This window comes from Halorubrum sp. JWXQ-INN 858 (assembly GCF_009806985.1).
Classification (GTDB): domain Archaea; phylum Halobacteriota; class Halobacteria; order Halobacteriales; family Haloferacaceae; genus Halorubrum.
In genome coordinates, this window is the sequence record NZ_WUAX01000006.1 from 115,594 (window position 1) to 229,768 (window position 114,175).

General features: G+C 65.8%; 104 protein-coding genes and 2 tRNA genes (1 of these 106 cut by a window edge). 49 read left to right on the forward strand and 57 right to left on the reverse strand.

All coding sequences use genetic code 11. The features are described from left to right. The first annotated feature begins 71 nt into the window (after positions 1-71). The 4 genes from GRS48_RS03950 (at position 72) to GRS48_RS03965 (ending at position 2,768) form a co-directional block, all read left to right on the forward strand. Positions 72-146: transfer RNA gene (locus tag GRS48_RS03950), tRNA-Arg, on the forward strand. A gap of 207 nt (positions 147-353) precedes the next feature. Further along, complete coding sequence (locus GRS48_RS03955) at positions 354-1,625, forward strand: hypothetical protein (RefSeq protein ID WP_159483757.1); 1,272 nt, start codon at positions 354-356, stop codon at positions 1,623-1,625. 551 nt (positions 1,626-2,176) lie between these two features. Next, entirely contained in the window at positions 2,177-2,536 is a 360-nt protein-coding gene (locus GRS48_RS03960) for a ferredoxin (RefSeq protein WP_159483759.1), read from the forward strand. Positions 2,537-2,683: 147 nt separating this feature from the next. Continuing rightward, positions 2,684-2,768, forward strand: a tRNA-Leu gene (locus GRS48_RS03965). 643 nt (positions 2,769-3,411) lie between these two features. Here GRS48_RS03965 and GRS48_RS03970 read toward each other — a convergent pair. The 5 genes from GRS48_RS03970 to GRS48_RS03990 form a co-directional block, all read right to left on the reverse strand. Continuing rightward, positions 3,412-3,888, reverse strand: coding sequence for a 50S ribosomal protein L11 (locus GRS48_RS03970; protein ID WP_159483761.1), 477 nt, complete (start codon positions 3,886-3,888; stop codon positions 3,412-3,414). 181 nt (positions 3,889-4,069) lie between these two features. After that, positions 4,070-5,422: an MFS transporter gene (locus GRS48_RS03975; protein ID WP_321168285.1), complete on the reverse strand. Its 1,353-nt coding sequence runs from the start codon at positions 5,420-5,422 to the stop codon at positions 4,070-4,072. 26 nt (positions 5,423-5,448) lie between these two features. Next, positions 5,449-6,264, reverse strand: coding sequence for a TetR/AcrR family transcriptional regulator (locus tag GRS48_RS03980; RefSeq protein ID WP_159483763.1), 816 nt, complete (start codon positions 6,262-6,264; stop codon positions 5,449-5,451). A 176-nt stretch (positions 6,265-6,440) separates the two neighbouring features. Beyond that, positions 6,441-8,222, reverse strand: coding sequence for an ABC transporter substrate-binding protein (locus GRS48_RS03985; protein ID WP_159483765.1), 1,782 nt, complete (start codon positions 8,220-8,222; stop codon positions 6,441-6,443). 391 nt (positions 8,223-8,613) lie between these two features. Then, positions 8,614-8,808: a cold-shock protein gene (locus GRS48_RS03990; protein ID WP_159483767.1), complete on the reverse strand. Its 195-nt coding sequence runs from the start codon at positions 8,806-8,808 to the stop codon at positions 8,614-8,616. 317 nt (positions 8,809-9,125) lie between these two features. On the opposite strand from GRS48_RS03990, the gene sdhC reads away from it, so the two are divergent. The 6 genes from sdhC (at position 9,126) to GRS48_RS04020 (ending at position 13,883) form a co-directional block, all read left to right on the forward strand. Continuing rightward, positions 9,126-9,551 (forward strand): succinate dehydrogenase, cytochrome b556 subunit, encoded by a 426-nt coding sequence (gene sdhC / locus GRS48_RS03995; protein ID WP_159483769.1) that lies wholly within the window; start codon positions 9,126-9,128, stop codon positions 9,549-9,551. 1 nt (position 9,552) lies between these two features. Next, on the forward strand, positions 9,553-9,924 hold the full coding sequence (locus tag GRS48_RS04000) for a succinate dehydrogenase (protein ID WP_159483771.1): 372 nt from the start codon (positions 9,553-9,555) through the stop codon (positions 9,922-9,924). A gap of 2 nt (positions 9,925-9,926) precedes the next feature. Next, positions 9,927-10,823 carry a succinate dehydrogenase/fumarate reductase iron-sulfur subunit gene (locus GRS48_RS04005; protein WP_159483773.1) on the forward strand — a complete coding sequence of 299 codons (897 nt, stop codon included), beginning with the start codon at positions 9,927-9,929 and terminating at the stop codon, positions 10,821-10,823. 54 nt (positions 10,824-10,877) lie between these two features. Then, complete coding sequence (locus GRS48_RS04010) at positions 10,878-12,707, forward strand: FAD-binding protein (RefSeq protein ID WP_159483775.1); 1,830 nt, start codon at positions 10,878-10,880, stop codon at positions 12,705-12,707. Between the two features lie 208 nt (positions 12,708-12,915). Further along, the gene (locus tag GRS48_RS04015; protein WP_159483777.1) at positions 12,916-13,146 is read left to right on the forward strand and encodes a helix-turn-helix domain-containing protein; all 231 of its coding nucleotides are present in this window, start codon (positions 12,916-12,918) and stop codon (positions 13,144-13,146) included. A 101-nt stretch (positions 13,147-13,247) separates the two neighbouring features. Continuing rightward, on the forward strand, positions 13,248-13,883 hold the full coding sequence (locus GRS48_RS04020) for a uracil-DNA glycosylase (RefSeq protein ID WP_321168286.1): 636 nt from the start codon (positions 13,248-13,250) through the stop codon (positions 13,881-13,883). A 20-nt stretch (positions 13,884-13,903) separates the two neighbouring features. Here GRS48_RS04020 and GRS48_RS04025 read toward each other — a convergent pair whose 3' ends face one another. Further along, positions 13,904-14,362 (reverse strand): UPF0179 family protein, encoded by a 459-nt coding sequence (locus GRS48_RS04025; protein WP_159483779.1) that lies wholly within the window; start codon positions 14,360-14,362, stop codon positions 13,904-13,906. 188 nt (positions 14,363-14,550) lie between these two features. Between GRS48_RS04025 and tmcA the strand changes: the two genes are divergently transcribed. Continuing rightward, positions 14,551-16,878, forward strand: coding sequence for a tRNA(Met) cytidine acetyltransferase TmcA (gene tmcA / locus GRS48_RS04030; RefSeq protein WP_159483781.1), 2,328 nt, complete (start codon positions 14,551-14,553; stop codon positions 16,876-16,878). A gap of 95 nt (positions 16,879-16,973) precedes the next feature. Beyond that, positions 16,974-17,519 (forward strand): DUF1684 domain-containing protein, encoded by a 546-nt coding sequence (locus tag GRS48_RS04035; protein ID WP_159483783.1) that lies wholly within the window; start codon positions 16,974-16,976, stop codon positions 17,517-17,519. 31 nt (positions 17,520-17,550) lie between these two features. Here the strand turns inward: GRS48_RS04035 and GRS48_RS04040 are convergent, their stop codons facing one another. Further along, complete coding sequence (locus GRS48_RS04040; RefSeq protein ID WP_159483785.1) at positions 17,551-18,150, reverse strand: class I SAM-dependent methyltransferase; 600 nt, start codon at positions 18,148-18,150, stop codon at positions 17,551-17,553. Positions 18,151-18,202: 52 nt separating this feature from the next. On the opposite strand from GRS48_RS04040, the gene GRS48_RS04045 reads away from it, so the two are divergent. After that, positions 18,203-18,877 carry a GNAT family N-acetyltransferase gene (locus GRS48_RS04045; protein WP_159483787.1) on the forward strand — a complete coding sequence of 225 codons (675 nt, stop codon included), beginning with the start codon at positions 18,203-18,205 and terminating at the stop codon, positions 18,875-18,877. Between the two features lie 120 nt (positions 18,878-18,997). Here the strand turns inward: GRS48_RS04045 and GRS48_RS04050 are convergent, their stop codons facing one another. Further along, positions 18,998-19,783, reverse strand: a complete 786-nt coding sequence (locus GRS48_RS04050; RefSeq protein WP_159483789.1) for a winged helix-turn-helix domain-containing protein — start codon at positions 19,781-19,783, stop codon at positions 18,998-19,000. Positions 19,784-20,060: 277 nt separating this feature from the next. Between GRS48_RS04050 and GRS48_RS04055 the strand changes: the two genes are divergently transcribed. Then, entirely contained in the window at positions 20,061-28,553 is an 8,493-nt protein-coding gene (locus tag GRS48_RS04055; RefSeq protein WP_159483791.1) for a carboxypeptidase regulatory-like domain-containing protein, read from the forward strand. Between the two features lie 373 nt (positions 28,554-28,926). Next, a complete protein-coding gene (locus tag GRS48_RS04060; protein WP_159483793.1) occupies positions 28,927-32,199 on the forward strand; it encodes a right-handed parallel beta-helix repeat-containing protein in 3,273 nt (1,090 codons plus the stop codon). Positions 32,200-32,289: 90 nt separating this feature from the next. Here GRS48_RS04060 and GRS48_RS04065 read toward each other — a convergent pair whose 3' ends face one another. The 4 genes from GRS48_RS04065 to GRS48_RS04080 all read right to left on the reverse strand — a co-directional run bounded on the left by GRS48_RS04065 (position 32,290) and on the right by GRS48_RS04080 (position 37,094). Then, complete coding sequence (locus GRS48_RS04065; protein ID WP_200840199.1) at positions 32,290-33,504, reverse strand: MFS transporter; 1,215 nt, start codon at positions 33,502-33,504, stop codon at positions 32,290-32,292. A gap of 243 nt (positions 33,505-33,747) precedes the next feature. Then, positions 33,748-34,449: a DUF2270 domain-containing protein gene (locus tag GRS48_RS04070; RefSeq protein WP_159483798.1), complete on the reverse strand. Its 702-nt coding sequence runs from the start codon at positions 34,447-34,449 to the stop codon at positions 33,748-33,750. 6 nt (positions 34,450-34,455) lie between these two features. Continuing rightward, positions 34,456-35,394 (reverse strand): hypothetical protein, encoded by a 939-nt coding sequence (locus GRS48_RS04075; RefSeq protein WP_321168287.1) that lies wholly within the window; start codon positions 35,392-35,394, stop codon positions 34,456-34,458. A 299-nt stretch (positions 35,395-35,693) separates the two neighbouring features. Then, the gene (locus tag GRS48_RS04080) at positions 35,694-37,094 is read right to left on the reverse strand and encodes an FAD-binding oxidoreductase (RefSeq protein ID WP_159483800.1); all 1,401 of its coding nucleotides are present in this window, start codon (positions 37,092-37,094) and stop codon (positions 35,694-35,696) included. A gap of 150 nt (positions 37,095-37,244) precedes the next feature. Here GRS48_RS04080 and GRS48_RS04085 point away from each other — a divergent pair, with 150 nt between their 5' ends. Together GRS48_RS04085 and GRS48_RS04090 are read left to right on the forward strand one after the other, a co-directional pair. After that, a complete protein-coding gene (locus tag GRS48_RS04085; protein ID WP_159483802.1) occupies positions 37,245-38,180 on the forward strand; it encodes a winged helix-turn-helix domain-containing protein in 936 nt (311 codons plus the stop codon). A gap of 103 nt (positions 38,181-38,283) precedes the next feature. Continuing rightward, a complete protein-coding gene (locus GRS48_RS04090) occupies positions 38,284-39,138 on the forward strand; it encodes a lamin tail domain-containing protein (RefSeq protein ID WP_159483804.1) in 855 nt (284 codons plus the stop codon). A gap of 52 nt (positions 39,139-39,190) precedes the next feature. Here the strand turns inward: GRS48_RS04090 and GRS48_RS04095 are convergent, their stop codons facing one another. The 3 genes from GRS48_RS04095 to GRS48_RS04105 all read right to left on the reverse strand — a co-directional run bounded on the left by GRS48_RS04095 (position 39,191) and on the right by GRS48_RS04105 (position 42,551). Beyond that, on the reverse strand, positions 39,191-40,189 hold the full coding sequence (locus GRS48_RS04095; RefSeq protein WP_159483806.1) for an AI-2E family transporter: 999 nt from the start codon (positions 40,187-40,189) through the stop codon (positions 39,191-39,193). 701 nt (positions 40,190-40,890) lie between these two features. Then, complete coding sequence (locus tag GRS48_RS04100) at positions 40,891-41,499, reverse strand: helix-turn-helix domain-containing protein (RefSeq protein ID WP_159483808.1); 609 nt, start codon at positions 41,497-41,499, stop codon at positions 40,891-40,893. Positions 41,500-41,585: 86 nt separating this feature from the next. Continuing rightward, positions 41,586-42,551 carry a hypothetical protein gene (locus GRS48_RS04105; protein WP_159483810.1) on the reverse strand — a complete coding sequence of 322 codons (966 nt, stop codon included), beginning with the start codon at positions 42,549-42,551 and terminating at the stop codon, positions 41,586-41,588. Positions 42,552-42,704: 153 nt separating this feature from the next. Here GRS48_RS04105 and GRS48_RS04110 point away from each other — a divergent pair, with 153 nt between their 5' ends. From GRS48_RS04110 to GRS48_RS04120, 3 genes are all read left to right on the forward strand, one after another. Beyond that, entirely contained in the window at positions 42,705-43,838 is a 1,134-nt protein-coding gene (locus tag GRS48_RS04110) for a VOC family protein (protein ID WP_159483812.1), read from the forward strand. Between the two features lie 28 nt (positions 43,839-43,866). Continuing rightward, positions 43,867-44,565, forward strand: a complete 699-nt coding sequence (locus GRS48_RS04115; RefSeq protein WP_159483814.1) for an alpha/beta hydrolase — start codon at positions 43,867-43,869, stop codon at positions 44,563-44,565. Positions 44,566-44,818: 253 nt separating this feature from the next. Beyond that, positions 44,819-45,232, forward strand: coding sequence for a desampylase (locus GRS48_RS04120; protein WP_159483816.1), 414 nt, complete (start codon positions 44,819-44,821; stop codon positions 45,230-45,232). Between the two features lie 301 nt (positions 45,233-45,533). Here GRS48_RS04120 and GRS48_RS04125 read toward each other — a convergent pair whose 3' ends face one another. Continuing rightward, positions 45,534-46,091: a multiprotein-bridging factor 1 family protein gene (locus tag GRS48_RS04125; protein WP_159483818.1), complete on the reverse strand. Its 558-nt coding sequence runs from the start codon at positions 46,089-46,091 to the stop codon at positions 45,534-45,536. Between the two features lie 198 nt (positions 46,092-46,289). Between GRS48_RS04125 and GRS48_RS04130 the strand changes: the two genes are divergently transcribed. Next, a complete protein-coding gene (locus GRS48_RS04130) occupies positions 46,290-47,741 on the forward strand; it encodes an MATE family efflux transporter (protein WP_159483820.1) in 1,452 nt (483 codons plus the stop codon). A gap of 76 nt (positions 47,742-47,817) precedes the next feature. Here the strand turns inward: GRS48_RS04130 and GRS48_RS04135 are convergent, their stop codons facing one another. The 5 genes from GRS48_RS04135 to GRS48_RS04155 form a co-directional block, all read right to left on the reverse strand. Next, positions 47,818-48,708: a mechanosensitive ion channel family protein gene (locus GRS48_RS04135; protein ID WP_159483822.1), complete on the reverse strand. Its 891-nt coding sequence runs from the start codon at positions 48,706-48,708 to the stop codon at positions 47,818-47,820. A 76-nt stretch (positions 48,709-48,784) separates the two neighbouring features. Continuing rightward, complete coding sequence (gene cofG, locus GRS48_RS04140) at positions 48,785-49,978, reverse strand: 7,8-didemethyl-8-hydroxy-5-deazariboflavin synthase subunit CofG (RefSeq protein ID WP_321168289.1); 1,194 nt, start codon at positions 49,976-49,978, stop codon at positions 48,785-48,787. A gap of 83 nt (positions 49,979-50,061) precedes the next feature. Next, on the reverse strand, positions 50,062-50,736 hold the full coding sequence (gene cofC / locus GRS48_RS04145) for a 2-phospho-L-lactate guanylyltransferase (protein ID WP_159483824.1): 675 nt from the start codon (positions 50,734-50,736) through the stop codon (positions 50,062-50,064). An 11-nt stretch (positions 50,737-50,747) separates the two neighbouring features. Next, positions 50,748-51,926 carry a tubulin/FtsZ family protein gene (locus tag GRS48_RS04150; RefSeq protein ID WP_200840200.1) on the reverse strand — a complete coding sequence of 393 codons (1,179 nt, stop codon included), beginning with the start codon at positions 51,924-51,926 and terminating at the stop codon, positions 50,748-50,750. 190 nt (positions 51,927-52,116) lie between these two features. Beyond that, positions 52,117-53,013, reverse strand: coding sequence for a complex I NDUFA9 subunit family protein (locus GRS48_RS04155; RefSeq protein ID WP_159483828.1), 897 nt, complete (start codon positions 53,011-53,013; stop codon positions 52,117-52,119). 169 nt (positions 53,014-53,182) lie between these two features. Here GRS48_RS04155 and tmk point away from each other — a divergent pair, with 169 nt between their 5' ends. Continuing rightward, a complete protein-coding gene (gene tmk / locus GRS48_RS04160) occupies positions 53,183-53,776 on the forward strand; it encodes a dTMP kinase (protein ID WP_159483830.1) in 594 nt (197 codons plus the stop codon). A 114-nt stretch (positions 53,777-53,890) separates the two neighbouring features. Here tmk and GRS48_RS04165 read toward each other — a convergent pair whose 3' ends face one another. Together GRS48_RS04165 and GRS48_RS04170 are read right to left on the reverse strand one after the other, a co-directional pair. Next, positions 53,891-54,214 (reverse strand): hypothetical protein, encoded by a 324-nt coding sequence (locus tag GRS48_RS04165; protein WP_159483832.1) that lies wholly within the window; start codon positions 54,212-54,214, stop codon positions 53,891-53,893. A 114-nt stretch (positions 54,215-54,328) separates the two neighbouring features. After that, positions 54,329-54,826 carry a DUF5813 family protein gene (locus GRS48_RS04170; protein WP_159483834.1) on the reverse strand — a complete coding sequence of 166 codons (498 nt, stop codon included), beginning with the start codon at positions 54,824-54,826 and terminating at the stop codon, positions 54,329-54,331. A gap of 149 nt (positions 54,827-54,975) precedes the next feature. Here GRS48_RS04170 and GRS48_RS04175 point away from each other — a divergent pair, with 149 nt between their 5' ends. Further along, complete coding sequence (locus GRS48_RS04175) at positions 54,976-56,289, forward strand: carboxylate--amine ligase (RefSeq protein WP_159483836.1); 1,314 nt, start codon at positions 54,976-54,978, stop codon at positions 56,287-56,289. A gap of 56 nt (positions 56,290-56,345) precedes the next feature. After that, positions 56,346-57,536 (forward strand): amidohydrolase, encoded by a 1,191-nt coding sequence (locus GRS48_RS04180; protein WP_159483838.1) that lies wholly within the window; start codon positions 56,346-56,348, stop codon positions 57,534-57,536. 34 nt (positions 57,537-57,570) lie between these two features. On the opposite strand, the gene GRS48_RS04185 is transcribed toward GRS48_RS04180, so the two are convergent. The 5 genes from GRS48_RS04185 to ppc all read right to left on the reverse strand — a co-directional run bounded on the left by GRS48_RS04185 (position 57,571) and on the right by ppc (position 63,667). Further along, positions 57,571-58,776, reverse strand: coding sequence for a potassium channel family protein (locus GRS48_RS04185; protein WP_159483840.1), 1,206 nt, complete (start codon positions 58,774-58,776; stop codon positions 57,571-57,573). Between the two features lie 140 nt (positions 58,777-58,916). Further along, positions 58,917-59,441, reverse strand: coding sequence for a hypothetical protein (locus GRS48_RS04190; protein ID WP_159483842.1), 525 nt, complete (start codon positions 59,439-59,441; stop codon positions 58,917-58,919). After that, complete coding sequence (gene mch, locus GRS48_RS04195; protein ID WP_159483844.1) at positions 59,441-60,379, reverse strand: methenyltetrahydromethanopterin cyclohydrolase; 939 nt, start codon at positions 60,377-60,379, stop codon at positions 59,441-59,443. The genes GRS48_RS04190 and mch overlap by 1 nt, the downstream gene beginning before the upstream one ends. A gap of 76 nt (positions 60,380-60,455) precedes the next feature. Continuing rightward, positions 60,456-60,923, reverse strand: coding sequence for a hypothetical protein (locus GRS48_RS04200; RefSeq protein ID WP_159483846.1), 468 nt, complete (start codon positions 60,921-60,923; stop codon positions 60,456-60,458). Positions 60,924-60,964: 41 nt separating this feature from the next. Continuing rightward, positions 60,965-63,667, reverse strand: a complete 2,703-nt coding sequence (gene ppc, locus GRS48_RS04205; RefSeq protein WP_159483848.1) for a phosphoenolpyruvate carboxylase — start codon at positions 63,665-63,667, stop codon at positions 60,965-60,967. A 314-nt stretch (positions 63,668-63,981) separates the two neighbouring features. Between ppc and GRS48_RS04210 the strand changes: the two genes are divergently transcribed. Together GRS48_RS04210 and GRS48_RS04215 are read left to right on the forward strand one after the other, a co-directional pair. After that, positions 63,982-64,815: a ubiquinol-cytochrome c reductase iron-sulfur subunit gene (locus GRS48_RS04210; protein ID WP_159483850.1), complete on the forward strand. Its 834-nt coding sequence runs from the start codon at positions 63,982-63,984 to the stop codon at positions 64,813-64,815. 87 nt (positions 64,816-64,902) lie between these two features. Next, positions 64,903-65,241, forward strand: a complete 339-nt coding sequence (locus GRS48_RS04215; protein WP_159483852.1) for a hypothetical protein — start codon at positions 64,903-64,905, stop codon at positions 65,239-65,241. A gap of 39 nt (positions 65,242-65,280) precedes the next feature. Here the strand turns inward: GRS48_RS04215 and GRS48_RS04220 are convergent, their stop codons facing one another. Then, positions 65,281-65,811 (reverse strand): DUF5817 domain-containing protein, encoded by a 531-nt coding sequence (locus GRS48_RS04220; protein ID WP_159483854.1) that lies wholly within the window; start codon positions 65,809-65,811, stop codon positions 65,281-65,283. Between the two features lie 52 nt (positions 65,812-65,863). After that, positions 65,864-66,691, reverse strand: a complete 828-nt coding sequence (locus tag GRS48_RS04225) for an inositol monophosphatase (protein WP_159483856.1) — start codon at positions 66,689-66,691, stop codon at positions 65,864-65,866. Between the two features lie 123 nt (positions 66,692-66,814). Here GRS48_RS04225 and GRS48_RS04230 point away from each other — a divergent pair, with 123 nt between their 5' ends. Further along, entirely contained in the window at positions 66,815-67,072 is a 258-nt protein-coding gene (locus GRS48_RS04230) for a hypothetical protein (RefSeq protein WP_159483858.1), read from the forward strand. A gap of 41 nt (positions 67,073-67,113) precedes the next feature. Here the strand turns inward: GRS48_RS04230 and GRS48_RS04235 are convergent, their stop codons facing one another. From GRS48_RS04235 to GRS48_RS04250, 4 genes are all read right to left on the reverse strand, one after another. Beyond that, positions 67,114-69,603 carry a hypothetical protein gene (locus GRS48_RS04235; protein WP_159483860.1) on the reverse strand — a complete coding sequence of 830 codons (2,490 nt, stop codon included), beginning with the start codon at positions 69,601-69,603 and terminating at the stop codon, positions 67,114-67,116. Positions 69,604-69,672: 69 nt separating this feature from the next. Next, the gene (locus GRS48_RS04240; protein WP_159483862.1) at positions 69,673-70,587 is read right to left on the reverse strand and encodes a hypothetical protein; all 915 of its coding nucleotides are present in this window, start codon (positions 70,585-70,587) and stop codon (positions 69,673-69,675) included. Positions 70,588-70,681: 94 nt separating this feature from the next. Then, positions 70,682-71,323, reverse strand: coding sequence for a hypothetical protein (locus tag GRS48_RS04245; RefSeq protein WP_159483864.1), 642 nt, complete (start codon positions 71,321-71,323; stop codon positions 70,682-70,684). 39 nt (positions 71,324-71,362) lie between these two features. Further along, positions 71,363-72,073 (reverse strand): hypothetical protein, encoded by a 711-nt coding sequence (locus GRS48_RS04250; RefSeq protein WP_159483866.1) that lies wholly within the window; start codon positions 72,071-72,073, stop codon positions 71,363-71,365. 430 nt (positions 72,074-72,503) lie between these two features. On the opposite strand from GRS48_RS04250, the gene GRS48_RS04255 reads away from it, so the two are divergent. From GRS48_RS04255 to GRS48_RS04290, 8 genes are all read left to right on the forward strand, one after another. Beyond that, positions 72,504-73,112 carry a transcriptional regulator gene (locus GRS48_RS04255; protein WP_159483867.1) on the forward strand — a complete coding sequence of 203 codons (609 nt, stop codon included), beginning with the start codon at positions 72,504-72,506 and terminating at the stop codon, positions 73,110-73,112. Between the two features lie 106 nt (positions 73,113-73,218). Continuing rightward, on the forward strand, positions 73,219-74,517 hold the full coding sequence (gatD, locus tag GRS48_RS04260; protein ID WP_159483868.1) for a Glu-tRNA(Gln) amidotransferase subunit GatD: 1,299 nt from the start codon (positions 73,219-73,221) through the stop codon (positions 74,515-74,517). A gap of 88 nt (positions 74,518-74,605) precedes the next feature. Then, positions 74,606-75,718 (forward strand): GNAT family N-acetyltransferase, encoded by a 1,113-nt coding sequence (locus GRS48_RS04265; protein ID WP_159483870.1) that lies wholly within the window; start codon positions 74,606-74,608, stop codon positions 75,716-75,718. A gap of 246 nt (positions 75,719-75,964) precedes the next feature. Then, entirely contained in the window at positions 75,965-76,192 is a 228-nt protein-coding gene (locus GRS48_RS04270) for a hypothetical protein (protein ID WP_159483872.1), read from the forward strand. Positions 76,193-76,300: 108 nt separating this feature from the next. After that, entirely contained in the window at positions 76,301-77,326 is a 1,026-nt protein-coding gene (locus GRS48_RS04275) for an A/G-specific adenine glycosylase (protein WP_159483874.1), read from the forward strand. Positions 77,327-77,532: 206 nt separating this feature from the next. Beyond that, positions 77,533-77,892, forward strand: a complete 360-nt coding sequence (locus GRS48_RS04280; RefSeq protein ID WP_159483876.1) for a hypothetical protein — start codon at positions 77,533-77,535, stop codon at positions 77,890-77,892. Next, positions 77,882-78,853, forward strand: coding sequence for a tyrosine-type recombinase/integrase (locus GRS48_RS04285; protein ID WP_159483878.1), 972 nt, complete (start codon positions 77,882-77,884; stop codon positions 78,851-78,853). Before GRS48_RS04280 ends, GRS48_RS04285 begins: the two co-directional genes overlap by 11 nt. Positions 78,854-79,579: 726 nt before the next feature. Continuing rightward, positions 79,580-80,698, forward strand: a complete 1,119-nt coding sequence (locus tag GRS48_RS04290; RefSeq protein WP_159483880.1) for a hypothetical protein — start codon at positions 79,580-79,582, stop codon at positions 80,696-80,698. Positions 80,699-80,916: 218 nt separating this feature from the next. On the opposite strand, the gene GRS48_RS04295 is transcribed toward GRS48_RS04290, so the two are convergent. Beyond that, the gene (locus GRS48_RS04295; protein ID WP_159483882.1) at positions 80,917-81,150 is read right to left on the reverse strand and encodes a DeoR family transcriptional regulator; all 234 of its coding nucleotides are present in this window, start codon (positions 81,148-81,150) and stop codon (positions 80,917-80,919) included. Between the two features lie 99 nt (positions 81,151-81,249). Between GRS48_RS04295 and GRS48_RS04300 the strand changes: the two genes are divergently transcribed. The 6 genes from GRS48_RS04300 (at position 81,250) to GRS48_RS04325 (ending at position 89,134) form a co-directional block, all read left to right on the forward strand. After that, on the forward strand, positions 81,250-81,873 hold the full coding sequence (locus GRS48_RS04300) for a hypothetical protein (RefSeq protein WP_159483884.1): 624 nt from the start codon (positions 81,250-81,252) through the stop codon (positions 81,871-81,873). A 21-nt stretch (positions 81,874-81,894) separates the two neighbouring features. Further along, entirely contained in the window at positions 81,895-82,254 is a 360-nt protein-coding gene (locus GRS48_RS04305; protein ID WP_159483886.1) for a hypothetical protein, read from the forward strand. A 129-nt stretch (positions 82,255-82,383) separates the two neighbouring features. Next, positions 82,384-85,176 (forward strand): DUF499 domain-containing protein, encoded by a 2,793-nt coding sequence (locus GRS48_RS04310; RefSeq protein WP_159483888.1) that lies wholly within the window; start codon positions 82,384-82,386, stop codon positions 85,174-85,176. Further along, on the forward strand, positions 85,169-86,092 hold the full coding sequence (locus GRS48_RS04315; RefSeq protein ID WP_159483890.1) for a hypothetical protein: 924 nt from the start codon (positions 85,169-85,171) through the stop codon (positions 86,090-86,092). The genes GRS48_RS04310 and GRS48_RS04315 overlap by 8 nt, the downstream gene beginning before the upstream one ends. 172 nt (positions 86,093-86,264) lie before the next feature. Continuing rightward, a complete protein-coding gene (locus GRS48_RS04320; protein ID WP_159483892.1) occupies positions 86,265-88,742 on the forward strand; it encodes a DUF1156 domain-containing protein in 2,478 nt (825 codons plus the stop codon). A gap of 2 nt (positions 88,743-88,744) precedes the next feature. After that, positions 88,745-89,134, forward strand: a complete 390-nt coding sequence (locus GRS48_RS04325) for a hypothetical protein (protein ID WP_159483894.1) — start codon at positions 88,745-88,747, stop codon at positions 89,132-89,134. A 1-nt stretch (position 89,135) separates the two neighbouring features. Here the strand turns inward: GRS48_RS04325 and GRS48_RS04330 are convergent, their stop codons facing one another. From GRS48_RS04330 to GRS48_RS04375, 10 genes are all read right to left on the reverse strand, one after another. Continuing rightward, positions 89,136-89,864: a recombinase family protein gene (locus tag GRS48_RS04330; protein ID WP_159483896.1), complete on the reverse strand. Its 729-nt coding sequence runs from the start codon at positions 89,862-89,864 to the stop codon at positions 89,136-89,138. Between the two features lie 129 nt (positions 89,865-89,993). Then, positions 89,994-91,325, reverse strand: a complete 1,332-nt coding sequence (locus GRS48_RS04335; RefSeq protein WP_159483899.1) for a hypothetical protein — start codon at positions 91,323-91,325, stop codon at positions 89,994-89,996. A gap of 387 nt (positions 91,326-91,712) precedes the next feature. After that, entirely contained in the window at positions 91,713-92,198 is a 486-nt protein-coding gene (locus GRS48_RS04340; RefSeq protein WP_159483904.1) for a hypothetical protein, read from the reverse strand. Between the two features lie 77 nt (positions 92,199-92,275). Further along, entirely contained in the window at positions 92,276-92,629 is a 354-nt protein-coding gene (locus tag GRS48_RS04345) for a hypothetical protein (protein WP_006672437.1), read from the reverse strand. Between the two features lie 223 nt (positions 92,630-92,852). Continuing rightward, positions 92,853-93,128, reverse strand: coding sequence for a hypothetical protein (locus GRS48_RS04350; protein WP_159483906.1), 276 nt, complete (start codon positions 93,126-93,128; stop codon positions 92,853-92,855). A gap of 113 nt (positions 93,129-93,241) precedes the next feature. Then, a complete protein-coding gene (locus tag GRS48_RS04355) occupies positions 93,242-93,571 on the reverse strand; it encodes a transcription factor S (RefSeq protein WP_159483908.1) in 330 nt (109 codons plus the stop codon). A 57-nt stretch (positions 93,572-93,628) separates the two neighbouring features. Next, the gene (locus GRS48_RS04360) at positions 93,629-94,093 is read right to left on the reverse strand and encodes a hypothetical protein (protein ID WP_159483911.1); all 465 of its coding nucleotides are present in this window, start codon (positions 94,091-94,093) and stop codon (positions 93,629-93,631) included. Further along, positions 94,090-95,193 carry a hypothetical protein gene (locus tag GRS48_RS04365; RefSeq protein WP_159483913.1) on the reverse strand — a complete coding sequence of 368 codons (1,104 nt, stop codon included), beginning with the start codon at positions 95,191-95,193 and terminating at the stop codon, positions 94,090-94,092. The genes GRS48_RS04360 and GRS48_RS04365 overlap by 4 nt, the downstream gene beginning before the upstream one ends. Positions 95,194-95,326: 133 nt before the next feature. Then, complete coding sequence (locus tag GRS48_RS04370; protein WP_159483915.1) at positions 95,327-96,163, reverse strand: HTR-like protein; 837 nt, start codon at positions 96,161-96,163, stop codon at positions 95,327-95,329. Between the two features lie 101 nt (positions 96,164-96,264). Next, positions 96,265-97,269 (reverse strand): beta-ribofuranosylaminobenzene 5'-phosphate synthase family protein, encoded by a 1,005-nt coding sequence (locus tag GRS48_RS04375; RefSeq protein ID WP_159483917.1) that lies wholly within the window; start codon positions 97,267-97,269, stop codon positions 96,265-96,267. 198 nt (positions 97,270-97,467) lie between these two features. Here GRS48_RS04375 and tgtA point away from each other — a divergent pair, with 198 nt between their 5' ends. Beyond that, positions 97,468-98,949, forward strand: coding sequence for a tRNA guanosine(15) transglycosylase TgtA (tgtA, locus tag GRS48_RS04380; protein WP_159483919.1), 1,482 nt, complete (start codon positions 97,468-97,470; stop codon positions 98,947-98,949). 50 nt (positions 98,950-98,999) lie between these two features. On the opposite strand, the gene GRS48_RS04385 is transcribed toward tgtA, so the two are convergent. Together GRS48_RS04385 and GRS48_RS04390 are read right to left on the reverse strand one after the other, a co-directional pair. Further along, positions 99,000-99,449, reverse strand: a complete 450-nt coding sequence (locus GRS48_RS04385) for a pyridoxamine 5'-phosphate oxidase family protein (RefSeq protein ID WP_159483921.1) — start codon at positions 99,447-99,449, stop codon at positions 99,000-99,002. Beyond that, on the reverse strand, positions 99,446-99,613 hold the full coding sequence (locus GRS48_RS04390) for a hypothetical protein (protein WP_159483923.1): 168 nt from the start codon (positions 99,611-99,613) through the stop codon (positions 99,446-99,448). Before GRS48_RS04390 ends, GRS48_RS04385 begins: the two co-directional genes overlap by 4 nt. A gap of 33 nt (positions 99,614-99,646) precedes the next feature. Between GRS48_RS04390 and arcS the strand changes: the two genes are divergently transcribed. Further along, the gene (gene arcS, locus GRS48_RS04395; RefSeq protein ID WP_159483925.1) at positions 99,647-101,425 is read left to right on the forward strand and encodes an archaeosine synthase subunit alpha; all 1,779 of its coding nucleotides are present in this window, start codon (positions 99,647-99,649) and stop codon (positions 101,423-101,425) included. Between the two features lie 193 nt (positions 101,426-101,618). Here arcS and GRS48_RS04400 read toward each other — a convergent pair whose 3' ends face one another. Next, a complete protein-coding gene (locus GRS48_RS04400) occupies positions 101,619-102,170 on the reverse strand; it encodes a hypothetical protein (RefSeq protein ID WP_159483927.1) in 552 nt (183 codons plus the stop codon). 244 nt (positions 102,171-102,414) lie between these two features. Continuing rightward, the gene (locus tag GRS48_RS04405) at positions 102,415-102,783 is read right to left on the reverse strand and encodes a hypothetical protein (RefSeq protein WP_321168290.1); all 369 of its coding nucleotides are present in this window, start codon (positions 102,781-102,783) and stop codon (positions 102,415-102,417) included. A 54-nt stretch (positions 102,784-102,837) separates the two neighbouring features. Between GRS48_RS04405 and GRS48_RS04410 the strand changes: the two genes are divergently transcribed. Then, positions 102,838-103,311 carry a pyridoxamine 5'-phosphate oxidase family protein gene (locus GRS48_RS04410; protein ID WP_159483929.1) on the forward strand — a complete coding sequence of 158 codons (474 nt, stop codon included), beginning with the start codon at positions 102,838-102,840 and terminating at the stop codon, positions 103,309-103,311. A 51-nt stretch (positions 103,312-103,362) separates the two neighbouring features. On the opposite strand, the gene GRS48_RS04415 is transcribed toward GRS48_RS04410, so the two are convergent. Next, the gene (locus GRS48_RS04415; RefSeq protein ID WP_159483931.1) at positions 103,363-103,731 is read right to left on the reverse strand and encodes a hypothetical protein; all 369 of its coding nucleotides are present in this window, start codon (positions 103,729-103,731) and stop codon (positions 103,363-103,365) included. A 120-nt stretch (positions 103,732-103,851) separates the two neighbouring features. Next, on the reverse strand, positions 103,852-104,898 hold the full coding sequence (locus GRS48_RS04420; protein ID WP_159483933.1) for a hypothetical protein: 1,047 nt from the start codon (positions 104,896-104,898) through the stop codon (positions 103,852-103,854). Between the two features lie 246 nt (positions 104,899-105,144). On the opposite strand from GRS48_RS04420, the gene GRS48_RS04425 reads away from it, so the two are divergent. Then, positions 105,145-106,455 (forward strand): hypothetical protein, encoded by a 1,311-nt coding sequence (locus GRS48_RS04425; RefSeq protein WP_200840201.1) that lies wholly within the window; start codon positions 105,145-105,147, stop codon positions 106,453-106,455. Positions 106,456-106,487: 32 nt separating this feature from the next. Here GRS48_RS04425 and GRS48_RS04430 read toward each other — a convergent pair whose 3' ends face one another. From GRS48_RS04430 to GRS48_RS15015, 3 genes are all read right to left on the reverse strand, one after another. Then, positions 106,488-106,760 carry a hypothetical protein gene (locus GRS48_RS04430; protein ID WP_159483935.1) on the reverse strand — a complete coding sequence of 91 codons (273 nt, stop codon included), beginning with the start codon at positions 106,758-106,760 and terminating at the stop codon, positions 106,488-106,490. A 169-nt stretch (positions 106,761-106,929) separates the two neighbouring features. Continuing rightward, complete coding sequence (locus tag GRS48_RS04435) at positions 106,930-108,168, reverse strand: heptaprenylglyceryl phosphate synthase (RefSeq protein WP_159483937.1); 1,239 nt, start codon at positions 108,166-108,168, stop codon at positions 106,930-106,932. Positions 108,169-108,328: 160 nt separating this feature from the next. Next, on the reverse strand, positions 108,329-108,487 hold the full coding sequence (locus GRS48_RS15015) for a hypothetical protein (protein WP_200840202.1): 159 nt from the start codon (positions 108,485-108,487) through the stop codon (positions 108,329-108,331). A gap of 116 nt (positions 108,488-108,603) precedes the next feature. On the opposite strand from GRS48_RS15015, the gene GRS48_RS15020 reads away from it, so the two are divergent. After that, positions 108,604-108,768: a transposase gene (locus GRS48_RS15020; RefSeq protein ID WP_200840203.1), complete on the forward strand. Its 165-nt coding sequence runs from the start codon at positions 108,604-108,606 to the stop codon at positions 108,766-108,768. Positions 108,769-108,953: 185 nt separating this feature from the next. Here the strand turns inward: GRS48_RS15020 and GRS48_RS04440 are convergent, their stop codons facing one another. The 3 genes from GRS48_RS04440 to GRS48_RS04450 form a co-directional block, all read right to left on the reverse strand. Beyond that, positions 108,954-109,790 (reverse strand): fumarylacetoacetate hydrolase family protein, encoded by an 837-nt coding sequence (locus tag GRS48_RS04440; RefSeq protein WP_159483939.1) that lies wholly within the window; start codon positions 109,788-109,790, stop codon positions 108,954-108,956. After that, complete coding sequence (locus tag GRS48_RS04445; protein WP_159483941.1) at positions 109,790-110,137, reverse strand: cupin domain-containing protein; 348 nt, start codon at positions 110,135-110,137, stop codon at positions 109,790-109,792. The genes GRS48_RS04440 and GRS48_RS04445 overlap by 1 nt, the downstream gene beginning before the upstream one ends. 83 nt (positions 110,138-110,220) lie before the next feature. Beyond that, complete coding sequence (locus GRS48_RS04450) at positions 110,221-111,015, reverse strand: SDR family oxidoreductase (RefSeq protein WP_159483943.1); 795 nt, start codon at positions 111,013-111,015, stop codon at positions 110,221-110,223. 423 nt (positions 111,016-111,438) lie between these two features. On the opposite strand from GRS48_RS04450, the gene phnD reads away from it, so the two are divergent. The 3 genes in view from phnD to phnE are tightly spaced (at most 5 nt apart) and all read left to right on the forward strand, a layout consistent with a single transcriptional unit that may run on beyond the window. Beyond that, a complete protein-coding gene (phnD, locus tag GRS48_RS04455; RefSeq protein ID WP_159483945.1) occupies positions 111,439-112,605 on the forward strand; it encodes a phosphate/phosphite/phosphonate ABC transporter substrate-binding protein in 1,167 nt (388 codons plus the stop codon). A gap of 5 nt (positions 112,606-112,610) precedes the next feature. Then, positions 112,611-113,426, forward strand: coding sequence for a phosphonate ABC transporter ATP-binding protein (gene phnC, locus GRS48_RS04460; protein WP_159483947.1), 816 nt, complete (start codon positions 112,611-112,613; stop codon positions 113,424-113,426). Beyond that, on the forward strand, positions 113,427-114,175 hold the 5' portion of the coding sequence (gene phnE, locus GRS48_RS04465) for a phosphonate ABC transporter, permease protein PhnE (RefSeq protein ID WP_159483949.1). Its footprint extends 148 nt past the window's final position; the window shows 749 of its 897 coding nt (coding positions 1-749); it begins with the start codon at positions 113,427-113,429; the stop codon falls past the right edge of the window. It begins immediately after the preceding gene.

Sequence of the window (114,175 nt, forward strand, 5' to 3'; positions counted from 1 at the left end):
TAGGTCTGCTGTTGGACGGCGCGCCCCGAATCACGACCGTTTTTAAGCGGCGACGCTGACTGTCGACGCGAGGGCGCGTAGCTCAGCCAGGATAGAGCGTCGGACTTCTAATCCGATGGTCGTGGGTTCGAATCCCATCGCGCTCGTGCTACAAATTATACTCGATTTTAATTATCTAGACGACCATATTTGGCCGCTGATTATGCATTGAACATGTTCTGAAACCATTTATTTAATTTAGATACGTTTATTCAAAGTTGATGATTAGTAGTATCTATCTACTATTGTCTAACATCAGAAAGTCATAATTTAATCGAAGAATCTATAATGTTGTTCAATCAAATAAGTCTCAAATGCCGACACACACTTACAAGATTGATGAAGTGTTTGGTATGGCTAGGGGTATACCTGAGAATTATGTTCGTAGAGAGTATGTAGATAATGAATTAGAGAAAACACTCCATAGGAACAAACATGTTGTGATATATGGGGGCTCAAAACAGGGTAAAACCTGCCTTCGAAAGTCGTGTATTACTGAAGATAGTCAAATAGTTGTTCAGTGTAATAATAGATGGGATTTGGAAGATATTCACTCTGCAATCTTGAAGAAGTCTGGGTTTAAAATAACTAAATCTGAAAAGAGATCTATTTCTGGATCTCAAAAAATTACTGCAAAGATACGTTCTGGCCTATTAAGTGGCGGATCTGAAACTACAATATCCGGGCAAAAAGAAGTTCTTGAAGAAGGTTTAGAGCTTGATCCAGAAGACGTGAATGACGTTATTGACGCTTTAGATACGATCAGTTTCTCCAAGAAGATCGTACTCGAGGATTTTCATTATTTACCGGAAGATACGCAAGAAGATTTCTCTGTCGCACTAAAGGCATTTCACGAAACCTCTGATCTTAATTTTGTTATTGTTGGTGTTTGGTTAGAAGAAAACAAACTTATCGTTAAAAATGGAGATTTGACTGGCCGTGTTATTTCGGTGAATGCGGATAAGTGGACTTCTAATGATTTGGAAGATGTAATTAAGAAAGGTGCTGATTTATTGGATATTGAGTTCGATGCGAAATTCAAGAAAGAATTGATTAAAAATTGCCATGATAGCGTTTTCATCGTTCAGGAAGCTTGCCAAGAGGCCTGTCTTGAAGAAAATATACTTGACAGTAGTGGTCCTACAACAGTAGTCGGTACTGATCTAGATGCTAACGAAATAATCGCAGAGATTATTGATTCTCAGAAAGCAAGGTACGAATCCTTTATTCGAAACTTCTCTGATGGTTTCCAATCGACAGAATTAGAGATGTACAAATGGCTCCTATACCCTATCCTAACTGCGGACTCATCGGAGCTGGAAGAGGGACTTATTTATGGTGATATGAGGAAAAAGATCGAATCACAACATCCAGAGGGTACCAGTTTGAATCCTGGTAATCTGACCCAGTCTTTGCAGTCTACAGGCTCCCTTCAGGCAGATTTAGGGATAAAACCGTTTATTCTTGATTATGACAAAAGAAATAGTAAACTTTCTGTAGTTGATCGAGGATTTCTCATTTGGTCACAGACCGAAGATGAGGCTTCTCTCCTAGAGTACGCTGGGTTGGATACACAAATAGACTAGGCAAATTTGTTGGATTCAAACAACCTCTCCCACTGGAGAATTAACACTGGATATCTGTTAGCTTTGTACCGGTGTGATTCCAAGAAGTATATTAACATATAAAATACACATTCAAATCTCATTAATCGTTGCTATATATACTCTCTTTTTGACGAGATTCTAGTAAATAATATTTAATAAAGCCTGAATTAAATAGGTAACGTATTATCAGGAACAGTACTCCGATTTGATGTCTTGAATTTGATCGACTCCTCTGCTCTGTCTGATAGCACTCCTAAATATAATTTCCGGGCTACAACTGGTCAAGTAGTATAACTCATTATGTTCGGGTATAAACATCAAACAGAACCCAACACGATAGATGTCCAAAACTTCGCGCTCGTATTGAGGCCCTTTGTGTTCGATCGTGGTTAATAACCTGCAAGCTCGCTCCGCGTCGCCGTCTCACCGTGGTTTTTCCTGCACCCCTGTGAGCAGCGATCGGTGCCCGTTCACGGACCGAACACGCTCGGATCGATAGAGGAAAGTCGCGTTGTCTCCGACTTCGGGCTATGAGCGACGACTCCGATGAGCACGACGAGCGCGACGACGTGATCGCCCCGAGCGACCTGGGCGGTGAGGGGCCGCCGGTCGAGGAGAAGCCGTACAAGATCGTCTTCGAGGCGAACAAGTGCTTCGGCGCGGGCCGCTGTGCCGAGGTCGCCGACAACTGGGAGATGGACATCGAGACGGGGCTCGCGGCGGTGCGGTCGTACTACATCGGCGAGGACGAGCTGGCCGAGAACGTCCGTGCCGCCGAGGTCTGCCCGGCGAAGAAGGACCAGGGGATCATCCACGTCGTCGACCGCCGAACCGACGAGGAGATCGCGCCGAACCCGCACGGCGACGGGACGCTCTCGGTCGACTGGTAGCGGTCCGCCGACCACTCTTATAAGCGTCGGCGGCGGCGTACCTGCCGGACCGTGGCGGTCGCCGACGCGATCGGCCGGGCCGGCCACGCCGGCCGACGCGGAGCCATCCGAAAGGCGTTTGACCGTCCCCCGAAAACCCGGAGGTGCGCGGGGGTGGCTGAGCCTGGCCAAAAGCGGCGGACTTAAGATCCGCTCCTGTAGAGGTTCGAGGGTTCGAATCCCTTCCCCCGCATACTGCCGCGAGCATTCTCGCGAGCGGCAGATCTCGGCTTAAAAGGGATTCGAATCAGGGAACGGAGCGTTGCGGAGCGACCGTGGTTCGAATCCCTTCCCCCGCATACTGCCGCGAGCATCCTCGCGAGCGGCAGATCCCGGCTTATAAGGGATTCGAATCAGGGAACGGAGCGTTGCGGAGCGACCGTGGTTCGAATCCCTTCCCCCGCATGCTGCCGCGAGCATTCTCGCGAGCGGCAGATCCCTGCTTAAAAGGGATTCGGATCAGAGAACGGAGCGTTGCGGAGTGACCGTGGTTCGAATCCCTTCCCCCGCATGCTGCCGCGAGCACCCTCGCGAGCGGCAGATCCCGGCTTAAAAGGGATTCTGACCCGGAAAGTCGCAGCCCGGACCCGTCCGTCGAAGACGCAACGGAAGCCCGTGAACGTCTTTTCAAGGTTCGAATCCCTTCCCCCGCATACTGCCGCGAACGTCCTCGCGAGCGACGGACATCGATAAGGGGACGACGGGTCGTCGATCGTCGCCATCGCCGTCGCGGTCCACGGAGCCGCCGCTTGGATGGGTTCGTGAGCGTTCGGCAACCGAAACGAGAAAGAACCGGAACACGGACGATACCGCCCGCGAACGGGCGTGGGGCCCGGTTACGCGTCGAGGACGTCGTCGTAGTCGCCGGCGTCGACGCGGTCGTCGAACGTCCGGGCGTCCTCGCCTTCGATGGTGACGCCGAGGGAGGCGCAGGTGCCGCCGACCTCCTTGGCGGCGTTCTTCGTGTCGTACGCGAGCAGGTCCGTGGACTTCTGCTCGGCGACCTTCTTCACTTGCTCGACGGACATGTCGGCGACGAAGTCCTTCTGGGGTTCGCCCGAGCCGGTCTCGAAGCCGACCTCGTCCTTGATGAGCTCCGCCGTCGGCGGGACGCCGACCTCGATGCTGAAGGAGCCGTCGTCGTCGTACTCGACGGTAACCGGGACCTCCATGCCGTCGAAGGCCGCGGTCTCCTCGTTGATCTGGTTGACGACGTCCTGTACGTCTACCGGGGTCGGGCCGAGCTCCGGCCCGAGCGGCGGGCCAGGGTTGGCCTGCCCGCCGGGGACGAGCACTTCGATGGTTCCAGCCATACCCGTATTGACCCGGCGGCGACTTTTAACGGTTGTTCTTTCACGCGGGGGGCGGGAGCGGTTCACACGCCGCCGAACCGGGGCCGTGGTGGCGGTCACGGCCCGGGCGGTTCTCGTTTCCGATTCGCGTCCGGTGCTGGGTCGATCCTGAGTCCCGTTCGGCTCCGACCCGTCGCCCGCCTCACACCTCGGTCGCGATCCGTCCCGGGAGGAAGGTCCCCGTCTCGCGGCGGATCCCGAACAGCAACACGACCCCGGCGAGCAGCGGCACCGCCGCACACGCCACGTAGATCGGCGTGAACCCGACCAGATCTATCAGCGGTAACGAGAGCATCGGGCCGAGCCCGCCGCCCACGTCGCCGAGCACGTTGTTCGTCCCCGACGCCCGGCCCATCCGCTCGTCGGGGGTCAGGTCCGCCAACAGCGCCATCATCGGGCCGCTCGTCCCGCCCTGTCCCGCCCCGATGAACAGGCAGGCGAGCGCGAGGTCGAGCGTCGACCCGGCCCGGGCCAAAAGCAGGAACCCCGCGAAGGAGACGACGAGGAACGCGAGGAGGATCGGCGTCCGCGACTCCCGCGTGTCCGAGATCCGGCCGCCGACGAGCATGAACACCGACGCGGAGATCACCGTGCCGGCCATGAATATCCCGGAGGTGCCCTGCGGATCGAGCCCGAGCAGCGAGACGTCGTTCTCGCCGAGGAACAACACCAGCGTGGCGAACAGCGCGCCGATGTACGCGAACAGCAGCCCGAAGTTGACGAGCCCGACGGTGACCGCGGGGATCGAGGTGTCGATCTCCCACGGCCTGACCGACGCCTTCTCGCCGGCGCTGGTCACGTGGGTCTCGGGGACGAGCCGGTACGCGACGACGCTCGCGAGGAGCGCGAACGCGGCGGCGGCGGCGAACGCGGCGACGTTGCCGGCGAGCGAGGAGACGACGCCGCCGAGCACGAGCCCCGCCGGGAACCCCATCGTGATCCCGCCGCGGACCACGCCCATGTTCGTCCCGCGCGAGCCGCTGTCGGAGACGTCGGCCGCGATCGTGTACGCGGTCGCGAACACCGCCGCCGACCCGAGCCCCCACAACACCCGTGCGAGCAAGAACCACGTCTCCGGCGCGACGGCGGCCGCGATCGGCGTGAACCACTGGTCGGTGCCGACGACGAGGGAGCCGACCGCGACCGTCGGGAGCCCCTCGGCGACCCACCGTAGCGACTCCGCCGGCGGCATGACCAGTGCGACCACGTACCCGAGGGTAGCGATCCCCTCGATGAGCAGCCCGTAGACGAAGGGTTTACGCGTCCCGTACCGGTCCACCAATGCGCCCGCAGGCGCGTTGGCGACGAGCCGCACCCAGCGGTTCGCCGAGAGGATCACGCCGACCATGAACGCCGAGATGCCGAGGACGGCCCCGAGGTTCGGGAGGATGGGGAAGACGACACCGCCGCCGAACCCGACGAAGAAGGTGCTCGCGATCACCGCGAGCAGCACCGTCGGCGGCCGTTCGATCCCGAACGACGGAAGTCGTCCCACGGCCACTCACCTCCGCCCGTTCGCGCTCATCCCGAGTCCTCGTCGTCGGCCGTTACGCTCGCGGTCGATCCGTCGGTCGCGTCCGCGGCCGGTCCATCCGTCGTCCCCTCGCCCATCACATCCTCGTCCGTCGCATCCTCGTCCATCGTCTCCTCACCCGCCGCACGCCCCTCTCCGGGTTCCTCCCCTGTTCGGGCGGGGAGGCTCTCGACGGTTTCGGCGATGGACGGCAGCTCGACCCCCTCGGCGAGGAGCGGTTCGAGGACTCGGCTCATCGTCGCCTCCGCGACCGTCCGGGTGTACGCCGGTCCCTCAGACTCGTCGCCGGCCATGGTGATCTGTCGCGTGCGCGCCCCGTCGAGGGTCGCGACGAGCAGCGCGGCCGTCTCCTCGACGTCGACGTCGCGGAAGACGCCCGAATCGATCCCCTCGACGAGCACCTCCGACACGGTCCCCCGGAGGAGGCGGTCGCTCCGGGCCAGCTGCTCGCGGATCCGGTCGTTGAACGGCCCCTGCGAGCGGAGCTCCAACAGCGCGATGTGGAACGACTCGCGCTCGCTCTCGTCGCGCTCGAAGACGAACCAGCAGACGAACTCGACCAGCCGTTCGGTCGGGGGGCGGTCGGCGCGCTCGGCGACGCGCCCCTCGAAGTCGCTGATCACGTGGTCGAGGAAGGCGACGAGGAGGTCCTCCTTCGTGTCGTAGTGGTAGTGCAGCAGGGACTTGCTCTTCGAGCACTCGTCGGCGATGTCCTGCATCGTGAGCCCGGCGTAGCCGTGTGCACACAGGGCACGATAGACCCCGTCCATGATCTCCTCGGCCGTGCTCGGCTCGTCGGTCATTGACTGACTGGTCAGTCAGCAGGGGCTAAATCCCTATCGATGGACCGTCAGGATCGCCGGAACCCGACCCGCCGGGGACGGTGACGTCGCGGCCGGAGGCGGCTCGGTGCGGCCCGGGGCGGTGGACGACGCGCCGCCACGTTCCCTCGACGGGGCACCGTCGCGCCCCGTCATCGTCATTCCGGCCGGAACCGCCAGCGGTCGCGGTCGTACCCCCACCACGGGGACGGCTCCTCGCCGAACTCCACGTCGTCCCGGTAGCCGAGCACGTCGTCGGGGAAGTGGAGGAAGTTGAACGGCTGCTCCTCGCTGAGGACCCCGAACGCCTCGGCGAGCAGGCCCTGGCGGCGGTCCAGGTCGGTCGCTCGCGACGCCTCCGCGAGCAGTTCGGTGACCCCACGCGGGTCCGGGTAGCCGCCGAGGACGGCGTTGAACTCGGGGTCCCAGAACTGTCTCGTCGCCTCCGGCGACCGGGGGTACGTGTTCGTCCGGATCCCGGCGAGCATGTCGAACTCGCGCGCGTCGGCGACGTTCGGCACCTGGAGGAACTCGCTCAGGAGGACGTCGAACGGGACCCCTTCGAGGTCGACGTCGACCCCGAGGTGGGTCTCGTACTCCTCGGCCAGGAACCGGGCGGTCACCTCCACGTCGTCGACGCCGGTCGAGTAGGCGTACGTGAGCGACAGCTGCTCGCCGGTCGCCTCCTCGACGAGGACGTCGCCGTCGTACGCGTAGCCGTCCGGGAGGGCGTCGGCCAGTTCCGCCCGGGCCCGGTCGGGGTCGAAGCCGACCCGGTCCACCTCGCTGTCGTCGTAGAACGACGACCACTCGGGCTGGTAGGTCGCCGCCGGCCGTGCCGCCCCGTGGAGGACGTCGTCGACGATCGATCCGACGTCGGTCGCACGGGTGAACGCCCGGCGCACGGCGGGGTCGTCCCACCCGTCCCACGCCCCGTTGCCGCGGTGCTGATAGATGATCGACGAGACGTACGCCGACGGGACGTCGACGACTTGGACCCCGTCCATGGCGGCGAACTCGTCTCGCCGGCGGGCGGGGACGTGGGTCGTCGTGACCTCGCCGGTCTGGAGCGCCGACAGGCGGGTCGACTCCTCGCGGATCACCCGGAACTCGAACGCGTCGAAGTACGGGAGGTCCGCGGCCTCCTCGTGGCTCCGGCGGTAGTAGTCGCCGTTCCGGACCGTGAGCATGCGCGCTTCCGGTTCGATGGTGTCGACCGTGTACGCCCCGAGGTTCCCCGCGTACGAGAGCGACTGCACCGCGTCGTCCTCGTCGAGGCCGTCCCCGTCCCGGTCCTCGACGTACGGCTCGAGGAGTTCCCTCGGCATGAACGCCTGAAACGCCCAGAGAACAGGTTCGAGGACGAACCCCGGGTTCGGCTCGGGGAACCGGACCGCGAACGTGGACTCCCCGGTCGCTTCGACCTCGACGTCGACCGATTCGGTCTCGCCAGCCGGCGTCGTCCGCCAGTCGCCGACGTTCGACGCGGCCGCCCAGTTGTCTTCCCCGAGGATCACCTCGTTGATCGAGTAGACGACGTCCTCGGCCGTGAAGCGTCCGTACGGGTCGCTCCAGGCGGCGTGTTCCGTGAGCGCGAACGCGTACTCGGTGAAGTCGTCGTTCACCTCGTAGTCGCGGACGAGCCGGGCCGAGAGGTTGTCGTCGTCGTCGAGCTCGTACAGGGGGTCTTTCACCCGGGCGACGCGGTCGGCCGAGGTCTGATCGACGATCCGGAAGACGTTGTAACTCGACACGTCCGTCGACTGCGTCTCGACCCACGTCCCGCGGCCCTCGCCCTCGCCGCCGTGGTCGTCACCGTCTCCCTCGTTGCCGTCACCGTCCTCTCCGGTACAGCCGGCGATCGCGGTGGCTCCCCCCGTCGCGACGGCCGTGAGGACCGCTCGGCGGGACGGTCCCCGACCATCGGTTCGCTGTGACACACTTCGACGTTGGCGATCCGCGTAATAAACCTTTCCGGGATCTTACGTGTGGGGGTTCGGACGGCCCCGACGTCGGCGGAGGTGTGCGCCTTCTCGACCGGAACGGTGGCGGATATCGGACGCAAGAGGCGGCGTGTCGACGGTCGGTCGGAAACGGTCGCTTCCACCACGAGCCCGGTGCTGTTCGTTCGAAAATGATTTCTCGGCTACACATTCCACTACATATCCGGCTACACATGAGGGAACGTGCCCACGCACTCGAGCGGGGCATCGGACGTGGAGCGGGTCGAGATGCGACATCGACGTCGCCCGCGCCGAACGACCGACGCTATCGCTCTGATGGGTGAGCGTTCGAAAAAGCCGATACACCTGGAAACGTCAGTACTGTCGGTTACAGACGGGTGACGTTGGTCGCGCGCGGGCCCTTGTCGGCCTGCTCGATGTCGAACTCGACCTCCTGCCCCTCCTCGAGGTCCGGGCCGCCGACGTCTTCCATGTGGAAGAACACGTCCTCGTCCGCGTCGTCAGTCGTAATGAAACCGTAGCCGCCAGTGTCGTTGAAGAAGTCAACTTCGCCTTTCGCCATTGCATCCGTATGAGCGAGTTACCCACTTAAAAGACTTCCGTGAGAGTCATCGAATGGGGATTGTTAGCATCAATCTCACATCGGATCCGGACCGGCGCGTCACTTCCCGGACCGGCGCGTCACTTCCCGGACCGGCGCGTCGCTCCCCAGACTAGCGCGTCGCTCCTTCCAGCCGAGACACGTCGTACCCGCGGGCGGCCAGACAAGGTATCCCGATGGATCGCTCCGCCGGATCGGCCCGGATCGCCCGGTCGAACGGTCCCGGCGTCCGCCGCGTTAGAAACTACTATACGACCCCGGGACCGAGCCACCTACGTATGAGTCAGTCGTACAATCGGGGCCTCATCGAGGACTTCGGCCGGTGGCGGGAGTTCTCGGCGGGGATGTGGGCGTGGATCTTCCACAAGTTTACCGGCTGGGTACTTGTGGGCTACCTCTTCACCCATATCGCCGTGTTGAGCACCGCGATTCCGGCGGCGGGTGCCGAGGAGGCCGTGTTGCAGGCCGGCGACGACGTCTACACCCAGACGATCGTCACGCTCGAGGAGCTGCTGTTGGTTCGCATCCTCGAGGTCGGGCTGCTCGCGGTGGCGGTGTTCCACATGCTGAACGGGACCCGCCTCCTCCTCGTCGACCTCGGTATCGGGCTTGAATCACAGGACAAGAGCTTCTACGCGTCGTTGGTCCTGACGGGAGCGATCACCGTCGCGTCCGTCCCGACGTTCATCGCGGGGGCGTTCTGAGATGGCGGAACGCTACTCTTCGTTCTCGTCGGGCGGCAACATGTGGCTGCTCCAGCGACTCACGGCGGCGTTCCTGATAGTCGTCCTGGCGTTCCACTTCTTCCTGCTCCACTTCGTCCACCACGCGGACGAGGTGTCGTTCCTGATGAGCGCCGGCCGGATGGAGACGCTGAGCTACTACTCGCTGATGGTGTTGTTCCTGCTGACGGCGACGTTCCACGGAGTCAACGGCGTGTACAACGCCCTGATCAACCAGGGGCTCACGGGGACGAAACGCACCGTCGTCAAGTGGACCCTGATCGTCGCGAGCGTCGTGTTGATCGTCCAGGGGATCCGCACCGCGAACGCCTGGGCCGGCATCGGGCTCTTCTGACCATGAGCACGCAAGTACCCAAACAGACCGACGAATCGAGCGAGAACGCGACGGACGCGGAGACGACGGTTCCCTCGAAAGGCGACGCCCGCCGCGAGGAGAAGCGTCGCCGAGCCGCGGAACGCCGCGAAGAACGACAGGCCGAGGAGGCCGAGCGCGCCGCGGCCGCCGAGGACACGGTCGAGCTGAAGGTGTTCCGATACGACCCCGAAGTCGAGGGGAAACAGGAGCCGCGGTTCGACACCTTCCACGTGCCGTTCGAGAAGGGGATGACCGTTCTCGACGCACTGATGTACTCCCGGGACACGTACGACTCCTCGCTCACGTTCCGGCACTCGTGCCGGCAGGCGATCTGCGGGTCGGACGCGATGTTCGTCAACGGGACCCAACACCTCGCGTGTAAGACCCAGATCTCCGAGCTGTCGGAGCCGATCCGGGTTGAGCCGCTTCCGCACGCCGAGGTGACGAAGGACCTCGTCGTCGACATGGAGCACTTCTACGACCAGATGCACGCGGTCGAGCCGTACTTCCAGACCAACGAGCTGCCCGACGGCGAGCTCGACGAGCAGCGCCAGACGCGGGAGAACCGCGAGAAAGTGAAGATGTCCACGCGGTGTATCTGGTGTGCCGCGTGTATGTCCTCGTGTAACATCGCCGCCGGCGACAACGAGTACCTCGGCCCCGCCGCGATCAACAAGGCGTACCGGTTCGCGATGGACGAGCGCGAGGGCGAGGAGATCAAACAGAAACGCCTGGAGATCATCGAGCAGGAACACGGCGTCTGGCGGTGTCAGACCCAGTTCTCCTGTACGGTGGTGTGTCCGAAGGACATCCCCCTCACCGAGCACATCCAGGAGCTGAAGCGCGAGGCGGTCAAGAGCAACCTGAAGTTCTGGTAGTCCCGGAGACACCCTCAAGGACATCCAGACCCAACCACACACTATACAGCAATCATGTACGAACACGACGTAATCGTAGTCGGCGCGGGCGGGGCCGGCCTCCGCGCGGCGATCGCGGCACAGGAGGCCGGAGCCGACGTAGCGATGGTCACGAAGCTCCATCCGGTCCGCTCGCACACGGGCGCGGCGGAGGGCGGGATCAACGCCGCGCTCCGCGACGGCGACTCGTGGGAGGACCACGCGTACGACACGATGAAGGGGTCCGACTACCTCGGGGACGCTCCCGCGGTGGAGGCCCTCTGTAAGGAGAGCCCCGAGGAGGTCATCACGCTCGAACACTGGGGGATGCCGTTTTCCCGCGAGGAGGACGGTCGCGTCTCCCAGCGCCCGTTCGGCGGCCTCTCGTTCCCGCGAACGACGTACGCGGGCGCGGAAACCGGCCACCAGATGCTCCACACGATGTACGAGCAGGTGGTCAAACGGGGGATCCAGGTGTACGACGAGTGGCACGTGATGGACCTCGCGGTCAGCGACGAGGAGGATCCCTCCGAACGGACCTGCCACGGCGTCGTCGCCTACGACATCCAGAGCGGCGAGATCAGCGGCTTCCGTGCCACGGGAGGCGTCATCCTCGCGACCGGCGGCATGGGCCAGGTGTTCGACCACACCACCAACGCGGTCGCGAACACCGGCGACGGCGTCGCGATGGCGTACCGTGCGGGCGTCCCGATGGAGGACATGGAGTTCATCCAGTTCCACCCGACGACGCTCCCCTCGACCGGCGTGCTCATCTCCGAGGGCGTCCGCGGCGAGGGCGGGATCCTCTACAACGCGGAGGGGGAACGCTTCATGTTCGAGCACGGCTACGCCAACAACGACGGCGAGCTCGCCTCCCGCGACGTCGTCTCCCGCGCCGAGTTGACCGAAGTCAACGAGGGACGGGGGATCGAAGACGAGTACGTCCACCTCGACATGCGGCACTTGGGCGAGGAGCGCATCATCGACCGCCTGGAGAACATCCTGCACCTCGCGGAGGACTTCGAGGGCGCTGACGGGCTCACGGAGCCGATGCCGGTCAAACCCGGACAGCACTACGCGATGGGCGGCATCGAGACCGACGAGCACGGCGCGACGTGCATCGACGGGTTGTACGCGGCCGGCGAGTGCGCCTGCGCGTCCGTTCACGGCGCGAACCGCCTCGGCGGCAACGCCCTCCCGGAGCTCATCGTCTTCGGGAAGCGCGCCGGCTACCACGCCGCCGGCAAGGACCTCGGCGAGGCGGAGATCCCGACCGGGAAGACCGGCGACTACGAGGTCGCCGACTACGAGTTCGAGGTCGAACTCGGCGAGGTCGCCGGGAGCGACCCGGCGGCCGCCGACGGCGGCGCGGTGGCGACCGACGGCGACGCGGTGTTGTCGGCGACCGTCGAGCGACAGCGGGAGTTCGTCGAGACGCTCATGGCCCGCGAGGGGCGGAACCACGCGGAGATCCGCTCGCGAGTCCAGCGCACGATGACGGACAACGTCAACGTGTTCCGCGCGGAGCCCGGCCTGAAGGAGGCACTGGTCGATCTCCGTGAGGCGCGCGAGGCGTACCAGGACGTCGCCGTCTCGGACCCCTCCCGGACGTTCAACACGGACCTCATCCACACGATGGAGACGCGGAACGTCCTCGACATCGCGGAGGCGCTCACGATGGGCGCGCTCGCGCGCAACGAGTTCCGCGGGGCCCACTGGCGACAGGAGAACCAGATCCGCGACGACGAGAACTGGTTGAAACACACGCTCGTCTCGTGGAACGACGGCGAGCCGGAACTCTGGTACAAGCCCACGATCCTCGAGGGCGAGAACAAGACGTACGAGCCGAAGGTCCGGTCGTACTGACTGCATCGTTCGGGATCGATCACGGTTTTCTACCCGTCGACGGTCGAAGTCCAGCCGGGAACCGGCGCGATCGACGTACGCGTTCGAGGCGTCAGTGGGAGTGTTTCCCGTAGAAACGGCACGAGATACGCGGAGACGACCGATCAGCGTATTTCGACGATCGTTGAGTAGGGGGTTTATTATCGTCGAACCGTTCTTGCCGAACGAGATGTTGAAAACAGAGACGGCACCCGCGGCGGCGACGCCGGCAATGCCGCCGGAACTGCGGTCTCCCCGCGCGAAGCTCGTGTACCTGTACCTGACGACGAACGACGGCGCGACCGTCGCCGAGATGGGCGATTCGCTCGGGATGAAGAAGATCTCGCTGTACAGCATCCTGAAAACGCTGCGCAAACAGGACCTGATCGCCCGCCACGACGGGACGTACACGCTCGCGTGAGCCGCCGGTCGAGGAGCGTACCTGCCCGGCTTGCGTTGGCGACCACCCGCCCCCGCGTCCGAAGGCGAGACGTTTAGGGCGTCGTGGCCCCATACGGGACCGTGGACGCCCACCAACACGAGTTCGAGAACCCGTTCGCGATGGACGCCGACTGTGAGAACTGCCCCGAGCTGTGCGGCCCCCGCGAGCGGGTCGTCCACGGCTACGGCGACGTCGGCGCGGAGTTCCTCGTGGTCGGCACGTCGCCCACGGCTGCCGCCGAACGACACGGAATCCCCTTCACCGGTCCGGGCGGCGGCGAGCGCATCCAGGCGGTGTTCGGCGAGCTCGGGTTCGTCCGATCGCCGCCCGACGCCGCGGAGCCGGACGTCCAGAACGTGTTTTTCACCAACCTGACGCGCTGTCGACACCCCGATCGCGAGCCGACGGACCGGGAGATCGAGACCTGTGAACCCTTCTTGAACGCGGAGATCCGGATGATAAACCCGCAGATACTCGTCCCCGTCGGCGAGCGACCGCTCCGGGCGCTGGCCGTCGAGTACACGACCCGGCGGCCGGAGTCGTTCGACGTCGAGGCGGAGCACGCGACGACGATCCGCGGGCGCGGGTTCGAGATCGTGCCGATGGTCGCGCCCGACGACCTGACCGACGAGCGGGCGGCCGCCTTCGTCGACCACATGCACGAAAACGTGTTGAGCCGCGACTATCGACAGACGAAGGGGCGGCAGAGCCGGTAGCGGCCGCGGCGTTCCGAGTTCTACCGCTGCCGCTCCCGTTCGGCCCTGAACTTCACCAGCGTCAGGTCACGTCCCAGGGGGCAGTGGTCGTGCGGCGGGTCGCCCAACACCTGGTCGATGACGCGCTCGTCCCCGAAGTCGGCACCGTCCGGCACGCAGTACTGGTGGCTCGGGCAGTCCGTGTGCGGGCAGGGACCGGCGAGCGAGGCTTTGCTGCCGGCGTACGCCCGTTTGGAGGGGACGTTCGCGGGCACGGGGGCGGGCTCGACCTCGACGGCGCGGACGCCGGCGTCGTGGACGGCACAGTCGAGCGTCTGTGCGTTCTCCCGGATCCCGGTGATCCGGTAGCGGGTCCCTTCCGAGAGGTTGAGACACTGTCCCCGATAGGGACAGCCCGCACAGTCGGGCGACTCGCCGTCGTAGACGAACTCCCGCCCGACGTCCGCGAGCCGACTGCCGATGAGCGTGACCGTGGTCATGCCGCAGTCGAGGACCCCCGAAGCCGTAAGCCTCCCGCCTTCGATCGTGGTCGCGGCCGCGGAACGCAGATCTGCCCGCGCGACCACGGAACGCAGATCTGCCCGCGCGGCCACGGAAAGACGACGGTGATCACGGAGCGGCCGGACAGAGGGGAAGACACATCCCCGCCCCCGATAACCCCGGAACAATGATCGCGGAGTTGGCCGTCGAGCTGCAACGGGAGGCCGAACGAGCGAACGAACGGCGGCTCCTCGTGCTGGCCGGCGACCGGTCCCGCGGGATCGACGCGGCGTACGACGCCGTCGCGGCGGTCGGCGTCGACGACGACGCGGTGTCGATCGTCTCCGAGCGGGAGGGGTTCCGGTTCGAGGAGCACCGCCCGCAGGCGGCGGGCGACCTGCTCGGCCGGACGCGGGCGGTCGTCGTCCTCGACTGCCACGACCGGTTCGTGCCGAACGCGCTCGGGGCGGCCGCCGGCGCGGTCGACGGGGGCGGGCTCCTCGTCCTCCTGACCCCAGACCTCGACCGCTGGTCACGCCTCCGCGACGGCTTCGACGAGTCGCTTGCGGTCCCGCCGTACGGCCTCGACGACGTGACGGGACGGTTCCGCGAACGGCTCGTCGGGACGCTCCGGCGACATCCGGGGGTCGCGATCGTCGATCTCGGGGGCCGGGACGCGGAGCCGACGATCGAGCGCGACGGGCTCACCGATCCGCCGGCGGCGACGCCCCGGTCGACGCCGGTCGTGCCCGCGAACGCCGCCTTCCCCGACGCGGCGTACGCGGCGTGTCTGACCGCCGATCAGGCTCGCGCCCTGCGCGCGTTCGAGTCCCTCTCGACGCCCGGGTACGCGGTGGTCGTCGAGTCCGACCGCGGCCGCGGGAAGTCCAGCGCCGCGGGGCTGGCCGCGGGGGCGCTCGCGCTCGCCGGCGTGGACGTTCTCGTCACGGCCCCTGCGTTCCGCAACGCCGCGGAGGTGTTCGCGCGCGCCAGAGAGCTCGTCTCCCGGGGCGACGGAGGCACGTTCGCCGACGCCGAGGATCCCGAAGCCGACGACCGGACGACGCAGGCCTCCGACGACCGGACGACACAGGCCTCCGACGACCCCACGACGCTGTCGACGCCGGCGGGCGGGCGAGTGCGGTTCCTCCCGCCGGCGGCGGCCGCCGACGCCGTGACCCGCCCCGGCGGACCGGGCTGTGTCATCGTCGACGAGGCGGCGGCCCTGCCGGTCCGGCTCCTCGAACGACTCCGGTCGGCACCGGCGGTCGCCTTCTGTACGACCGTTCACGGCTACGAAGGGGCTGGACGCGGGTTCTCCGTGCGGTTCCGCGAGCGGCTCGACGAGGGCGACCACCGGGTCCGTGACATTCGCCTCCACGAGCCGATCCGCTACGCCGCGGGCGACCCGGTGGAGGGGTGGACGTTCCGGGCGCTCCTGTTGGACGCACGGCCCGCGGTCGACGAGGCGGTCGCGGGGGCGAGCGTCGCCGACGCGGCGTATTGCGCGCTCGCTCCCGACGACCTGCTCGCGGACGACCACCTGCTCTCGGAGACGTTCGGGCTCCTCGTGGCCGCCCACTACCGGACCGAGCCCACGGACCTCGCGCGGCTGCTCGACGCGCCGAACCTCGTCGTCCGCGCGCTCGTCGCCGACGGCCACGTCGTCGCCGTCGCCCTCCTCGCGCGGGAGGGGCGGCTCCCGGCCGACACCCGGCGGGCGATGTACGAGGGCGAGCGCGTCCGCGGCAACATGGTCCCGGACGTGCTCACCAGCCAGCTGCGTGACGAGGACGCCGCCGCGCCGTCCGGGCTCCGGACGGTCCGGATCGCGACCCACCACGCGGTCCGTGGGACGGGGTTCGGGTCGCGGTTGCTCGACGGGATCCACGACGAGTTCGCGGACGCGATCGACTACTTCTCGGTCGGGTACGGCGCGACCCCACGGCTGCTCCGGTTCTGGCGGCGCGCCGGGTACCGGAGCGTCCACCTCTCGACGACGCGCAACGACTCGTCGGGCGAGTACTCCGCGGTCATGCTTCGACCGGTCGCCGACGCGGGCGCGGCCCTGCTCGACCGACACGCCGTCGCCTTCCGCGACCGCGAGCGCGACGGGCTCTCGGACGCCCACCGCGACGTCGACGCCGACGTCGCACGCGGCGCGCTCCGGGCGTGCCCGGCCCCGCCGGCCGTCGACCTCACGGAGACGGCGTGGCGGACCGTCGTGGGGTCGGCGTACGGGCCGGGGATGTACGACACGGCTCCCGGCGCGTTCCGCGACCTCGCCATCGCGGCGCTCACGGACGGCGGGCTCGACGGGCTCGACGCCCGCGAGGAGCGGCTGCTCGTCCGGAAGGTGTTGCAGGGCCACCCGTGGGAGACCGTCGCCGACGACCTCGGATACGTCTCGACGAGCGCCTGTATGCGCGCGCTCGGGGAGGCGGCGAAGCCGCTGGTCGAGCGGTACGGGACGGCGTTCGCCCGGCGCGAGCGCGAGCGGTTCGTGGACGGGTAGGTCGACGGCCGGCGGGCTCCGGACACGTCCCCACGAGCGGTTCCGACTGTCGATCGAACCGGACCGCTGAAACCGCTGGCGCGTCTCCGGCCGGTATGACCAGCGACTACGTCGACCGGCTGGAGGCGAACCGCCGGGAGAAGGACGAGTTCTTCGCCGAACACCCGCAGTCGCCGATCCCGCCCGAACGACGCGACGCGTTCGACGGGCTCGACTACTTCGACCCCGACGCCGACTCCCGCGTCGACGCGACCGTCACCGTCCACGAGGACCCCGACCCCGTCGAGATGGAGACGACCGCGAGCAACCCCGTCAGGTACCTCCGGGTGGTGACGTTCGCGTTCACGCTCGACGGCGCGGAGTACGCCCTCTCAGGGTACCGTCAGGAGGGCGAGGAGGGCGCGATCTTCGTCCCGTTCCGCGACAAGACGACCGGCCAGGAGTCGTATCATCGGGGCCGGTACATGGAACTCGAGCCCGAGGCGGAGCTGGCCGACGGCGACGTCGTGACCGTCGACTTCAACCTCGCGTACAACCCGTTCTGTGCGTACAGCGAGACGTTCTCGTGTCCGCTCCCGCCCGAGGAGAACTGGCTGGAGACGACGGTCCGCGCCGGCGAGCGAGCGCCACCCCTCGAGTAGTCGGCCACCGTCTCGGCTCGACCGCACGTGCTCACCGTCCGCCGTCCATCCCCGTCCCGGGTTTGACGCCGACGACCGTGTAGCCGAACCCGCGGTCGACGACCGCCGGCGACAGCCCGGCTGCGGATAGCTCGTCCGCCAACGCGTCGGGCGCGACGAACGACGACCCCATCCCGAAGGCGTGTTCGGCGGCCTCGAGGGCACGCCCGAGCGGGTGTTCGGGATCGAACTCGCGCACGACCAGCACCCCGCCCGGCGCGAGGACCCGCGCGGCTTCGCCGAGCGCCGCCGTTCGGTCGGGGAGGTGATGGAGGGCGTCGACGATCATCACGGCGTCGACGACGCCGTCACACACCGGTAACCGACCGGCGTCGCCGGCCACTGCGGGGAGTCCGCGTTGCTCGCGTGCGCGCGCCAGCATGCCGAACGAGACGTCCACCACGGTGATCTCGGGGCCGACGATCGAGGCGGCGGCCCGCCCCGATCCGCCGCCGACGTCGAGGAGCCGGCGTATCGGTCGCTCCGCGCGGTCGAACCCCGCCGCCAGCGCCTCGCCGCTCGCGGGCGGCATGACGCGGTCGTACAGCGGCGCGATCCGGTCGAAGAATCGAACGTCGCCGACGCCGTGCATGGTCGTCGATCGGTGGCGAGGGGCTTTACTCCCCGGGTCCGTATCCGTCGGTATGCAGTTTCGGATCGTCGGCTGGCCCGGGGACGGGACCTCGCTTCGGCTCGACTACCGGGCGTTCGCGTACGCCGGGAAGTTCGTCGTCGGGGGCCCGAGGAAGGCGGTCCTCCGGACCGAAGACGGGTCCCCCGCGGTTCCCGGGTGGGAGCCCGACGAGGCACTCCCGGACGGGATCGACCCGGGCGCGTTCGACGACGACGTGCTCGCGGCGGTCTCCTTCTCGCCCGACCGGACCGATCCGAGCCGCTGTCGGCTCCGGTACGTCACCGTCCACACCGCCCGGCGTGGGGAGGGTTTCGGACCGCGACTGATCGCGCGGGTCGTGTCCCGGCTCGCGGGTCGCGGGTACGACTCCGTCGCGATCGCGGTGAACAACCCGTTCGCGTACGAGGCGCTTTATAAGGTCGGCTTCGCGTACGCCGGCGAGCGGACGGGGATCGCCGAACTGGTGCTCGAACGGCCGACCGCCCGCCCGGCGGACCGGGCCTTGATCGACGGATCGGGACGCGGCCGCGCGGCGAGCGAACGTGAGGCGGACGAGCCCGACGCTGTAGAGCGCTACCGTGCGGGCCTCGCCCGCTTCCGCGACCGCGACCTCGGCCGCGCTGAACGGCGGTTCCTCGCCGCGCGGGCGGACGCCGATCCGCCGGACGTCGTCGAGCTGGGCTGAGAGGCGGGCTCCGAGCCGTTCGCGTTTAAAAGGTGGCGTCGAGCCTCGGGTGACGACCGCCGCGACGGTGCCGAAGGACCGGACACGACCCGTCGCCCGCAGCTGCTCGGATGTACACGATCACCCCAGTCGTGTCGCCGTCGTTCGGTAGCGTTCGAAGAGGTCGATCCCCCAGGCGATCGCGTCGGGGTCGTCGGTGTCGATCCAGGCGATCGGCGTCCCCATCTCCTCGGTGTGGACGCCCAGCCCGACTCGGTCGTCGAACACCGCCAGCGCGATCGGGAGGTCCTCGTGGACGTACGACGCCATCGTGTCGAGCTCGAACACCTCCGCGGCGATGTCGGGGTACTCGGCCGTGACGAGCTCGAGCACGCCCGGCTCGTAAACGATCTCGGCGTCCATACCCGCCAGGAGCTGTTCGTGGGCGACGTCGATGTACATCGGTTCCAGGAAGCTCTTGTTGAACGCCCGGATCCGTGGGGCTCCCTCGAACAGGTCGATGAACCGCTTCATCGGTCGGTACGGGTCGTCGTAGGTGGCGCGCGTGACGACGGCGTCCGCGAACAGGCGGTGATCGAAGGCGACCTCGTCGGGCAGCGCGCGGAGCAGCACCTCGAGGTCCACCGCCGTGGCGACGTCCTCGTGGAACCGCCGGCCGGCGTCGCCGACGATCTCGCCGAGGGGGGTCAGCTCGTAGCACCCATCGGCCCGCGCGATGAACCCGTGGGACTCGAACGAGCGGATGATACGGTGGGCGGTGGCGCGCGACACGGAGAGCGCCGCCGCGAGCTCCCGTTTATCCGCCACCGACCGCTCGAACGCCTCGAAGGCGGATCCCCGTCTGACGACCTCGAGCAGGAGGTCGAGTTCGGGGCCGTCGGAGCGGGACGGGTCCATGGGGTCCATCTACTCGTTCGTCGTGTGTGCGCAATCGCCATATAGCGCTTTCGGCTCACCCCGGTTCCACCAGCCGGTATTCCACCGTCTCAAACGTTGTCAGTGGGTCGTAGGAGCGTCTTACCGGTCGTCGACGCGCTTCAGGATCGAGTTCACGAGGTGAACCCCGTTCAGGAGATGAGATTATCTCCCCCTACCCCATCTCAGAGCTATGGTAGGGGTTGGTTTCCGAACGACGCGACGGGATCTCCGGACGAAGGTTTTCGCGGTCCTGTTTTCGGTACTGATGGTAACGTCCGTCGTGGCTGCCGGCGGGATCGGGACGGCCGTGGCGGCCGAGCCGACGGAGCGCTGTGACGTACACGTCGCGGACGGCGAGTCGATCCAGGCCGCCGTCGACGACGCGTCCGCCGGCGACACGATCTGTGTCGCGCCCGGAACGTACGCGGAGACGCTCACGATCGGAACGGCCGGGATCGAGATCGTCGCCGCCGACGGTGCAACGCTCGCGCCTGACGGAGACTCCGGTGAAGCCGTCGGGCTCGCCGTCGTCGAGACGGACCGCGTCATCGTCGACGGGTTCCGGATCGACGGCGAGCGGTTCGAGAGCGACGACACTCGGTACGGGGTCCACCTCGAGACCGCCGACGAAACGGCCCTCCGAAACCTCACGGTCACCGGCTGGGACATCGGCATCCGGTTCAGCGACGCGAACGACGGCGAAGTCACCGGCGTCGTCACGGAACACAACAACGCTGGGTTCACCCTCGGCGACGCACGTGGCAACGAGGTCACGGACCTGACGACGCGACACAACGAGAACCGCGGGCTCGTTCTCGGGTCAGGACTCTACTCGACGACCACGGAGAACTCCTTTATCGACGTCACGGCCTACGACAACGAGCGGAGCGGCGGCGGGTCCTCCCCCGGGGCGATCCAGCTCTCGTGGGGAGCGACGAACAACCAGTTCGTCGGCGTGCGCTCCGATTCGAGCGCCGCCGGGATCTACACCGCCGGCGGCTCGTCGGGGAACAGCTTCCGGGACGTCGTCGTGAACGACAACGACCGATACGGGCTGACCCTCGAGTCCTCGAACGGCGACTCCTTCGACGGGGTCGAGGCGTCCGGTAACGGCTGGAACGGCATCCGGATCAGTCAGAGCAACGGGAACGAACTGGTCGACGTCACCGCGACCGCGAACGACGGAACCGGGATCTTCGTGGCCGGCGACTTTCGGGGGAGCCCCGCGGCCGCCAACAACGTCTTCGAATCGGTCGTCGCCGCGGACAACGACGGGAGCGGGATCCAGCTGAGCGTCGCCGCGGACAACGAGTTCCGTGACCTCCTGCTCTCGAACAACAGCGGATCCGCGTTGAACCTCCCGAGCCGGTCGGGTGGGAACGCCTTCTCCGACGTCACCGTCGTCAAGGGGAGCGGGAACGTGATCCACGTCGGCCCCGACAGCAACGTCGGAAACACCTTCGAGAACGTCGAGGTCTCGGACAGCCAAGGCGGGTTGACGCTCCTCGGCGAGCGGACGACGGTGACGGGGCTCGCGGTTCGAGACGGCTCCGGGACCGCCGTCACGGTTTCGACGGGCATGGCGAGCGGTGTGCAGGCCGGCGGCGCGGACAACGTGCTCACGGACGTCTCGGTGTCGAACGTCACGGGAACGGGGGTACGGGTCGCCAACGAGGCGACGAACAACACCCTCTCCGCGGTCACCGTCCACGACGTGAGCGGGGCCGGCGTCTCCATGCAGGGTGGCTCCGATAACGCCGTGGTCGACGCGGCCCTGAGCGACGTCGGCGTCGGGATCGACCTCGGCGACGCGGCCGAGAACCGCTTCGAGTCCGTCGCGCTCGGCGACGCGATCGTTTCGGGATACGGTCACGACGTCCGGCTCTCCGCGGCCGACGAGCCGGCGGAGCTACCGGCCGGCGTGGAGCCGCTCGGGAGCTACGTCGAGGTCACGGACACGAGTGCGACCGGAACGCTCGAACACCTCCGGATCGCGTACGACCCGGCCGACCTGGGCGGCGTCCAGGAGTCCTCGCTCCGGGTCTGGCGCTACGACGGTGCGTGGCACGCGCCGGCCGACGAACCGTACTTCTCGGGCTACGACACGGACGAGCAGTACGTGTTCGCACACGGGATCTCCGACTTCTCGACGTTCGGCGTCTTCGGCGAAACCGACCCCGAACCGTTCGAGACGGGGACGCTCGGCGGCACCGTCAGCGGCGAGGGCGAGCCCCTCGACGGGGCGGAAGTGTTGGTCTTCGACGAGAGCGGATACGGAGACATCGACGACACGAGCGCCGACGGGTCGTACGGGTTCACGCTCCCGACCGGCTCGTACGAACTGGTCGTCAACGCGGAGGGTTACCTGTCGTCGACGGTCGAGGGCGTCGAGATAGCCGAGGACGGGACGACGACGGTGGACGTCGACCTCGAGCCCGAACCCGAGCCGGGAACGCTCGCCGGCGTCGTGACCGGCGACGGCGGCGGGGCTGACGCCGGCGTCACGCTCGACGGCGGCACGGGCGGGGGGATCTGGAACGCGGCCGTCACCGCCACCGATCCGGACTCCGGCGAGGAGTGGAGCACGACCACCGACTTCGGCGGCACCTACGAGCTCGAGTTGGCTCCCGGGACGTACGACGTCACGGCCGACTCGGCTCGACACGCGCCCACGACCGTCGAGGGCGTGTCGATCGTCGAGGACGAGACGACGACTCTCGACATCGAACTGACGGAAGTGAGCGACGTCGAGTTCGCGTACACGCCCGCGGATCCGGTCGCCGGCGACGCGGTCACGTTCGACGCCACCGAGTCGACGGTCCCGGAGGGTCGCGTGTCGTACGGGTGGGACTTCACCGGAGACGGCGAGTTCGAGGTGTCGAGCGATCCGACCATCGAGCATACCTACGCCGAGGCAGGGACGTACGACGTCCAGCTACTGGTCGAGATCCCGTCGGTGTTCTACGAGACGACGACGCGGACCGTCGTCGTCGGTGAGCCGGACGGCGAGTCCTCGCCCAGCCCGTCGCCCTCTCCCTCTCCCTCTCCGTCGCCGTCACCGGATCCCGAACCGGAACTCGATCCGGCATCGTTCGCCGTCTCGATCGACGACGCGGCGTCGCCGGTCGTCGCGGGCGACACGCTCGACGTGACGGCGACCGTCGAGAACGTCGGCGACGCGGACGGCTCGGGGACGGTCGAGCTCCGGCTCGACGAGGAGGCCGTCGACTCGGCGGACGTCTCGCTCGACGCCGGCGCGTCGGCGACCGTCACCCTCTCGTGGGAAACCGAGTCCGGCGACGTCGGCACACACGCACTCGAGGTCCGGGCCGGCGACGGGAGCGACACCGTCGACGTGGTCGTCGGCGACGCGGCGGTCGACCTCGCGGTCGGGTCGGCGAGCGTCGCCCCGGCGGACACGTCCGTCGGCGAACCGGTCACCGTGACGGTGACCGTCACGAACGAGGCCCCCGTCGCGGGGATCGGGACCGTCACGCTGGCGGTCGACGGGGAGCCCGTCGGGGAGCAGTCGGTCGAGATCGGCGCGAACGAGACGCGGGCGATCGAGACGACGCACGCCTTCGCGGAGCCGGGGACGTACGACGTCTCCGTCGACGGCGTCGACGCGGGAACCGTCACGGTCACTGAGGCCGATCCGGCGTCGATCGTCGTCTTCGGCGGGGAGGCCGACCGGGAGTCGGTCGCGCCGGGCGAGACGGTGACCGTGGTCGGTGACCTCTACAACAGCGGTGGCGTCGCCGGAAACGAGACGATAGAGCTCGACGTGGGCGGCGAGGTCGTCGACTCGACCGTCGTCTCTCTGGATCCCGGCATCGAACGAGGGGCCGTGGAGCTGCAGTGGACGCCGACGACCGCCGATCTCCCGGAGAGCGGTGAGTCGATCGACGTCGACCTCCGATTGAACCTCCTCACCGTCGACACCGTCGAACTCGACGCCTCCTACACGGACATTCAGGTGATCGCCGCGTCGACCGCCGACACCGAACTCGTCGAGGGCGAGGAGACGTACGTGATCGGGTCGGTCTACCAGGCCGGCACGATGGAGGGAACCGAGGAGATCGAGCTCAGGGCGACTCACAACGAGACGGGCGAGACGACCGTCGTCGGGAGCCAAGAAGTGACGCTGTCACCGGGCTATTACCACCTCGGTGCGATCAATATCACCTTCGCGCCCGACGAGCCCGGTCACTACGACCTCCAACTCGGCGACCGCAACGCCGGGTGGGTGGACGTCGAGCCGGCCGTCTCCGACATCCAGGTGATCGCCGCCTCCACCAGCGACGTGGAGATCGTCGAGGGCGAAACCACGTCCGTGATCGGGTCGATCTACCAGGCGGGCAACGTCGAGGGCACCGAGACGATCGAGCTCAGGGCGACCCGCACGGTCGACGGCGAGGAGGTGACTGACGTGGTCGGCAGCCAAGAGGTGACGCTTAGCCCGGGCTTCTATCACCTCGGTGCGATCAACGTCACGTGGGGGCCGGATCCGGGCTACTACGACCTCCAACTCGGCAGCCGAAGCGCCGGGTGGGTGGACGTCGAGCCGGCCGAGACGGACGTTCAGGTCATCGCCGCCTCCACCTCGGACGTCGAGCTGATCGAGGGGGAGGAGACGTACGTGATCGGGTCCGTGTATCAGGGCGGGAACGTCGAGGGAACCGAGGAGATAGAGCTCACCGCGACCCACAACGAAACCGGGGAAACGCACGTCGTCGGCAGCCAAGAGGTGACGCTTAGCCCGGGCTATTACCACCTCGGTGCGATCAACATCACCTTCGCGCCCGACGAGCCCGGTCACTACGACCTCCAACTCGGCGACCGCAACGCCGGGTGGGTGGACGTCGAGCCGGCCGAGACCGACATACAGGTCATTGCCGCCTCCACCTCGGACGTCGAGCTGATCGAGGGGGAGGAGACGTACGTGATCGGATCGATCTATCAGTCGGGCAACGTCGAGGGGACCGAGGAGATCGAGCTGATCGCGACCCACAACGAGACGGGCGAAACGCACGTCGTCGGGAGCCAGGAGGTGACGCTGTCACCGGGCTATTACCACCTCGGTGCGATCAACGTCACGTTTGCACCCGACGAGCCCGGCCACTACGACCTCGAGCTCGGTGGCACCAACGCCGGGTGGGTGGACGTCGAGCCGGCCGTCTCCGACATCCAAGTCATCGCCGCCTCCACCAGCGACGTGGAGATCAAACAGGGCGAGGAGACGTACGTGATCGGATCGATCTACCAGGCCGGGAACGTCGAGGGGACCGAGGAGATCGAGCTGACCGCGACCCACAGCGAGACGGGTGAAACGCACGTCGTCGGCAGCCAGGAGGTGACGCTGTCACCGGGTTATTACCACCTCGGTGCGATCAACGTCACGTTTGCACCCGACGAGCCCGGTCACTACGACCTCGAGCTCGGCGACCGTAACGCCGGGTGGGTGGACGTCGAGCCCGCTGAGACGGACATTCAGGTCATCGCCGCGTCGGTGTCGGACGTCGAGCTGATAGAGGGCGAGGAGACGTACGTGATCGGGTCGGTCTACCAGGCCGGGAACGTGACGGGAACGGAAGCGATCGAGCTGACGGCGACGCATCAGGGAACCGGTGAAGCGACCGTCGTCGGGAGCCAAGAGGTGACGCTGAGCCCGGGCTATTACCACCTCGGCGCGATCAACATCACCTTCGCACCCGACGAGCCCGGGACGTACGACCTGACGCTCGGCGACCGCGACGCCGGCATGGTCGCCGTCGAGGAGGCGTTCACCGACATCACCGTCATCGCCGCCTCCACCTCCGAGACGGAGCTCGTGCAGGGCGTCGACGAGGCGTACGTGATCGGTTCCGTGTATCAGGGCGGGAACGTCGAGGGAACCGAGGAGATTGAGCTGACGGCGACACATCAGGGAACCGGGGAAACGCACGTCGTCGGCAGCCAGGAAGTGACGCTGTCGCCGGGCTATTACCACCTCGGCGCGCTCAACATCACCTTCGCGCCCGACGAGCCCGGGACGTACGACCTGACGCTCGGCGACCGCGACGCGGGCATCGTCGACGTCGAGCCGGCCGTCTCCGACATCCAAGTCATCGCCGCCTCCACCTCGGACGTCGAGCTGATAGAGGGCGAGGAGACGTACGTGATCGGGTCGGTCTACCAGGCCGGGAACGTCGAGGGAACCCAGGAGATCGAGCTGACGGCGACCCACAACGAGACCGGCGAAACGCACGTCGTCGGCAGCCAGGAGGTGACGCTGTCACCGGGTTATTACCATCTCGGTGCGATCAACATCACCTTCGCGCCCGACGAGCCCGGTCACTACGACCTCGAGCTCGGTGGCACCAACGCCGGGTGGGTGGACGTCGAGCCGGCCATCTCCGACGTCCAAGTGATCGCCGCCTCCACCTCGGAGGTCGAGCTGATAGAGGGCGAGGAGACGTACGTGATCGGGTCGGTCTACCAGGCCGGGAACGTCGAGGGAACCCAGGAGATCGAGCTGACGGCGACGCACCAGGGGACCGGCGAGACGACCGTCGTCGGGAGCCAGGAAGTGACGCTGTCGCCGGGTTATTACCACCTCGGCGCGCTCAACGTCACGTTTGCGCCCGACGAGCCCGGGACGTACGAACTCGAGCTCGGCGACCGCGACGCCGGCATCGTCGACGTCGAGCCCGCTGAGACGGACATTCAAGTCATCGCCGCCTCCACCTCGGACGTCGACATCACGCTGGGCGAGGAGACGTACGTGATCGGATCGGTCTACCAGTCGGGCAACGTCGAGGGAACCGAGGAGATCGAGCTGACCGCGACACACCAGGAGACGGGCGAGACGACCGTTGTCGGCAGCCAAGAAGTGACGCTGTCGCCGGGTTATTACCACCTCGGCGCGCTCAACGTCACGTTCGAACCGACGCTTCCCGGCACGTACGACCTCCAACTCGGCGACCGAAACGCCGGGTGGGTCGACGTCGAGGACATCTACGCCGACGTCTCGGTGATCGCCGCGTCCGCCTCGAACGTCGAGGCGGCCGTCGGCGAGGAGACCTACGTGATCGGTAGCCTACACAACGCTGGGAACATCCCCGGCGTGCTCGAAGTCGAGCTCGCGGTCGACGGCGAAGTCGTCGCCACCGACCCGGTGACGGTACCGCCGGGGACGTACCTCCTCGGCGGAACCAACGTCACCTTCGTCGGCGACGAGCCCGGGACGTACGACCTCTCGCTGGCCGGCACGAACGCCGGTACGGTGACGATCGTCGAGGCGACGGTCGATCCGGGCGTGACGGCGATCCACGGGGCGACGACGATGTACGACCCCGAGGACGACGTCGACAAGGTGTACGCGGGGACGGACGTTCCCGTCGACGTCGCGGTCGACTCCGATCACGCGATCGACGAGGTGACGCTCGTCGTCGACTCGCTGGCGACGACGTTCACCGCCGAGTTCGACGCGACACACGTCGCGGGCGACGACTGGGCCGCGACCGTCGACCTCGACGAGATCCCCGACGACGGGGAGTACGAGGTGTCCGTCGAGGCCGTCGACGCGCTCGGACACGTCGGCACGGGCGTCGCGGACGAGGTGCTCGTGATCGACCGGCACGGTCCGTCGATGGCGGCGGCGATCGAGGACGTGGACCGCGAGGACGCGACGGTCGCCGTCGCGAGCGACGAGCCGCTCGCCGAGCCTCCGACCGTCACGGTCGAGGCCCCCGACGGGTCGATCGGTTCGGTGACGATGGCCGAGGTGAACCCGGACGGGACGGCGACGGCCGCGTTCGTGGGGACCCTCGAGTTCGAGGAGTCCGGCGAGTACGCCGTCACCGTCGAGGGGACCGACCTGGCCGGCAACGACGGGCACGACACCGCGTCGGTCGTCGTCAACACCGACTTCACGATCGCGGACGGGCGGATCGTCAACCAGGTGACCGGCACCACGATCGAGTTCGACGTGGCCGATGACGCTCGGCGGGCGATCGAGGAGGAGCTGTTCCTGGCGGTCTCCGAATCGACCGTGAACGCGGACCTCGACGGGTCCGCCGTCGGCGTCGGTTTCCTGACCGCCGAGCTCGACGACTTCCTCGCCCACCACCTCGAGGAGGCGACGGTTTCGATGGCGGTCGACGGAAGCGCGCTCGCCCCCGGCACGAGCGCGGCGGACGCACAGCTCCACCACTACGACGACGCCACGGGCGAGTGGAACGCCGTCGAGACGACCCACGAGGTGGCCGACGGAACGGACTTCCTCGTGGCCGACGTCACGGGCTTTTCGACGTACGGAGCCCTCGTTCCGGACGAGGAGCCGCCGACGGTGACGGCGACCTCGCCGGACGACGGGGCGACGCTCGACGCCGACACCGACGCGGTGACGCTCCGCTTCGAGTACGAGGACGACCTCACCGGCGTCGACGTCGGGTCCGTCACGATCGCCGTCGACGGGACGGACGTCACCGACGACTCGAACAGCCGGATCACGAGCGAGAGTGCCGAACACACCTTCGCCGTCGACGTCGGAACGAGCCACGAGGCGGTCCTCACCGTCGCCGACCGCGCCGGGAACACGGCGACCCACGAGCTGTCCTTCGCGGTCGACGACGCGGACGACGGCCCCTCGACGTCCGAGCCGGAGCCGGCCGAGGCATCCGTTTCGACCGGACTCTCGCCGGTCTGGGTCCTGTTCGTGCTCGGGCTGTTGGTCGGCGTCGGCGTCCTCGGATACCGGCTGCGTCGGTCGTCCTGACGACCGGTACGTCGGATCGACGCCCCCACGTCGGATCGACGCCCCCACGTCGGATCGACGCCCCCACGTCGGATCGACGCCCTCGCCCCGACCAACGTCTCTGCACCGACAACGTCTCTGCGCCGACCCAACCGACCCACGCCCCCTCCGTTGACCCGCCGATCGGTCCGACGGCCGGTAAGCCGATCCAACACCGTCCAGTCAGTCGATCGACGGGGCGGTCGCCGGTGGACGTATCGCCTTGCGTGGCCGCGAGTACGGTCACCGAACTCGACGCGGCTTTCGCCACGCGGTTTCGAAAGCATGCGTTACTCGAACGGGGGTTCGATAGCGACTCTATAGCTAACCGACCGGTCCACGTACCGCGACCGCGATGTCAAACGAACCGAACGATCCGTCAGCGGAGGAGAACACGTATCGACGCCGGACCGTCATGGGAGGGATCGCGACCGGCGCGGGGGTGAGCGCGCTCGGCTCGAACGCCGCCGGGGAGCCGGAAAGCAACGATCCGGACGAGGGCGTGTCGAGCGAGGACGCGTCGAGCGAGAGCGTGTCGAACGAGCAGGTGACGAACGAGTGGGTGCCGGCCGACGCCAGCGAGGCACACGTCGCCGTCCTCTCGGGGGACCAAGCGGGCGTCGAGACGACGGCGGGCGGCTGTGTACACGTCACCCCGGGCGAGGAGGGGACGCTCCTGTTCGACGTCGTCGTCGAGGACGCACAGTGTCTCACCCAGGCGCACGTTCGTGAAGGGGGCCGAGGGGAGGACGGAGAGATCGTCGCGACCCTGTTCGAGTACACGGCGGAGCCCGACGGGAGCGGTGACGGCGACCCGTTGACGACCACTCCGGAGACCCCGTTGATACAGGGCGGGCTCGTCGACGACCCCGACCTCGCGGAGGCTATCCTCACCGAGCCCGCCGGCTTCCACGTCACCGTCCACACCGCACACAACCCCGAGGGAGAGATCCGCGGACAGATCCGCGGGTTCGAGCGCGGCACGGACACCGAGATCGAACCCGTCCCCGCGGAGTTCACCGCTTCGTCGCTCCGCCCGCGGAACCCGACCGTCGTCCGCGGGGACTGGATCGACGTCTCCGCGCGGATCGAAAACCTCGGCGACGTGACGGCCACGCAGACGGTGCAGCTCCGGATCGACGGCGAGGTCATCGCCGAACGGGACGTCGAACTCGGCTGTCGACGGGCGCGAACCGTCCGGTTTCAGGACGTGGACACCGAGGACCTCGAGCCCGGCGAGTACGAACACGGCGTCTTCACCGAGGACGACTCGACGACGGGAACGCTCACCGTCCTGCGGCCGCCGGAGTTCATTGTCTCGGAGCTCGACCCGGACGACGTGACCGTGAGCCGGGGCGACCTGATCGACGTCTCCGCGCGGATCGAGAACGTCGGGGAGGCGAGGGGGAGACAGAGCGTCGAGCTGCGGATCGACGACGAGCTGGTTTCGAGCCGGACCCTGCGGCTGTCCGGCGGCGACTCCCGAACCGTCACGTTCGAGGACGTCGACACCGAGGACCTCGAGCCCGGCGAGTACGAACACGGCGTCTTCACCGAGGACGACTCCGAAACCGGTCGACTCCGGATCCGAACACCGCCCGAGTTCGCCGTCTCGGAGCTCGACCCGGACGACGTGACCGTGAGCCGGGGCGACCTGATCGACGTCTCCGCGCGGATCGAGAACGTCGGGGAGGAGGCCGGGTCGCAGGACGTCGAGCTGCGGATCGATGACGAGGTCGTAGCGGAGCGTGAACTCGAACTGGGCGGAGGCGACGACGAGACGGTCACGTTCGAGGACGTCGACACCGAGGACCTCGACCCGGGCGAGTACGAACACGGCGTCTTCACCGACGACGACTCCGCAACCGGCCAACTCAGAGTTCGGACACCGTCCGGATTCACCGTCTCGGATCTCGACCCCGATGAGGTGACCGTGGCTCAGGGCGACCTGATCGACGTCTCCGCGCGGATCGAGAACGTCGGCGAGGAGGCCGGAACGCAGGACGTCGAGCTGCGGATCGACGACGAGGTCGTGGCGGATCGCGAACTCGAGCTGGAAGGAGGCGACGACGAAACGGTCACGTTCGAGGACGTGGATACCGAAGACCTCGAGCCGGGCGAGTACGAACACGGCGTCTTCACCGACGACGACTCCGCGACCGGTCGCTTGACCGTCGAAGCGGCGACGGACGATGGCACCATCGACGGCTGTACGATAATCGATGAACCGGGGGACTACGAGATCGTCAACGACATCACCGACGACGGCGAGAGGTTCGGCGGACCCGACGTCGACGCCTGTATCTGGATCCGATCGGGGGACGTGCGTCTCGACGGGAACGGATACACGATCAGCGGCGAGGGCGAGGGAGTCGGCGTCTTCGTCGGCGAGCTCGACGATCGGGTCGAGGACGTGACGGTCCGCGACCTCGACGTGGAAGGGTTCGGGGACGGGATCAGTTTCGGCTCCGACCTGCTGGACTGGCCTGTTCAGGCCACTCTCGAGGACGTGACGGCGACCGACAACGAGCTTGGCGTCTTCTTGTACTCCGCGAGCGGGTCGACGCTCCGGAACGTCACGGCGTCCGGGAACGGCAATTACGGTGTCTTAGTGTGGGAGACGAACGACCCCGTGGCCGAGAACGTCACCGCCACCGAGAACGGCAGGGACGGGATCTACCTTAGCGAGGTCGGGAACGGCGAGTACACCGGGCTCACGGCAACTGACAACGACGATGTCGGGATCAGGATGGGCGAAGACGTGGTGGGGAGCACGTTCACCGACCTGACCATCGCCGGAAACGGTGGACCGGGGCTGTCTGCGGTCGACGGCGACGACACGCTCCGTGACGCGGTGATCGAGGACAACGACGGAGCAGGCGTTTGGGTATCGGCGAACGACCTGGAGTTCGACGACGTGCTCATCCGCCGCAACGACGGCTTACAGGTCGAGACCCAGGGTAGTTCACAGCACACGGCGTCGGATCTGGGGATCGGCGACGCGGCCGTGTTCGCGTTCAGCGACCAAGGGGTCTCGCTCGATGCCATCGACCGTGATGACTTCCCTACGCTGCCCGACGACGTGGTTGCGGTCGGCGACGGGGTCGAGGTCCTCGACGTCGACACGGCCGACGTGGTCCTGTCGTACGACGAGGGCGACGTCGCCGGGGACGTCGTCGAACTGTGGCGGTACGAGGACGGAGAATGGACCGTCGTCGACGCGTTCGACGCGGACGGAACGATCGACACCGAGCTGACCCAAGACGGGATCTACGCGCCGGTCGAGGATACGAGCGATCCGACTGACGAGGAAGAGGAGGAAGAGCCGGACGACGAGGAAGAAGAGGACGAAGACGAAGAGGAAGAAGAGGACGAAGACGAAGAGGAAGAAGAGGACGAAGACGAAGAGCCGGACGACGAGGAGGAGGAGGAAGAAGAGGACGAAGACGAAGAGGAAGAAGAGGACGAAGACGAAGAGGAAGAAGAGGACGAAGAGGAAGAAGAGGACGAAGAGGAAGAGCCGGATGATGAGGAGGAGGAAGAAGAGGACGAAGAGGAAGAGCCGGATGATGAGGAGGAGGAAGAGCCCGACGACGAGGACGACGAGGAAGACGAAGACGAGTCCTGACTCAGCCTCGAGTCGGTTTTTCGAGGAGCGTCGTCGACCCGAGCCCCGCTCGGCTGGCGGTCGGTGGCTCCGACGATCGTCGCCCCGTGTTTATAGCCGCGTCAGCGTGAGGACCAACCCGGCCGTTCCGACGGCGGCCAGCAGCAGGAACCCCTCATCGAACGAGCCGTAGTCGGCGAGCAGACCGATAAGCAGCGGCGAGCTCGCCGCGACCAGCATCCAGCTCGCCTTCAGCGTCCCCAACCCGGTTCCCTGCATGTCCTCGGGCAGCGAGCTCGCGATGTACGTCTGCGTGGCGACGCCGCAGCCGTTCCACGCGCTGACGAGAACCGTCAGCGCGACGAGCCCGGCGAGCCCGTGAACGAACGGCAACAGCCACAGCGCCACGACGCACCCCCCGAGCGAGAGCGCGAGCGTCGGGCGGGTTCCGAACCGGTCGAGCAGGCTCCCGGAGACGGGCTGGATCACGGCCCCGACCGCGAAGAACAGCCCGAACAGCGCCGCCGCGACCTGCGGCGACAGCCCCTTCGAGACGGTGAGGTACGTCGGGTAAAACGAGGAGAACCCCTGTATCACGAACGAGACGGTGACCTGCACGAGCACGACCGTCGGGATCGAATCGCGGCTGATCCCGCGTTTGATGCGAACCAGCACGTCTCGCGAGAACTCGTCGACCGCGCTCGACTCGCCCGACGTCCGCTTCGGAACCACGACGAAAAGCGCCACGGCGACGAGGGCGAACAGCGGGGCGAACGCTCCGATTCCGACCCGCCAGACGGTGTACGATGCGATGGCGGCCGCGACGACCGGGAAGACGGTGTTGCCGACGTTGCCCGCCGCCATCGTGAGCCCGATCGCCGACCCGGCCCGGTCCGAATAGATGTCGGTGAAGATGGTGAAGCGCGTCGGGCCGTACAGCGCGGTCGCGAGGCCGAACGCGATAGTGCCCGCGAACAGCATCGGGACGGTCACGGCCGTCGCAACGACGATCACCGCGCCGGCCGAGACGACCGTACTGAGGACCACGACGTTCCCCTCCCCGACCCGGTCGCCGAGGATCCCGCCCGGGACGTGCCCGACGGCGTACGCCGCCCACAGCAGCGTCAACAGCAGGCCGGTCGTGCTCAGCCCGATCCCGAAGTCGGTCTGGAGGGCAGGGACGAGGACGGGATAGACGAACCTGACCCCGATCGAGAGCGCCCAGCCGACGCCCACGGCGACCAGGATCCACCCCCGCCCGTCCGACCAGAGTTCCCTCGCCACCGTCTTCGCGTGCCGCCCGATCGAGTAGACTGTGTTGGACACGGATCGTTCGTTGCTGGTCGTAGTCGGACCCTCGGCCCTTGGTGTTGCGTACGCGGCCAATCCGGCCGGAACGCGTGCGTGTTCAACACATACACACGCACACGATCGTCGAGGTCGCGTTCGGACCCGCGGGCCCCATGTGAAGCTTCTCGCTCAGCGGAGTCCAGCATTATGCGACCGAGGGACGTTCCGACCAGTCCCGACTCGGCCGATCCCGATCGAACACCCCACTGATCCCGGTCCTCAATCGTTCGAGTCCTTCCACTCGCCGATCGCTTCCTCCTCGAATTCGCCCTTCGCCTCGCGTTCGGTCCGTCGCAGGACGATCGCGACGAGCCCCAGATAGAAGCCGCCGACGATACCGAGAACGAACGGGCCCGACAGCGTCCCGATCGACGCCGTCTCGAGAAAGCCCGTGTCAGGCGTGTACGCGGTGATTCGAAAGAGCCAGGCGAGCAGCAGAACGCTGATCAGCGCGAGATAGATGCGCCGGAGTCGGTTTTCGACCGCCTCGAGGAGCGTGATCTTCACCGTCGGGTTGCGATAGTCCGCGGCGAGTTTCTCGCGCCAGTCGCCGTGCTCGAGTTCCTGTGCCGGATCGAGGGTCGTCGCGATCAGGTTCTGCTGAAAGACCCTGACTCGTGAGCGATAGACGTCGTAATCCCGATACCGTCGGGCCTCGATGAACAGGAACAGCGTCGCGACAAGGACGCCGACGAGGACGATGTAGTGGGGATTGTCGGGACTCGAGAACGCCCAGGTGAGGATCGCGGCCATCATCGTCACGCTCCAGGTCGTCGTTTGATCGAGCCGCGAGCGCCAGGTGGTCTCGCGATCCAGTTCGCCGCGGTAGGCATCGCCGAGAACGGCGCTCAGTTCGGAGACGTCCTGCCCGATGGTATCGCCCACGTCGTCGTCGGTCTCCGTGTCGGTGTCGTCGTCCATCCGCGATCACCCGTCGAACTCCAGTTCGCCATCGGAATGGAGGGTGAACACGGTCGATTCGAGGGAGTGTTTCGAGACGGTGAGGATGCGAAGCATGTACGAACTGAGGAGGACGTACGGGGAGAGCGCGATAACGAACGCGAGGTTGACGTAGAGGAGCCGCGACCCGAGCCCGGGGAGCGTCGATTGCGGGAACAGTCCGGCATCGATCGCGAGCAGAACGTACGCCGTGAAGACGATGACCGGGAGCGAGGGCACGAGGAGGCTACTCGACAGGTTCCGGAGCTCCCGTTTGAAATACAGCGTCGTGAAGTACTCTCGACCGGACGCGAGGACCGTGAGCACCTGAAGCAGCGTCACGAGCGAATCGTGATCCGATTCCGTGAGTTCCGCCCCGTGAACGGACTTCAGGCGGCGAGTCACGTTGATGTGGCGGGCGTAGGGGTACTCGAGAGTGCTCAACAGGACGATAGAGACCTGTGAGTTCGTTCTCCCGATGCGGTTCTCGATCAGCGACAGTTGGGTGTCGATCTCGTCGACGAAAGCTAGCAGGTCCGCCCTGGCCCGCTCGTCTCCGGTAGCGTTCTCGGAGGTCCGGAGCGATTCCGTTTCGGCGCTGATCGCTCCGATAACGTACTCGAGGAACGGCTGTAGCCCGGCCGGACTGACGCCCTCGTCCACGAGTTCCTCCAGTTCGATCTGGAAATCGATGGAGTCCTCGATGCGTGCCAGTTTGACCTGGAGCGGAGCGAACTCTTGGGCGAGGGCCGCAGTGTTGATCGAGAGCACGACCGAGACGAAGAGGATGATCCCGCCGAGCAGCGTGTTGAACAGGGTCTGGACCGCTCGCGTCTCGGTGACGAGCCGTTGTACCTCGAACTCCCAGACGGTTCCGACGACCAGCAACGCCGACAGAATGACGATCATGGTGACGAGTGTGAGCACCCGCCGATCCCCGTACAGGAGAACCCATTGAGTCAGCCAGGTAACCGGATCGTCGGAACCGTCCCCGGAAACGTCGGAACCCGCCCCTGTATCGGCCGTCTCCGTGGCCTGGTTGAAAACGAGTACCATTAACTCGGTTGATTCCACTAGCCGGCGTGCGCTAATGACTAGTTGGCTGCTAGAGGCGGTAGGGCGCAGGTACTGTGGGAAACAACACCCGTGGCTTTCTACGGTTTGCTCGTCTCTCCTCGAAAATAGAGTCGGCAAACGCGAGCAGAATCGATCGACTCTGGCCGCGTTCAATCGGTGTGGTTGGCGTCCCGATTCAGGTCGAACAGACCCTCCGGATCGTACTCGTTCTTCAACGCGACCAACCGCTCGTAAGCCGGTCCAAACGTGGTCTCCAGTGCGGCTTCGCCACCTTCGAAAAAGCCCGGAAAGTTCAGGTAGAACGAGCCGTCCGAAAACTGCCGCATGTCGGCGACGCAATCGCGCACCCACCCGACGTTTGCGTCGTCGTTCGCGGGACCTTCCCAGTTCGCCTCGATCCCGAGGAGGAACGGCACGTGCCGGCCGGCGAACGCACTCTCTGTGAGGTCGACGGCCGCGACTGCACCACCCAGCTCCCAGACGTCGACGGTCGAGAGCGACGACGGCGCGGTCTCCGCCCAGTAGCAGATCCGGTCGATGGCTGACTCGGTGAGCCCATCCAGATAGAGCGATTTCCAGTAGTATCGCATCCCATCCGGATAGTCTTCGTCGAGCATCCGCTGGAACTCGGCGTAGGGCAACGTCGCGCTGAAGTCGGCGATCGGTTCGCCGAGTTCCCGCAACGGTGCAAGCGCCTCTTCACCTCTTTCGGGAGATCCCGCGTAACACCCCAGAAAGCCGATCTTGAGGTCGTCCGCCACGTCTTCGGGGAACTGCTCCTCGTCTGGCATCACGCCGATTGACGAGAGCGTGGTGACCTCGTCGGGTGCCTCAGAGGCGTACTCGCGGTACGCCCGCAGACACTCGGTCGCTCGCTCCCCCGGATAGAGGACGAAACAGGTCGCCACTGCCGGCCCGACCGGGTGGAGTTCGAACTCGAAGCCCGTCACGACCCCGAGGCCGCCTCCGCCGCCACGAAGCCCCCAGAACAGCTCCTCGTTGCCGTCAGCGCTGGCCGTCAGGTACCGACCGTCCGCGGTGACGACGTCCGCCGAGCGGAGGTTGTCACAGGTAAGCCCGTACTCACACCGGAGATGTCCGATGCCGCCGCCGAGGGTGAGTCCCGCGACGCCCGTCTCTGAGACGACGCCGCCGGGCGTCGCCAAGCCGAACGCTTGGGTTTCGTGGTCGACATCGGCCCAGGTGGCACCGCCCTGTACCCACGCGGTTCGCTCGTCAGGGTCTACCCGGACGCCCCTCATTTCCGAGAGGTCGATCACGAGTCCGTCGTCGCAGACGGCCGTGCCCGCGACGTTATGCCCGCCTCCACGAACAGCCACACGGAGGCCGTTCTCGCGGGCGAAGTCCACTGCACGAATGACGTCCGCCGTGCCTCTACAGCGGGCAATCAGCGCCGGATACTTGTCGATCATCCCGTTCCAGACCGCGCGGGCATCGTCGTACTCGGCGTCATCGGGGCGGATCACGTCTCCGTGTACGTCGGTTTGAAACCGCTCGATCCGTTCGCCGTCGGTGAGTGATCGGGCCATATACACCCGAACGGCTGCTGCGCTGTTAGCCTCATTTACTGAAACGGATTTCCCGGGATACGTGCCGTTTCAGACCGTGAGACGCCTCTCGCTTCGCGAACGCGATAACGTTAACAGCCCATGTTACTTCTTATCAAGGTGGTGAGTTCCATGGAGTTCCACAACGACGAACGAACGACTGATGGCGGACGTCCACCACCCGGCTCACCGATCCTGGAGGCCCTGCTGGAGAACGCACGAAACCAGCAGTACCTCGGACAGCGACTCGACGTCGTGGGCGGTCGTGTCGACACGGGTACCCTCGGCGATATCGTGCGACACGGACCGCTTCTGGAGGCGCTCCGTGCGGAACCCCTCGATCGTCGGGAGATCGAAGCGCGGCTCGACGTCTCGCGGGCAACGAGCCACCGCTTCACGCGATGGCTCGACGAACGGGGCTTCGTCGAGAGGGTCGATGGCCGGTTCCGGTTGATCGGGCGGGGTGAGGCAGTCGCCGACGAGCTGCTCCGCTTCGAAGCGAACGTTCGCACCGTCCACCGGCTCGCACCGCTCCTAGACCTCATCTGTGAGGACCACCAGGAGTTCGTCATCGAACCGTTCGTCGACGCGAGGGTCACTCTCGCGGAACCGGAGGATCCGTACCAACCGGTCGAGCGGTTCGTTTCGCTGCTCAATGAGTCGAAGACCTTCCGCGGGTTCAACACGACGCACATGGCACCGCTCGCCCTCGGGGGGTTTCACCACCGGATCTTCGAGGAGACCGACACCGAGATCATCGATCTCCCCCGCATCGTCGAGAAACTCCTCGAGACCTACCCGGAGCGCGCCCGCGAGGCGATCGATCGCGGACACCTCACTCTCCGGACCCGTGACGATCTGCCGTATGGTCTCGCTATCTTCGACGAACGCGTCGGGATCGGAGGCTACGACGAGGCCACTGGACTCATGCAGGTGTTCGTCGATACGGACGAGCCGATCGCGTGTGAGTGGGCCGATCGGGTGTACGTCTCGGTCAAAGCGGATTCGGAGCCGCTCGATGAGCGGAAGAACAGAACTCGCGACACGCGTTCGAGAGACACGAGCTGACGTTCGCCTGATTCGTGTTACGCGGTGTAATTTCGCGTTAACGCTGAACGGCTCGTGAAACGGTACCACTAGTTAACTGATGATCCCCCTTACAAACGCTGCTATGTCCGAGAACTCCGACCGCGCCGCGTGGCAGGCGACGACCGATCACGAACGGATACGGGAGTGGGCCGAGGAGCACGAGACGGTGCCCGTCCTTACCGAAGAGACGGGTGGGACCGACCTGCGGCTGCTCTCGAACCCTGACGACGATCGCGGCGAACGGCTCTCCTGGGACCGGTTCTTCGAGCGCTTCGAGGCCGAATCGCTGGCGCTTCGGTACCGGGAGACAGCGACCGGTGGAGGCGGTCAGCCGGCGTACGAGCTCGTGGACAGGGACGACATCTCCGGGGAGACCGCCAGTGGGAGCGAGGTCCCCGACTCCCTCGGGGCACACGCGCGCGAGGACGACGACGAAAGTCAGCCGACTCCCCCGGGGACGGAAGGGACCGGCGTCACACAGGTCGACGGCGAGACGGTCGCCCGTAGCGACGAGGCGGCGCAGCGCGAACCGCCGACTTCGGACGCGGAAGTCGACGACGCGGAACGGGACACCGCGATGTCGGAGTCCTCGCGCGCCGTCGAGACGGGCGCGTTCGTCCTCGACGAGATCCACGAGGCGCGCGGGCTCGGGGACGACGCCGATGACGAGTACGTGACGTTCCGGAACACGGGTGACGAGGCGCTGAACCTCTCGGGTTGGGTCGTCGAAAACGAAGACGGCCAGCGGTTCGTCTTCCCGGACGGATCCGCCCTCGACTCCGGCGGGCACGTCACGGTGTACAGCGGCCGCGGGTCCGACACCGAGACCGAGGTCTACTGGGGCGCCACGGGCGGGGTCTGGGACGGCGACGGCGACACGATCACCGTCAGGACCGCGGACGGGCAAGAGGTGCTTCGAGAGCCGTACCTGAAGTGAACCGGGCGCTCGAACGGTGACGGGCAGACGACCCACTGCGGGACTCCGACCGCTAGTCGATTTCGGACGTCGAGAACTCGTCGGCGAACGCGTCCACAGTCACTTTGAGCATGCCGATGACGACGGGGCCATAGAAGATGCCCATGAAGCCGATGACGTAGATGCCGCCGAGGACGCCGAGGATAATGACGCCCGGGTTGATCTTCGCGTACCTGTCGACGACGATCGGTCGGAGGTAATCGTCGGAAACGCCGACGACGATCGCTCCCCACAGGAAGAGACCGACGGCCAGCGTGGGCTGACCGTTCAGGAAGAGGAAGACGGCAGCCGGCCCCCACACGAGGAACGAGCCGACGATCGGCAGCAGCGAGAGGACGGTCATCACGACCGTCCAGAACGTGGCGTTCGGGATCCCGGTCGCTATCAGGCCGAGACCTGCGAGCAGGCCCTGTATCAGTGCGACGAGGACGTGGCCGAACAGGACCGCTTTCATGATGTGTTCGACCTCGTCGTAGTACTCGCGCTGTGTGTCGGCGGCCATCGGCATCCGCGCCTGGAGCCACTCGAAGAACTCCTCACGGTCCTTCAGGAAGTAAAACAGCAGGAACAGCGTCAGCCCCACGCCGATGGCGGTGTGGGCGATCGTCCCCGCCACGCTCACGACGCTGTCGGGCTCAACGGTACCGGCCGCCGACTGCAGCGAACTCGAGAGGTCGACGTTTCTCCCCGTGAACCCCTCGATTCGCTCCTCCAGCGGGGCGAGGGTGACGTTCCCCTCGGCGACCTCCTGGAGGAACGCGACGGCGTCAGAGGCGGTCCTGTGGACGACGTACACGAACGGCAGGACGACCGTGATCGACGCCACGATGACGATGACCGCGGCGGACGTTCCCGCGCCCATCCGCCTCTCCAAGCGTTCCTGGACGGGCAGGAAGAGGACCGTAAGCAACACCGCAAGGAGGAAGAAGTTGAGGAACGGCAACACGAGCGCGACCGTCAGCGCGAGGAGAACCGCAAAGACGAACAGGAAGACGCTTTTGGAGGTGTCCATATCCGGTCGACACCATGCAGGCGGAAAAGTAGGCACTCGGTGGTGGAACGACCGTTTCGATCGGCGGCGTTACGGGCGTCGTACCTGCGACTCGTGGCGGAGACGAGCGAGTGGGCGGCAGCGTCGTTGCCCTCACGAGCCCCGTCCTTTCTCAGCGGCTCGCGGACCCGGTTCTCCCACGTTCGTGTGTCTCGCCTCGAATAGCTGCGGATAGAACGCTGGCCTCGGCACTCATAGGGCTCGTCGTCGCCGGTGCCGAGGCGGCTCGGAGCGGTGGATCGTCATCGGCCGACGGAGCGTACGGTCGGGAGTTTTAAAAAGCGTCCGTCGCCGACTCACTCGCCGTGGAGCGAGCCGGCGTAGCGGTTCTCGCCGTCGGTCGTGTTCGGGAGCCGGCGCGTGTCCGTCGGGTCGAACGTCGCCGGGCATCGCGCGATCGCCGCCGCGGCGCTCGGAGGCTGTGCGTCGTCTCCGTCGTCGATCGTTCGGCCGTCCTCCCGGATGGCCGGCCCGCTCGCGGTCGGCGACGCGGGCTCAGAACGTGCGTCGGTGGTGTACTACGGGTGCCACGACTCCGGCTACGGCCACATACTTAATAATTGTTCGTGTTGGTTCCGGCAACCGGGAGCGGATCCCCTCGTAGCTGGTGTCGAACCCGCCGCGTTTAGTGTCTGCTCGCTCGCCGGCCTCGGGCACCGGATTCAGGCGCCCGACTCGTCGAAGACCTCCTTAATGAGCTTCGCCTGTGCGGTGCGGAGCCGCTGGGAGAGCGCGGATTTGCTGATGTCGAGCTCGTCGGCGAGCTGGCCCAGGTCGACGTCGCGGTCGTCGTCGAAGTAGCCGCGCACGACCGCGAGTTCGAGGCCCTGCCGCTGTTTCGTCGTGAGCGACGACAGGTCGAAGGTGACCTGCTCGCTCGCGTCCGGCCCCTCGACGACCGCGAGCCGGACCAGCCGGACGTGCCCGAGGATCCCCTGGAGCCCCTCGATCAGGCCGCGGACGACCGCCCGGTCGTCGACGTACGTCGTCACCAGCATCGTCCCGTCCCGCACGCGCTGGATGTGCGGGACGCAGCCGAACCGCTGGAACACGTAACAGAGGCAGTCGTCGCCGACCTCGCCCGTGGCGCGGATCATGTCCCCGCCGTCCGCGGGCTGTAAGTCCACGTTGCACTCGTCGCCGACCGCGTTGACGTTCACGTCCGCGACGCTGTCGGCCTCGCTGACGATCGGGCAGTCCCACTCGCGGCCCGGTTCGATGTCGAGGTCGACTCGGAGACGACGGCCCTCGTCCCCCGTGGCACGTGACATGAGGGTCCCTATCCGGGTCGGCGGTATATCGTTTGCCCTCGTCGCGAAACCGTCCGCTCGGTACCTACCGACCCTTGGCTCGTCACCTACCGCGTTCCGTAGGCGATCCGACCGACGAGGCGGTCCCTGTCCTCACGGATCCGCTCCGCGAGCGAGGAGAACGCCGCGAGGACGGGGTACGAGGTCCCCTCCAGTGACCCGTACAGGTACCGGTAGAAGGTGGGCGCGTCCCCGCCGTCGTCGGTCACGAAGTCGACGGCCATCGGGGGATCACGGAGGCGACGCTGGCGCTCGACCGCGGCGTCGTCGAGGCGGTCCTCGAGCACGGCGAGCCGCTCCCAGACGTCGACCTGGGCATCGAACCGGGCGTAGGGCGGGACCCCGTCGAGGTGCTCGTGAAGGGTCCGACGCTCCCGATCGATCCGCGTCAGTGTCGTCTCCGCGTCGGTCAGGGCGTCGATCTCGGCCCCGATGGCGTCCGCGAGGTCCGCGCGGGAACCCGCCGCGTGCCGGCTCCGGGTGACGAGCGCCGACTGTAACTCGGGGGAGAGGGTACCGCCGGTCGACAGCGTGGCCGTCGTGTCGGGACCGAGCTCCGCGGCGAGGCTCTCGGTCGCGGTCTCGTCGTACTCCTCGGTGTAGTGGGGTAACGACAGTACGGTGTCCTCGTACGCGTCGAGGACGCGGCGTAACCGAACGTCGCCCGGCGCGTGGAGACCGCTCCCGCGCTGGATCCCGATGACCGGCCCGTCAAGGGACGTGCTCGCGGCGTCGACGGGCGTCGAATCGAGCGACGCAACCCGGTTCGAGAACTCCTCGAACGCGTCCCGCTCGTCTATCACCCGTCGTCGCTCCTCGCGGCAGCACGCCTTGGCGTCACGGATGTACGCGAACGCGACGAGCGCCACGAGACCGAACACCACCACTCCCGTCACGAACCCGGGTTCCGTCGCGGCCGCCGACAGCTCGCACGTCAGGCTCGCACACTCCGCCGCGATCGGTTCCTCGTGGGGGATCCGGAACGTGGCATCCCCACCCGGGTACGTTTTCATAGACGAGTTAACACGGTACAGCATCATAGCTGTTGTGACCGTGTCCATCGGCGCTCGCTTCGGTCGAGACCCTTCGAACCGCTTCGAACCGCTTCGAGCCCGGTACCGTTTTCAGCCCGGCATCGCTTTGAGCCGGGCCGTCGTACGACCCGTATGCTCTCGGACACGAGCGGGCTCCATCACGTCACCGGGATCGTCGGCGCGCCCGGGCCGAGCGTCGCGTTCTACGCGGGAACGCTCGGTCTCCGGCTCCTCCGGACGACCGTGAACTACGAGGACGTCCTGAGCCACCACCTCTACTTCGGCGTCGGCGACGGCGAGCCGGGGTCGGTCCTCACCGTCTTCCCCGACCCGACCGGCGACCCCGGCCGCGTCGGGAGACCGGGCTTCGAGTCGGTCGCGTTCGCGGTCCCGCCGGGATCGCTGGGCTACTGGCGCGATCGGCTGTCCGACCGCCTCTCCGACGGCGTTTCCGGCGAGGTCCCCGGCGACGTTTCCGACGACGTTCCAGACGCGGTTCCCGACGGGCGCGGTACGTCGATGCCGAGCGCCGACGCCGCGGTGACCGGAATCGGCGAGGAGACACGATTCGGCGACTCCGGGATCCGGGTACACGATCCCGCCGGCACGGCCGTCGAGCTGATCGCGTCGGCGGACCCTCGCGAACCGTGGGCGGGGGGATCGGTGCCGCCGTCGGCGGCGATCCGCGGGCTGTACGGCGTGACGGCGCTTCCGACGGACCCGTACGGCGCTGCGAGCGTCCTCGAGACGCTCGGGTTCGCCTACGAGGGCGAGACGAGCGACCGCGTCCGGTACCGGGCCCCGGGCGACCACGCCACGGTCGTCGACCTGCTCGACCGGGACGCGCCGTACGTCCGGGAGGGTCCCGGAACGCTGCACCACGCCGCGGTTCGGGTTCCCGACCGCGCGGCGCTGCTCGCGTGGCACGACCTCTTCCGCGAACGCGGCTATCACGTCTCCCGCGTGAAGGACCGCCACTTCTTCCACTCGCTGTACGTCCGCGGTCCCGGCGGGCTCCTGGTCGAACTCGCGACCAAGGAGCCGGCGCCGGACGGCCCGCCCGGACCCGGGCTCGCCGACCCGGCCGTCGCGGGACACGCCACCGAGCTCTACCTCCCCGACCGGCTCGCGGCGGACCGGGCGATGATCACGGACCAGCTCCCGGCGATCACCGATCCCGCCTCCGCTTCCGATCCCGCCTCCGCTTCCGATCCCGCCTCCGCTTCCGACCCCGACCTAGACCTCGACTCGAGGAACGACCGATGATGCGGCCTCGGGAGGGGAAAGACGACCGATGACGCGATCGCTGGACGGAGTCGAGGGCCCACACGCGAACGCGCGGCTCGTCGTGGCGGGCGCGCCGGCCGCGGCCAGCGCGGTCGCCGTCGTGCTCGTTCACGGCCGCGGCGGGACGCCCGAGGGGCTCGTCCGCCTCGCCGACGAGTTCTATCGACCGGGCGTCGCCTTCCTCGCGCCGGGCGCCCGACGGGCCAGCTGGTTCCCGGCGCGTTCCGACGCCCCGATCGACGCCAACGAGCCGGCGCTGACGTCGGCGGTCGACTGCGTCGCCGCCGCGGTCGCCGCCGCCGGCGACGTCGGGGTCCCGCCCGAGCGGACCGTTCTCGTCGGCGTCTCGCAGGGCGGCAGCGTCGCCGCCGAGTTCCTCCGCCGCCGTCCCGAACGCTTCGGCGGCGCGTTCGTCGTCTCCGCCGCGCTCCCCGGGTCGGGCGACGACCTCGGGGTGATCGACAGCGACGACGGGGGCGGCGACCTCGACGGGACGCCGGTAGTGCTCGCATCTAGCGAGGCGGACCCGGCCGTATCGGTCGAACGCGTGCGCGAGACGGCGACGGCCCTCGAGCGTCTCGATGCAAGCGTCGACGTCCGGATCGACGCCGGCTCCGGACACGGGCTCTCGGACGCGACGATGCGGCGGATCGGCGACCGGATCGACGCCCTGCTCGACGACGACGACACCGCACGGTCTCCGTGACCGTCGCCCCGTGGCTGCCCCCGTGACCGTCGCCCCGTGGCTGCCCCCGTGATCGTCGCCCCGTGGCCGCCCCCGTGACCGTCGCCATTGTTTAAAAGGTCGGTAGCGATTCCGGCCGTCGATCGAATGGGCGGCCCGCCGGAGAGCCCCGCTCCCGTTTCGGCCCGGCCGGAGGCCACGGTGCTTCTTTTTAAAGGGTCCGTGAGCGGTGGCGAGCGCCCTTTTAACCGTTCGGAGCCCCGATCGACGGTCGATGATCGAGTTCCGCCGCGACGCGTACGACGCGGTGATCCGCCACGCGTACGAGGGCGACGACGAGGAGGTCTGCGGGGTGCTCGCCGGGGAGCACGGACCGGATCGGTCGCTCGCGGCGGCGGCCCATCGGGTCGAGAACGTCGCCGACAGGCCACGGGTCCGCTACGAGCTCGACCCCGAACGACTGCTCGCGACGGTCGAGCGCGTCGAGGACGCCGGCGACGACGTCGTCGGCTTCTACCACTCCCACCCCGCCGGCGGCCCGGAACCCAGCGCGACGGACGTCGCGCTGGCGACGTGGGACGGCTACTCGTACGCCATCTGCGCGCTCGACGGCTACCCGTACGTCGGGTCGTGGCGATGGGCCGGCGACGACGGTCGGTTCGAGCGGGAGACGGTCGCGCTCCGGTGAAGGAATGCGGTCGGTCCGGGCGCAGTCGGCCCGGCCGTTATCGATCCAGAACGGGGTTCAGTTACCGTCCCGAGGCCTCGGGTTCGTCGTGGGTGCCCGGGTCGGAAATACGGAAATAGCGTTACCGCGGTCGGACGAGGCGGTGAGCGCGTCGAGACGACCGGCGGTCGTACGTCACCGCCTCGTCCGCCGCCGACAAACGCCAGCGTGCGCCGTCTGGAGGGTCGCAGATCGGGGGACGTGGCTGCTCGGGTTCCCTCGTCGGACAAGTCGCCTGTGAAAACAGCAGCGCCGAACGCGGCTACTCGTCGACGAGCTCGACGCCGAACCGTTCCTCGATCGCCCGCACGACCGAGCCGCCCACGCCGGCGGTCGCCGCTCGACCCTGTTCGACCGCGAGCAGGTCGTCCTCCTCGACGTCCAGCTCCGCGGCCAGCTCCTCGACGGTGAGGCCGGCGTCCTGTCGCGCCGCGACCGCGCGGTCGCCGTAGCCGGAGACGAGGTACGGCAGACGGTCCTTCTCGTAGTCGGTCCCGCCCTCCTCCCAGTGGGTCGAGTCGCCGGTCGCGGCGTCGTACATCTTCGCCTGCTTCCGGGCGACCTCCTGTTTCCGGCTGGTCGGACCGGAGCCGCCCCCGCCGGAGGAGCCGCCGCTCGATCCGCCGCCGGAGCCGCCGGACCCACCGTGACTCCCGCCGCGCCCCTTGCTCGCGTCGTCGTGTGGGCGGCAGTTCGAACACACCAACAGCTCCGCGCCCGCGACGTTCGCGCGCTGTAGGTTCGACGTCTCGCGACCGCAGAGCTCGCAGGCGTCGCCGTCGCCGCCGCCACCGCCCGAACCCGTCGAGTACTTGGCCATACCTCACCCTAACGCGGGCGTATTTTTAAATGGTGTGTGGTGATGGCGGCGGATGCCGCTGGTGTGGAGGTGTGTGACGGTGATGTGATGACGGGGCGGGTCCCGAGGCCGAGGGCGTCGAGGGAACGGAGGGGCTTCCGGAACGAAGGAGCTTCCGGAACGGACAGAGCCAAGCCGCCGACGGTGGTAGCGAGCACGATGCGATCACTCCTCGGCGAGGCGTTCGCCCGCGTGGGATCGGCGCTCGCCGACGCGCTCGACCGCACGGGGGTCATCGGCCGGTCCCGGCTCCGCGAGACGCTGGACCTGGCGTGGCCCCGGGTCGTGACCGGGTTCGCGATCATGTCGAAGAACACGGCGGACCTCGCGATCATCGGGTTCGTGCTCGGCGCGCCGGCCGTCGCCGGGCTCGCGTTCGCGTTCGCCTACTGGCAGCTCGCGAAGTTCCTCTCGATCGGGCTGGCCGGCGGGACCGTCGCGCTCGTCTCACAGAACTACGGCGGCGACGAGGTCGCCCGCGCGGGCCGCGTCGTCAAGGCCTCGCTGCTCGTCGCCGCGGCGATCGCCGTCCCGGTCGTCGCCGTCCTCGTCGGCTTCGCGGAGCCGCTCGTCGGGCTCGTCGGCGGCGAGGGCGACGCGCTCCGGTTCGGGACGATATACCTCGTCGTCACCGCGCCCGCGCTCCTGTTCGAGTTCTTCAACATGATCGCGAGCCGCACGTACGCGGGCGTCGGCGACACGTTCACGCCGATGGTGATCCGCGCGGGCGGCGCGGTCCTCAACGTCGCGCTGACCGCGGGGTTCGTGCTCGGCGCGGGGCTGGGCGTGTTCGGGGCGGCGCTCGGGACGACGCTGTCGATCGCCGCCGTCGCCGTCGCGCTCTCGTGGGGGATGAGCGGCCGGACGTACCTCGGGCGCGGCGCGTCGCCGGTGCCGGTGACGCTCGCGGGGCCGTGGGTCGACCGGGAGCTGATCGGTCAGCTCCTCCGGGTGTCGGCCCCGCTGATGGCCCGGCGGCTCGCGGAGGGCGCGCTCGTCTTCCCGCTCCTGTGGATCGCCTCGACGTTCGGCTCGACCACGGTCGCCGCGCTCGAGGTCGGGCGGCGAGTCCGCGCGCTCATCAACAGCTTCAGCTGGGGGTTCTCCATCGCCGCGAGCACGCTCGTCGGGCAGCGGCTCGGGGCCGGCGAGGAGTCGCTCGCGGCGACGTACGGCCGCGAGGTGATCAACCTCTCCGTCGTCGTCTACCTCCTCGCGGCGGCCGCCGTCGTGCTCGCCGCCGAGCCGATCGCGACCGTGTTCGTCGACGAGCCGGCGGCGGTGGCCGCGACCGCGACGTTCGTCGTCGTCGCGGCGCTGTCGGCGGTCCCGCTCGGGATCGACGGCTCCGCGACCGGGTCGCTCCGCGGGGCCGGCGACACTCGCTACCCGTTCCTCGCCACGCTCGTCGGGCTCTACCTCTGTGCGCTCCCGGCGGCCGCGCTGGGGCTCGTCACCCCGCTCGGCGTCGCCGCGCTGTACGTCGCGCTCGTGGTCGAGACGCTCGTCCCCGCCGGCCTCAACCTCCACCGGTTCCGCTCGAACCGGTGGCAGGTCGTGAGCCGCCGGTACCGGCCGTCCGGTGCCGGCGACGAGGGATCGACGGAATGACGCCGGTGGAGTGACGGCGGCTCGGGCGACCCGAACGACTCGCCTCCTCGGCGATGTGACCGTCCTCGTCGGCAGCCTACTCGGCGGCCGTCTGTCCGTCGGCGGTCTGCTCGGCGGCCGCGACCGATTCGACCGTCTCGATGCTGCCCGTGAGCTCGCGGTGGACGTACGGGATGTCGATACCCGCCTCGTCGAACGCCTCCTTGACGGCCTGGACGTACTCCGAGCGGACGCGGACGAAGTCCCCGCGGTCCGGGTCGGTGATCCACCAGCGTGACTGGAGGCCGACGTCGGAGTCGCCAAGCTCGACGAGCCGCACGGACGGCCCCGGCTCATCGAGGACCTCGTCGTGCGCCTCGGCCTGCTCGACGATGATGTCCGTCGCCCGGTCGATGTCGTCGTCGTACCCGATCCCGAAGACGAACTTCTGGCGGAGCGTGTCGTACGCCACCGGGTTCGTCACCGCGTTGTTCGCGAGGTCGCCGTTCGGAACGGTGATCCGCTCGTTGTCGAACGTCCGGACGCGGGAGACGCGCAGGTCGATGTCCTCTACGCGCCCGGACTTGCCGTCCCACTCGATCCAGTCTCCGACCTCGAACGGCTTGTCCTTCAGGATGAAGACGCCGGCGACGAAGTTCCCGAGCAGGTCCTGCGCCGCGAAGCCGATCGCCAGCGCGATCGCGCCGCCGAAGACGGCGAACGCCGACAGGAACGCTCCGTAGCCGGCGACGGTGAACGCGATCGCGACGGCTGCGACCCACACGACCGCGTTGGCGACGCTCGTGCCGAGGCTCCGAACGACGTCGTCGAACCCCTTCGATCCGAGCGCGCGCCGGACCCCCGGGACGAACAGGTACTTGCCGAGCAGGAACACCACGAGGAAGCCGGCGACGAACAGGAGCAGCGACACCGCGATGCTCCCCACGTCGACGGCGTTCGCGATCTCGTCGATCTGTATCGGATCCATCGGATCCCCGTTCGGGAGGATATTTAAAGAAAGTACTGACGACGAGCGCGAGCGCGCCCGAACGCTTCCGGCGGGGTTATCGGGGATCCGGGTCCGGGCCCACGGGGAGCGGGCCGTCGCCGCGCGCGACGCCGCGTAGCCGGCGGCCGTGCGGGTCGTCGTCGCGGATCCGGTCCGACACGCGGTCGGGGAGCCACGCGTCCCGGCCGCTCGGCGACGGTGCGGGGGCGACCCCGTCCGTCCGCAGGTCCGCGGGGAGGTACCGGGCGTACGTCGGGAGCCGCTCGGTCAGCGGAACGCCCGCCGTGTCCGCCACCGCGCGGAGCTCGGCGATCGCCGGCCAGGCGTACTCCGGGTTGATGTAGTCGTCGGTCACCGGGGAGACGCCGCCGAGGTCGTCGACCCCGCAGTCGACGAGGTCGGCCGCCGGAGAGAGGTTCGGCGGCACCTGCACCGACACCGCGGGCGGCAGCGCCGCGCGCGCCATGGCGACGACGCGTCGCATCGTGTCGAGCGAGGGTCGATCGAAGTCGGAGCGCTCGTTGGGGACGACGTTCTGGACGATGACTTCCTGGACGTGGCCGTGGCGCTCGTGGAGCTCGCGGATCGCGAGCAGGCTCTCGGCGCGGTCGCGCCAGGTCTCGCCGATCCCGACCAGGATTCCCGTCGTGAACGGAACGCCCTGCCTGCCGGCCGCTCGGATCGTGTTGAGCCGCTGGCCCGGCGTCTTCCGGCGCGCCGGGGACCGCCCACCGCCTCCGCCGTGGGCGGCGACGTCGGCGGTCGTTTCGAGCATGACGCCCATCGACGCGTTCACTTCGCGGAGGTCGGCGAACGCCGCCTCCGTGAGGTCGCCCGGGTTCGAGTGCGGCAACAGCCCCTCCTCTAACGCGATCTCGCAGGCTCGGTAGAGATAGTCGTGGATCGAGTCGAACCCCCACTCCGCGAGCCGGTCGTGGATCGCCACGTACCGGTCGTCGGGATCGTCGCCGAACGTGAACAGCGCCTCCGTACAGCCGGCGTCGGCCCCGATCCGACACCGTTCGCGCACGTCCGCCGGCGAGAGGAGAGTCGCCTCGCCCGGGACGTCGTAGTACGTACAGTACGTGCAGGTGTACCGACAGGCGGTCGTCAGCGGGAGGAACACGTTACGGGCGAACGAGAGCCGCTCGGGGGCGGCGACGTCGTCCGGCGTGACCGACAGGAGCCGGTCGACGTCGCGCTCCGCGACGTCGATCGCGATGTCGTACTCGTCGGCGGCCGGGAACACGGCTCACCCTCCGCGGCCGATCCTCAAAAAGGGTCGCGGTCGGGGCCGCCCCACGGGTTCGTGGACGACGCCGACCCACGGGCTCACTCGCGGACGACGCCGACCCGCCCGTCGCCGGCGTCGAGCGCGAAGCCGGCGCTCCGGAGCCACCCGGCGGCCTCGCCGTCGCCGTGGACCAACACCTCCGCGAGGTCCGACGCCTCGTCGACGTCGGTCGCGAGCCGGTGGGAGTCGACCTCGCGGACGCTCGCGCCGGCGGCCGCGGCGATACGGAGGTGGTCGACGTACGACGCGCCGTGGTAGTCGACGCGGAAGCCCGGGTGTCGGACGACGAGCGCGTTGGTTCCGCCGCCGCGGCCCGCCGCGATCGCGACGTCCCCGTCGGCGTCGAACAGCCGTCCCAGCGCGGTCGGCGTCGCGAGCGCGAGGTCCGCCATCACCACCGCGACGGCGTCGTCGCGGTCGCGGTCGGCACCAGCGTCGTCGTGGTCGCGGTGGGAAGTGTCGTCAGCCCGACCGATGGCCCCGTCGAGCGCGGCGTTCACCGCCGTGGACAGCGACCGGTCGTCGACGACGACCGGTGCGCCGACCTCGACGGGGGCGGTCGCGAGGACGGTCGGGGCCTCGCCGGTCCCGCGTACGGCCTCGATCACGTCCGCGAGCATCGCCCGGGAGAAGGCCGCGCGCTCGTCGGCGTCGAGCACGTCCGAGAGTCGTGACTTGGGGTCGGCGGTCGAAAACGGGACGAGGACGTCCATCGACGCCGTCGTCAGAACAGCGATTCGAGCTCGTCGCCGTCGTCGCTCACGAGCTCGTCCAGGTTCTCTTCGCTCTCCTCGCGGATCTCCGAGAGGTTGTCCTGCGCCTCGATGGCGACCTGCTGGAGCTCCTTGATCCGCGGGACGTTCGTGACGCCCGCGAGCAGGATCACGGTGGCGACGAAGCCGGCACCGCGGTACGGGTAGTCACCGCCCCGGACCTCCATCGAGCCGGTCTGCTCTTCGAGCCACTTGCGGCCGCGTTCGATCCCCTTCCGGTTGAGGTACTCCGGCGGCCCCGCGAGCACGAGCAGCGCGCGTTCCGCGCCCTCGATCTCACACGGCAGCGTGAGCCGCCCCAGCGCCGCCTTGCGGACGAGGCTCGTGATGCGGTTGGTGGTGTGGGCGCTGTCGAGCTGGTCGTCCCTGTCGTCGTTGCGGAGCCGCGAGAGCAGGCCGCCGGAGCTGCGCTCCTCGACCTCCTCCTCCGCGTAGCCGACCGTCGAGACGCCGCCGCCCGCGAGCGTGTTGATGATCTCCGAGGAGTCGACGACGCTCTCCGCGACCTCCTGGCCCTGCTGGATCTCGCCGGCCCCGAAGAGGATGCCGAAGCGGCGCACGATCTCCTCGTTGATCTCCTCGTAGCCGCCCTGGACGGACTCGCCCGTCTTCCGCCAGGCGTCGTTGTCGAACACCATCAGGTTGTCGACCTCGCGGACGAACGTCTGGAACGACCGGGCCGCGTTGAGGGTGTAGATACCGCCCTCGTCGCTGCCCGGCAGGACGCCGAGCCCGTAGACGGGTTCGGTGTAGATCCGCTTGAGGTGTTTCGCGAGCACCGGCGCGCCGCCGGAGCCCGTCCCGCCGCCGAGCCCGGCGACGACGAGGAACGCGTCGACCTCGTGGACCGGGATCGAGTCGATCGCTCCCTGGACCTCGTCGATGTCCTCCTCGGCGATCTCCGCGCCGAGCTCGTTGTCCGCGCCGACGCCGTGCCCCTTCACGCGCGACTGTCCGATGAGCACGCGCTGCTCGTCCCGGATGTTCTCGAGCCCCATGAGGTCGGCTTTCGCCGTGTTGACCGCGGCGGCCGCCCGGACGATCTCGGAGCCCGTCCGCTTGTCGTACTCCAGGAACTTGTCGACGACTTTCCCCCCCGCCTGTCCGAATCCGATCATTGCAAGTTTCATCGTGTACCCCGCGTGTCGTTGGAAAAAACAGAGAGGGATCTCGGATATAAGGCTTCTGATGGCATTACCACCGTTGAGATCCACGTTCCCGCGCTGCCGCGGCTGACCCCGCCGCAGTCGTCCGGTTTCGATCCGGTCTCCTCGGTTCGTCTCGGCCGTCCGGCAGCGGTGGCCACGGCACGACGTCGGCTCATGCGAGCCCCAGGTACCCCGCGAGCGTGGTCATCGACCCCTCGTCGACGCCGAAGGCGGCGACGTCGTTGTCGGCGGTCGTGTTGTCGAAGCGCAACGACCGGTACTGGTCGGGCCCCATCGGGAACCCCGGCACCGCCCCGAGGACCGTGAGGCCGACCTTCGCGAGCGGCATCGGCAGCGGCACGATCCGTATCCCCTTGTCCTCTGCCTCGTACACCAGGTTCGTCACCTCACGGAGGGTGAGCACCTCCGGCCCGCCGACCTCGTAGGTCTGTCCGACGTGGGCGTCGTCCTCCAGCGCGGCGACCAGCATCGGGACGAGGTCGTCGACGTGGATCGGCTGGAACCGTGTGCGTCCGCCGCCGGGCAGCGGGTACAGCGGGACGAGGGGCGCGAACATCCCCTTCAGTCGCTTGGTGAACGAGACGAACTCCCCGCCCTCGCCGAAGACGACGGACGGCCGGAACATCGTCCAATCGAGGTCGCTCTCGCGGACGATCGTCTCCGCCTCGCCCTTCGAGCGGATGTACGCCGTGTCGCCGTCAGGGTCGGCCCCCAGCGCGCTCATCTGGACGAATCGGTCCGCGTCGGCCGACTCGGCCGCCCGGACCAGGTTCTCGGTGCCGCCGCGGTGGACGCGGTCGTGCATCCGGTTACCCCCCTTCGGCTCGAACAGCGGCGAGAGCGCGACGAGGTTCACCACCGCGTCGTGTCCCTCGACGGCCGGCTCGATCGAGTCGTACGCCGTGACGTCGCCGAGGGCCGACTCGACGCCCTCGGGGGTGTCCTCGGGCGTGCGTGAAAGCGCGGTCACTTCGTGACCCCCGTCGACGAGCGCTCGACAGAGGGACGACCCGATGAAACCGGTTCCGCCGGCTACCAGCACCTTCATATATTCGATATCGGAGGCGTCGACCGTAAACCTACCGCGGTCGTCTGACGCGGGGATGACGACGGCGTCCGAGCGGGAGCGGCGACGCTGGCCGTGCCGGCGCGGACGACGACGCCCGAGAGCGGAAACGACACGGGCGATTTATCCCCGGCGACGCCGGAACGCGACCATGCTGATCACGCTCGAGGGGCTCGACGGCAGCGGAAAGACGACCGTGTGGGAGGCGTTACACGACGTGTACCCCGACGCGGTGTTCACCCGCGAACCCACCGACAGCTGGTACGGCGATGCCGTCTACCGGTCGATCGCGGACGACGACGCCGACCCCCTCGCGGAGCTCTTCTTGTACACCGCGGACCACGCGGACCACCTCTCGCGGACGGTCCGCCCCGCGCTCGCCGACGGGAAGCTGGTCGTCTCGGACCGGTACTCCGATTCGCGATTCGCGTATCAGGCGGCAACGCTCGCCGGTAGCGAGGTCGACATCGAGCGACCCATGGAGTACGTCCGCGGGATCCACGGCGCGTTCTCGCGACCCCCGGACGCGACTATCTACCTCGATCTCGACGCGAGGGCCGCCGCCGAGCGCTCCGGCCGGACGAACAAGTTCGAACAGGACGGCTACCTCGCGTCGGTGCAGGCCAACTACGAGCGTCTCATCGCCGCCGAGCCCGGTCGGTTCGTCCGGGTCGACGCGACACAGCCGCCTGAGGACGTGATCGCGCGGGTCGAGCGAGCCGTCGCCGATCTCCTCGCGGAGTAGCGGTAGGCGGGCGGATCCTCCGATCTTCCCTCTCCCGTTCACTCACTGCCGAACTCACTCACTGCCGGATTCACTCACTGCCGGATTCACTCACTGCCGGATTCACTGCTGAATTCACTGCGTGTCGGGCAGTTCGTACTCGTCCGGCGGTGGCATGTAGAGGTAATCGATCGCCGCGCCGAGCACCACGGGGAGGAACACCAACACGGCCACGACCGCCGCGGGGCTGCCCAGATCGACGCCCGTGCCCACCCCGAACACCCCGGTGAACAGGAGCGTCGAGCCGAGCAGCGCGATCGGGGTCAACACCGCGGTGTACAGGATCCACCCCCAGGTCGTCTCCAGCCGGAGCCTGAAAAAGCGGGTCATTACGCCGGCGAGGAGGACGTGTCCCACGACGAGGGCGGCGAGCGTCGCGAACCCGAACAGCGAGAGCATACGCGCCGTACGGGCCGGCCGCTTTTCCGCCTATCGGACGCGGACGCCACCGCCGCGGCGTCAGAACGCGCCGTCGTCTCAGAACCTGCCATCGCCTCAGAACGCGCCGTCGCGTCAGAACGCGCCGCCGTCGCCCTGTTGGCGGGCCGCCGAGAGGATCCCGGCAACCGGATCGGTGTAGTCGTAGCCGGGGATCACGCCCTGTACGTACGTCCCCTCGACGAAGTTGATCAGTGCGCCGGCGTCGTCGACGCCGCGGCGCTCGTTGACATCGGTCACGGAGAACTCGACGACGACCTCGTCGCCGTCGCGGTCGACGTTCGGGTCGAACCCGTGATCCCCCCGCGTGACGCCGCCGACGTCGACGACGCGGAGCTCGAACGTCTCGTACCAGCCTTCCTCGACGACGTCGGCGACGTCGCCGGCGGTCGTCGCCGAGAGGGTCGGGACGCGGACCCGCACGTCGAACCGGATCCGTCCGTCGTCGTCGGGCTGGACGGCGACCTCGCCGTCGAACGCCGTGGTCTCCGAGGCCCAGACGTCGTCCGCGACCGGCTCGAAGGAGCCGTGGTCCGCGAACGCGCGCCGGACGCGACCGGGTAGCTCGCTCATGGCCGATCCGAGGCGTCCCGCGGCCAAAAGGTCGTTGTGTCTCGGCGGGCGCAACCCCTCGGAACTGGACGGGCGGATCCCGCGTCAGCGATAGTGGCACGCGAGTCCGGTACTGGTGAGCCTTTACGTGTCCGAGCGGATCGGTAAGTATGACTGAAGAGTTCCGCTCAACGGACGGGCTCATCGACGCGCTCGCGGACGCGTCGTTCGACCGTCCACCCGCGCTCGTCAGCAACGCACACATCACCGGCCTGGGCGTCGCCCGGGCGCTCGACGCCCACGACGTCCCCGTTATCGCCCTCGACCGTGCTGGAAACGGGCCGGTCGCCGACGGCGGCACGGGATCCGTGACGGGTTCGAAGGACGACGGATCGACGGCGGTCGTCCACGACGGCCTCGCGCCGCCTTCCGACGCGATCGACTTCGCGGGGGCGGTGACGTACCCGCTCGACGACCTCGACGGGTTCCGCGAGGACGTCGAAGCGATCGTCGACGCGGCGGGAACGGAGGCCGTCGCGTTCGGCTGCATGGACGAGTGGGCGCTCGCGTACGCGGAGACCGAGCCCGAGGGCGTTCGGCTCCCGTACGCCGGGCTCGACGTGATCGACGACGTGTTGAACAAGTCGACGCTGTACGCCACCTGCGAGGAGCTCGGCGTCCCGTACCCGGAGACGTACCGCCTGAACGAGGTCGACGTCGACGAGGCGGCCGACGCGCTCGGGTTCCCGCTCGTCGTCAAACCCGCCCGGAAACGCGAGTTCGAGGAGGCGTTCGGGACGAACGTGATCGAGGTCCACGACCGCGAGGAGTTCGCCGACGTCGTCGCCGACGCCGAGGCGGCCGGCGTCGAGGTGATGGCGCAAAAGCGGGTCGACATCGTCACGGGCGAGGACCACTCGCTGGCGTCGTACGTGCCGCCCTCGGGGGTCGAGGACGCGCTCGCGGTCGTGGGGAACGCGGCGGTCCGGTTCCCACAGCAGTTCGGGACGTCCTGTCTCGTCGAGACGACCGACCGCCCCGAGATCGAGGCGCGGGCCCTCGGCGTCCTCGAGGACGCCGGCTACCACGGGATCAGCGAGGCGGAGTTCGTCTACGACCGCGACCGTGAGGAGTTCCTCCTGCTCGACGTCAACACCCGTCCGTGGAAGTGGATCTCGCTGCCGGTCGCGGCGGGCGCGAACCTCCCGATGGCCGCGTACGCCGCGGTCACCGACGCCGAGTACGAGTCGTCGGGCGTCGACCCTGCACGCTGGGTGTACCTCCGCGACTACCTCACGCTGCTCGCGACCGACGACGGGTTCTGGGACGTCCTCGACCCCGCCGACTGGCGGCGGCTCGTCTCCGGAGCGTTCGAGACCGAGGGGTCGCTGACGACCGGGGTGTACCGTCCCTCCGACCCCGGGCCGGCGGCCAAGCTGTTCGAGACCGAGTTCGTCGACCGCGACTACTACTGTTCCTGCTGACCGGACCGCGACCGGTCCCTCGAAACGCTTTCACCCGGGGGCTCCGACCGACGACCATGTACGCACTCGTCAACGGGCTCGTTCACACGGCGACCGACCGCGGAACCGTCGAAGGGACCGTCGTCATCGACGACGGGGAGATCGCCGCGGTCGGCGACGTCGACGTCCCGGACGGCGCGACGGTGATCGACGTCGACGGCGACCACGTCACGCCGGGACTCGTCGACGCGCACAGCCACGCGGGGATGGCGGAGTGGGGCGAGCCCGAGGACGGCGACTTCAACGAGGGCACCGACGCCGTCACGCCACACGTCACCGCGCTCGACGGCTTCCACCCGCGCGACGAGGAACTGAAACACGCGTTCCGGAACGGCGTCACGTCCGTCTCCGCGCGGATGGGCTCCGGCAACGTGATCGGCGGGATCATCTGCTCGATGAAGACGTACGGACGAACCGCCGACGGGATGTTGATCCGCGAGGACGGGATGAAGGCGGCGATGGGCGAGAACCCCAAGCGGTTCCACGGGGAGCGTGAGGGCCGACAGCCGTCGACGCGGCCGGGCGTCGCCGCCACCCTCCGGGAGGCGTTGATGGCGGCCGAGGACTACGTCGACCGCCGCGAACACGCCCGCAACGACGGCGAGCCCTTCGAGCGCGACCTCGGGATGGAGAACCTCGCGCGCGTGCTCACCGAGGGCTTCCCCCTCCGGGTACACGCCCACCGCGCCGACGACATCATGACCGTCTTCCGGATCGCCGAGGAGTTCGGGATCGACGCCCTCTCGATCGAACACGCGACGGAGGGCCACCTCATCGCCGAGGAGTTCGCCGCGCGGGGCGTCCCCGCCGTCGTCGGTCCGTCGCTGTACTCGGCCGCGAAGTACGAGCTCCGCAACATCACCTTCGAGACGCCGGCCATCCTCCACGAGGCGGGCGTCAAGGTGGCCATCCAGACCGACGCGCCCGTGTTGCCACAGCAGCACCTCGACGTCTGCGTCGGGCTCGCGGTCAGGGAGGGGTTCCCCGAGGCGGAGGCGCTGGCGGCCGTCACGCGGCACCCCGCGGAGATCCTCGGGATCGACGACCGCGTCGGGACGCTGGAGCCGGGCACCGACGCCGATGTCGCCGTCTGGGACGGGGTGTTCCACGAGAACGGCTCCCGAACGCGACACGTGTTCGTCGACGGGAGACACGTCTTCGACCGGGAGCGGGACGCCGTCGACCCGCGCGAGGAGTACGACTGGTAGGCGGTCGGGCGGCGCGAGGGCCGTCGCTTAAAAGCTACCCCGCGAGGGTCTCGAACTCCGCGGCGGACGTCCGGGTCCCCTTCGAGATGACGACGTCGCCGGCGCGGAGCGTGGTGTCGATGTCGGGGCCGACGAGCCACCCCTCGTCGGGCCGACGGATCGCGAGGACGCTCGTCGAGACGTCGGTCGCCGGGACGCCGTCGACGACCCGGGTTCCGGCGAGGTCGCTGTCCGCGCGGACCTCGGTGCGGGTGATGATCTCGTCGGACTCGTTGACCGCCATCTCGACGACCGGATGGACCTCCAGGTCGCGGAGCACCCCCTCGGTGATCTCGAGAGCGGCGTCGGAGATCTCCTCGGTCGCGACGCCGAGGTGGATGAGTCCCCGAAGCGAGACCGGGTCCTCGGTCTCCTTGGCGGCCCGGAGCGTCCACGCCTCGAACCGGGATTGGAGCGCATCCACCTCGATCTCGAGGTTGGTCACCTCCTCGGCGAGCTCCTCGTTGTCGAAGAGCACGGATCCGTACGCGAGGTCGACCGCGAGCTCCGAGAGGTTCTTCATCAACACGATGGAGTCGACCGCGCGCTCCAGGTCGTCGATCACGGGCTCGACGGGCGGGTCCGGCTCGAAGGGATCGCCGGTCAGGTCGGGGTACAGGTCGGCGACGCTGGCCTCCGGCCCGCGGAGGAGGACGACGTCGTCGCCCTCGATCCGGGTCTTCGGTCCCGGGTTGAGGATCCAGTCGTCGTCACGCCGGATGGCGATGACCCGGACGCCGGTCACCGACTCGAGATCGATCTCCTTCAGCGTCCGGCCCGCGTACGTCGAGTCGATGGCGACGGTGCCGCGGACGAGCGTCTCGACGCCCTCGGAGAGCGCGCCGCGCATCGCGTCGGGGAGGCCGATGTCCTCCAACACGATCTTCGCGATGTCGCCGGCGGCGTCCGACACCTTGTCGGCGGCGGCGACGACCCCCAACACGGGTGCGAGCTTCTCGGCCTCGTTCGGGTTCCGCGCGGCGAGCATGAGGCTCATCCGCGCGCGCATCTGGAGCACGTCCATCTTGTTCTCCAGCTCGAGGACTTCGTGGGCGACCGTCGAACTCCCGTGGAGGACCGCGGAGTACGACAGGTCGATCAACAGCTCGGCCGTGTCCTTCATCTCCACGAGCAGGTCCTTCACGCTCGCGGGCTCGTATTTGACCGGTTCCGGCGGTCCCCGTCCCTCGAATCGTCCCATGTCCTCTCTCTCTGTCGGACCGAGTAAAAGGCTTGTTACGGTGGGTCGTTATCCCCGCTCCTTCGGCGTTTCCCCGGTGACGAGCAGAGCGGTCTCGATCGGACGACTCCGGCCGGGCGACTCCAGCCGGACGGATCCGGTCAGGCGGCGTCGCCTGCGACGTAGGCGACGTCACCGTTGCCGTCGGCGTCGCCGCCGACCCGCGCCGCGAGGTCGACGAGCACGAACCAGCGGAGGAGTCGGTCGGCGCGGTCGAGCCAGGTCGCCTCCCACTCCGGATCCCGGGCCCGGTCGTGTCGCGGCACCGATCCCCGCGTCGCCTCGAAGAGGTCGGCTGGCGTCACGGGGTTCGACGGGGAGGCGTCGGCGAGCAGCGTCGCCGCCTCCGGCGCGAACAGGACCCGTTCGCGGAGCCCTTCGCGCACGCGCCCCGCGGTGAGGTCGGCGTCCGTCCGTCGGAAGCCGCGGGGGGTCTCCTCGACCAGTCCGAGCGCGCGGAGGAACGCGAGCCAGTCGTTCGCGACCCGTCGATCCGGGAGGTCGAGCCGCTCCCGGAGCCGGGTACAGCAGTCGTTCTCGCGCCCGGGAACGAGCGGGACGGCCCGTCGAAACGCCTCCAAATCGGCGAGTGCGACCGGCGGCTCCGGCACCGGCTTGAGCCGCATCAGCGGTAGCCGAACGACTCCGCGAGCAGCTCGTCGTCCGTCTCGCCGACCGTGTACACCGGGCCGTCAACGACGTCGACGGTCACTTTCGCGGGCGCGAACACGCTGTTCGGGACCTCGTAGAAGTCCCACTCGACCGCCTCGAAGACGTCGACGAAGGGGGTTCCGTAGTCCTCCCCGACGGTCGACACCAGCTGGTCGAACCGGTCGTCGTCGCGCGCGACCTGCAGGTGGACCTCGCCGCCGTACGCGACGGCGTCGTTCGTCCGTCCCATCGCGAGGTCTTCGTCGTAGGTGACCGGCGCGATGGGCGCGGAGCCGGACGCGTGGAGGACGTCCGTCGGCTCGTAGCCGATCTCCAGCAGGCGGAAGACGGCGAGCTCGGCTGCGCGCGCCGCGCTCGACACGGATCCCGCGGTCGACCCGGTGGCGTACGTCGGGAGGAAGACGCCGCTCGGTTCGACCTCCGCGAGCTCGGCGACGTGCTCCGCCACCGCCTCGTTCGGGAGCTGTGTCGACTCGATCGCGAGGGTGGCGAACTCCGAGGAGTCGTAGTAGCCGACCCGCTCGAACTCCGTCTCGCGGCCGACGAGGGCGCGCGCCGGCCCGGAGCCGAGCCCCTCGAACCCGTCCTCGAAGGCCAGCTCCCAGCCCGCCTTCTGGGAACACAACAGTGCGACGGCCGGATGGTCGGTCGACAGGTCGACGTACCCGCGCGGCGCGCCGGCGACCTCGCCCATGTGAGTCCGGAGGTTCGCGAGCCCCGCGGTCTGTATCTCGGCCAGCAGCAGGCCGGCCTCCACGCCCCCGCCGGCGTCGACGCCGAAGTCGACCACCGTCGCCCCGTTGTCGAGTTCGTAGCCGGCGACGTTGAGTTCGCCCGCGAAGTCGAGCGCCTCGTCGACGAGCTCGATCGCGGTTCGGTTGATGCTCTCCATATCGCCTCCTGTGTGCTCCGTGCGTAAGGGGTTTGTCAGTCGTGACGCGGGACGCCGGACGCCGCCGTCACGGGGCTCATCGACCGTCGGTGCCGCCGGGGCCGTCCGGTCCGCCGGGGCCACGAGGACCCCGCGGACCGGACGCACGCGGGTCCGGATCGATGGTCACGAGTTCCGCCTCCGGCCGCGGATCGACCTCGCGACCGTCGACGAAGCGGACGAACGAGAGGTAGAACGGGTCGCCGCAACCGACCGCCACCTCGTCGGCGGGTCCCGTCCGTTCGTCATCGTCGGCCGGGGCGTCGGCGGCTGTGGAGCCCGACGAACCGTCGTCGTTCGGCCGCCAGCGCACGCCGGCGCTCTCGCCACAGACGAAGCGCACGCCGTCGACCGTTTCCCGGTCCTCGAACGGCTCCGTCGGGTCGGCGTACGTCCACCCCTCGAAGGGGTACGGCGTCACCGCCTTGTCCGCGAGGTAACCGTCGCGTTCGACCTCGACGAGCGTCTCACACCGCGGACAGTAGTACGTGACGGGGAAACCCATACGGCGTGTAGGGGCGACGCGGTGAAAGGACCGTCGCCGGCTCACCCGGTGTTCTTCATGCCGGCGGCGATCCCGTTGACGGTGAGTCGGAGGGTGCGTTCCGCCTCGTCGGTCCGGTCCTCCCGGCCGAGCAGGCGCGCCTGCAGCAGGTTGAGCGGATCGACGTAGGGGTTGCGGCGTTCGAGGCTCTCCGCGAGCCACTCGCGACGGACCAGGTCGTCGCGGCCGCTCACGGTCAACACGAGCTCGCGGGCGCGCTCGTACTCGTCGACGAGCCGCGGGAAGAAGCGCTCGCGGAGGTCGTCGTCGGCCAGGTCGGCGTACTCGGCGGCGATCTCCGGCTCCGTCCGCGAGAGCGCCAACGCCGCGTTGTCCAGCGTCGTCCGGAAGAACGGCCACTCGTCGTACATCGCCCGGAGGGTGTCGAGCCCCTCGCCCTCGCCGACCTCCTCGAGGTAGGCGTCGACCCCGGCGGCGAGCGCGTACCAGCCCGGCAGGATGAGACGGGTCTGCGTCCACGAGAACACCCACGGGATCGCGCGGAGGTCCTCGACGCTGCGCTCCCCGGACCGTGAGGCCGGTCGGGAGCCGAGGTTGAGGTCCTCGACGACCGAGATGGGCGTCGCCTGCTCGAAGTACGGGACGAAGCCGTCCTCGTTCAGGAGGTCCCGGTACGCGGTCCGGGCGGCGGCGGCCATCGTCTCCATCGCCTCGACCCACGCCTCGGGAACGCGCTCCGTCGGCTCCTCGAGCGCCTCGTGTCGCGCGCGTAGCTGCGCGTCGAGCATCTGTTCGAGCTCCCGCTCGGCGATCCGCGGGTTGGCGTACTTCTCGGCGATCGCCTCGCCCTGCTCGGTGAACTTCACCTGTCCGGTGACGGTCTCGTTCGGCAGCGCGAGCAGCGCCTCGTTCATCGGGCCGCCGCCCCGGGAGATCGAGCCGCCACGGCCGTGGAACAGCCGGAGCGTGACGTCCTCCTCCCGGCAGAACCCCGCGAGACGGCGCTGGTTCCCGTACAGGTCCCAGTTGGCCGCGAGGAAGCCGTTCTCCTTGTTCGAGTCGGAGTACCCGAGCATGACCTCCTGGACGTCGCCGCGGGCCGCCAGCGCCGCGCCGTACGCCTCGTTCTCGAACAGCGTCCCGAGGATCCGTTCGGCCCCGTTGAGCGCGGACTCCGTCTCGAGCAGCGGCACGACGTCGAGCCCGCAGTGGTCGGGCAGCGAGACGACGCCGGCCTGGTCCGCCAAGAAGAGCACCTCCAGGACGTGGCTCGGCTCCTCGGTCATCGAGATGCAGTAGGTGTCTATCGCCTGCGTCCCGTACTCCGCCTGCCACGTCGCGAACTCGCGGAAGAGGCGGAGCACGCGGGCGGCGGTCTCGGAGACGTCGCCCGGCTCCTCGACGTCGACGACGGGCGCGTCCTGGAGGATCGCCGCCGTGAGGAACTCGACGCGGTCTCCCTCGTCCATACCGCGGTAGTCGACGCCCTCGACCGCGACCGCCTCGGCGACCGTCTCGGTGTGGTTCTCGCGGTGATCCCGGAGGTCGAGGGACGCGAGGGTGAGCCCGAAGGTGTCGACCTGTCGGCGGAGCGGTTCGACGAACGACTCCCTGACGGCGTCGTTCCGGTCGCCGGACAGCGACGCGGCGATGACGTCGAGGTCCTCGAGGAACGCGTCCCCGTCGGGGTAGCCGCCCGGCCGGACGTCGTCGACGCGGTCGAGCCGCTCGCGCATCAGCTTGAGCTTCTGTCGGTACGGTTCGCCGGGATAGCGCTCGCGCGCCTCCGCGACGACCGTCGGGAACCGGTCGGTGTCGGCCTCGAGCGACGCCGAGAGCGCCCCGTCGGTCGCGTAGCGATCGCCGTCCTGGCTCAACACCGCCGAGAGGCGTTTACAGCGGTCGCGGTACTTCTCCACGGCGACCGCTCGTTGGCGGGCGAGCGTCTCGTCGGTCACGTCCGGCGTGACGTACGGGTTGCCGTCGCGGTCCGAGCCCGCCCACGAGCGGAACTCGAACAGCTTCGGGCAGTCGACGTCGTCGTACGTCTCCGAGATCGTTCCCTCGAACTCCTCGTAGGCGTCACCCACGACGTCGAACAGCGTGTTCTCGAGGTACCAACCGACGTTCCGCGCCTCGTCTTCGGGCTCCGGCCGGCGCTGTCGAACCTGTCGGGTCCCCCAGAGGCTCGTCACCTCCGCGGTGACGTCGCGCCAGATCGCGGCCCGCTCCCGCTCGGTGAGGTTGTGTTCGTCGAGCTCCTCGATGTGGCCGGCGATCGATCGGAGCTTCGATTTGACCGTCGCCCGTCGGGCCTCCGTCGGGTGGGCGGTGAACGTCGGCTCGATGAGCACGTCGTCGAGCAGGTCGCGGAGCTCCTCGTCGGCGACGCCCGCCGCGGACAGCTCAGCGAGGGTGTGCTCGAAGGAGTCGTGGAGCGAGCCGTCGGCGTCGGCGCTCCTGACGGCACGGACTCGCTCGCGCTCCTCGGCCAAGTTAATGAGCTCGAAGTAGGTCGTGAACGCGCGGGCGACGATCCCCTCCTCCGTCGGCGAGAGCCCGGCGATCGTGTCGTGGAGCGGCTCCCGGCCCTGTGTGTCCCCTTGTCGGTACCGGATCGCCGCGTTTCGGAGGGCTTCGACCGTCTCGAACGCCTCCGTCGACGTCTGTTCGGAGAGCACGTCCCCCAGCAGCGCGCCGAGCTCGCGGACGTCCCGCCGGACGGTCCGATTGTGCAATGTCATGTCATAACGTATCCGGAGCTTCCCGGTTAAAACCGCCGCATCACGGAAGTATTGCCCCGAGTTCGAGTAAATTACCGTGCGGCTTCCTCCGGTTGGATTCATCACGTTGCGTTCGACGGGACGCCTGCGAGATGGGTCCGGAACGCCTGCGGGATGGGTCCTGAACGCCTGTACGACCGGTTCTCGGACGCTCGACGGCGTCTCCGTCGCTCCGGGACGGCCCGCCCGTGCGTCGATCCCTCGGAGCGTTCCACCGTTCTCGTTCCGCTGCAGGGTTCGTCACCCTTTTTACCGGTCCGTCCCGAGCAGCGTGTATGAGCGAGTCCGACAAGTATCCCGCCGAATCCGGGCGACGACGGTTCGTGAAGGGCGTCGTCGGCGGCGCGGCCCTCGCGGGCGTCGGCGCGGCCGGCTCGGCGACCGTGAACTCCCTGACGACCGCCGGCGGCGTCGGCGGCGGACAGACCGTCGCGATGACGATCGCCCACACCGGCGGTCCGGCCCCCCGGGGGCTCCCACAGATCCCGGTTCGCGTGAACGACGACGGCTACATCGAAGGGATCTGGCCCGAAATCCAGACGATCGAGGAACAGGGCATCGAGATAGAGGTCGCCCGCGAGGAGATCGGCGGCCGGACGTACGCCGGCGAGTGGTTCCAGTACTGTGGGATCGAGTCCCAGGAGAACATCCGTCCGGACTTCGAGTCCGACAACGTCTTCCGGTCGAACCCCGGCTCGTACGACTGGCAGGACGAGACGTACGACGCCGGCGACCGCATCCACGTCGACGACTTCGACGACTACGACTCGTGGGGGAACAACGTCGGCAACGACGGCGTCGGGAAGCCGGCGACGGTGACGTGGCGCTCGGAGGACGCCGACGCGAACCTGAACGCGGTCGTCATTCGGTCGACCCAGATCGAGGAGGCCGCTCAGGAGAACGAGTGGATCGATGCCTCGACCGACCAGGGATTCATGGCGTACCTCAACGTCTGTACCCACTTCTGTTGTATCCCCGGCTACAAGGAGCTCGAGGAGTCCGCCCGGTACGACGCCGACGACGGCGCATACTGCGTCTGCCACCAGTCGACGTACGACCCGTTCACCCTCGAGGAGGCGCTGTTCGTCGCGCGTCCCCGTCCCGAGTAGCCGACCTCCCTCCAGCACGGTCGACCCCTCTACAGCGGATTCGGCCCGACCGCGGCGTTTTTTGTTCGTTCCGCTCCGAGAGCAGTCATGCCCACCGACCACGACCACGAGACGGGACCCGACGACGGCGTAGACGAGTTCACCGCCGAACTCGACGCGGCCCGCGAACTGCTCGAGGGCGACGACATCGAGGCGGTACACGTCGGCGTCGTCCGCGACGGACAGGTCGACACGACGTTCACACAGCGCACCGACGACGATCCCGAAAACGAGGGGCTCCGGGCGCTCGCGCTGCTCGCGACGCACGTGCAGGTGGTCGCGAACGAGGCGGGGGTCGACGCCGCGACGGTCGCCGGCGACGCGGCGACGCTCGCCGGACAGGTCGAGCGGATCCCTGGGCGGACCGACGACCTTCCCGAGGAGTGACCGAACGCGGGATCCCGGCCCACCCACCGCGACGCGGCGCTACAGCACGCGATATCGCCCGCGCGACTCGCTGAGGTCGCCCCGACGCGTCAGCTTCTCCAGCAGGTCGCGTGCCGCGTCGGCGGGAACGCCGCGGTCGGTCGCGTACGAGACGACCGCGTCGGCGGTCGGCTCCTCGGTCTCTCGGACGGCGTCCCGGACGACCTCGTCCCGGCTCCGGGAGCCGGAGCCGCCGCCCTCGACGCGGGCCCCCGCCTCGAACACTTCGTCGGCGTCGAGCCCGGACCGCTCGAGGTACTCGCGGTCGTCCACGCCGGCGTCCTCGACGGCGCGCTCCAAGTCGGCGACGTGGTCGACCGCGGCGAACGCCTCGCTGTCGCCGTGTTTCTTCGCGAGCAGCGCGGCCCGCGCCTCGCGGGCCGCCTCGCGGTCCTCGGACTCGAAGAACCGCTTCAGCTTGGCCGTCCGATGGGTCCGTCCGCAGCGCGAACACCGGGCGGTCTCGCTCGTGCGCGCGTCGCGGAGGAGCCACATGTTCGCACAGTCGGTGCAGCCGACGACCGCGTACATACGACGGGGTTCGTCGCCATCGGTTTTGAACCCTCGGCTTCCGGCGGGGGCTTTACCGTTCGCTCCCGCGAGTGAATTCGCTCCCCTGGACGGGGTCGATCTCTCTGGCGGCCGAAAGCACCTCGTCGTGGAGGGCCCCGTTGGAGGCGACGAGCCCCGCCGAGTCGTGTCGCCAACGGTCCCCGTCGAGGTCGGTGACGCGACCGCCGGCCTGCCGGACGATGAAGACGCCGCCCACGGAGTCCCACGGGTCCACCCGGAGGTTCGAGATCGCCCCTTCGAGGCCGCCGGCCGCGACCATCGGGAGGACGACCTGCGCCGCGCCGAACCGCCGCATGTCGGCGAATCGGGTCACGATCGCCTCACACGCGCGGGCGTACTCGTCTCGACTGTCGAAGTCCCACCAGGTCGTCGGGTCGACGGCCGCCCGCCGCGGGTCGGCGACGTCGCTGACCGCGATCGGGTCGCCGTTACGGTACGCCCCGTCGCCGTCGGCGGTGTAGACGTCGCCGAGCGCGGGACAGACCGTCGCCGCGGCCACGGGCTCGCCGTCGACGACGGCGGCGACCGCGGTCGCCCACGTGCGGATCCCCCGGACGTAGTTGTGGGTGCCGTCGATCGGGTCGATCACCCACGTCGGGCCGCCCTCGGGCACGCGCTTGCGCTCGTCCTCCTCCTCGCCGACGATGGCGTCGTCCGGAAAGGACTCCCGGACGGCGTCGATCACGGTGCGCTGGGCGGCGCGGTCCGCCTCGGTGACGACGTCGTCCTCGCCCTTGTACTCGACCGGGACGTCGCTTCGGAAGCGATCGTACGCGACCCGGGCGCCCGCCCGTGCAGCCTCCTCCGCGACCGCGACACGGCGATCTCGATCGGTCATGGTGAACATCGGCCGTGTGGGGGCCTATACGCGTCGATCGGGGGTCGTTCGACATCGACACAACCTATTAACTCGGTTCCGAATCCGAGTATTTTTAAGTGGATCGGGACGGAACACCAGTCCATGCACCCCGAAGAAGCGGTCCGCCAGCTCGAGTACGCCATCGACGCCTCCCTCGACGAGGAAGGACGACGGAGCGCCGCCGGCTACCGCCCGACGTTCGAGCGCGTCGCCGACCGCGCGGACGGGACCGCGGTGTACGCCGTCGCGGGCGACCTCGCGAACCGGGTCGTCGCCGGCGAGCGCCCGAGCCCGGCGGAGGCCGACGACGTCGCCGACCGCGTGCTCGCCGACCGCGCGTACACCGACGGCGGCCAGTAACGCGTCGTCCCGCGCACGCGCTCGTTTCCGTACCGTATCCGCTACTCCTCGGCGTCTCCTCCGTTCTCCCTGCCTACAGCGTCCCCTCTGTTCTCCCTGTCTCCGGCGTCGCCTTCGGCCCGCCGCTCGACCGTCCGTAGCGCCCGCCGTCGCTCATCGAGGGCAAGGACGTAGGTCGCGCTCGACCAGCCGAGCGCCGCGAAGCCGTGCTCGCCGTCCGGTCCGACCTCCTCGGCGAACGCCCCGCCGGGGAGCCGTTCGTCCGCGAGCGCCTCGAGGACGCGGTCGCCCGCGGCCAGCCGGTCGACCGGGCCCTCGCCCGTGACGGCACGGTTCGCGAGATCACCCGCCGTCCCGCCGTCGACGACGGCGCGGTAACACGCCGCCGCGTACAGGAACTCCTTCGGCAGCCAGCGCGTGGGCGACGCCCCGTACATCGCGTCGAGGGCGGGCAGCAGGTCGGCGGTCCGATCGTAGTCGTCGGCCCAGCCGCCCGGAACGGCAGCGACCGCGCTGATCGTCGTCGGGCGCTGTTCGGGGCCGTTCAACGTGAGGTGTGAGGCGAACCCGTCGACCGACGACCAGCCGTCGACGGGCTCCGCGCCGGAACTGAGCCGGCCGACCGGGAGCGACGCGGCGTCGACCGCGAAGAACGCGTCGTCGATCGCGTCGCCGACCCGTACCGCCGCCCGCTCGAACCGGCCGGCGTCGGCCTCAGCGTCCGCGGGGTCGACGATCCCCGCGCCGGCGGCCGTCCTCGCGAGGGCCGCGCCGTCGCGGAACCCGCGGTACGCGAGCGCGTTCGTCCACAGCGACTGGTCGGCGTCCGTCCACATCTCCGCGTAGTCGTGCGTCGCCGCGAGGAGGTCGTTGTCCGCGAACGATCGGGCGGTGTACGCGAGCGCGTCGCGGACCGCGGGCCACGTCCTCGCGAGGAAGCCGGCCGCGGCGGCGGGGTCCTCCCGGGCGAGGACGGTGTGGACCTCGTGAACCGCCCAGGCGTAGGCGGGCTGTTGGTCGTTCTCCACCGGGATCACCCCCGCCGGCTCGCCGTTCGAGGCGTAACACTGCTCGAAGGAGCCGTCCGCCCGCCGAAGCGGCGGGAGGAAGTCGGCGAGGAACCGGACCGCGGGGTCGGTGAGTCCCGCTCGAGCGAGCGCGACCGCCGAGAACGCCCCGTCGCGCGGCCACGAGAAGTAGTACGCCGGCTGGACGTGCGGGGCCGCGGCGATCGAGCCCGACTCCGGGTCACACAGCGTCAACAGATCGACGAGCGCCCGCCGGTAGCCGTCGGCGTGACGCGCCGGGATCCCCGTCGCGTCGACGTCGGCGAGGCGGTCGGCCCACCAGTCGCGCGCGTCTCGCTCGCGGCCGGTAGGAGACCGTTCGGCGACGGCGCGCGATCGATCCTCGTCGACGGCGCGGTCGCCGCTTCCCACTCGCCCCCGGTCCCGTCCGTAGGTGGTGAACGTGGAGACCGTCCGCGTTTCGCCCGGCTCGATCCGGACGTCGAGCTCGAGAAACCCGGAGAGGTAGTGGCCGGTCGCGCGCGACTCCGCGTCCGCGAACAGGTCCCCGAGCGCCCCCTCCGCGACCCCGGAGTCGAGCACCGTGACGTCCGGGGCGGCGAACACTCGGAGCTCGGCGTCGCTCTCGCGGTCCGTCCACCGGAGGGCCGCCCGCGCGACCGCCCGGTTCGGGCTGGTGACGCCCGGGGGGTACTGCAGCAGGGCGTTGGCGTTCGCGCGGGTGTAGTAGACGACCGATTCGATCGGGACGTCGCCGCGGTTCCGCACCGTCAGATCGCGCGCGAGCGTCTCGGTGCCGGGCACGACCGCGATCCGCTCGGTCGCGGTCAGGGAGCGTCCGACGACACGCCCGTCGTCGCCGTCGCCGTCGCTCGAGCCCCGGCGCGTCGCGGTCACGACGAGCGCCCCCGCCCCGGTGTCGGGCTCCACTTCGTGGTCGTACGGGGCCGACCAGAGCCACTCGACCCCGGCGTCGCCCTCGGCGGGACCGTCGCGTCCGCGGGTCGGATCACGGGTCGGACCGTGCTCGGATGTCGGTTCGGACGTCAGTTCGGACGACGACGGCTCCCCGGTCGCGTCGGCGAACCGGACGCCGAAGAACGCGCCCTCGCGCGGCCGGGCACCCTTCAGGCGGTCCTCCTCGTCGTGGACGTGGTACGGCACTTGGTTCGTGAATCCGGTGTGGGGCGCGAACAGCGCGGAGACCCGGCCGCGTTCGGTGACGCCCGCACAGAGGCCGTCGGCGGGCGTCGACACCGCGCCGGCCTCCGCGCGCACCTTCTGGAAGTCGTTCATCGCGTTCGGGTCGAACAGCGCCCGGTAGAGCCCCAACGGGACCTCCTTCAGGAACGACCGGTTGTGCCACCAGTTCCGCGGGCGGGGGCGCGCGAGCACCGCGAGGGTCCGGCTCGCCATCCCGAGGTTCCGGAAGTCGACCCGCCGGAGGTGACGGAGTCGGCGTCGGAACCGCCGTCTGTGAGGCTCGAGGCGCACGTCGATCATGGCTCACCTACGGCCGCGACGACACAAACGTTCGCTGGTCGTCTGGCCGCCGGCCGACTGCCCGATCGATCACCACCGGGGCATCCGCCGGAACAACAGCCCCGTGGCCAGAACGATCCCGAGCAGTACGAGGACCCCGACGACCTCCTCCAGCCCGAGCGCGCCCGGCTCCTCGACGGGGTCGCCCCCGTCGGAGTCCGGCCCGGCGGCCGCATCGTCCGCGGCGTCTCCGTCCGCGGCGTCTCCGCCGGTGGTTCCGTCGTTCAGACCCCCGTCAGCGTCGCTTTCGGGGTCATTCTCGAGGTCGGTGTCCAGCCCGTCCCCGTCGTCGTCGAGAGCGAGCCGGGTGGCGTCGTCGGTCGAGTCGGTTTCGCTCCCGGCGTCGTCCCCGTCACCACCACCGGCGTCGTCCCCGTCACCGTCGTCGGCCGCGGCGGCGTCGACCGCGGGATCGTCGGTCGGGTACGGGTCCGATTCGCGTTCGTCGGCGGGCAGCGCGTGGACGGAAACCGTTCCGGAGAGCCGGTCGCCCGCCACGACCTCGGCGACGCGGGTGTCGACCGCGACGCCGACGGGGACCCGGTCGTGGTCAGGTGTCAGGCGGACCGGTTCCCCCGCGCTCGCGGCCGAGTGGCCGTCGATCGTGAACGTCACGGCCCCCTTGAACTCGCCGTGGTCGATCCAGACGTCGGCGTACGCGTCGCCGTCGTACGTGACGTAAAAGAGCGGGTCGACGGCGGTCAGCGCGTTGACGTTGACCCCGTCGGCGTCGAGGTACGGGTTGTCCCCGGTGACGTCGATCACCAGTTCGCCGTCGCCGTCGAGGTAGGTGTAGTCGTTGTCAGGCGCGGGCTGGAGCGCGACGCGGTCGTCGATCCGGTCCGCGGGCTGGTCGAACACCGTCGCGCCCGTGGAGACGAGCAGGAGGGCGACGGCGACGGCGGCAAGCGCGAGCAGGATCGACGGTGAACCACGGGACTGCATCAACGACGTCGACGACCCCCGACTACCAAAGTACGCGGTCCTCGTTGGGGCGATGAGGAAGGGGAGAACGGTGGTAGCGAGCGTGATCCGGGAGTCACGCGCCGTCGTCAAGCCGTCGAGCGACGATCGAAAGCGACCCGTCCATGCTTCCCGGCTCCGGATGCGCTCCGATGTCGAACACCAAGGCGACGTGGAACCGATCGGCCGGAGCCATCGGGAGTCGCCACGTGTTCGCCAACGAGTCGCCGGACCCGATCTTCGCGACCGTTGGCCCGTGATCGATGTCCGGGGACCACGTGAGAACGAACAGACAGACGTCCTCCGGGACTGGACCGAGCTCGAAGTCGATCTCGACGGCGCGGGGGTCCGTACTCTGGTTCCGGACGGAGAACAGCGGGTAGTCGAGGTCGGAAAGCTCGACCGCTTCCGCCTCGAGGTCCTCGATCGTGAGCCGATCGGGTTGGTCCACTCGTCCGCCGAGCCAGTATTCGGACCGCCTATTGAACCCCTCGTTGTCGCCACGAGCGACGTCGATCCCGAACACGCCGTCCGAATCGAGATATGCCGAATCGACCCGACTGCCGGGTACCAATCCGACCCCGCCCGTCGCGTCGGTGACGACCTCGATCGTCGACGACCGTTCGGCGGTCGCCTGGCTGAACGCCCCCGTGGCGGTGAACGTGCTCCCTGCGACCCCGACTCCGGCGAGAGAGAGGACGAGTTCTCTACGGTTCATGATACCTTCATAAAAGCGTTGATCGTTGGGACCGAGGGATTACTCCAGAGCCGGCTCCGAGGGCTCTTCCGGCTCGAACTCGGGACGCTGTGCGTAGGATTCAACCGTGATCTGCGCCTTGACAGAGCCGTCGTCCGAGCCGGATTCGAGCACCATGACCAGGTTGTACTGGTGGCCGGGGGTCAGGTTGAGGCCGGTTCCGCTCGCGGTCGGGTTGTCGTTGTCCACGATGAGGGCGGAACCGCTCGTCTCGACGTCACCGTACTGGTAGCCGAGTGCACCCATCTTGAAGTCGTCGGGGGCTTCGAGGAGTTCGATCGTGATCCGCGTCCGTCGTTCTTCCGTCGACTGGTTCTTGATCGAGAACAGGGGTCGGTCGGAGAGGTCCTCCTCGCCGAAGTTTTCGGGATCGATACCTTCCTCCCAGTGGTATCCGTCCTGCCCGTTGTTCCAGGAGAGGGTTTCCTTGGTCCCGCCGAGGTAGTACGTCGAGTTCGGGTTCATCCCTTCGGCACCGTCGCCGAGACCCTTGTCGAGGTCGATCGTGAGCTCGCCCGTGGACTCGTCGATGTACGCGACGTCGGTGTCGCCGGGAATCAGTCCCACGGCACCGGCGTCGTCACCGCTCGCCACCTCGACGCTCACTTGCCGGTCGGGGACCGTCGCCTGGCTGAACGCACCAGTACCCACCGCGGCCGCGCTTCCCGTTGCCAATGCACCCATTCCGATCACGAATTTGCGTCGTTCCATGGTTTCTGTCACCTGTGTTCGTGCCCCCCCGACCCGGACATCCGGGCCGGAAGCGCTCGATTACCTCCTTGGGCGGACCGGTATTCGTTATGAGTCGCTCGGCGGACCGACGAGCGGATCCGGTAGGACGACGAGCGGTTCCCGCGGCGTCGACGACCGACGCCATCCGTTGGTTCAGGCACCGCTTGATGCGCTCCAGGACGTTCCGGACCGACGGTAACCACCGACTACGAGCCGCTGCCATCCCCTGTAACCGGCTCAACGATCCCCTGAACGACGACGAGGGGCCCCGGATGCTGTCAGCCCTCAAGAAATTACTCCTTAACTATCCAACCTCTTTATGCGAGTCTCCCGCACATGATGCACTCGAACGCGACCCGCTACGGACCTGGGGAGGACCGACGGTCGCGGACACGAGGTGCCCACACACATGCTCTCTACCGCAACGACCACCGACCGGGGGAGACGGAACGCCGACGCCGGCGAGTCGGCCGACGCCGATCTCTCGGAGGACGACGTCTTCGAAGTGCTCTCGAACCGCCGCCGCCGATACGTGATCCACGCGCTCAAACGCGCCGAGGAGCCGCTCGACGTCTCCGATCTCTCGACGCACGTCACCGCGTGGGAGCTCGACGTCGACCCCGGCGACGTCCAATACGAGGACCGGCGGAACGTTCACAGCACCCTCCGACGAACGCACCTGCCGAAACTGGAGGAGAAGAACGTCGTCACCGTCGACGAGGAGACCAAGCTCGTGGCGCCGACGGACACGTTACAGGACCTCGAGATCTACGTCGAGGTGCTCCGCGAGAAGGAGATCCCGTGGAGCCTGTACTACGTCGGGCTCGCCGGGATCGTCTGTGCGGTCCTGCTCGCCGTGGGGATCGGCGTGCCCGGTCTCGGCGCGCTCACCGCGCTGCACGTCGGCGTCTTCGCCGTCACGGCCTTCGGCGTCTCCGCCGTCGTTCATCACCTCATCGGACAGCGAACTCGGTTGGGGAGCACGGAGAAGCCGCCCGAGCTCCGCTCCCGGGAGTAGGGCCCCACCGATCCCGACAGGGAGGACTGACCCCGAACGCGGACGCGAACGGTCGGGACTCCACGCTACCGTGTAGTTGAAGTCCGCCGCAGGGAAAGCCGGTGGTATGCAACCGGGAGATCGCGTCCGCGTCGACCGCGGGGACGTCACGAACGAGGGCGTCCTCCTGCCCTCGACCACGCACGACCACCTCGTCGTCAAGCTCGACGGCGGCTACAACGTCGGCTTCGACCGCGCGGCGGCCGACGTCGAGGTGTTGGAGTCCGGCGCGCGCGACGTCGACACCGGCGAGAACGGCGACGATGCCGTCTCCGAGATCACCTTCGACGAGGAGCTGCCGACGATATCGCTCATCTCGACCGGCGGAACGATCGCGTCGACCGTCGACTACCGCACCGGCGCGGTGACCGCCCAGTTCGACGCCGAGGACGTCCTCCGGGCGGTGCCAGACCTCGCGGGACGCGCGAACTACCGCGGGCGGGTCGTCGCGAACATCCTCTCGGAGAACATGGACCCGACGATCTGGCGGGACCTCGCCGCGGCGGTCGAGGCGGAGATCGAGGCCGGCGCGGACGGCGTCGTCGTGATGCACGGCACGGACACGATGCAGTACTCCGCGGCCGCGCTCGCGTTCACGCTGGACTCGCCGGTCCCGGTCGTGTTCACCGGGAGCCAGCGCTCGGCCGACCGCCCCTCCTCGGACAACGTGATGAACGCCGTCTGCGCCGTCGAGGCCGCGAAGGCGGACCACGCCGAGACGCTCGTCTGCATGCACGCGACCACCTCCGACGACGTCTGCGCGCTTCACCGCGGGACCCGCGTCCGAAAGAACCACACGTCCCGTCGCGACGCGTTCGAGACGGTCGGCGCGAAGCCGCTCGGCGTGGTCGACTACGCAGCCGCGAGCGAGGCAGGCGCGAGCGAGGCGGACGCGGACGACGACGTCTCCGAGGGGGCGATCACGTGGAACCGCGAGCCGGCCCCGCGGGGGGAGGCAGCGCTCGCGACCGCGCTCGATCTCGAACGGGACGTCGAGCTCGTCAAGTTCACCCCGGGGATGGACCCCGCGGCCTGGGACTACCTCGACGGGAAGTCGGGCGTCGTGATCGAGGGGACGGGACTCGGCCACGTCCACACCGACCTGATCCCCCGGATCGAGGCGCTCGTCGACGCGGGCACGACCGTCGTCATGACGAGCCAGTGTCTGGAAGGGCGGGTGTGTGACCGCGTGTACGACACCGGTCGCGACCTGCTCGACGCCGGCGTCGTCGAGGCCGGCGACACCCTGCCGGGGACCGCGAAGGTGAAACTCATGTGGGCGCTCGCGAACACGACCGACGCCGCGAAGGCGATGCGACGGGACCTCGCGGGGGAGCTGACCGCGGAGTCCCAACCGTGGCGGTGACCGGACGCCGATCGGCGGCGGGCGGGGTCACGGTGGGCCGGGCCGCGGCGGGCCGAGCGATGACCCGCGTTGCGGGGGGCGACCGGCGATGACCCGCGTCACGATCCGACCGGCGCGGCTCGCGGACGCCGACCCCGTCGCCGCGTTCACGCGGGACACGTGGGGCGAGAGCCACGAGGACTACATCCCGCGGGTCTTCCCCGAGTGGGTCCGTGCGGACGGGGACGACCGGCGGACGCTGGTCGCGACGCTGTCGCGTGCGGCCGCTGACGAGGCCGCTCCCGACGGGGTCGACCCGGAAACCCTCGTCGAGGGCGACGGGACCGGCGCGGCCGCGGCCGGGGAGCCGGAGGCGGTCGTCGGCTGCGTCCAAGGGGTGCTGCTCTCGGAGTGGGAGGCGTGGGGACAGGGGATCCGCGTGAACCCCGACGCCCGCGGACTCGGCGTCGGCACGCTGCTCACCGAGGCGATGCTGGCGTGGGCCCGGTCGGCCGGCGCGACCGTCTGCCGAAACATGGTGTTCTCGTGGAACGTCGCCGGCCTCGGACAGTCGCGGACGACGGGCTTCGAGCCGGTCACCGAGTTCCGGTTCGCGCAGCCGGAACCGGCTGCCGACGACGAGTCCGGTTCCGGGTCGTCGTCCGGGACCGCCAGGGGCGCGTCGGGCGGTACCGTGGTCGACGAGCCCGACCCGAACGCCGCGTGGGCGTTCTGGCAGGGAAGCGACGCGCGCGATCACCTTCGGGGGCTCGCGCTCGACCCGGCGGAGTCGTGGGCGTGCTCGGCGCTCACCCGCGACCGGCTGGCCGCGGCCGCGGCGGCGGGCCGGCTGCTCGTCGTCCGCAACGGCGCGGTCGCCGGCGTCGCCGTCCACAGTCGGGTCGCGGAGAACGAGTCGACCGCGGCGTCCGGCGACCGCACGTCGGTGTACGGCGTCGCCGCGTGGCGCGACGACGCGGCGGCTGGAACGCTCTACGACGCGATCGCGACCGACGCCGCCGAGCGCGACGCCGACGCCGCACGCGTGTTGATCCCCGAGACGCCCGCACACGTCAGCGACACCGCGGCGAACCGCGTCGCCGTCGCGGCGGAGCCCGACTTCGTGATGAGCGCGGACCTGACGGATCCGAACGTCGGTGCTGGCGGCGAGATCGTCGATGGCGGTGTTCGCGGCGGGGGCGGCGGCCCCGACAACGACTGAGTCCGCGCGGGTGAACCCGCCACGGCGAGAGATAGCCCCCTCTCCGACGCGAGATCCTCGACTCGCCACGTCCCGAGCCGCTACGCCTCGAACCGCCACACCCGAGCCGCTACGCCTCGAACCGCCACACCCGAGCCGCTACGCCTCGAACCGCCACACCCGAGCCGCTACGCCTCGAACCGCCACACCCGAGCCGCTACGCCCCGAACCGCCACGCTCTTTTAAGCCGGTCCCCCATTCGGCCGCATGGACCCGGTTCTCGCCCAGTTCGAGACGTTCCGGTCGTTCCTCTACTACGGGGCGATATACGGGATCGTGCTCGCGGTCGCCGTCTGGATCTATCGCGACGCGAAGGCTCGCGGCAGCGACCGCGCGCTCGCCTGGTTCCTCGCCACCCTCGTGTTCACGATCCTCCCGGTCCTGTTATACATGTACCTCCACCGCGACGTCGGCCCCGTGGACGGCGAGCGGTAGCCCCTCGACGTCGACGTCGCGTTCCGACGTGATCTGTGCAGACGCGGGACGTGACCTGCAACGACCGAGACCAGCACGGATAAACGGACGCCGGCCCGAACACCGGGCATGACCGACCCGGATCCATCCTCGTCCGACCCGGACCCCGCCCCATCGCTCGCGGACGGCGACGCGCCCGCCCTCCCCGCTGGCTCGGACGCGCTCGACGCGGTTCGCGAGGCCCTCGTCGAGTGGTACGAGGCGGACCACCGCGACTTCCCGTGGCGACGGACCGACGACCCCTACGCGGTCCTCGTCAGCGAGGTGATGAGCCAACAGACCCAGCTCGACCGGGTCGTCCCCGCGTGGGAGGCGTTCCTCGAGGAGTGGCCCACGACCGCGGCGCTCGCGGCCGCCGACCGCGGCGACGTCGTCGCCTTCTGGTCGCGCCACTCGCTCGGCTACAACAACCGCGCGAAGTACCTCCACGAGGCCGCGACGCAGGTCGAAACCGACTACGACGGGACGTTCCCGGAGACGCCCGCGGAGCTCCAGGAGCTGATGGGCGTCGGCCCTTACACCGGCAACGCGGTGGCGTCGTTCGCGTTCAACGCGGGCGACGCGGTGGTCGACACCAACGTGAAGCGGGTCCTCCACCGCGCGTTCGACACCCCCGACGACGACGCGGCGTTCGAACGGGTCGCTTCACACGTCATGCCGCCCGGCGAGTCGCGCGTCTGGAACAACGCGGTCATGGAGCTCGGCGGCGTCGCCTGCGGCACCACTCCCCGGTGCGACGAGGCGGGCTGCCCGTGGCGCGAGTGGTGCCACGCCTACGAGACGGGCGATTTCACCGCGCCGGACGTGCCCACCCAACCGAGCTTCGAGGGGTCGCGCCGACAGATGCGCGGGCGCGTGGTCCGCACGCTCGGCGAGTTCGACGAGCTGTCGCTGGACGAGCTCGGGCCCCGCGTCCGCGTCGACTACGCGCCGGGCGGCGAGTACGGGCGGGAGTGGCTGCGGGGGCTCGTCGACGATCTCGCCGACGACGGACTGCTCACGGTCGAGCGGGCGGGTGGGGACGGCGAAGAGGACGTTGGCGGTGCGGACGGAGATCCCGGCGTGGCCGGAGTTCAAGTGCGGTTACGCGAGTAGGTCTGCGGTGCGTCGTCGGGGCGTCCCAGATAAGGTACCGGTCGGGTGGGGCTGATCGGGTGGGGACTGAGCGAGTGGGGGGCTGCTCGGGCGGGTTCAGCGACCGTCAGTTGTACCCGCGCCAGCGACGACCACACTCCTTGCACTTAAGGGAGCGAACTACTTTATACATTAGTTATATACGACCTCATATGCTACACTATGGTATGTCGGACGGTAAAACTATGGTCGGGACTCAAATCACCGACGAACGCCATCAGAAGTGGACTGACGCAATTGAAGACTCCGACGAATTTGCTTCAATTGCTCAGGCGATTCGTGTAGGCGTTGAACAGGTCTTATTTGAGAAAGAATCCACAGGAAGCGGTCAAACTCTGGAAGGTGAGAAAATTCTCAGTAGGTTAGACGAATTAGAACAGAGCCTCGTGAAGACACGAGGCGAAGTTATCGAAACGCAGGAGAAGACTCCTACAATAGAAGAAATCAGCGAAGAGGTCGTATATAGGCTGGCAAAGGCTGGACAGGAAGAAAAGAGACGACAAGGAGGCTGGGAAGATGGACTTTGAACACAGAGAGATAGAGCAGTTCATAGACCGAAAAGAAGGGAGTAAAGCCAAAAGTACAATCCAAAACTACCAGTCCGCTCTGCGTCGGTTTGAAGCGTTTTTACACGAATACGATATCGAAATGGAGAGTATCAGCGGGCGGGATATGGACCTATTCGTAGGCAGACTCGAAGACGAGTTAACGGAAGCAACTGCTGCCCAATACATCGGTTCTATTTCTGTGTTTTATGATTGGCTTCTGATGGATTCTGATGCCAAGAATCCAGTTGACCGAGCCGACCCCGACCTCGATGGAACAAAAACAGAACACCAAAAGCCAACTTTCGAGACTGATGAACTTCGAGACTTAGTTGATTCTGCCGAGACGGTGCGAGGTAAAGCACTCCTCTCGTTAATGGCGAGTACAGGAATGCGGGTGGCTGAAGCCTGTAACGCTAAACTATCTCGGTTAGAACTGGAAAAGCGAGAGATAGAAATAGAGACAGTAAAAACAGACTTCGGAGACCGTACCGTTTACTTCGACAGACAGACCCGCCGACTGTTGGATACCTACATAAATCAAGGATACAGAGCCAAATATCACGCTCCAGACTCTGATTATATATTCATCGCTTCCAACACAAACCAGTATAAAATGGAAGAGAAAGCAGAAGCAGAGGAGAACGGAGTCAAAGTGGATAACGCAAATATATCGACAGATGTCGGGCGTCGTATCTTCCTACGAGCATTAAAAAATAGTTCAATCGAGGAGGAATACGAAACCTATTCGGACGGACGCAAACGGTCAATATACACAACTCACGCACTCAGACGGTCATTTTGCCAAAGTTGGATAGACAATGATGGAGATATCATGAGTCTTAGGAACATCGTGGGATGGGAAAATCTGGAAACTGCTAAAAACTACATCGATGACACCGCCAGCATCGATAAACGAGACAGGTACGGTATTACTCTTTAGCCTTTTCACCATCGCACTTTACTCAGACTTTGTTTTCCACACGGTGAACAAAATCACACTCGCACACTCAAAGCCGCCCTGACTGATGTTTTGCTGACATAAATATAACTACAACATAGTACCCTAAATATCTATGTCCCAACGCCTAAACCAAAATTTTATTTTTTTCTGAGTCTCGAAGTGAGAGCCTCAATACTGTAAACCCTAATCGCAGAGTATCAGCCCTCCAACGCACGACTTAGTTTTACTATGCGACCAATCAGTACAGACTTTACGGTGAAAGCACACTCCCTCTTGAATTCACTTTACACCTATAAGGTGCTTCTTAGGTAGTTAGGAGGCGATAAATACGCCTCTAACTATGTAATGCTGAAGGAACGGAGGCTTTCAAAGAGATGGGTGGATTTATATTTATTATCACCTATTAAAATTACCTCTGTGGTGTTATTTACGCTGTTATGTAATTAAGTATCCTCTTGTATTTGACTCGTTGAGAAGACTCGTGAAACCCGAACCGATGAGAGAATCCCTGAAACTGGCATTTTGGTTTTACGATGCTGACCCTCTGACTTCCCAACTACGAAAAAAAATATAATTTACAGTAGTGGTTTAGAGTGTCGTTGAGGTAGATGAATAAGATACTTTCAGAGGCTCCATGAAATCTAAAAACACCTCTAAGGTGCTTTTCCCAAAACACTTATAAGGATTGTGTGTAAAATATTATATATGTCTGAACGGAGAGCAAATAATGAAGAGGTGAATAATTCGCTTAAAAGTATTAGTATAGTTTCTGAGGACTCGAAAAAGTTTTCTGTGAAATTGGGAAGTCGGTATGCTGATGTACTCCAACAAATCAAAGACGAGGCTGACCATAAACACTGGACTACGGGGACGGTTTTATATGAGGTTTGTACGATGATGGACTCAGATTTAGAAGCAGCGGATAATGGAGCATTTAACGAGGAGTTAGTAAACAAGTTGCTGTCTGGGGTTGGTGTGCCTGTTGAGGTGGTGGACAGGCTCGGAGTACCCGATAATGCGGAGAAGGTTGAGAGCGATGAGACGGAGCGAGTGGTCGTGTATCTGCCTAAGTCTCTGTATGAGCAGTTACCTTATTTTAAAGCAGAGTATTTTGAGCAGAGGTTAACAGAATGGCTGGAGTCTCCGTTTAGTAGTCGATTGGAGCGTGCGAGAGTAAAACGAGATTTAGTGAGAGTGGTCAATAACGATGGGAGTCGTGATGGTGTGAGTGTGCGTACCCGTGAATTATTGAACGAGTTTGACGAGTTAGAGCGTGCTGTCGATTCTGTTATCTCGTGGTATGCGGGTCTGTCGGTCGATGAAGTGGAGGAGCGTATAGTGGAGGAGACAAAGCAGACAGCGGAAAGCCGAGTACCCGCCCTTGAGTATCTGTTTGAGTTGAGGCTTAATGATGTTGAGACTTTAGCGAGTGGCTCCCTGAGTAGTGTACACATTAAATCACAAATTGAAAAAGAGATGCTTCAGGGTGAGGAGGTGGGTTACATTTCTGATGTGCTGGACTGTACCGATAAAACCGCCCGAAAGTACTGGGAGATGATTGATGATTATTGGACTGATGAAGGGTGGATGCTGGAGTTTGTAGATGAATATACAGAGGATATTATTAAAGAAATTGTGGATAATATGAAGTTTAATGATAAAGAAAGTATGAGTCTGAACAAATCTAACCCCGCTCATTTGCTGGCATTGAGAGAAATCAAAGACGAGGGTGAGGATGAGGCTAAGACGGAGGTCTCAGTGGGTGGTGATGTGCTGGTGTTGTGGAATCTTGGTTCTGGTGATTACTCGTTTAAGATTCAGTAGGTACTTCATTGTTGTTTTAATTTCATTTTCGGATTATCGACAACAGGTGTCAGAACTTTTTCTCTGCCGACACCGCACCGCAAATTTAGTATCTTCGATACTAATTTGCTATACCGATAGGGTGAGATAACGACAATAGTGCCAATCTGGTCTGGGTTACTATACTGGGAGTGCGGGCTGAGTAGCATAGCCTGATATACACACTCTCAAAATCAGGGTTAAGGATGGAAAATAGAAGGCTGGATAGTCATCAGCGGATAATACAACCCATCTTCTCGCTTCTTCACAAATCCATCCTGCTGAAGGTCTCTAACACACCTTCTCACCGTCCGTTCAGAAACTCCGTATGTATGTTCTGCGAGTTCCGAAACTGTGAACCCACGCCGCTGTTCTTCAGTCCACACTGCTATGCTCGTGAGAACTGTGAGAAAGTTCTGCCTTGTATCAGACATAGAATAGTATCTCGAATACAACCCCATATAATTTCTTCAGATAACAACAGACCAAAACCATAAATTTTATATACAAACTTATTCACTAAGATTGGTGCGATGAATGACAAAATAAGCATACAAAATTTTGTTGAACAGATTGCTAAAGTAGAGCCAGTAGCGGTTACAGTGTCTAAAAGTGGTGTTCAAAGAGGTATAATAATTCTTACAATTCATGGTGTAGATGGAGAAGAGGTACCCGACGAGATATCTCAATCCTCCGAGGTCTCCGTGCGTGGAGTCTCTACCCAATTGATGATGGAGTACACCCACGATGGTCTCAACACAATGGATGGTATTCTGCTTTACTCCTCCGATGATATTGCTCCAAAAGATTCTGAAATAGACAGAGGGTTCAACACTCTATACAACGAATTTGAGGACTACGCTGGAGAGCAAGCGGCAACAGAACTCAACGAGATTTTTGAGGTGTACTGTGAGGGTGTGGACACCCGTCTCTTGAGAGAGGTTGCGGCTCACACTGAGCCAGCAGTATCCTTCTCCTCACCGTCTGGCGACTCTCAGATTGATGCGTACCAGATAGATGGGCACACATATTACCTCTATACCGATGGTGGCGTGTATGAGGCGTACAGAGGCTCTATATTATCTCCTACAACAACCGAGATGTTTCAGGACTCTAAGTACTGGCAGTCAACTGATGCCGCTATCGCAGTAGTGTAATTCAACATCAACTCACAAACTATGTCAGACCAACTAATAACAGAAAACGAAGTACAGCAGATAGAACAAGACGCCGATATCGGCTTAGATTATCACAATCACGGGGAATTGGTTGAAATCCAAGGATGGTCTGAGGTACCCCTCAGTATCCATCCCAAATCAGGGGCAACTGATGGACAAGCAGAAGCGTATGTAACATACCAAGAGGATTCAGTTAAAAAGGAAAAAGGCGGTGTTGTTGAGTTACGATGGTATCATCGGACGGATGATGGCTACTTGGACTCGGATAACTTTGATGTCCTCTCCGAAAGCGAAATTGCGGACATTGGGTCAGTCAAGACGGTAATCGAGCAGTTACTTGACGAAGTGGACTCTTCCTAATTGAGGACGCCGCTATCGTCCCGCAATCTCCTCGCCTTCCCGAACCCTCTACGACATAACAACTTTACCGTCAGCATGAAAATGCTGTGAGTATGGAATTCATCGACCGTCGTGGAGGGGGCGTCCTCGATGGCTGAAGGAACTCTTTCGGACTACATTACGCCAAGTGAGGAGATTCAATCACCAGATGGCTCAATCGACCCTGCTGGGCTTCTGGATGAAGTAAGCCTCTACAACCTTTACGACGATAGAGACTCACCTGAGAAGGACGCAGACCGTATTCTCGAAATTACATACCCGACTAACACGCTTACGACTATTGTTGAGAATACGGCGGCAGCGTTGGACGAGGGTTCTGGGTTCTCTGAAGGTGGACAAATCGTTGGTGGAGGATACGGGAGTGGTAAAAGCCACATAGAACTCGTCGTGTATCACCTGTTCAATTCACCCACTCTCGGACAGAAGTGGCTCGACCAACAGGGGATTTCAGTCGAACTTCCGACCAACACTCGGACAGCGGCACTCCAGATGTTCAATCTGGATAGTGATTATAACCGACTTTCTGAAGCAGTTGGAGACTATCTCGGTATCGACCAGTGGGCAGACGGGACGAGCCTGCCGACAGTTCACGAAATTCGAGATACGCTCGAAGGGAGACCGACGCTCGTCCTTATCGACGAGTTCGAGCGGTGGTTCGGGATGGCAGACCGTTCCGACTACCAAGATGACAACCTTGCGTTCCTCCAGAACCTTCTCGAAGCCGCTGGTCGGGATGACACGCAACTGAGTGTCTTCGTCTCCCTCCTGTACGAAAACGACGATGTACAGGCGATTACGCAACGGACGAACCCGTTTACTCACGACCTCTCGTCCCGTCGAGACGAGAAAATTGATTTCATCCTCCATCGGCTCGTTGGGGAGGTAATTGACCCAGAGGGGGTCTCCTCTCTCGCCAAGGAATACACGGATGTGTATCGACAAAACGACCAGATACAGTTAGAAGACTACCAAGATATGGAAGACCGCATCGAGCGGTACTATCCCTTCCATCCGCTACTCCTTGACCTTCTGATGGAGAAGTATTCCGAACAGCGAATTAGTTCGGACGCACGAGGTCTCCTTCGCTTCCTCACCGAAATTCTTCGAGACAATTTCAATCGGACAGACCTCATTCTAACGGGGGATGTCGATGTCTTCGGCTATACCGACCGATTCCAGTATATCGACAACGAACTCGTCGGGAAGTACATCAACGACTATCACCGCCTCCAGAAAGCGGACGGTGAGTTTGATGACCTCATCGAAGAACTCGTCAATATCGTTCTTCTTCATAGTCTCGGTCGGGGAGGAGAAGAAGGAGCAAATAAACGACAGATGCTGATGGGAATCATCCGAAAGGGAATAAACGCCCATCGTATCATCCAGACATTCACCGAAGATGTGTACGGACATGCGTGGCACATTCACCGAATAAACGGCGAGTACGCCTTCGACACTGAGGAGAACCCTGCGGCTCGTATCGAAAAGAAAGCCGAAGACATCCACAAACACGACGCTATCCACCGTGTTGAGTCCCTCATTCGGGAAGACCTCTTCGGCGGACAGAATAATGTATTCATTTTAGACCCCGTGAATACCGACCAAGACATTCCAGACAACAAGGCACTCAAAATCGTCGTCTCTCTGGGTGCCAAACGAAATTATGACGAGGATTTCGAGGCACTCACGACTGGACAGGAACGAGAATTTAACAACACGCTGGTACTCGTAACACCTGCGAAAAGGTCGAGTGTCGATACAAACACGGGAATCATCGAACTTGGTCGTAAAGTCGTCGCTGGGGAGCAACTCAAACGAGAGGAAGGAGTTCTGCCTGAAGGCTTCGATGAAATTCACGACCAAAATTATCAGAACCTCCGAGACCGAGTTCGAGACAAGTATGGTACTGTCTATACTTCGACCGACCGAGGGTTGTTTCCCCAAGACCTCCCAACTGGAGGAAACACCGACTTCTACACGGCAACGCTGTCAGTCGTTGAGCCAGACACCAGTCAACTCCGCTCTGAAGTCAAAAACGCCGTCAAGGACGCTGGAGCAAGCGGAATTCAATATCAACACCTACGAAACGACTTCTACCGAAACCCCGCCTACACGACGCTTACTACCGAAGAGGAACTCGAAGACGCAATTAATTCGCTCTGTCGGGACGGGGTGATTCAGGTAGGGACTTACTTCGAACAGCGAGTTGGAAGTCTCGGGAGCGATACGAACCTCGTCCACGAGCAGTACATCGTTGATGAGGAGGACGAGGACGACGAAGAAGCGACGATTACCATCGATACGACCCAGACATCCTCTCCAACTCAAACGGAGACAGAAACGGGTGGTAACGACTCGACAGAGGGTGAGTCGGCAGGCACTTCGGTAGGTGCCTCTGCGTTTGCCTGTCCACAGTGCGGTGAAGAGTTACGGGGAACATCCTGTGAGTGCGGCTTCGAGTTCGATGCGAGCGATGTTCGGGAAGGAAAGGTGTCAGTTGAAGGGGCAACGACCGACGAATTGCTTGATAACTTCGGCATAGACGAACCTGCTCGCCCATCCGTGCGACCACATCCTATGATGGGCACCATCGACGCCGATAACAAGCCTGACCTCATCGACCGCCTCGAACGAGACATCGGTATCGAGTGGGAGATTCACGAAGCAGAAATAACGGTCAACGGGACGCTGACAGCCGATGACCTCAAAGAGTACGGTATTAGTGCCGATGCTCTTAGTGAACGAGTAACGCTCAACGAGACCTTCGAGTTCGTCCCTGATGAGCCGCTATCCCGACAGGCGTTTCTTAGTCTGGTATGGGATTTGAGTGTCCCCGAGAAGGCTACGCTATCCGTCAGTTTACAGGTGGATAAGAATGAGTAACGGACTGTACGGGAGCGAGGAGTTTACTTCGCTTCTTACGGAGGAGAACATCTTTGACGGGGTGTTCGAGTGCTTTCGACGGATTTGGGGTAACGAGAACGCTCTTGGAAACCGTCAACTCGCCAAGTCGGAATATCAGACCCGCCTCCTTGAACGAGAGTTAGCAAGCCTGTATTCGCCTCTATACGATGAACTAATGGAACAGATGGGTGAACACCCACTTCCCAACATAGAATCTGGTTGTGGGGTGATTATGGACGCTCTCAGCCTTCGTGAGGGTTTCCGTCTGGAGAACGACCTCAGAGCCGAACAAGGTTGGGAGGTCTCACTGTCTTGGGCACCAATCGAGCGACTCCCGAGTGAAACGCAATTCATTTGTCGGGAATGGTTCGACGCTCAGAGTCCCTCCGTCGTCTCTCGGGAGGATTACCGATTCATCGGAGACATGACTGTCCCACAACTCCCCAGCACGAACCCAGAATTCGTCTGGACACGACATCCCGACAGGCGGCTCGAATCAGCCCTCAAAGGCAACTATTCGACTGAAGAAATCGAGGAGATATACGAGGACGCAAAGCAGTTACTCGAAGACATCATCCACGAGAGTACCCACGACGAATTCCTCGTAACGAGCGACCACGGGTATGTGAACCATCTCGGGAACTCCCCGTACTCAACGACAGACGAGCAGGAGGAAGCACTCGCCAGCAAGTTCAGTAGTCGGTTTTGTGAAGTCGGAAACGGACAATCATACCGAATTCTCGAACAGGCGAACATTATTAAACGGGTACGGCAGCACTATGTCGTACAAGGGCACCACAACTGGACTAAGCGAGGAGCCACGAAGAAAGTCTCTCACGGCGGACTGAGCCTCCCCGAGTGTATGACTCCAGTACTGCGGATTCAGACGGACTAACAATACTATGACACAAAACATGGAAACTTGGGACAAACTACCCCTGAACCTGATGGACGAACTGGCTGAGAAAGAAACCTACCGCCGAGATGTATATCGCCCCATCTATTCGCTTCACAAATGGTGGGCACGGCGGGCTGGCTCTACCTTCCGTTGTCTCGGTCTCGCTGCGATGACTGACGAGACCGTAACGAAGGACGACATTCTCACAGAGCGAAACAGCGGCACACACGACGGGCTGTACATCAATCCAGATGATGAGCGGATTGATAGGGATGTAACCGTCCTCGACCCCTTCGCAGGCGGGGGGACAACCCTCGTTGAGATGAACCGTCTCGGAGCGGATGTTATCGGCTACGAACTGAACCCCGTTGCGTGGTGGACTGAGAAGAAGTCGATGGACGATGTGAACCTCGATGTCCTCGAACGGGAATTCGACCGCATTCTCAAAGAGACTCGGGAAGAATTGGGAGAGTACTACACGACGATAGACCCAGAAACGGGACAGGAGTGTGAAGTCTTGTACTACTTCCAATCACAGCGAATACCGTGTCTGACCTGTGATGAGGAAGTTCAACTCTTCCCCCGATACCGACTGGCAAAGACAAAAAAGACCAGAGCAGGAGCGTTATACTGTCCGAACCAAGACTGTGATGACCGAATCATCGAATTAGAATCGAGGGACAAGGGTCTCAAAGAAGGGACAGAGGTGAGTATTTCTGATGGAAGCGTTGGAACTGTCTCAGAGGATGGAAACGAGGTGTGTCCAAACTGTGGACACGAATTTGACCCAAGTGATGGTACTTACGGCTACGGTAAGTACACTTGCTCAAATGGACATAAACACGATGTAAAAGAAACACTCCAACGGCGAGATGAGAAGCCACACTTCGACAGATTTGCTCTCCAGTATATAACTCCACGAGGAAATAAACGAATTAAGGAATTTGATGAGGATGATGCTCGGAGAGTAGAGAAAGCCAAAGTAGAATTAGAAAGTATTTATCAAGAGTTACCCATTCCATCGCAAAGCATTCCCGTCGGTGATGAGACAGACAGAATTGTAAACAACTACAACTATAAACAATTTAACGACCTATTCACCGCCCGTCATTTACTCACATTTGGGCTATTATTCAAGAAGGCACGAGAAGTCAAACAAAAACAATTCGATGACGCTGATTCACAAAATATATCGGAATTTCTTGTCACCACAGTCTCTTCTTCTTTGGAATATAATTCAAAACTTTGTCGTTGGCATGCTGGTAACTCAAAAGGAATTAGTATTTTTGAAAGACATTCATATAGTCCGAAGGTACAACCTGTTGAATCAAATGTGATTAGCAACGAAGGGACCATCTCATCGTTAAATAACTTCTTTAGAAAGGTATATCATGCCAAACAGTACTGCCAAGAGCCGTTTGAGAAGGTAAAGAATCAAAAAACAGGGGATGTAGAGCAATTCTATATTCCATCGGAATCTATCCAAGAGTCACGAGTGAAACATCTGAATTGTAAGACATCTGAACGACTGGACCAAACAAGGGGTTCTGTTGATTATGTGATTACAGACCCACCATACTATGATAATGTTCAATATTCAGAACTCTCGGACTACTTCTATGTGTGGCTCCGAGAGTGTCTAAAAGATGATTACGAGGAATTTAAATCTGAACTCGTTCCGAAAGCAAGAGAAATAGTTGCTAACAAGAGTGCTAACAAAGACGAGGAGTTCTTTGTTGAATCCCTATCGAATGTGTTCTCGGAGGCGAATAGGGTACTGAAGTCGGATGGTGAGATGATATTCACCTACCACCACAACGAAAACGAAGCGTGGTCGGTGATTCTCCAAGCCTTGATTAAAAGTGGATTCACCGTCGCTGGAGCGTATCCTGTTCAGTCGGAGATGCCGAACAATCCACACATTTCCGACCTCGATAATGCGGAGTACGATATTCTCATCTTCGCCAACAAGGAGCGAACGGATGAGGAAATCACCCTCACGGAACTTCGGCAAAACCTGTTCTTCGAACTTCAGGATATCATCTCAGAGGAACGGGAACGCCACGAAGACCTCGGACAAGCCGACCTCGGCGTCATCCTCCGTGGTAAATGTATGTACTACTACTCCAGACACTACCCGAATGTGTTCTCCGATGGTGAAGAGGTAGATATCGACACCGCTCTGGATACGGTCGATTCGGTCATTGAGCAGATTCTGGAAGGGTCGGTGAACCTCCCACAAGCCATCGACCCGCTCACGCAGTCGTATGCGGCACTCTATCAGCGAGGTGCCGAGGAATACGACGAACTCAACAAGCACCTGCTGGCGAAGAATCTGAATGTAAGCGACCTCGAAGACGAGAAGTTGGTCAAAGGTTCCCGAGACAAGAAGGTGCCCGTAACCGCCGACGAGCGTATCAACTACATCGAGGGCAAACTCAACAAGAACGGGAAGGGGTCGGACAGCCTGCTTGACATCGACAAAGTTCACTACCTCTACCACCTCTACAAATCCGACCAGAACACCGTTGAGTACCTGAAGGAGTGGAAGACCGACGACCTCGAAGCCCTTGCGGACTTCATGGCGGATGTTACCGACGACGAACGATATGAGAGCGTTATGGAGATGGGTCTCCAACAGTTCTAATTATGACACTCCATCAAGGCTACAACATCGTAACCGAGCCTGTTGCCGACACGGAGAGCGAGATGTCTTCGCTGGAGTTCTTCAGGCGGCTCGCCGCAGATGAGGAGGTCTCGACGCCCGTTACAGTAACTGGGCTTGAGGACTTGCTGTACAACGCCGACGAAACCGACCGCAGTAGTGTCCTTGCCGAACTCAGGCAAACCCTCCGAAGCACACGGTCTCTGGGGTCGATGGATGCGGTTCAGTTCGTCGTGGATGGTCAGTTAGTCGATGATGTGGAGTTCCGTGTGCGGATGGAGACGAGCGACGGCGGCGTCTATCTGGACATCGGACAGTTGTTCGTCGAGGAGCCGAAACCATTGACTGCGACTCACGCCGTAGCAAGGAAATAAATCACCCTGAGAGCGGTTCAACCGCTTTCTGTACCCGCTCATCATCACTCGTCTGTTCGAGATACCACTTTCGACGCTCAGGGTCCTGATGAATATTGGAGAGTGCTTGTCGAGAGATAGGTAGCGACTTCGCAACCGAATTGTAGGAATCCCCAGAGTCGATACGCTCTAATGCGTCCTGAATCTCAAAGAAGGAGACCTCACTGTCGTCTGGGTCAACAATCGGTCGAAGATAGCCCTCATCGTTTCGTTTGAATCCCGCTGGAGGAGTCCCGAGCCATTTTCCTTCGTTTCGTGCCCGCTTGACCCCTGCCTTTGTACGCCGAACGAGCGTTCGGTGTTCCTGCTGGTACACCATCCCGATGATGTCTGCGACGAAACGACCCTGCCCGTCTGGAGTAATTCGTTCAACGGCTCCGTCTGTAATCACGATGGTTGTGTCGGTCTCCTCGCAGAGATTGAAGAATCGCTGGAGTGTTTCACCCGACCGACTGATTCGGGAAATCTCCCAGCAGATGACTGTCTCGTATGCTCCCGCCTTAATATCATCCAGCAACGCTTGGAACTGTTCTCGGGCGTCAGAGACTCCACTACCGATGTCCACATACATCTCCGCTTCAGCCAAATCTGCCCCTTCAGAGGACAGCCACCGCTCGATGCTCTCTCGCTGATGGTCGTCTGCTTGTTTGTCTGTACTTGCTCGGATGTACACCGCATAGTTTGTTGACATTTCTATGGGCTGCTGCTTACAGATGGTACACTATATAAATATCGGCGGTTGGTTACAGGGTGTAACTCATCGGTCGATTAATTACAATTCCACGAGCCACGGATGGACATTACCCGCTCAGGAATATGCTCATTTGCCTTCAACAAAATGGTATGTCGCCGCAGTCTGCTGATTAGAGTATGCGGCAATAGAGTTCGTGGATGGGTCAATAGAGATATGGTCAGCAGTTCGCTCGTCAGTCTCTGTGAACTCTGGACGACGCCAATTACTATCTCGTCCAACTCCGCTTTCTACTCGCTCTCCGATGTGGCTGGTTTCTGGGTCTAAATCAATCCCAACTCCACCAGACAGGTGATGATATGCCAGTGGAGGAGCGTCTCTCATTCGAAAGAGGAAGAGGCTTGTGTCGTATCCGAGATGATGAAGGATACCATTTACAGCGAATCCTTGTGCCTTACAATCCCCTTCTCCGTCTCTGAAGAATAATTCAGGGTATGGGACTCGAACCGATTCCGAAACCGTATCCCATGGTTGGGCATAACTTGTCGTATCGTTGATTAGATTATATGCCGTCCGAACAATAATGTCATCATCGTCGGTAAGATTATTCCGCTCAAATACCCCCTGAATCGCATCAGCGATATCAGCGAAGAATGGGCGCTCTAAGTATCTGACGCTACTTACTGACCCCTCGCTTCTCGTGTCAAGATAGTCCTGCCACGCTATCGGGTCATTTTCATGAATTGCCTCTAAGGAATCCATATCCTCGATACTAAGCGAATGCTTCACCACAAACGGGATTCTGGGTACTTCTTCATAAATGTTTGAAGTAGTAGATATTGCTGAAGTTAAAACAATATGTTGTTCTCCATCTTCCACCCATGTATGATTATTACCCCCTGAGTCAATATTTCGAGATTCTTCTCCATTCTCTCGGTGCGTATAAGCGATAAATGGGCGTTCAACAACATCTTTGATAGTAACTCCTTGGCGACTTTCTAATTCTAACCCGAGTCGCACTCGAAACGCCTGTTCGTTCACTCTTGGGATATCATCCCAATAATCCATTAGTTCGATTTGTACATCATCAGGACGACCACCTCCATCCACGATTTGAATTTTATCAAGTGTTCTAACATCATCTGGTTCTTCAGACTCAAATTCAGGAGATGTATATTTTTGCGGGAGGGCTTGAATAACCAATTCAACAGACTCTTCGAGTTCCCCCCTTACATCAAACTCTACCTCGACAACAGACCATGTTCCTTTTTCGGAACCTCTTGTTGTAGCGCTGCCTCGAACATCAGTGATTTCACCCGCTCGTTCATCATCCCCTGATTCGGGGTCATCACTGTCATCAGGGCGAGAGTCATCATTTCCATCACCGATACAGCCAGCAATTCCCGCAATCCCTCCGAGAGCAATCGAAGAGACGAAATGACGACGGTTTGGCTGATTCATATCATATACCCGTCTGAGTTTCTCTTATTCTTTTCCACCGCTTCGACACAGAGCGAACGCCGAGTAACTTGGCGTCGAGCCTTTTGGAATACATCTTTCAGGACGAATGAGTGAGTTGAGCGATGATTTGGATGGCTTCTCGTGGAGAATCAACTCGGGTTCGCAAAAGGAACTCATCCAGTTCCCCGACCTCGTGGATAGTGTATATCGAGAGTACACGGGCGTCTGTGTAGTCTCGGTACTCATAGCAGGTTTTCCCCTCTCGAAGCCAGTAGTGTGTCCCGTAGTCCAACTCTTTCCGTTCCCAGTCGTCAAAATAGTTGTTTGAATCCGCTGAGATAACACCAAACCCTACACCCAACGCTGATGTCAACAGTTCTCTACGGTTCATTCAATCACCTCCACCATCTCCCCAGATATCTCTCTGTACACTTGCCGAATCGACCACAGTTCGGGAACCTTCCACTCAACCAATCTTGAAGCGACATCCAACGGATGGACATCGAAAGAATCCTTGTCGTACTCTCTCTCCGTACTCGGTGTTGTGTATGTCACATGGTGGTACTGATAGACCACATCCCAGCCGCTCCCTGAATATACAAGGTCTCCATCTTGGTTTTGATATTCGACAGCATCCACATACGAGTCCAGAAGTCGAGATGCCTGCCCCCACGATAGCACACTAAACCGAAGGGAATCAGCAATCACCGAGAGATACCGCTGGTCATCCTCGTTCAGAACCTTCAGCACACCTCCGTTCTCCCCTCGATACACAACTCGGTCTGAATCTACTCTCAGTCGGTCATACAGACCGATTTTTTGGGGGAATAACCGCTCTAATTCGTCTTCTTGTGTGTTGTTCGTATCAATCATCGTCTCTCGCCCAAACGACGGTGTAACGACTAATCCTGCTCCGATACTCCCTGTCCATTCGAGAAGCGTGCGTCGGTTCATGCCAAGTCTACCTCGTGTGTCTCAAGAACCTCTCCCTCCGATGCCCAGAGGACGAGTGTAACCGTGTCCTCATCAGGTGGATACCCAATCGACTGTCTGGGTAAGCGGGCATCCATCTGGTTCAATTCATACGGCTCGCTTTGTCCATCGATGTAGATTCCATACGCATCGACCTCCGCACGAGTTTCAGAATCCGAGACGAAGCGAAGATGGAGTACTTGATTGACTTCGCCTTGCGAAATTGATTCTACATACTCCGAGTCTGGAACAGTGTATAGGTCTATCACAAAGTACCCGAATCCCAGTACCAGAGAGACGACCAGCAGGATTTGGAACACTCGTAGAATCACCTAACCGAACACCCCCGCCGACCAGATAGGGAGTGTCATTAGCCCGAGAAAGATTCCAATCGCTACCGTGGACGCACCCGTTAACATCAGATAAAGCACGCACACGGCGAGGATGAAATACAGAGCCGACCAAACGAACCCGAGCATCGAGTAGAAAAAATAGAACACGGCTAACCAGATAGCGACAAACGGGTACACGAGCAGTTCATAGCCGAGCATTTTCTCACCTATTACCCCCGAAAATCTCTGCGAACAGGTCTCGTTCCTCGATTTTGACCATATCACCAACCATGTGATACTCCATTATCTCCTCCATCTCTGGGGCACATTCGGACATCATCTCGTCCACATCCATCTCGTGTGATTCTGCCTCAATTTCGAGGTCACATGCTTTGATTCTGAGGCGGTTTGGTCTCTGCCTCTTAATCGTCGTACCAGATGGCTTCTTACTGGAATCGCTATCGCTGTCGCTCGTGGAGTTCGGGGTCTCATCAGTCATATTAACGCATCAGATAGTTAGTTCCGAAGGAATATGAAAGTGTAGCTAAGGCAACCATTGTTTTCATTCGCCAGGAATGTCTTTTATATGCCGCTAATGTCACTTAGTTAAGGTTAGTTATAACCTCTCCATCGAGAACTACATTCTTTGCATTTAAAAAAGCGCGTCGGCGGCTCGTCGGCCGAGGCGGTCTGTTTGATCGTGTACCACGCCTCGTCGTGCCCGCAGCCGTCACAGACGACGTCGGTGGCGGTCGGCTTCCCCTCGAACTCCGCGCCCTCGACCGTCTCTATCACCTCGTCGTCGGTCTGTTCTTCCGTCGACTCGAAGCGGGCGGCGAGCTCCTCGTCGCGCTCGCTCGTCGCCCCGCACGCGTCGTCCCGACAGGTCATTTCGCCGTCGACCGACACCATCATCGAGCCGCACTCGTCACAGAACTGCATACCGCGACGTAGGCGGTGTGTCCTTTTAGGGTTCCGGACGCCGCGGGACGTCGCGAGCTAGCGCCCGCGGTCGAACGCCGGCCCGTCCTCGCCCACCATCGGGCAGTCGCGGACGCGGAACGACTCGGTCTCGACGACCTCCACGATCGTCGTCGTCCCGTTGGAACACGCCGTCTCCGGCGGGTCGGAGAAGTGGGGACACCGCTGGCAGTACTGTCGCTTGTCGACGACGTGCTCGCGGTCGGCGTCGTCCGCCGGCGCGGCGTCGCCCCCCGCTCCGACGGAACCGACGGCCGCCTCGTCGAGCGCGTCCCAGACGTCCTCGTCGCCGAGGTCCTCGACCGCCATTCGCTCGAAGACGTCGTCGGGAGCGTCGGTCGCGGCGTCGTCGAGACTCCCGATCCCGTCGTCGCCCTCCGCGAGCGCGGCGAACGGGTCCTCCTCGTCGCCGTGCGTCGATCGGTCATCGGAGGCGCTGGGGTTACCGGAGGCGTTGGGGCCACCGGAGCCGTCGGCCGTCATCGTCCCTCGCCTCCCCGCGGCTCGGCGGCACGACCCCGCTCGGAGCCGTTTCGGGAGCGGTCGGGGCCGGCGTTGGTCCCGTCCGTACCCCCAGAGCCGTCGGTGGTCGGATCGGTGTCTTCGGAGCCCGTATCCCCGGACCCCGTGCTCTCCGAACCTGCGTCCCCGGGGTCGGGATCGGCACGTGTCGCCGTCGGCGAGGGCGTCGGCGAGACGTCGCCCTCCAGCGCGGGCGGGTCCCCCACGGTGAGCCGTGAGGTCCCGAAGAAGCCCGTCTTCGGGTCGAGGTCGGCGAATCGCCGGTCGCAGTGTGGGCAGTCGGGCGTCGACAACAGCGCGAGGTCGACGGTCCCGCGACAGGCCGCACAGTCCGCCGTCCTGACCCCGTGCCGGTTCGCGGCCGTGGTCAGAGCGGACAGCCGCTCGCGGCCGGCCGCCCGCCGTTCAAGCGACGCGAGCCGGCGCTGAACGCCGACGACGGCGTTCGCGACCCGCGAGAGCTTCCCGGCGACGTCGTCGTCGCGGTCGAGCCCCTCCTCGACTCGCGACTCCAGCGTGGACACCCGGTCGCCGACGTCGTCCGACTCGCCACGGAGGGCGTCGAGGCGCGCATCGACGTCGGCGACGGCGTCCTCGAGGCCGGCGACCGTCGCGGCGAGGTCCTCGACCGTCGCCTCCGTGTCCGGATGCGCGTGGTCCGCCGCCGCCCGATCCTCGACGTCGCGGTAGATCCGGACGAGCCGGTCGCGGAGGTCCTCGACCTTCGCGTCGACGTCCGCCTCCAGCGCGTCGGTGTCGGACTCCAGCGCGTCGACGTCGGTCCGTACGCCGTCGAGGTCCGCGGACAGCTCCTCGGTCCGTGCGGCCAGGGCCTCGAGGTCCTCGGTCGTCTCGGTCGCGGTCGACTCGAGCCGATCGGTGGTCTCGTCGAGGTCGGAGACGACCGACTCGATCCGCGCTACGTCGTCGTCGCTCGGCACGTCGACGCCGTTCGCCTCCGCGAGCGCGACGATGGCTCGCTTGAGCACCTCCTCGCGGGAGACCCCCGACTCGCTGGCGGCGTCGTCCAGCGCGGACTCTAACGCGTCGATATCGCTCATCGCGGGTCCCCCACCATCTGCCCGGTCCTTGGGTGGGGAGCCTTAAGTAACCATCCGCGTTGGGCTCCCCGGAGTGTCCCGTCGCAGGGCGTCCGGTGAGAAGCGTACTCACTGAGGTATCGGAGGGGGATACTCACCGGATCTTCCGGACGTCGCTGATGTCGAACCCGCCGTCGTGGATGTCCGTCTCGAAGCGCACGATGTCCTCCTCCTCGATCCGCGAGAGCACGCCACGGAACTCCCGTACGACCATGGTTCGGGCCCGCTGTGAGCCGCCGCTCTCCCACGAGAACTGGAACGTCCCGTCGGCAGCGTCCATCAGGGTCCCGAACTCCCGCTGGGTCAGCGCGTCCTCGTTGACCAACACCAGGACGAGCCCGCCCCAGTGCTGGGCCGCCTTCTTCAGTCCCTTCATCACCATCACGATATCGCTCCAGTCGCGCTCCTCGGAGACCGCGGAGACGAGGTCCGTGACCGAGTCGATACAGACGAGGTTCCCCGCGGCGTGTTCGGTGAGGTAGTCGCCGAGCGCCGTCAACACGTCGTCGGGACGGGTCCGGTCGCTCAGCTCCGTGATCGACGTCGTCTCACCCTCGTACCACTCGCGGGGGATCGGGCTGAGCTGGAAGAACTCCGGCGAGAGGTCGCGAAACGCGACTTCCTCGACCGCGGCGTCGACGATCTCCGTGGCCATGGTGTACTCCATCTCGCGGGTGATCGCCTCCGCGTCGGCGGTGAACGAGAGGTAGTGGACCTCCGGGGGGACCGCCGCGTCGGCGGCGACGTCGCCGTAGTAGAGGTCGAACAGCTCCGCGTCGCCGTGCGCGAGCCCGCTTATCGCCGCGCTGGTGTAGAGGAACTCCCGCGCGCCCGCCCCGGCTTCCCCCGAGAGCAGCACGACGTTCCCGGGCGGCGCGCCGCCGCCGAGGATCGAATCCAACCGTGCGACGCCGAACGGAACGCGAGACATACCCCTACCGGGACCGCCCGTCGCTTAGTGTTGTTGCTCACGAACCGCCCTTGACCGGTGCGAACGAGCCCGGTCCGTGATCATCCGGACCCCATCCGTGCTCACCCGGAGTGCTCGGGCCCGATCCGTGCCCCGTCGTTGGTTCCGCGGACGACCGCGACGTCGCCGGCGGCGCCCGCGGCCGCGAGCGCCTCTTCCCCCGCCAGTCGCGCCGCCGCCGCGTGATCGGCGTCGGTGACGCCGTAGACGGTGGGGCCCCACGAGGACTGGCCCGCGCCGAAGACCGCCGGCGACGATTCGAGGGTTGCGACGACGTCGCCGACGGGTGGCCGGTAGACGCCGCCCTGCTCGTCGGCGTACCACGCCCCGTTGAGCCGGCCGACCTCCGCGACGGCCGCGCCGAACGCCTCCGCGCGTCCTTCGGCGATCGACGGGAGGACGCGGCGGGCCACGATCCCGGCGATCCGGTCGGCCAGCGCCGGCGACGCGCGCTCGACCGCGCCGCGCATCGCCGCGTCCTCCACGGTCCCGCTCCGGCCGGGCTCCGCGTCCGGGCGGACGACCAGGAACCGCCACGACTCCGGGATCGCGTGGCGAGCGGCGACCGCCGGTACCGTCCAGCTCCCGTCGCTCGGTCGGTCGGTCGTGAACCGCGCCGTGGGGTGGCCGGCGTCGAGCACGAAGCCGCCGCCCTCGAACGTCGCGACCCCGACCCCCGAACGCCCCCCGCGACCGAGCGCTGGTGCGTGCTCGCGGACCCGGGGCTCCCGGTCGTGCGCCCGGGCGACTGCGGTGAGCGTCGCCGCCGCGAGCTGCGTCCCGCTCCCGAGCCCGGCGTGGCGCGGCAGCGACTCGCGGACGACGACCGTCGCTCCGTCGACGCCGAGCAGGTCCCGCGTCCGTGAGGCGTGTCGCTCGGCGTCCGCGGCGACCCCGTCGGGGACGCCGTCGGCGACCCGGACGTCGACCTCGGCTGCCGCCTCCGCCTCGACCACGACGCGGGGCTCCGCGAGCCCGACGCCGAACGCGCCGTACAGACGCTCGTGTGAGAGGCTGAGATTGCCGAAGCCGAAGTGTAAGCGTGCGCCGGCGCTGACGCGGGTCATGTCGTCGGGGATTCGGGGCGGACGGGTAAAGCGAGCGTGACGCAGGCGGAGTTTGCCGGTCTCGGGCGGTGGACCGCCTGGCCGGACGACGGGCGAACTGACGGCGTGCGGGACCGTCGAGCCGTCGAACCGGCCCCTCGCCGGACCCACGCACCGCCGGAACGCAACCCTTACCGCCGGGCTCCACGCAGTCCGGACATGCGCGATCACTTCGAGATCAGGGACCACGACGCCGCCGGGCGGATCGGTCGGCTGACGGTCCCCCGCGCGGGCGTCACCGTGGAGACGCCGGCGCTGTTGCCGGTCGTCAACCCGAACGTCCTGACGATCGAGCCCGAACGGCTCGGCGCGGAGTTCGGCGCGGAGATGCTGATCACGAACTCCTACATCATCCGGAGCACCGACCGGATCCGCGATCAGGTGCTCGAACGGGGGCTCCACGACTACCTCGGGTTCGACGGGGCGATCATGACGGACTCGGGCTCGTTCCAGCTCGCGGAGTACGGCGACATCGACGTCACGACCGCGGAGATCATCGACTTCCAGCGTCGGATCGGCAGCGACGTCGCGACCCCCGTCGACGTCCCCACGCCGCCGGACGTGTCCCGCGAGCGCGCGGAGCGCGAGCTGGAGACGACGAAGCGGGCGCTCGCGGACGCCGCGGCCGCGGAGACGGGCGACATGCTCGTCAACGCACCCGTGCAGGGGTCGACGTTCCCGGACCTGCGGGAGGCGGCCGGCCGCCACGCCGCCGCCACCGACCTCGACGTGTTCCCGGTCGGCGCGATGGTCCCGCTGATGAACGCGTACCGCTACGCCGACGTCGTCGAGGCGGTCTTCGGCGCGAAGCGGGGGCTCGACGCGGACTGCCCCGTCCACCTGTTCGGCGCGGGCCACCCGATGATGCTCGCGTTGGCGGTCGCGGCCGGCTGTGACCTGTTCGACTCCGCGGCGTACGCGCTGATGGCGCGCGACGGGCGATACCTCACCGTCTCGGGGACCGAACACCTCGCGGAGCTGTCGTACTTCCCCTGCTCGTGTCCGGTGTGTGCGGCGCACACGCCGGCGGACGTTCGCGCCCGCGAGGACGACGAGGCCGAGCGGCTGCTCGCCGAGCACAACCTCCACGTCACGTTCGAGGAGATCCGGCGGATCAAGGCGGCGATCCGGTCGGGGACGCTCCTCGACCTCGTCGACCGCCGCGCCCGCGGCCACCCCGCGATGCTCGACGGCTACCGCGCGCTGCTCGACGGGAGCGACCGGCTCGAACGGACCGACCCCGTCTCGAAGGACGCCTTCTTCTACACCTCCCACGAGTCGGCGCGACGCCCGGAGGTCCGGCGGCACCACGACCGCCTTGCGCGGCTGGCGGTCCCGGACCGGCTCCTCGTCACCGAGTCGAAGGCCCCGTCGACGCACGACTACGACGCGGTGTGGCGACTGAAGCCCCCGTTCGGCCCGTTCCCGCGCGCGCTCTCGGAGACGTACCCGCTCACCGCGGAGGTGCCTGAACGGACCGACGTCGCGGCCCAGGAAGCGGCGGCCAGGGGGGTCGAGGCGCTGGCCGAAGCGAATCCCGAAACGGCGATCACGGTCGGACACGACGGCTGGGCGGCCGCCGCGCTCGAGGGACTTCCGGAGAGCGTCGAGACGGAGGACCTCCGCGACCTGGGTCGGTAGCGACGCGGCCGAGCGTGACGCTTTCGGCGGTTCCGGAGGTCCCGACGAACCTACCGCTCCGGCGACGCCGGCATCCGACCGGTGTAGTCCCAGCTGTGGAGCCGGTCGGGGTCGATCCGGACGTGGACCTCCTCGCGATCCGGGCGGAGGAGTCGCTCGCCGAGCTCGTTGTCCGTTCCGCCGAGGTAGCGCTCCAGGAGCGACCGGAGCCGTTCCATGCCCTCGTCCGGTGAGACCGTCGCTTGGCCGCGTCCGCGAACTCCTTTATAAGGCGGGTCGTTCGTCGACACCTCGAAGGAGACGCGGTCGTCGTACGCGAGGAAGTCGACGAGGTCGGCGTCGGCACCCGTCGCACAGTGGACCGCGCCGTCCCACGCGAACCACAGCGAAACGATCCAGGGCTCGTCGGCGGGCGTGCGACAGCCCACGCGGACGGGAACACGAGCGGATTCAAGGAACTCGTCGATGCGCTCGCGGTTCCACGGGCCGGTGAGCTTCATGCCGGACCGACGGGCGGCGACCGCCTAAAGCCACCGTCCGTCGCGACCGTCTCGTCGGTTTCGTCGTCGCCGTTTCGGTTCCCGTCCCTGCCGTCGTCGACGCCGCCGTCCCCGCCATCGTCCAGGTCGACGTAGCCGCCGTCCCCGTCGCCGGCGCGGAACACAAGAGAGTTGAGCGTCCCCCTGCGATCGGAGGTATGACCGACTACTTCGAGGTTCACGAACGCGACGGCGCGGCCCGCCTCGGCGAGCTCCGGCTCGCCGACCCGGTCGCGACGCCCGCGCTCGCGGACCCGTTTCTGACGGACGCCGGCAGCCTCTGGGCCGGCGAGCGGGCGGTCCCCGACGGGACCGACGCGGAGCTCACCGTGCTCCCCCACCGGAGCTTCCCCGCGGGGACCCGCGAGGAGGTCCGCGAGTCGTTCCGCGTCGACCACCCGGACGTCGGGTTCCCCTCCGCCGCCGTCGTCGACAGCGCGGACCCGCGCGACGTGGGGGCCGACGCGTACGTCCTCTCCGACGCGTCCGGCTTCGTCGGCCACGGCGAGGCGTTCCGCGACGCGATCTGCTCGGCGAAGGCGTCGCTGCCGGCGGACACGGCGCTGTTCCTGTCCGGCGTCGCCACCCCGCGGAACGTCGCGACGCTCGCGTACGCCGGGGTCGACCTCGTCGACGGGACGCTCGCGCGGACGAAGGGGACCCAGGGGATGTACCTCACCGCCGACGCCGAGCACTTCCTCGAGGACCTCGAGGAGCTCCCGTGTGCGTGCCCTGCCTGTGCGACCCCGCGCGAGCGGTTCACCCGGGCGGACTGTGCCGAACACAACGTCAACGCGCTCGCGGCCGAGCTCCGGCGGGTTCGCGAGCGGATCCGCGCGGGCCGCCTCCGCGACTACATCGAGGGGCAGGCGCGCCACGAGGGGTGGCTCACGGCGACGTTCCGCGAGTTCGACGACCAGTGGGGCTACCTCGAGGAGCGGACGCCCGTCCTGCGCGACGCCGAGGTCACCGCCGCCTCCGCCGAGACGCTCGACCGGGTCGAGATCCGACGATTCGCCGACCGCGTGACGAGCCGGTACCGCAACCGGTTTACGGACCAGCCGCTCGTGTTGGTCCCCTGCTCGGCGACGAAGCCGTACAGCGACTCCCAGAGCCACCGACAGTTCCACGACGCGATCAAGTGGCGCGGCCACACCGTCTCGATGACGTCGCCGATCGGCGTCGTCCCACAGGAGCTGGAGACGACGTACCCCGCCCAACACTACGACGCGGTCGTCACGGGCGACTGGTCGGAGGACGAGATCGCGTTCGTCGCGGAGGTGTTGCGGCGGTACCTCGCCCGCAACGACTACTCCCGCGTGATCGCACACGTCCCCGAGCACGGCTACCGGGAGATCTGTGAGCGCGTCGAGCGCGATCCTGACGTCGACGTCCCGTTCGAGTACACCTGCGGCGACCACCCGACGACGGACGCGTCGCTCGAGGCGCTCGAGGCCGCCGTTCACGGCGAGCCCGCCTACAGCAAGCGCGAGCGCGAACACAACACGGTGCGGGCGATCGCCGACTACCTCCTCGGGGACGGCGCGGGCGACGAGCTGTTCGAGGGGATCTACACGACGGGACGGTACCCGAAGCTACAGGCGTGGACCGCCGGCGGTCCCGACGACGGCGTCCAGCTCGCGACGATGGTGCCGCAGTACGGTACCCTCTCGTTCACCCTCGCGGGCGCTCGGCGCTGGGTCGAGAGCGACGCGCCGACGAAGCGGGTGACGATCGACGAGTTCGTCCCCCGCGGCTCCGTGCTCGCGCCCGGCGTCGTCGACGCCGACGCGGGGATCCGCGTCGGCGACGAGGTCGTCATCGAGGGGCCGAAGGCGTTCGCCGTCGGCCGCGCGGAGATGTCCGGCCCCGAGATGGTCGACTCGACCCGCGGCATCGCGGTCGCCGTCCGCCACGCCGACGAGAAGGCGGACTGACGGCGGGTCCCCCGTCGTCCGGGAGCGGGATAGGTCCCGATACGCGAGCGGCGGAGCCGCCCGTCGCTTATAAATCGGCGGCTATCCAGTCGACAACCCCTATAAACCGGCGGCCATCCGACGGCCATCCGACGGCCACTCCTTATAAACACCGCTCCTTATAAACGACTGACCGCGCCGGCGGTCTGGTCCGTCAGTGGAACCCGCGGTCGACGTCGTCGTCCGCGATCAGGTCGTCGAGCTCCGCGGTGAGCAGCTCCTCCGCCTCCTCGAACGTGTCGGAGAGCGCGTCGAGCTCGTCGGGTCGGCCGTCGAACTCGTAGGCCATCGGGCCGAACGCCGGCGACTCGATCGCCTCCATCACGTCCTCGAAGAGGTGATCGGGGTCCGTCGGGGCCTCCGCGTGCACCTTCAGCGTCTCCTCCAGCCGCGTCGCCATCTCCGTCGCCGCGTCCGCGTCCGCGGGCGGCCTGCGGACGGCGAACCGCCCCGGCGAGTCGGCGCCCGGCAGCAGCGGGTCCAGGTCGTCGTCGACCTTGCGCGCCACCTTGGCCCCGACGCCCCGGAGGTCGCGCGGGTTCTTCGCGTACGTCTTCAGCTGGTAGACGCCCACGCTCGGGTGGCCGAAATAGAGGTCCTCGCCGAGCCCCTCGCGTCGGGAGCCCGCGACCGCGCGCCAGCCGTCGGGGTCGGTCGAGTCGCCCGCGACGTCCGCGAGGATCTCCCGCCAGTTTCGAACGCGCATAACGGATCGACCTTATAAGGGAACGGAAATGAGCGTGTCGGTCACGACGGGTCGGTCACCGTAGGCCGCGTCGATCCGGGACGGCGGGCCTCACGGCCCCTCCCTCCGTCGTGCCCTCACCCCATCTTGTCCTCGCACCGTCGTGCCCTCACCCCACCTTGTCCTCGCACCGTCGTGCCCTCATCCCGCCGTGCCCCCGCTCCGTCGCACCCTCGCCCCGTCGCGCCCTCATCCAGTCACGCCCTCACTCCGTCGCCTGCCGTTCCTCCTGGACGAACAGGTACATCGCGACGGCGACGAGCGCGAGGCTCAGTCCGCCGTTGAGCAGCCCGACGGCGAGGAACCCCATCCCCGACAACACCCAGAGGACCCCGAGCACGCCGACGTGGAGCACCCCGAGCAGGTAGAGCACCGGGCTCCACAGCCGGGTGAAAAAGAGCCCGACGCCGAGCAGGAAGCTACACCCGACGACGAACAGCGCCGGCTCGGAGGCGACGATCCCGACGGACAGGTTCACCGCCGCGATCGCCACCGACAGCGCGACCCCGAGCCAGTAGACCCACGTCCAGTCACCGACCTCGTTGAACCGCAGCACGGACGAGCGGGCGTTCACGACGGACCGATCGCGTGACGAGGTGAAAGGCGTTGTGCCGGGGAAACAGTTAGCATGGGCGACCGCCAACTTCGTACCGTCGTGGACCTCAGCGATTACCAGTACACCGTCGGAATGAGCGAAGCGGAGGTCGCGGCCCGTCTACGCGAGACGCGGGTCGGCGTCCTCTCGCTGGCCACCGACGACGACGCGTACGCGGTCCCCGTCTCGTTCTTCTACGACGGTCCGTCGATCTACTTTCGGCTCGGCGACGACGGCACCCCGAGCCGGAAGGTCGCGGCCATGGCGTCGACCGCCGAGGCGACCTTCGTGGCGCTCGACGCGAGGGACCCGGACAGCTCCTGGAGCGTCGTCGCGAAGGGACCGATCCGACGGCTGACCGACCCGGCGGCACACGGCTTCGACGAGGCGACCGTCCGCGAGCGGTTCGGGCCGTTCCACGTGTTCGACGAGGTCGTCGAGGACGTCGAGATCTCCCTGTACGAGCTATCGATCGAGACGATCACCGGGAGACGAACCGCCGACTGACGAGGAACAACCGGGAACCGACGGCGGGCTCGGGAGGATCCCTCGCCGCGGTCAGCGGTCGTAGACGGGTTTGCGCTGTCGCTCCGCGTACTTGTACGCCGCCCGCGCGAGCAGCAGCGACCCGCCGATCAGCAGGACGAACGTGAACGGGGAGTCCGACCCGCCGAGGTGGTCGACGGTCCCCCACGCGACGAGCCCGACGTACAACAGGACGCGGAACCGGAACGTGTCGAACCCCTCCCGGAAGTAGCCCCACACCACGAGGCCGGCGATGTAGAGGCTCACGGCGACGTCGCCGACCGCCGTCAGCCCGTGCTGTTGGATCTGGAGGAACCCCGCGAACGCCGACAGCAGCGCCAGCGCGAGGAGGGCACCTCCGAGGACCTGGCGACCGTACCGTCCGTATAGCGACTCGCTCATGGGAGGATCTGTGCGGAGGGAGTATAAGGCGGCTCCGTCTTTCGACGGGTCGCCGACTCGACCCGGTCCGACCCGACCCGCACGTCGGTCGCCGTCTCCCCGCCGGTCAGCGCTCGCCGATCAGTCCTCGTCGTTCCCGGCGGATTCGGCCGCCGCTTCGGCGGGTTCGTCCCCGCCCGAACCGGCGTCGCCCTCCTCCGAGCGAGCCGCGACCAGCGCGCCGCTGGCGACGCTGTACATCGGCTCCGCGGCCCCGCGAACGCCGCTGATCGAGAACGGGATGTTCGCGTCCGAGAGGTGGTCCGCGAACAGGTCCTTGAAGCCGCGCGGGCTGGAGGTGCCGCCGGTGACGACGACGGGCACGTCGAGCCCCTCCTCGACGTCCTCCTCGTCGACCTCGCGGCTGATGTTCTCGATGACGTAGTCGAGCAGGTTCTCGTAGTAGATGGCGAGAGCGCCCTCGACGCCGCCGACGTCCGTCCGGAAGTCGAGCTCGAAGTCGTCCTCCTTGATGCTCGTCACCTTGTCGACGGGCGTTCCCGTCGCCTGGGCGGTCTGCTCGTCGATCCAGTCGCCGCCGCGCGCGATGGAGAACTTCATCACCGGGACGGCGTAGTACGCCAGACAGACGTTCGTCATCCCGGCCCCGAAGCTGATCCCGAGCCCGGTGAAGTTGTTGTCCGCGAGCTCCGAGTAGATCACCGCCATCCCCTCGTTGATCGGCTCGGGGTCGTACCCCATGTCGCCGAGCATCGACTCCAGCGTCTTCTCGTGGTACAGCGTCGACAGCGGCGAGTCGATCGGGTCCGCGGGGCTGGAGTAGAACAGCCGCTCGTTCGGGCGGGCCGGCTCGCCGACGACCTGCTCGGTGATGAGCTTGATCATCGGGATCGCGGACGCCTCCTCGCTGGAGAGGATCCCGTGTTGCATCGGCCGACGCGTCTCCTTGTTGAAGATGTTCGCGAAGTTGAGCGCGTCGTCCCCGACGACGTACACCTTGTCGTCCTTCCGGATGTGGAGGACGTCGCTTCTGGAGAGCATCTGCTCGGCCATGTCACTGTACTCGATCTCGACGAACGAGTTGCGCTGCTGTACGAACACCGTCTCGGGGCCTTCCTGTCTCCCCGAGAGGATGTTCATCGTACCGACGTCCAGGCCTTTGGCCATGACGCCCGGTTTCACTCCACACAGTATAAACGTTCGTGAGGTCCGGGTCGCGATCGGATCCGGGTCCACGACCCGCCCCCGTCGTGCCCGGCGGCGAGACCACATGGTTTAATCCACGACGCGTTCGAGCGAGGGACAATGAACGGCTCGCCGTCGCGGAAACGACACCCGACACGATGTGTCGGACACGGGGTGACACGGAACGTCGCGGGATCGACACGCTGGGACGTCCTCCGGAGCGCGTAGATGTCGGGGGAGCCATCGGACGGCGGGAGGGAGGAAGCGATCGCGGACGGGATCGGTCCACGGGCCGCGCAGTCGCTCGCGGAGGTGTCGGCGCTGCCGACCTCGCTGCGCGCCGTCCTCGACTACTACGCCACGACGGGCGAGTTCGCGTTCGACGTCGTCCGGCTCCAGCGCCGGGTGGACGCGTACGTCGAGGAGGTCATCGACGAGGCGTTCGCGCCGGTCGAGCAGGCGATCGCCGAGGAAGCCGGCGTCGACCCGGACGCGGTGTCGTTCGCGTACGACACGAAGCTCACGATGCCGGCGGAGCTGACGCTCGGGCACCTCTACCAGCGGGCCAGCGTCGGGTCGCCGGCCGGGTTCGACCCGGTGGACCGGAGCCGACGACGGTCGCCCCTCGAACGGGTTCCGATCGTCGGATCGGCGACGAAACCCGACGAGGCGGCGTACGAGCGCGCCCGCGAGCAGGTCGCGGCGGTCGAGCGCGCGGAGGCGGTCACCGAGCTCGTCGTCGTCGCACTGCTCGACGGCGACATGCGCGACGCGATGAACGACGCCGAGTACGACGACTTCCGGGTCGAGGGCGCACCCGGGGTCGACCGCCCGCGGACCGCCGAGATCGCCCAGCGCGTCCTGCGCGAGCGCGTCGAGGAGCTGTTCGAGGGGTACCCCGACGCCGTCCGCGGGGCGTACCGCGAGGCGGTCGACCGCTCGGAGGCCCACCAGGACCGGGACCCCTACTTCCGGGAGCTGATGGCCGACGCCCGCGAGGGCGACGCCGACGCGCTGGCGGCGATCCGGGACGAGTACAAGCACGGGTCGTTCGTCGGTCCCGATCCCGACTCCGACGGCGACCTCGACGACGTGGCGCCCGTCGCCGATCCGGTCATCAGACCCGCGGAGCTGTTCGTCGGCGACGAGCCCGCGTTCCCGTACCTTAAGACCCAGTACGGCCGCGTCGGAGTCATCTACGACGGAATGATCGAGATGTACCGGGCGGCCGGCATCGAGATCGAGGACGCGTTCAAACGGTCGATCGTCTTCACGATCATCGGCGCGCAGATCTGGCTCGACGACATCGACGACTACGCCGACGACCTCGCCGAGGTGCAGTTGACCCCCGTGACGGCGGAGTACCTCCTCGCGGACACGGAGCGCGAGGCGTACCGGAACGTCGTCGACGCGACCACCCGCTACCTCGACGCCGCCGAGCGGTACGCCGCCGAGACGAACTCGCCGCTGGCCGGGATCGGGACGAACTACGTGTTCCGCCGGGGGGACCCGAGCGTCCTCCCCGGCCACGCGGACTGATCCTCGATTCGGTCACATCGGCTGATCCTCATTTAAAAGACCACGAACAGGAGCGCGCCTCCGACGAGGACGCCCGCCGACCGCAACAGCCCGACGGCCGTCCGGCGGACCGACGGAAGCGACTCCGCGGCACCGAGACACGCGAAGGAGGTCCCGAGGACGACCGGGACCGTGAGATCGACGTCGCCGCGGGAGGACAGGACCGCGGCGTACACGAACAGCCCGGCCGACAGCACGAGCCAGAGCGCACCGCTCCGCCACCCCTCCGGCTCGCGGAACAGCGTCGCGTCGAGGACGTCTCGCATCGTCCGGCGACACGCGGAGCGGGGGTAAAAGGGACGCGGTGAGCACGGGGCACAGTGAACACTGAGCACAGTGAGCACGGGGCACAGTGAACACTGAGCACAGTGAGCACGGGGCGCGAAGGTCCGGGACCGCCCCGGCGACCGGGGCTCGACCCGACGGGGCGGCCCGCTACCTCGCCAGCTTCTCCGACGGGAACGCGGTGTCGCCCTCGTGGACGGCCGCGGCGACGAGCCGGGCCGCGAACCGTTCGGGGTCGTCGACGTCGACGCCGGCACAGACCGCCCGCTCGACCGCCGCGACGGCGTCCGCACCCACTCGGGGACGCCCGTCGGACGTCGTCCTCCCCGCGTCGGCCGCGATGGCGCGGCGCGCGCGGAGGCCGGCGGCGAGACACCGGCGAGCCTCCGCGACGGGGTCGTCGACGCCCGGGATCGTCGAGAGGTACCGGGCGGCGGCGGTGTCGGCGAGGTCACACGCGTCCGCGAGCCACGCCGCCGCGCCGGGGTCCGAATCGGGGTCGGTGCCGACCGCGTCGAGGTAGTCGGCCGCGAGCGCGGCCTCCTCCTCGGCGACGCGGTGGAAGACGTCGCCGACGACGACGGCGTCAGCGCCCGCGTCGAGCACCGCGGTCGCCTTCTCACGGGAGTCGACGCCGCCGCCGTACCAGACCCGGGTCCAGTCGACGCCGTCGTCGATCGCCTCGAGGGCCGCGGTCGCCTCCTCGCCGCCGTACGTCCCGGAGTATTCGAGATAGAGGACTTCGGCGTCGAGCACGTACTCGGCGGCCATCGCGCGCTGTTTCGCGGCCGCCGGGTCGAGGACGTCCGCCGCGGTGACGCCGCTCTCGCGTGCGGCAGCGCTGTCGGGGTTCTGGACGATGTACGCCTCGACGACCGCGTTCGAGAGCATGACGTCCGTCAGGACTCCACGGAGCCTGTCGCCGACGACGGGGGCGGTCGCGACCCGTCCGAGCATCCCCGGCACCATCCGGTCGCGGACCGCCTCGACGCCCTTCCCGAACGTCCCGACGAAGGCGTCGTCGTCCCCGTTGAGGACCTGCGGAACCGCGAGGAACGCCGCCGACGAGAGCGTCTCCCGCGTGACGTGGTCGGCCCCGCTCGGCTCGTGGAACGCCGGCGTCTGGAGGGACTCCAACAGCGTGAACGTCGCGCGCGTGTTCTCGTCGGTGACGTCGGCCGACCCGCCGACGGAGACGGCGTCGGTGTGTGCGAGGTATCGCGGGAACGCGATCGGGAGCTTCTTGCGCTCCTCGGGGTCCACCTTCGTCACGTGCGACCAGTCGCCGGGCACGGGGTTCGTGTCCAGCCGGAGGCCGTACCGCACGATCGACCGCCCCGCCCGAAAGAGGCGGCCGCACCGTCCGGCGAACGCGTCGAGAGAACTCATTGAACGAACGTTCTGGCGAGGACCCGCTCGGGGATTAAGCCTTCCCATCCGTCCCGTTCGGGCCCCACGCGCCGGTCAGGGGCTGTTCGTGGCGTCGTGAGCGGCCGTGAAGTCGTCGAGCGGTCATGGGATGGTGAGCGGCTCTGGTGACGCCCGATCCTCACCCCAAGTTGTGGACGTTCGTGCTCCCGCAGCCGGGACACTGTGTGAGCGTCCCGAGCGGGGGATGCGTCAGCCGTCCCCAGTCGTCGCCTGGCGGGGCCTCGAAACCGCAGTTCGTACAGCGGAGTCGACCGAGAGTCGACGTCTCGTCAGTCATGAACGATCGTTCTCGTTTCTGAATGATAAGTCCGACGGCGGCTCGAGACGGGTCGTGGCCGGTCGGCGACGGCCGGAATCAGTATCTTGAAACCGGTTCCCCACCGACGGTCGGTCATGGCCCTGGAGAAAGACGTTGCCTGCCCGACGTGTGGGGAGACGCGCCAGTTCTATCGGACCGCGGCGATGACCCTTCACCTCGGGGAGAAGACGAAGTGGCGGTGTAGCGAATGCGGGTTCGGCTACGTCGAGATCAACGGGATCGACACGCTTCCCGCCTGAATACGGAATCGACGACCGAGCGACGGTTTTGCCGACGCGTCGACCCGGACAGCGTAGCGCTCGACGCGTCGATCGACGCTCCACTCGGTCTCTCGTTCGGTTCGTGGTCGGCCTCCCGTTCGGTCCGCGGCCAGCCTCTCGTTCGGTCCGCGGCCGGCCAGATGGCGATTTCCGTGGAACGGCCGTTACTCGGTTCTGACGACGTCCGCCTCGAGAACGCCGACGCCGTCGACCTCGGCCCGCACGGTGTCGCCGTCCTCGATCACGCCCGCCCCGGGGGTCCCCGTCGATATCAGGTCGCCGGGGCGGAGCGTCATCACGTCGCTGTGGAACGAGACGAGCTCCGGCGGCGAGAACAGCATGCGGTCGAGGGTGTTCTCCGAGACGACCTCGTCGTTCACGACCGTCCGCACGACGACGTCGTCGAGCCGGTCGGGGTCCGCCGGCGCGGAGATCCACGGCCCGACCACGAGGAACGAGTCGTAGCTCTTCGCCCGAGTCAGGAACCGCGGGTTGCGTTCGAGGACGTCCTCGGCGGTCATGTCGATCACCGGGACGAAGCCGGCGACGACGTCCGCGAACGACGACTCGTCGACGCCCGAACAGGTCCGACCGATGACGACGCCGAGCTCCGCCTCGGCGGTGACGCGCGCCGACTGCTCGACGGGCGGGAGCCGGATCGGGCCGCCGGGTGCGGTCAGCGTCGAGGCCGGCTTCATGAAGCTTGCCGGCTCCTCCGGGCGCACTTCGTCGAGGTCGGCTGCGTGGTCGGCGTAGTTGAGACCGATCCCCCAGAGCTTGCCGGGGTCGAACGGGACCCCGAACGACAGGTGCTCGGGCGGCGTGCGGGTCGCGGGGAGGTCGCCGATCGCCGGAAGCGAGCCGGTTCCGCCCGCGAGCGCACCGAGCGCGTCGGTCGTCGAGCCGTGGCCGGCCGCCGACAGCGGGACGAACCCGTCCGCGTCGCCGATCAGCGGGCGTCCCTCGACCGTCCGTGCCAGCCGGTGTGTCTCGTCGGCCATCACTCCTCGCGGTCGGTCCAGAAGTCGAAGCCACGCCCGGGCGCGAACACGTCGAGGCCGACGGCGCGCTCGTCCGTCGCGTTCTCGACGCGGTGGGTCTCCCAGCTCTCGAGCCAGACGGAGTCGTACTCCCCGAGGACGACCGTCTCCTCCTCGGTGTGGATCGTGAGCTCGCCCTCGAGACAGACGCACACCTGCTCGTTCTCGTGGTCGTGCATCGGCGAGGAGTGGCCGGCGGGCTTCTCGAACCACTCGAAGGTGAACTCGTCGCTGCCGGCCAACGCGGCGCGGCCCCAGCCGTCTTCGGGTTCGTAGGTCTCGGCGTCGTCGAACGGAACGTGGTCCATACCGCCGAATGACCGGGCCGACAAAAAGCGGTTGGGGTTCCGGCGGAAACGGAAGACCTGGCCGGCCCCGATCGGCGACTCGCTTATAAGTTCGCGCTGCCCGCGCCGCCGTCGATCACGATCGACTGGCCGGTGATGAAGCCGGACTTCGGCGAGGAGAGGAACGCGACGGTGTTGCCGAGCTCGATCGGGTCGCCGACGCGCCCGAGCGGGTTCTTCGCCCAGTCCTTGATACCCTCCTCGTAGGAGTCGTACTCGCCCCGCTCGATCGCCTGTTCGACGAGCTCCGTGATCCGGCTCGTCTCGTGGGGGCCGGGGAGCACCGCGTTCGCACGGACGTCGGGCGCGAGCTCGCTCGACAGCGTCTTCTCTAACCCGATCACGCTCATGCGGACCGCGTTCGAGAGGACGAGCCCGTCGATCGCCTCCTTGACGGAGCGAGAGGTGATGTTGACGATGGTGCCGCCGTCGCCGTCGGCGAGCGGTTCCGCACAGCGGCGGGTCAGCTTGACGACGCTCATGACGAGCAGCTCGTAGGCGTGCTCCCAGTCGTCGTCGTCGGTGTCGAGGAACGCCCCGGACGGCGGCCCGCCCGCGGACGTGACGAGGTGGTCGAGCTGCCCGAACTCGTCGAGGGTCGTCTCGACGAGCTCATCGATGTCCTCTTCGACCGTGAGGTCGCCCTGGACGGCGACGACGCGCGCGTCGCCCGCGGCCTCCGCCTCGAGGTCGGCCTTCGCGTCCGCCAGCCGGTCGGCGTCCCGCCCGTTGATAACGACGTTCGTTCCCTCCCTGACCAGCGCCTGAGCCGCGGCGAAGCCGAGCCCGCTGCTCGAGGCGGTCGTCAACGCGACGTTCCCGTCGATTTCGAGATCCATACCGACACCACTGCCGGGGGCGGCTTAACCGTTGGCGACGCGGCGCACCCCGCCGTCGTCCCGACGTTTAAGTGTGCGGCGCGGCAGACCGGCCGAGCGACGCCCGTCGACGGCGGGTGGGCACGCCGGGGTATCAGGACGGCGCTGGGTGGGGAGGCCGGGACACCGAGTCGCTAGGCCCCTCACACCGTTCCGCGTTTCTCGCGTTCTCACACGATACGGGTCGCGAGTGTGGCACGAACGGTCATGGTCGCGAGTGTGGCACGAACGGTCATGGTCGCGAGTGTGGCACGAACGGTCATGGTCGCGAGTGTGGCACGAACAGTCATGGTCGCGAGTATGGCACGAACGGCCATGTGATATGTCCCCAAATATAACGATCGATCACAAAATTATTTATAGGGGACTGTTCGACCGATCCGTATGGCAAAACGAGACCGCCGATCGATGTTGAAGCGCACCGCCGCGTGTGTCGGCTGTGGGGTCACCTTCGGACTCGCCGGCTGTATCGAGGAGGCCGACGACGGTTCGGACGACGCCGGATCCGACGCGGGATCCGGTGGCTCCGACGACGGCGGCGACGACGCGGGCGGCGAGCCGGAGCACGACTTCGGCGAGTTCGACCCTCTCGATCAGGACACCTGGTACCCGCACCTGACGTCGACGTACCTCGAACACGACTTCGAGACGGGCTCTATCGAGGAGCTCGACCTGTTCGAGGAGCGCGACGAACCCCACTACGGAAGCGCGCCCAACGAGATCCCGGACGACGAGGACGAGTGGCTCGACCCCGACATCATCGACTTCTCGATGGTCCCGACCGAGGACCCCGCGATCTACGAGGAGACGATGGACCCGCTGATGGAGAACATCGAGGCGGAGACCGGCAAGGACGTCGAGTACGTCGGGCTCGACTCCTACGCGGCACAGGTCGAGGCCATGCGCGCGGAGCGGCTCCACGTCGCCGGCTTCGCGACCGGGAACACCCCGTTCGCGGTGAACCTCGCCGGCGCGCGACCGTTCGGGATCCAGGTCGGTGCCGAATCGTTCGGCTACCGCCTGTGGCTCATCACGCACGTCGACAACGACGACATCAACGCCCTCGAGGACATCCGCGGTCGTAACGTCATCCACACCGACCCCTCGTCGAACTCCGGCCACCTCGCGCCGAACGCGGCGTTCACCGACCTCGGCGTCGAGCCGGGCGAGGACTACGAGTACGACTTCTCGGGCGGCCACGACAACTCCGCGAACGCCATCTACCAGCAGGACGCCGAGGCGGCCCCGATCTGTTCGACCTGTTACGCCCGCGCACAGGAGCAGGACAACATCGACGCCACCCAGATCAAAGCGATCTGGGCGAGCGCGCCGTTCCCGACGACCGCGTTCTGTACGCGGTACAACCTCCACCCGGACATCCAGGAGGGGATCCAGAACGCCTTCCTCGAGTACGACTACCAGGACACCGAGATCGCCGACGAGTTCGAGGGCCGCGGCTCCTGGGTCGGTATCGACTACAACACCCACTGGCACGACGTCCTCGTGAACCACGAGGTCAACGGCGTCGAGTACGAAGACGACAACGTCTAACCCGAATGTTATCCGTCGAGAACCTCGCGAAGACGTACGACTCCGGCGACGAGGCCCTGAAAGGGGTCTCCATGGAAGTGAGTGGCAACGAACTCGTCGCGATCATCGGCCCCTCGGGGGCCGGGAAATCGACGTTCATCCGCTGTATCAACCAGCTGACGACGCCGACCGCGGGATCGGTGCTGCTCGACGACGTCGAGCTGACGGAGCTGTCCACGGGGAAGCTCCGTGACGAACGGCGGAACATGGGGATGATCTTCCAGGAGTACGGCCTCGTCGACCGCCTCACCGTGATGGAGAACGTGCTCTCCGGCCGGCTCGGCTACGTGTCCATGTGGAACGCGTTCCGGCGGAACTTCCCGGCGGATGACGTCCGCCACGCCCGGGCGACGCTGGACCGGGTCGGGCTCGGCGGGATGGAGGACAAACGGGCCGACGAGCTCTCCGGCGGCCAGCGCCAGCGCGTGGGTATCGCCCGCGCGGTCGTTCAGCGGCCGAAGATCCTGCTCGTCGACGAGCCGACGTCGAGTCTCGACCCGGAGAGCTCCCGGGCCGTGATGGACCTGCTGACGGAGATCGCCCGCGAGGACGACATCCCCGTCCTCATCAACATCCACGAGGTCGAACTCGCCCTGGAGTACGCCGACCGCGTCGTCGGCTTCGCGGACGGACGCATCGTCTTCGAGGGTGCGCCCGACGAGGTCGACGAGGACGTCCGTGACACGATCTACCGCGGCGGAACGGAGGGATCGCTGGAGGCGGAGCCGGAGCCGGCAACGGAGAGCGACGACGAACGCCCCGCGACGCCGACGGAACGATAGATGAGCGGCGAACTCGCGGACTCGGAGTTCGCGTCGTACGACGGCGAGTGGGAACGCCCCACGGTGTTTTACAACACGGCCGTCAAGTACCTCGTGTACGCGGTCGTCCTGGTGTTCCTCGTCTGGAACGTCGTCAACGTGTGGGTGCCGATAGACCGGCTCCTGCGCGGGTTCGGCTCCGCGTGGCTGCTCGTCACGAGCATGTTCCCGCCGGACTTCGGGGTCTCGATCGTCGTCACCCCGGTCCAAGTGGGCGGCTACAACGTGTTCGTCCCCAGCGCGCTCGCCGTCGACAACGACGCGCTCAGGCTGTGGTCCGGCATGATCGAGACGCTGGCGATGTCGATCGTCGCGACGGCGATCGGCGTGGTCATCAGCGTGCCGATCGCCGTGATGGCCGCGGAGAACCTGGTCCCTCGCCCGGTGTACGTCGTCGGGCGGGCGATCGTCTCCGTCTCCCGTGCGCTCCACGAGCTGGTCATCGGGATCATCGTCGTCGTCGGCTTCGGCTTCGGCGCGCTCGCGGGCGTCATCGCGCTCGTGTTCGCCACGCCCGGCTTCCTCGCGAAGCTGCTCGCGGAGGACTTAGAGGACATCGACCCGACCCAGATGGACGCGATCCGGTCGACCGGCGCGTCGCCGATACAGGTGCTCCTCTACGGGGTCGCCCCACAGGTGATGCCGCGGCTGATCGGCCTGTCGATCTACCGCTGGGACATCAACATCCGCGCAGCGACGATCCTCGGGGT

What these genes read in the sequence shown, in the direction of transcription:
- GRS48_RS04300 (WP_159483884.1), top strand. Translation starts at nt 81,250, where the DNA reads ATGAATGACAAAATAAGCATACAAAATTTTGTTGAACAGATTGCTAAA.
- GRS48_RS04370 (WP_159483915.1), bottom strand. Translation starts at nt 96,163, where the DNA reads ATGTCTCGCGTTCCGTTCGGCGTCGCACGGTTGGATTCGATCCTCGGC.
- GRS48_RS04120 (WP_159483816.1), top strand. Translation starts at nt 44,819, where the DNA reads ATGATCGAGTTCCGCCGCGACGCGTACGACGCGGTGATCCGCCACGCG.
- gatD (WP_159483868.1), top strand. Translation starts at nt 73,219, where the DNA reads ATGCAACCGGGAGATCGCGTCCGCGTCGACCGCGGGGACGTCACGAAC.
- GRS48_RS04180 (WP_159483838.1), top strand. Translation starts at nt 56,346, where the DNA reads ATGTACGCACTCGTCAACGGGCTCGTTCACACGGCGACCGACCGCGGA.
- GRS48_RS04185 (WP_159483840.1), bottom strand. Translation starts at nt 58,776, where the DNA reads ATGGGACGATTCGAGGGACGGGGACCGCCGGAACCGGTCAAATACGAG.
- GRS48_RS04150 (WP_200840200.1), bottom strand. Translation starts at nt 51,926, where the DNA reads ATGAAACTTGCAATGATCGGATTCGGACAGGCGGGGGGGAAAGTCGTC.
- GRS48_RS04375 (WP_159483917.1), bottom strand. Translation starts at nt 97,269, where the DNA reads ATGACCCGCGTCAGCGCCGGCGCACGCTTACACTTCGGCTTCGGCAAT.
- GRS48_RS04085 (WP_159483802.1), top strand. Translation starts at nt 37,245, where the DNA reads ATGGAGTTCCACAACGACGAACGAACGACTGATGGCGGACGTCCACCA.
- phnC (WP_159483947.1), top strand. Translation starts at nt 112,611, where the DNA reads ATGTTATCCGTCGAGAACCTCGCGAAGACGTACGACTCCGGCGACGAG.
- GRS48_RS04060 (WP_159483793.1), top strand. Translation starts at nt 28,927, where the DNA reads ATGTCAAACGAACCGAACGATCCGTCAGCGGAGGAGAACACGTATCGA.
- GRS48_RS04170 (WP_159483834.1), bottom strand. Translation starts at nt 54,826, where the DNA reads ATGAGCGAGCTACCCGGTCGCGTCCGGCGCGCGTTCGCGGACCACGGC.
- GRS48_RS03980 (WP_159483763.1), bottom strand. Translation starts at nt 6,264, where the DNA reads ATGACCGACGAGCCGAGCACGGCCGAGGAGATCATGGACGGGGTCTAT.
- GRS48_RS04200 (WP_159483846.1), bottom strand. Translation starts at nt 60,923, where the DNA reads ATGGGTTTCCCCGTCACGTACTACTGTCCGCGGTGTGAGACGCTCGTC.
- GRS48_RS04100 (WP_159483808.1), bottom strand. Translation starts at nt 41,499, where the DNA reads ATGTCACGTGCCACGGGGGACGAGGGCCGTCGTCTCCGAGTCGACCTC.
- GRS48_RS04265 (WP_159483870.1), top strand. Translation starts at nt 74,606, where the DNA reads ATGACCCGCGTCACGATCCGACCGGCGCGGCTCGCGGACGCCGACCCC.
- GRS48_RS04235 (WP_159483860.1), bottom strand. Translation starts at nt 69,603, where the DNA reads ATGATCGACGTGCGCCTCGAGCCTCACAGACGGCGGTTCCGACGCCGA.
- tgtA (WP_159483919.1), top strand. Translation starts at nt 97,468, where the DNA reads ATGCGCGATCACTTCGAGATCAGGGACCACGACGCCGCCGGGCGGATC.
- GRS48_RS04045 (WP_159483787.1), top strand. Translation starts at nt 18,203, where the DNA reads ATGCAGTTTCGGATCGTCGGCTGGCCCGGGGACGGGACCTCGCTTCGG.
- GRS48_RS04125 (WP_159483818.1), bottom strand. Translation starts at nt 46,091, where the DNA reads ATGGCCAAGTACTCGACGGGTTCGGGCGGTGGCGGCGGCGACGGCGAC.
- arcS (WP_159483925.1), top strand. Translation starts at nt 99,647, where the DNA reads ATGACCGACTACTTCGAGGTTCACGAACGCGACGGCGCGGCCCGCCTC.
- GRS48_RS04240 (WP_159483862.1), bottom strand. Translation starts at nt 70,587, where the DNA reads ATGCAGTCCCGTGGTTCACCGTCGATCCTGCTCGCGCTTGCCGCCGTC.
- GRS48_RS04010 (WP_159483775.1), top strand. Translation starts at nt 10,878, where the DNA reads ATGTACGAACACGACGTAATCGTAGTCGGCGCGGGCGGGGCCGGCCTC.
- GRS48_RS15020 (WP_200840203.1), top strand. Translation starts at nt 108,604, where the DNA reads ATGGCCCTGGAGAAAGACGTTGCCTGCCCGACGTGTGGGGAGACGCGC.
- GRS48_RS04000 (WP_159483771.1), top strand. Translation starts at nt 9,553, where the DNA reads ATGGCGGAACGCTACTCTTCGTTCTCGTCGGGCGGCAACATGTGGCTG.
- GRS48_RS04315 (WP_159483890.1), top strand. Translation starts at nt 85,169, where the DNA reads ATGAGTAACGGACTGTACGGGAGCGAGGAGTTTACTTCGCTTCTTACG.
- GRS48_RS04055 (WP_159483791.1), top strand. Translation starts at nt 20,061, where the DNA reads ATGGTAACGTCCGTCGTGGCTGCCGGCGGGATCGGGACGGCCGTGGCG.
- GRS48_RS04155 (WP_159483828.1), bottom strand. Translation starts at nt 53,013, where the DNA reads ATGAAGGTGCTGGTAGCCGGCGGAACCGGTTTCATCGGGTCGTCCCTC.
- GRS48_RS04425 (WP_200840201.1), top strand. Translation starts at nt 105,145, where the DNA reads ATGTCGGGGGAGCCATCGGACGGCGGGAGGGAGGAAGCGATCGCGGAC.
- GRS48_RS04320 (WP_159483892.1), top strand. Translation starts at nt 86,265, where the DNA reads ATGACTGACGAGACCGTAACGAAGGACGACATTCTCACAGAGCGAAAC.
- GRS48_RS04090 (WP_159483804.1), top strand. Translation starts at nt 38,284, where the DNA reads ATGTCCGAGAACTCCGACCGCGCCGCGTGGCAGGCGACGACCGATCAC.
- GRS48_RS04385 (WP_159483921.1), bottom strand. Translation starts at nt 99,449, where the DNA reads ATGAAGCTCACCGGCCCGTGGAACCGCGAGCGCATCGACGAGTTCCTT.
- GRS48_RS04255 (WP_159483867.1), top strand. Translation starts at nt 72,504, where the DNA reads ATGCTCTCTACCGCAACGACCACCGACCGGGGGAGACGGAACGCCGAC.
- GRS48_RS04270 (WP_159483872.1), top strand. Translation starts at nt 75,965, where the DNA reads ATGGACCCGGTTCTCGCCCAGTTCGAGACGTTCCGGTCGTTCCTCTAC.
- GRS48_RS04165 (WP_159483832.1), bottom strand. Translation starts at nt 54,214, where the DNA reads ATGCTCTCGCTGTTCGGGTTCGCGACGCTCGCCGCCCTCGTCGTGGGA.
- GRS48_RS03955 (WP_159483757.1), top strand. Translation starts at nt 354, where the DNA reads ATGCCGACACACACTTACAAGATTGATGAAGTGTTTGGTATGGCTAGG.
- GRS48_RS04015 (WP_159483777.1), top strand. Translation starts at nt 12,916, where the DNA reads ATGTTGAAAACAGAGACGGCACCCGCGGCGGCGACGCCGGCAATGCCG.
- GRS48_RS04410 (WP_159483929.1), top strand. Translation starts at nt 102,838, where the DNA reads ATGGGCGACCGCCAACTTCGTACCGTCGTGGACCTCAGCGATTACCAG.
- GRS48_RS04230 (WP_159483858.1), top strand. Translation starts at nt 66,815, where the DNA reads ATGCACCCCGAAGAAGCGGTCCGCCAGCTCGAGTACGCCATCGACGCC.
- GRS48_RS04220 (WP_159483854.1), bottom strand. Translation starts at nt 65,811, where the DNA reads ATGTACGCGGTCGTCGGCTGCACCGACTGTGCGAACATGTGGCTCCTC.
- GRS48_RS04415 (WP_159483931.1), bottom strand. Translation starts at nt 103,731, where the DNA reads ATGAGCGAGTCGCTATACGGACGGTACGGTCGCCAGGTCCTCGGAGGT.
- GRS48_RS04070 (WP_159483798.1), bottom strand. Translation starts at nt 34,449, where the DNA reads ATGGACGACGACACCGACACGGAGACCGACGACGACGTGGGCGATACC.
- GRS48_RS04435 (WP_159483937.1), bottom strand. Translation starts at nt 108,168, where the DNA reads ATGAGTTCTCTCGACGCGTTCGCCGGACGGTGCGGCCGCCTCTTTCGG.
- GRS48_RS03970 (WP_159483761.1), bottom strand. Translation starts at nt 3,888, where the DNA reads ATGGCTGGAACCATCGAAGTGCTCGTCCCCGGCGGGCAGGCCAACCCT.
- GRS48_RS04305 (WP_159483886.1), top strand. Translation starts at nt 81,895, where the DNA reads ATGTCAGACCAACTAATAACAGAAAACGAAGTACAGCAGATAGAACAA.
- GRS48_RS15015 (WP_200840202.1), bottom strand. Translation starts at nt 108,487, where the DNA reads ATGACTGACGAGACGTCGACTCTCGGTCGACTCCGCTGTACGAACTGC.
- GRS48_RS04190 (WP_159483842.1), bottom strand. Translation starts at nt 59,441, where the DNA reads ATGCGGCTCAAGCCGGTGCCGGAGCCGCCGGTCGCACTCGCCGATTTG.
- cofC (WP_159483824.1), bottom strand. Translation starts at nt 50,736, where the DNA reads ATGGACGTCCTCGTCCCGTTTTCGACCGCCGACCCCAAGTCACGACTC.
- GRS48_RS04135 (WP_159483822.1), bottom strand. Translation starts at nt 48,708, where the DNA reads ATGGATCCGATACAGATCGACGAGATCGCGAACGCCGTCGACGTGGGG.
- GRS48_RS03960 (WP_159483759.1), top strand. Translation starts at nt 2,177, where the DNA reads ATGAGCGACGACTCCGATGAGCACGACGAGCGCGACGACGTGATCGCC.
- GRS48_RS04225 (WP_159483856.1), bottom strand. Translation starts at nt 66,691, where the DNA reads ATGACCGATCGAGATCGCCGTGTCGCGGTCGCGGAGGAGGCTGCACGG.
- GRS48_RS04115 (WP_159483814.1), top strand. Translation starts at nt 43,867, where the DNA reads ATGACGCGATCGCTGGACGGAGTCGAGGGCCCACACGCGAACGCGCGG.
- GRS48_RS04280 (WP_159483876.1), top strand. Translation starts at nt 77,533, where the DNA reads ATGTCGGACGGTAAAACTATGGTCGGGACTCAAATCACCGACGAACGC.
- GRS48_RS04025 (WP_159483779.1), bottom strand. Translation starts at nt 14,362, where the DNA reads ATGACCACGGTCACGCTCATCGGCAGTCGGCTCGCGGACGTCGGGCGG.
- GRS48_RS04080 (WP_159483800.1), bottom strand. Translation starts at nt 37,094, where the DNA reads ATGGCCCGATCACTCACCGACGGCGAACGGATCGAGCGGTTTCAAACC.
- tmk (WP_159483830.1), top strand. Translation starts at nt 53,183, where the DNA reads ATGCTGATCACGCTCGAGGGGCTCGACGGCAGCGGAAAGACGACCGTG.
- GRS48_RS04095 (WP_159483806.1), bottom strand. Translation starts at nt 40,189, where the DNA reads ATGGACACCTCCAAAAGCGTCTTCCTGTTCGTCTTTGCGGTTCTCCTC.
- GRS48_RS04325 (WP_159483894.1), top strand. Translation starts at nt 88,745, where the DNA reads ATGACACTCCATCAAGGCTACAACATCGTAACCGAGCCTGTTGCCGAC.
- GRS48_RS04445 (WP_159483941.1), bottom strand. Translation starts at nt 110,137, where the DNA reads ATGGACCACGTTCCGTTCGACGACGCCGAGACCTACGAACCCGAAGAC.
- GRS48_RS04040 (WP_159483785.1), bottom strand. Translation starts at nt 18,150, where the DNA reads ATGCACGGCGTCGGCGACGTTCGATTCTTCGACCGGATCGCGCCGCTG.
- GRS48_RS04450 (WP_159483943.1), bottom strand. Translation starts at nt 111,015, where the DNA reads ATGGATCTCGAAATCGACGGGAACGTCGCGTTGACGACCGCCTCGAGC.
- GRS48_RS04335 (WP_159483899.1), bottom strand. Translation starts at nt 91,325, where the DNA reads ATGAATCAGCCAAACCGTCGTCATTTCGTCTCTTCGATTGCTCTCGGA.
- GRS48_RS04400 (WP_159483927.1), bottom strand. Translation starts at nt 102,170, where the DNA reads ATGCGCGTTCGAAACTGGCGGGAGATCCTCGCGGACGTCGCGGGCGAC.
- GRS48_RS04285 (WP_159483878.1), top strand. Translation starts at nt 77,882, where the DNA reads ATGGACTTTGAACACAGAGAGATAGAGCAGTTCATAGACCGAAAAGAA.
- GRS48_RS04295 (WP_159483882.1), bottom strand. Translation starts at nt 81,150, where the DNA reads ATGTCTGATACAAGGCAGAACTTTCTCACAGTTCTCACGAGCATAGCA.
- GRS48_RS04365 (WP_159483913.1), bottom strand. Translation starts at nt 95,193, where the DNA reads ATGAGCGATATCGACGCGTTAGAGTCCGCGCTGGACGACGCCGCCAGC.
- GRS48_RS04110 (WP_159483812.1), top strand. Translation starts at nt 42,705, where the DNA reads ATGCTCTCGGACACGAGCGGGCTCCATCACGTCACCGGGATCGTCGGC.
- GRS48_RS04340 (WP_159483904.1), bottom strand. Translation starts at nt 92,198, where the DNA reads ATGATTGATACGAACAACACACAAGAAGACGAATTAGAGCGGTTATTC.
- ppc (WP_159483848.1), bottom strand. Translation starts at nt 63,667, where the DNA reads ATGACATTGCACAATCGGACCGTCCGGCGGGACGTCCGCGAGCTCGGC.
- GRS48_RS04350 (WP_159483906.1), bottom strand. Translation starts at nt 93,128, where the DNA reads ATGACTGATGAGACCCCGAACTCCACGAGCGACAGCGATAGCGATTCC.
- GRS48_RS04355 (WP_159483908.1), bottom strand. Translation starts at nt 93,571, where the DNA reads ATGCAGTTCTGTGACGAGTGCGGCTCGATGATGGTGTCGGTCGACGGC.
- sdhC (WP_159483769.1), top strand. Translation starts at nt 9,126, where the DNA reads ATGAGTCAGTCGTACAATCGGGGCCTCATCGAGGACTTCGGCCGGTGG.
- GRS48_RS04330 (WP_159483896.1), bottom strand. Translation starts at nt 89,864, where the DNA reads ATGTCAACAAACTATGCGGTGTACATCCGAGCAAGTACAGACAAACAA.
- GRS48_RS04250 (WP_159483866.1), bottom strand. Translation starts at nt 72,073, where the DNA reads ATGGAACGACGCAAATTCGTGATCGGAATGGGTGCATTGGCAACGGGA.
- GRS48_RS04275 (WP_159483874.1), top strand. Translation starts at nt 76,301, where the DNA reads ATGACCGACCCGGATCCATCCTCGTCCGACCCGGACCCCGCCCCATCG.
- GRS48_RS04005 (WP_159483773.1), top strand. Translation starts at nt 9,927, where the DNA reads ATGAGCACGCAAGTACCCAAACAGACCGACGAATCGAGCGAGAACGCG.
- GRS48_RS04105 (WP_159483810.1), bottom strand. Translation starts at nt 42,551, where the DNA reads ATGAAAACGTACCCGGGTGGGGATGCCACGTTCCGGATCCCCCACGAG.
- GRS48_RS04035 (WP_159483783.1), top strand. Translation starts at nt 16,974, where the DNA reads ATGACCAGCGACTACGTCGACCGGCTGGAGGCGAACCGCCGGGAGAAG.
- phnD (WP_159483945.1), top strand. Translation starts at nt 111,439, where the DNA reads ATGGCAAAACGAGACCGCCGATCGATGTTGAAGCGCACCGCCGCGTGT.
- GRS48_RS04210 (WP_159483850.1), top strand. Translation starts at nt 63,982, where the DNA reads ATGAGCGAGTCCGACAAGTATCCCGCCGAATCCGGGCGACGACGGTTC.
- GRS48_RS04440 (WP_159483939.1), bottom strand. Translation starts at nt 109,790, where the DNA reads ATGGCCGACGAGACACACCGGCTGGCACGGACGGTCGAGGGACGCCCG.
- GRS48_RS04175 (WP_159483836.1), top strand. Translation starts at nt 54,976, where the DNA reads ATGACTGAAGAGTTCCGCTCAACGGACGGGCTCATCGACGCGCTCGCG.
- GRS48_RS04215 (WP_159483852.1), top strand. Translation starts at nt 64,903, where the DNA reads ATGCCCACCGACCACGACCACGAGACGGGACCCGACGACGGCGTAGAC.
- GRS48_RS04290 (WP_159483880.1), top strand. Translation starts at nt 79,580, where the DNA reads ATGTCTGAACGGAGAGCAAATAATGAAGAGGTGAATAATTCGCTTAAA.
- GRS48_RS04310 (WP_159483888.1), top strand. Translation starts at nt 82,384, where the DNA reads ATGGCTGAAGGAACTCTTTCGGACTACATTACGCCAAGTGAGGAGATT.
- mch (WP_159483844.1), bottom strand. Translation starts at nt 60,379, where the DNA reads ATGGAGAGCATCAACCGAACCGCGATCGAGCTCGTCGACGAGGCGCTC.
- GRS48_RS04050 (WP_159483789.1), bottom strand. Translation starts at nt 19,783, where the DNA reads ATGGACCCCATGGACCCGTCCCGCTCCGACGGCCCCGAACTCGACCTC.
- GRS48_RS04130 (WP_159483820.1), top strand. Translation starts at nt 46,290, where the DNA reads ATGCGATCACTCCTCGGCGAGGCGTTCGCCCGCGTGGGATCGGCGCTC.
- GRS48_RS04360 (WP_159483911.1), bottom strand. Translation starts at nt 94,093, where the DNA reads ATGACGGCCGACGGCTCCGGTGGCCCCAACGCCTCCGGTAACCCCAGC.
- GRS48_RS03990 (WP_159483767.1), bottom strand. Translation starts at nt 8,808, where the DNA reads ATGGCGAAAGGCGAAGTTGACTTCTTCAACGACACTGGCGGCTACGGT.
- GRS48_RS04245 (WP_159483864.1), bottom strand. Translation starts at nt 71,323, where the DNA reads ATGAACCGTAGAGAACTCGTCCTCTCTCTCGCCGGAGTCGGGGTCGCA.
- GRS48_RS04420 (WP_159483933.1), bottom strand. Translation starts at nt 104,898, where the DNA reads ATGGCCAAAGGCCTGGACGTCGGTACGATGAACATCCTCTCGGGGAGA.
- tmcA (WP_159483781.1), top strand. Translation starts at nt 14,551, where the DNA reads ATGATCGCGGAGTTGGCCGTCGAGCTGCAACGGGAGGCCGAACGAGCG.
- GRS48_RS04430 (WP_159483935.1), bottom strand. Translation starts at nt 106,760, where the DNA reads ATGCGAGACGTCCTCGACGCGACGCTGTTCCGCGAGCCGGAGGGGTGG.